92 protein-coding genes, 1 tRNA gene and 3 pseudogenes are annotated in these 109,177 nt (G+C 68.5%); 36 read left to right on the top strand and 60 right to left on the bottom strand.

Annotation, left to right across the window (positions count from 1 at the left end; genetic code table 11):
• Window positions 1–192: 192 nt before the first annotated feature.
• The 21 genes from ACT3TD_RS06295 to rho form a co-directional block, all read right to left on the bottom strand.
• Complete coding sequence (locus ACT3TD_RS06295) at window positions 193–1,437, bottom strand: class I SAM-dependent methyltransferase (RefSeq protein WP_441583069.1); 1,245 nt, start codon at window positions 1,435–1,437, stop codon at window positions 193–195.
• Entirely contained in the window at window positions 1,434–2,288 is an 855-nt protein-coding gene (locus tag ACT3TD_RS06290) for an NUDIX hydrolase (protein ID WP_441579541.1), read from the bottom strand. The genes ACT3TD_RS06295 and ACT3TD_RS06290 overlap by 4 nt, the downstream gene beginning before the upstream one ends.
• A 154-nt stretch (window positions 2,289–2,442) precedes the next feature.
• Window positions 2,443–3,309 carry an ABC transporter ATP-binding protein gene (locus ACT3TD_RS06285; protein WP_301443937.1) on the bottom strand — a complete coding sequence of 289 codons (867 nt, stop codon included), beginning with the start codon at window positions 3,307–3,309 and terminating at the stop codon, window positions 2,443–2,445.
• A 55-nt stretch (window positions 3,310–3,364) separates the two neighbouring features.
• Window positions 3,365–4,369, bottom strand: a complete 1,005-nt coding sequence (locus ACT3TD_RS06280; RefSeq protein ID WP_441579533.1) for a tetratricopeptide repeat protein — start codon at window positions 4,367–4,369, stop codon at window positions 3,365–3,367.
• Between the two features lie 11 nt (window positions 4,370–4,380).
• Entirely contained in the window at window positions 4,381–4,692 is a 312-nt protein-coding gene (locus ACT3TD_RS06275; protein ID WP_441579534.1) for a hypothetical protein, read from the bottom strand.
• A gap of 20 nt (window positions 4,693–4,712) precedes the next feature.
• Window positions 4,713–5,414, bottom strand: coding sequence for an endonuclease NucS (nucS, locus tag ACT3TD_RS06270; RefSeq protein WP_301443185.1), 702 nt, complete (start codon window positions 5,412–5,414; stop codon window positions 4,713–4,715).
• 10 nt (window positions 5,415–5,424) lie between these two features.
• Window positions 5,425–5,850 (bottom strand): DUF2550 domain-containing protein, encoded by a 426-nt coding sequence (locus tag ACT3TD_RS06265; protein ID WP_444626430.1) that lies wholly within the window; start codon window positions 5,848–5,850, stop codon window positions 5,425–5,427.
• A 255-nt stretch (window positions 5,851–6,105) separates the two neighbouring features.
• Window positions 6,106–6,480, bottom strand: a complete 375-nt coding sequence (locus ACT3TD_RS06260; protein ID WP_301443187.1) for a F0F1 ATP synthase subunit epsilon — start codon at window positions 6,478–6,480, stop codon at window positions 6,106–6,108.
• A gap of 12 nt (window positions 6,481–6,492) precedes the next feature.
• Entirely contained in the window at window positions 6,493–7,941 is a 1,449-nt protein-coding gene (gene atpD, locus ACT3TD_RS06255) for a F0F1 ATP synthase subunit beta (RefSeq protein ID WP_301443188.1), read from the bottom strand.
• 2 nt (window positions 7,942–7,943) lie between these two features.
• Entirely contained in the window at window positions 7,944–8,924 is a 981-nt protein-coding gene (locus ACT3TD_RS06250) for a F0F1 ATP synthase subunit gamma (protein ID WP_301443189.1), read from the bottom strand.
• Between the two features lie 61 nt (window positions 8,925–8,985).
• Complete coding sequence (gene atpA / locus ACT3TD_RS06245; protein WP_301443193.1) at window positions 8,986–10,620, bottom strand: F0F1 ATP synthase subunit alpha; 1,635 nt, start codon at window positions 10,618–10,620, stop codon at window positions 8,986–8,988.
• A 75-nt stretch (window positions 10,621–10,695) separates the two neighbouring features.
• Window positions 10,696–11,514: a F0F1 ATP synthase subunit delta gene (locus ACT3TD_RS06240; RefSeq protein WP_301443190.1), complete on the bottom strand. Its 819-nt coding sequence runs from the start codon at window positions 11,512–11,514 to the stop codon at window positions 10,696–10,698.
• Window positions 11,515–11,519: 5 nt separating this feature from the next.
• Window positions 11,520–12,077: a F0F1 ATP synthase subunit B gene (locus ACT3TD_RS06235; RefSeq protein ID WP_444637975.1), complete on the bottom strand. Its 558-nt coding sequence runs from the start codon at window positions 12,075–12,077 to the stop codon at window positions 11,520–11,522.
• Window positions 12,078–12,144: 67 nt separating this feature from the next.
• Complete coding sequence (locus ACT3TD_RS06230; RefSeq protein WP_038547733.1) at window positions 12,145–12,387, bottom strand: ATP synthase F0 subunit C; 243 nt, start codon at window positions 12,385–12,387, stop codon at window positions 12,145–12,147.
• A 92-nt stretch (window positions 12,388–12,479) separates the two neighbouring features.
• Window positions 12,480–13,280: a F0F1 ATP synthase subunit A gene (atpB, locus tag ACT3TD_RS06225; RefSeq protein ID WP_301443192.1), complete on the bottom strand. Its 801-nt coding sequence runs from the start codon at window positions 13,278–13,280 to the stop codon at window positions 12,480–12,482.
• A gap of 297 nt (window positions 13,281–13,577) precedes the next feature.
• The gene (locus ACT3TD_RS06220) at window positions 13,578–14,045 is read right to left on the bottom strand and encodes a hypothetical protein (RefSeq protein WP_441579540.1); all 468 of its coding nucleotides are present in this window, start codon (window positions 14,043–14,045) and stop codon (window positions 13,578–13,580) included.
• A gap of 34 nt (window positions 14,046–14,079) precedes the next feature.
• A complete protein-coding gene (locus ACT3TD_RS06215) occupies window positions 14,080–15,276 on the bottom strand; it encodes an MraY family glycosyltransferase (protein ID WP_301441833.1) in 1,197 nt (398 codons plus the stop codon).
• 2 nt (window positions 15,277–15,278) lie between these two features.
• A complete protein-coding gene (locus ACT3TD_RS06210; RefSeq protein ID WP_301441832.1) occupies window positions 15,279–15,953 on the bottom strand; it encodes an L-threonylcarbamoyladenylate synthase in 675 nt (224 codons plus the stop codon).
• 55 nt (window positions 15,954–16,008) lie between these two features.
• On the bottom strand, window positions 16,009–17,016 hold the full coding sequence (locus tag ACT3TD_RS06205) for a N5-glutamine methyltransferase family protein (RefSeq protein ID WP_301441831.1): 1,008 nt from the start codon (window positions 17,014–17,016) through the stop codon (window positions 16,009–16,011).
• A 7-nt stretch (window positions 17,017–17,023) separates the two neighbouring features.
• Window positions 17,024–18,109: a peptide chain release factor 1 gene (prfA, locus tag ACT3TD_RS06200; RefSeq protein ID WP_301441830.1), complete on the bottom strand. Its 1,086-nt coding sequence runs from the start codon at window positions 18,107–18,109 to the stop codon at window positions 17,024–17,026.
• On the bottom strand, window positions 18,102–19,991 hold the full coding sequence (gene rho, locus ACT3TD_RS06195) for a transcription termination factor Rho (RefSeq protein ID WP_444614936.1): 1,890 nt from the start codon (window positions 19,989–19,991) through the stop codon (window positions 18,102–18,104). The genes prfA and rho overlap by 8 nt, the downstream gene beginning before the upstream one ends.
• Before the next feature lie 469 nt (window positions 19,992–20,460).
• Between rho and ACT3TD_RS06190 the strand changes: the two genes are divergently transcribed.
• Window positions 20,461–22,278 carry a long-chain fatty-acid--CoA ligase gene (locus ACT3TD_RS06190; protein WP_301441834.1) on the top strand — a complete coding sequence of 606 codons (1,818 nt, stop codon included), beginning with the start codon at window positions 20,461–20,463 and terminating at the stop codon, window positions 22,276–22,278.
• 13 nt (window positions 22,279–22,291) lie between these two features.
• Here ACT3TD_RS06190 and thrB read toward each other — a convergent pair whose 3' ends face one another.
• From thrB to argS, 5 genes are all read right to left on the bottom strand, one after another.
• Entirely contained in the window at window positions 22,292–23,233 is a 942-nt protein-coding gene (thrB, locus tag ACT3TD_RS06185; RefSeq protein WP_301441828.1) for a homoserine kinase, read from the bottom strand.
• Complete coding sequence (thrC, locus tag ACT3TD_RS06180) at window positions 23,230–24,312, bottom strand: threonine synthase (protein WP_301441827.1); 1,083 nt, start codon at window positions 24,310–24,312, stop codon at window positions 23,230–23,232. The genes thrB and thrC overlap by 4 nt, the downstream gene beginning before the upstream one ends.
• On the bottom strand, window positions 24,312–25,634 hold the full coding sequence (locus ACT3TD_RS06175; RefSeq protein ID WP_441579674.1) for a homoserine dehydrogenase: 1,323 nt from the start codon (window positions 25,632–25,634) through the stop codon (window positions 24,312–24,314). The genes thrC and ACT3TD_RS06175 overlap by 1 nt, the downstream gene beginning before the upstream one ends.
• A gap of 67 nt (window positions 25,635–25,701) precedes the next feature.
• A complete protein-coding gene (gene lysA / locus ACT3TD_RS06170) occupies window positions 25,702–27,108 on the bottom strand; it encodes a diaminopimelate decarboxylase (RefSeq protein ID WP_444614937.1) in 1,407 nt (468 codons plus the stop codon).
• 9 nt (window positions 27,109–27,117) lie between these two features.
• Window positions 27,118–28,794, bottom strand: a complete 1,677-nt coding sequence (argS, locus tag ACT3TD_RS06165) for an arginine--tRNA ligase (RefSeq protein ID WP_301441824.1) — start codon at window positions 28,792–28,794, stop codon at window positions 27,118–27,120.
• 100 nt (window positions 28,795–28,894) lie between these two features.
• Between argS and ACT3TD_RS06160 the strand changes: the two genes are divergently transcribed.
• Window positions 28,895–28,967, top strand: a tRNA-Arg gene (locus ACT3TD_RS06160).
• A gap of 53 nt (window positions 28,968–29,020) precedes the next feature.
• On the opposite strand, the gene ACT3TD_RS06155 is transcribed toward ACT3TD_RS06160, so the two are convergent.
• The 4 genes from ACT3TD_RS06155 to ACT3TD_RS06140 are packed head-to-tail and all read right to left on the bottom strand — an operon-like array spanning window position 29,021 to window position 37,429.
• Window positions 29,021–31,756, bottom strand: a complete 2,736-nt coding sequence (locus tag ACT3TD_RS06155; RefSeq protein WP_301441823.1) for an AAA family ATPase — start codon at window positions 31,754–31,756, stop codon at window positions 29,021–29,023.
• A 10-nt stretch (window positions 31,757–31,766) separates the two neighbouring features.
• A complete protein-coding gene (locus ACT3TD_RS06150) occupies window positions 31,767–33,062 on the bottom strand; it encodes a metallophosphoesterase family protein (protein ID WP_444614938.1) in 1,296 nt (431 codons plus the stop codon).
• Window positions 33,055–34,263 (bottom strand): SWIM zinc finger family protein, encoded by a 1,209-nt coding sequence (locus ACT3TD_RS06145; RefSeq protein ID WP_444614939.1) that lies wholly within the window; start codon window positions 34,261–34,263, stop codon window positions 33,055–33,057. Before ACT3TD_RS06145 ends, ACT3TD_RS06150 begins: the two co-directional genes overlap by 8 nt.
• Complete coding sequence (locus ACT3TD_RS06140; protein WP_441579731.1) at window positions 34,256–37,429, bottom strand: DEAD/DEAH box helicase; 3,174 nt, start codon at window positions 37,427–37,429, stop codon at window positions 34,256–34,258. The genes ACT3TD_RS06145 and ACT3TD_RS06140 overlap by 8 nt, the downstream gene beginning before the upstream one ends.
• Before the next feature lie 241 nt (window positions 37,430–37,670).
• On the opposite strand from ACT3TD_RS06140, the gene putP reads away from it, so the two are divergent.
• Together putP and ACT3TD_RS06130 are read left to right on the top strand one after the other, a co-directional pair.
• Complete coding sequence (gene putP, locus ACT3TD_RS06135) at window positions 37,671–39,311, top strand: sodium/proline symporter PutP (RefSeq protein ID WP_444637974.1); 1,641 nt, start codon at window positions 37,671–37,673, stop codon at window positions 39,309–39,311.
• Between the two features lie 90 nt (window positions 39,312–39,401).
• Window positions 39,402–40,073, top strand: a complete 672-nt coding sequence (locus ACT3TD_RS06130) for an HNH endonuclease family protein (protein ID WP_444614941.1) — start codon at window positions 39,402–39,404, stop codon at window positions 40,071–40,073.
• Window positions 40,074–40,076: 3 nt separating this feature from the next.
• Here the strand turns inward: ACT3TD_RS06130 and ACT3TD_RS06125 are convergent, their stop codons facing one another.
• Entirely contained in the window at window positions 40,077–42,209 is a 2,133-nt protein-coding gene (locus tag ACT3TD_RS06125) for a DEAD/DEAH box helicase (protein WP_441579252.1), read from the bottom strand.
• A gap of 90 nt (window positions 42,210–42,299) precedes the next feature.
• Between ACT3TD_RS06125 and ACT3TD_RS06120 the strand changes: the two genes are divergently transcribed.
• The 3 genes from ACT3TD_RS06120 (at window position 42,300) to ACT3TD_RS06110 (ending at window position 45,993) form a co-directional block, all read left to right on the top strand.
• A complete protein-coding gene (locus tag ACT3TD_RS06120; RefSeq protein WP_444614943.1) occupies window positions 42,300–43,748 on the top strand; it encodes an amino acid permease in 1,449 nt (482 codons plus the stop codon).
• Window positions 43,749–43,839: 91 nt separating this feature from the next.
• Entirely contained in the window at window positions 43,840–45,309 is a 1,470-nt protein-coding gene (locus ACT3TD_RS06115; RefSeq protein WP_441579250.1) for a glyceraldehyde-3-phosphate dehydrogenase, read from the top strand.
• 84 nt (window positions 45,310–45,393) lie between these two features.
• Window positions 45,394–45,993, top strand: a complete 600-nt coding sequence (locus tag ACT3TD_RS06110) for a hypothetical protein (RefSeq protein ID WP_441579249.1) — start codon at window positions 45,394–45,396, stop codon at window positions 45,991–45,993.
• On the opposite strand, the gene ACT3TD_RS06105 is transcribed toward ACT3TD_RS06110, so the two are convergent.
• Window positions 45,975–46,763, bottom strand: a complete 789-nt coding sequence (locus ACT3TD_RS06105) for a hypothetical protein (protein ID WP_441579248.1) — start codon at window positions 46,761–46,763, stop codon at window positions 45,975–45,977. The genes ACT3TD_RS06110 and ACT3TD_RS06105 overlap by 19 nt on opposite strands.
• A 330-nt stretch (window positions 46,764–47,093) precedes the next feature.
• Here ACT3TD_RS06105 and ACT3TD_RS06100 point away from each other — a divergent pair, with 330 nt between their 5' ends.
• The gene (locus ACT3TD_RS06100; protein WP_444614944.1) at window positions 47,094–50,861 is read left to right on the top strand and encodes a multifunctional oxoglutarate decarboxylase/oxoglutarate dehydrogenase thiamine pyrophosphate-binding subunit/dihydrolipoyllysine-residue succinyltransferase subunit; all 3,768 of its coding nucleotides are present in this window, start codon (window positions 47,094–47,096) and stop codon (window positions 50,859–50,861) included.
• Window positions 50,862–50,963: 102 nt separating this feature from the next.
• Here the strand turns inward: ACT3TD_RS06100 and ACT3TD_RS06095 are convergent, their stop codons facing one another.
• Both ACT3TD_RS06095 and ACT3TD_RS06090 read right to left on the bottom strand, forming a co-directional pair.
• Window positions 50,964–51,617: a hypothetical protein gene (locus tag ACT3TD_RS06095; RefSeq protein WP_301442214.1), complete on the bottom strand. Its 654-nt coding sequence runs from the start codon at window positions 51,615–51,617 to the stop codon at window positions 50,964–50,966.
• A 55-nt stretch (window positions 51,618–51,672) separates the two neighbouring features.
• The gene (locus ACT3TD_RS06090) at window positions 51,673–51,867 is read right to left on the bottom strand and encodes a hypothetical protein (RefSeq protein ID WP_301442213.1); all 195 of its coding nucleotides are present in this window, start codon (window positions 51,865–51,867) and stop codon (window positions 51,673–51,675) included.
• A gap of 130 nt (window positions 51,868–51,997) precedes the next feature.
• Between ACT3TD_RS06090 and ACT3TD_RS06085 the strand changes: the two genes are divergently transcribed.
• The 3 genes from ACT3TD_RS06085 to ACT3TD_RS06075 are packed head-to-tail and all read left to right on the top strand — an operon-like array spanning window position 51,998 to window position 55,067.
• Window positions 51,998–53,323: a magnesium transporter MgtE N-terminal domain-containing protein gene (locus ACT3TD_RS06085; RefSeq protein WP_301442212.1), complete on the top strand. Its 1,326-nt coding sequence runs from the start codon at window positions 51,998–52,000 to the stop codon at window positions 53,321–53,323.
• A gap of 17 nt (window positions 53,324–53,340) precedes the next feature.
• Complete coding sequence (locus tag ACT3TD_RS06080; RefSeq protein ID WP_301442211.1) at window positions 53,341–53,886, top strand: DUF1003 domain-containing protein; 546 nt, start codon at window positions 53,341–53,343, stop codon at window positions 53,884–53,886.
• 50 nt (window positions 53,887–53,936) lie between these two features.
• On the top strand, window positions 53,937–55,067 hold the full coding sequence (locus tag ACT3TD_RS06075) for an Mrp/NBP35 family ATP-binding protein (RefSeq protein ID WP_301442210.1): 1,131 nt from the start codon (window positions 53,937–53,939) through the stop codon (window positions 55,065–55,067).
• Window positions 55,068–55,143: 76 nt separating this feature from the next.
• Here ACT3TD_RS06075 and tatB read toward each other — a convergent pair whose 3' ends face one another.
• The 3 genes from tatB to sigE all read right to left on the bottom strand — a co-directional run bounded on the left by tatB (window position 55,144) and on the right by sigE (window position 56,874).
• A complete protein-coding gene (gene tatB / locus ACT3TD_RS06070) occupies window positions 55,144–55,713 on the bottom strand; it encodes a Sec-independent protein translocase protein TatB (protein ID WP_367620294.1) in 570 nt (189 codons plus the stop codon).
• A gap of 48 nt (window positions 55,714–55,761) precedes the next feature.
• Complete coding sequence (locus tag ACT3TD_RS06065; RefSeq protein ID WP_301442209.1) at window positions 55,762–56,199, bottom strand: anti-sigma factor; 438 nt, start codon at window positions 56,197–56,199, stop codon at window positions 55,762–55,764.
• 87 nt (window positions 56,200–56,286) lie between these two features.
• Window positions 56,287–56,874 (bottom strand): RNA polymerase sigma factor SigE, encoded by a 588-nt coding sequence (gene sigE / locus ACT3TD_RS06060; RefSeq protein ID WP_441579246.1) that lies wholly within the window; start codon window positions 56,872–56,874, stop codon window positions 56,287–56,289.
• A 273-nt stretch (window positions 56,875–57,147) separates the two neighbouring features.
• Between sigE and ACT3TD_RS06055 the strand changes: the two genes are divergently transcribed.
• Both ACT3TD_RS06055 and ACT3TD_RS06050 read left to right on the top strand, forming a co-directional pair.
• A complete protein-coding gene (locus ACT3TD_RS06055; RefSeq protein ID WP_444614945.1) occupies window positions 57,148–57,807 on the top strand; it encodes an O-methyltransferase in 660 nt (219 codons plus the stop codon).
• Window positions 57,808–57,877: 70 nt separating this feature from the next.
• Window positions 57,878–59,425, top strand: coding sequence for a GH32 C-terminal domain-containing protein (locus tag ACT3TD_RS06050; RefSeq protein ID WP_444614946.1), 1,548 nt, complete (start codon window positions 57,878–57,880; stop codon window positions 59,423–59,425).
• Window positions 59,426–59,448: 23 nt separating this feature from the next.
• Here the strand turns inward: ACT3TD_RS06050 and ACT3TD_RS06045 are convergent, their stop codons facing one another.
• From ACT3TD_RS06045 to dapE, 5 genes are all read right to left on the bottom strand, one after another.
• Window positions 59,449–60,330, bottom strand: a complete 882-nt coding sequence (locus ACT3TD_RS06045) for a methyltransferase domain-containing protein (protein ID WP_301442206.1) — start codon at window positions 60,328–60,330, stop codon at window positions 59,449–59,451.
• Between the two features lie 64 nt (window positions 60,331–60,394).
• Window positions 60,395–61,885 (bottom strand): aminopeptidase, encoded by a 1,491-nt coding sequence (locus ACT3TD_RS06040; protein WP_441579244.1) that lies wholly within the window; start codon window positions 61,883–61,885, stop codon window positions 60,395–60,397.
• Window positions 61,882–62,154, bottom strand: a complete 273-nt coding sequence (locus ACT3TD_RS06035) for a hypothetical protein (RefSeq protein WP_301442204.1) — start codon at window positions 62,152–62,154, stop codon at window positions 61,882–61,884. The genes ACT3TD_RS06040 and ACT3TD_RS06035 overlap by 4 nt, the downstream gene beginning before the upstream one ends.
• Window positions 62,155–62,165: 11 nt before the next feature.
• The gene (locus tag ACT3TD_RS06030; protein WP_441579243.1) at window positions 62,166–63,017 is read right to left on the bottom strand and encodes a TIGR00730 family Rossman fold protein; all 852 of its coding nucleotides are present in this window, start codon (window positions 63,015–63,017) and stop codon (window positions 62,166–62,168) included.
• Window positions 63,018–63,022: 5 nt separating this feature from the next.
• Complete coding sequence (dapE, locus tag ACT3TD_RS06025; RefSeq protein WP_444614966.1) at window positions 63,023–64,150, bottom strand: succinyl-diaminopimelate desuccinylase; 1,128 nt, start codon at window positions 64,148–64,150, stop codon at window positions 63,023–63,025.
• A 111-nt stretch (window positions 64,151–64,261) separates the two neighbouring features.
• Here dapE and ACT3TD_RS06020 point away from each other — a divergent pair, with 111 nt between their 5' ends.
• The 3 genes from ACT3TD_RS06020 to ACT3TD_RS06010 all read left to right on the top strand — a co-directional run bounded on the left by ACT3TD_RS06020 (window position 64,262) and on the right by ACT3TD_RS06010 (window position 69,500).
• Complete coding sequence (locus tag ACT3TD_RS06020; protein ID WP_444614948.1) at window positions 64,262–65,716, top strand: amino acid permease; 1,455 nt, start codon at window positions 64,262–64,264, stop codon at window positions 65,714–65,716.
• A gap of 55 nt (window positions 65,717–65,771) precedes the next feature.
• A complete protein-coding gene (gene dapD / locus ACT3TD_RS06015) occupies window positions 65,772–66,716 on the top strand; it encodes a 2,3,4,5-tetrahydropyridine-2,6-dicarboxylate N-succinyltransferase (protein ID WP_444614949.1) in 945 nt (314 codons plus the stop codon).
• A 144-nt stretch (window positions 66,717–66,860) separates the two neighbouring features.
• Window positions 66,861–69,500: an ABC transporter permease gene (locus ACT3TD_RS06010; protein ID WP_444614951.1), complete on the top strand. Its 2,640-nt coding sequence runs from the start codon at window positions 66,861–66,863 to the stop codon at window positions 69,498–69,500.
• Between the two features lie 98 nt (window positions 69,501–69,598).
• Here the strand turns inward: ACT3TD_RS06010 and dapC are convergent, their stop codons facing one another.
• The 6 genes from dapC to typA form a co-directional block, all read right to left on the bottom strand.
• The gene (dapC, locus tag ACT3TD_RS06005; protein WP_441579609.1) at window positions 69,599–70,741 is read right to left on the bottom strand and encodes a succinyldiaminopimelate transaminase; all 1,143 of its coding nucleotides are present in this window, start codon (window positions 70,739–70,741) and stop codon (window positions 69,599–69,601) included.
• A gap of 40 nt (window positions 70,742–70,781) precedes the next feature.
• Window positions 70,782–71,105, bottom strand: a complete 324-nt coding sequence (gene fdxA, locus ACT3TD_RS06000) for a ferredoxin (protein WP_301443811.1) — start codon at window positions 71,103–71,105, stop codon at window positions 70,782–70,784.
• Window positions 71,106–71,271: 166 nt separating this feature from the next.
• Complete coding sequence (locus ACT3TD_RS05995) at window positions 71,272–71,727, bottom strand: hypothetical protein (protein ID WP_444614952.1); 456 nt, start codon at window positions 71,725–71,727, stop codon at window positions 71,272–71,274.
• 5 nt (window positions 71,728–71,732) lie between these two features.
• Complete coding sequence (gene mshB, locus ACT3TD_RS05990; protein ID WP_441579610.1) at window positions 71,733–72,725, bottom strand: N-acetyl-1-D-myo-inositol-2-amino-2-deoxy-alpha-D-glucopyranoside deacetylase; 993 nt, start codon at window positions 72,723–72,725, stop codon at window positions 71,733–71,735.
• Window positions 72,718–74,622, bottom strand: a complete 1,905-nt coding sequence (locus ACT3TD_RS05985) for an ABC transporter family substrate-binding protein (protein ID WP_444614953.1) — start codon at window positions 74,620–74,622, stop codon at window positions 72,718–72,720. The genes mshB and ACT3TD_RS05985 overlap by 8 nt, the downstream gene beginning before the upstream one ends.
• A gap of 47 nt (window positions 74,623–74,669) precedes the next feature.
• Window positions 74,670–76,580, bottom strand: a complete 1,911-nt coding sequence (gene typA / locus ACT3TD_RS05980) for a translational GTPase TypA (protein WP_441582158.1) — start codon at window positions 76,578–76,580, stop codon at window positions 74,670–74,672.
• Window positions 76,581–76,866: 286 nt separating this feature from the next.
• On the opposite strand from typA, the gene ACT3TD_RS05975 reads away from it, so the two are divergent.
• A complete protein-coding gene (locus tag ACT3TD_RS05975; RefSeq protein ID WP_441579613.1) occupies window positions 76,867–77,679 on the top strand; it encodes an Rv1157c family protein in 813 nt (270 codons plus the stop codon).
• Between the two features lie 28 nt (window positions 77,680–77,707).
• Entirely contained in the window at window positions 77,708–78,259 is a 552-nt protein-coding gene (locus ACT3TD_RS05970; RefSeq protein ID WP_444614954.1) for a DUF402 domain-containing protein, read from the top strand.
• A 246-nt stretch (window positions 78,260–78,505) separates the two neighbouring features.
• Here ACT3TD_RS05970 and ACT3TD_RS05965 read toward each other — a convergent pair whose 3' ends face one another.
• Window positions 78,506–79,675, bottom strand: coding sequence for an acyl-CoA dehydrogenase family protein (locus tag ACT3TD_RS05965; RefSeq protein WP_444614955.1), 1,170 nt, complete (start codon window positions 79,673–79,675; stop codon window positions 78,506–78,508).
• Between the two features lie 120 nt (window positions 79,676–79,795).
• Here ACT3TD_RS05965 and ACT3TD_RS05960 point away from each other — a divergent pair, with 120 nt between their 5' ends.
• From ACT3TD_RS05960 to ACT3TD_RS05935, 6 genes are read left to right on the top strand one after another with little or no spacing between them, the layout of a single operon-like run.
• Window positions 79,796–80,533, top strand: a complete 738-nt coding sequence (locus tag ACT3TD_RS05960; RefSeq protein ID WP_441579614.1) for a DUF4232 domain-containing protein — start codon at window positions 79,796–79,798, stop codon at window positions 80,531–80,533.
• A complete protein-coding gene (locus ACT3TD_RS05955; protein WP_444614956.1) occupies window positions 80,530–82,263 on the top strand; it encodes a hypothetical protein in 1,734 nt (577 codons plus the stop codon). Before ACT3TD_RS05960 ends, ACT3TD_RS05955 begins: the two co-directional genes overlap by 4 nt.
• A gap of 52 nt (window positions 82,264–82,315) precedes the next feature.
• Window positions 82,316–82,984, top strand: a complete 669-nt coding sequence (locus tag ACT3TD_RS05950; protein ID WP_444614957.1) for an SDR family oxidoreductase — start codon at window positions 82,316–82,318, stop codon at window positions 82,982–82,984.
• Window positions 82,981–83,871: a patatin-like phospholipase family protein gene (locus tag ACT3TD_RS05945; RefSeq protein WP_444614958.1), complete on the top strand. Its 891-nt coding sequence runs from the start codon at window positions 82,981–82,983 to the stop codon at window positions 83,869–83,871. The genes ACT3TD_RS05950 and ACT3TD_RS05945 overlap by 4 nt, the downstream gene beginning before the upstream one ends.
• 60 nt (window positions 83,872–83,931) lie before the next feature.
• The gene (locus tag ACT3TD_RS05940; RefSeq protein ID WP_444637973.1) at window positions 83,932–84,480 is read left to right on the top strand and encodes a hypothetical protein; all 549 of its coding nucleotides are present in this window, start codon (window positions 83,932–83,934) and stop codon (window positions 84,478–84,480) included.
• Window positions 84,481–84,511: 31 nt separating this feature from the next.
• On the top strand, window positions 84,512–85,516 hold the full coding sequence (locus ACT3TD_RS05935; protein ID WP_444614960.1) for a DUF808 domain-containing protein: 1,005 nt from the start codon (window positions 84,512–84,514) through the stop codon (window positions 85,514–85,516).
• On the opposite strand, the gene ACT3TD_RS05930 is transcribed toward ACT3TD_RS05935, so the two are convergent.
• The 3 genes from ACT3TD_RS05930 to ACT3TD_RS05920 form a co-directional block, all read right to left on the bottom strand.
• Window positions 85,479–87,320 (bottom strand): BCCT family transporter, encoded by a 1,842-nt coding sequence (locus tag ACT3TD_RS05930; RefSeq protein WP_444614967.1) that lies wholly within the window; start codon window positions 87,318–87,320, stop codon window positions 85,479–85,481. The genes ACT3TD_RS05935 and ACT3TD_RS05930 overlap by 38 nt on opposite strands.
• A 205-nt stretch (window positions 87,321–87,525) precedes the next feature.
• Window positions 87,526–88,650: a magnesium and cobalt transport protein CorA gene (locus ACT3TD_RS05925; RefSeq protein WP_301442536.1), complete on the bottom strand. Its 1,125-nt coding sequence runs from the start codon at window positions 88,648–88,650 to the stop codon at window positions 87,526–87,528.
• A gap of 34 nt (window positions 88,651–88,684) precedes the next feature.
• Complete coding sequence (locus ACT3TD_RS05920; RefSeq protein WP_444614961.1) at window positions 88,685–89,407, bottom strand: endonuclease/exonuclease/phosphatase family protein; 723 nt, start codon at window positions 89,405–89,407, stop codon at window positions 88,685–88,687.
• A 151-nt stretch (window positions 89,408–89,558) separates the two neighbouring features.
• On the opposite strand from ACT3TD_RS05920, the gene arr reads away from it, so the two are divergent.
• Window positions 89,559–89,978, top strand: coding sequence for an NAD(+)--rifampin ADP-ribosyltransferase (gene arr / locus ACT3TD_RS05915; RefSeq protein WP_301442538.1), 420 nt, complete (start codon window positions 89,559–89,561; stop codon window positions 89,976–89,978).
• Between the two features lie 22 nt (window positions 89,979–90,000).
• Here arr and ACT3TD_RS05910 read toward each other — a convergent pair whose 3' ends face one another.
• Both ACT3TD_RS05910 and ACT3TD_RS05905 read right to left on the bottom strand, forming a co-directional pair.
• A complete protein-coding gene (locus ACT3TD_RS05910) occupies window positions 90,001–90,321 on the bottom strand; it encodes a YchJ family protein (protein ID WP_444614962.1) in 321 nt (106 codons plus the stop codon).
• Window positions 90,321–91,919: a sulfatase-like hydrolase/transferase gene (locus ACT3TD_RS05905; RefSeq protein ID WP_444614963.1), complete on the bottom strand. Its 1,599-nt coding sequence runs from the start codon at window positions 91,917–91,919 to the stop codon at window positions 90,321–90,323. The genes ACT3TD_RS05910 and ACT3TD_RS05905 overlap by 1 nt, the downstream gene beginning before the upstream one ends.
• A 228-nt stretch (window positions 91,920–92,147) precedes the next feature.
• Between ACT3TD_RS05905 and ACT3TD_RS05900 the strand changes: the two genes are divergently transcribed.
• Window positions 92,148–92,927, top strand: coding sequence for an SDR family NAD(P)-dependent oxidoreductase (locus ACT3TD_RS05900; protein WP_444614964.1), 780 nt, complete (start codon window positions 92,148–92,150; stop codon window positions 92,925–92,927).
• Between the two features lie 31 nt (window positions 92,928–92,958).
• On the opposite strand, the gene ACT3TD_RS05895 is transcribed toward ACT3TD_RS05900, so the two are convergent.
• Both ACT3TD_RS05895 and ACT3TD_RS05890 read right to left on the bottom strand, forming a co-directional pair.
• Complete coding sequence (locus tag ACT3TD_RS05895; protein ID WP_444614965.1) at window positions 92,959–93,495, bottom strand: peptide-methionine (S)-S-oxide reductase; 537 nt, start codon at window positions 93,493–93,495, stop codon at window positions 92,959–92,961.
• A gap of 153 nt (window positions 93,496–93,648) precedes the next feature.
• A complete protein-coding gene (locus ACT3TD_RS05890; protein WP_444614968.1) occupies window positions 93,649–94,056 on the bottom strand; it encodes a cytidine deaminase in 408 nt (135 codons plus the stop codon).
• A 591-nt stretch (window positions 94,057–94,647) separates the two neighbouring features.
• Between ACT3TD_RS05890 and ACT3TD_RS05885 the strand changes: the two genes are divergently transcribed.
• From ACT3TD_RS05885 to ACT3TD_RS05855, 7 genes and pseudogenes are all read left to right on the top strand, one after another.
• Complete coding sequence (locus ACT3TD_RS05885) at window positions 94,648–94,944, top strand: helix-turn-helix domain-containing protein (protein WP_059280964.1); 297 nt, start codon at window positions 94,648–94,650, stop codon at window positions 94,942–94,944.
• A 359-nt stretch (window positions 94,945–95,303) separates the two neighbouring features.
• Complete coding sequence (locus tag ACT3TD_RS05880) at window positions 95,304–97,934, top strand: hypothetical protein (RefSeq protein ID WP_179303832.1); 2,631 nt, start codon at window positions 95,304–95,306, stop codon at window positions 97,932–97,934.
• Window positions 97,935–97,962: 28 nt separating this feature from the next.
• Window positions 97,963–98,295, top strand: coding sequence for a hypothetical protein (locus ACT3TD_RS05875; RefSeq protein WP_096197736.1), 333 nt, complete (start codon window positions 97,963–97,965; stop codon window positions 98,293–98,295).
• 2 nt (window positions 98,296–98,297) lie between these two features.
• Window positions 98,298–98,621 carry a hypothetical protein gene (locus ACT3TD_RS05870; RefSeq protein ID WP_096197735.1) on the top strand — a complete coding sequence of 108 codons (324 nt, stop codon included), beginning with the start codon at window positions 98,298–98,300 and terminating at the stop codon, window positions 98,619–98,621.
• Complete coding sequence (locus tag ACT3TD_RS05865) at window positions 98,609–99,289, top strand: plasmid mobilization protein (RefSeq protein WP_420896684.1); 681 nt, start codon at window positions 98,609–98,611, stop codon at window positions 99,287–99,289. Before ACT3TD_RS05870 ends, ACT3TD_RS05865 begins: the two co-directional genes overlap by 13 nt.
• A pseudogene (locus tag ACT3TD_RS05860) lies at window positions 99,286–99,768 on the top strand (relaxase/mobilization nuclease domain-containing protein); the annotation flags it as partial. The gene ACT3TD_RS05865 and the pseudogene ACT3TD_RS05860, both read left to right, overlap by 4 nt.
• Before the next feature lie 340 nt (window positions 99,769–100,108).
• On the top strand, window positions 100,109–101,053 hold the full coding sequence (locus ACT3TD_RS05855; RefSeq protein WP_096197734.1) for a hypothetical protein: 945 nt from the start codon (window positions 100,109–100,111) through the stop codon (window positions 101,051–101,053).
• Window positions 101,054–101,104: 51 nt separating this feature from the next.
• Here ACT3TD_RS05855 and ACT3TD_RS05850 read toward each other — a convergent pair whose 3' ends face one another.
• The 3 genes from ACT3TD_RS05850 to ACT3TD_RS05840 form a co-directional block, all read right to left on the bottom strand.
• A complete protein-coding gene (locus ACT3TD_RS05850; protein WP_096197733.1) occupies window positions 101,105–101,311 on the bottom strand; it encodes a hypothetical protein in 207 nt (68 codons plus the stop codon).
• Window positions 101,312–101,321: 10 nt separating this feature from the next.
• Window positions 101,322–101,876, bottom strand: a complete 555-nt coding sequence (locus ACT3TD_RS05845) for an antirestriction protein ArdA (RefSeq protein ID WP_059280958.1) — start codon at window positions 101,874–101,876, stop codon at window positions 101,322–101,324.
• 137 nt (window positions 101,877–102,013) lie between these two features.
• Window positions 102,014–103,570 carry a recombinase family protein gene (locus ACT3TD_RS05840; RefSeq protein WP_006822821.1) on the bottom strand — a complete coding sequence of 519 codons (1,557 nt, stop codon included), beginning with the start codon at window positions 103,568–103,570 and terminating at the stop codon, window positions 102,014–102,016.
• Between the two features lie 118 nt (window positions 103,571–103,688).
• Here ACT3TD_RS05840 and ACT3TD_RS05835 point away from each other — a divergent pair, with 118 nt between their 5' ends.
• The 3 genes and pseudogenes from ACT3TD_RS05835 to ACT3TD_RS05825 all read left to right on the top strand — a co-directional run bounded on the left by ACT3TD_RS05835 (window position 103,689) and on the right by ACT3TD_RS05825 (window position 106,716).
• The gene (locus tag ACT3TD_RS05835; RefSeq protein WP_006822820.1) at window positions 103,689–104,114 is read left to right on the top strand and encodes a hypothetical protein; all 426 of its coding nucleotides are present in this window, start codon (window positions 103,689–103,691) and stop codon (window positions 104,112–104,114) included.
• A gap of 148 nt (window positions 104,115–104,262) precedes the next feature.
• Window positions 104,263–105,391 (top strand): annotated as a pseudogene (locus ACT3TD_RS05830) (ISL3 family transposase); the annotation flags it as partial.
• A 118-nt stretch (window positions 105,392–105,509) separates the two neighbouring features.
• Window positions 105,510–106,716: pseudogene (locus ACT3TD_RS05825) on the top strand (ISL3 family transposase).
• 390 nt (window positions 106,717–107,106) lie between these two features.
• Here the strand turns inward: ACT3TD_RS05825 and dld are convergent.
• Window positions 107,107–108,822: a D-lactate dehydrogenase gene (gene dld / locus ACT3TD_RS05820; RefSeq protein WP_035095247.1), complete on the bottom strand. Its 1,716-nt coding sequence runs from the start codon at window positions 108,820–108,822 to the stop codon at window positions 107,107–107,109.
• Between the last annotated feature and the right edge of the window lie 355 nt (window positions 108,823–109,177).

The raw sequence follows: 109,177 nt of genomic DNA, 5'->3' as shown, positions 1-109,177 counted from the left end.
CCTGCTTGACCAGAACCACGATGTTCGACATTCATAGGCCTTCCTGCTTGGGGTGCTTTTCTTCGGTCCGAAGTCTACCTGCGAATCACCGTGATGTACCCCACATTGGGATTTCCCCCGGGTCACGTCACCGGCGTAAGCGCGTCACCTGCGACGACGAGGCCAACTGTCGCAGAAATCATTTATTTAGAACTACCCCCGCAGGTGTAGTTCCTCGGTGATGACCGCTACAGAGGCGTCGCCGATCCGGGTGAGCACGACCGTCAGCTCCCGCCCGCCCTTGAGCTTCATCTTGCGGCGCAACTGGTCCGGGTCGACGTCGACCCCACGCACCAGGATCTCCAGACGTCCGCAGTCCAACGCCGCCAACGCCGGACGCAGTTTCTTCAGCTGGACCTCCTCGATCACCTCGAAGACGCGCTGGCCGGGCAGGAAGGCCCCCTCCGTCCCCGTCCCCCTCGCCGACAGGTCCTCCAGGGAGTCGCCGCTGAGGTAGGCGATGTGCGGGTCCACCCGCCACCAGCCCAGGGCGGCGGCGTACTGACGGACCAGCCCGGCGCGCACCACCGCACCGTCCGGGTCAAGGATGTAGCGCCCCACGCGGCCCACCTCCTCGGACTCCGGGTCGTCGGAGGTCAGGACGCGGCGTCGACCGTCGCGGAAGACCACGGCCCGACGCTCGTGCGCCGCGAGCTCCGGGGTGTAGAGGCACGCCTCCTTCACCCCGCCGTCCACGCTGACCACGTCGACCTGGCCCTCCCACTCGCCGTAGTCGATGCCCGGGGCGCACTTCACCGCCACCGCGGACCCCCGGTGCGCCTCGAGCAGGTCCGGCAGCGGCGGAAGCAGGTCCTTCGGGTCGCGGATCCGCCCGCGGGCCGTCCGGCGGGCCGGGTCCGCGACCACCACGTCCACGGCACCGGGGGCGAAGACGGGACGCACCGCGTCGGCACGCACCAGCGCGACGCGTCCTGCGTCCTGTCCTGTGACCGTCATGTTGTGGCGCGCCATCGCCAGCCGGGACGGATCCAGGTCGCCGCCGAGCACCGTGCCGAAGCGTCCGGCGAGATGCGGCAGCTCGGTACCGACCGAGCAGGTCACGTCGGCGACGACGAGCCCCCCGCCCGCCTGCCCGCCGGTGCCGGCCCCGAGCATGGTGGCGATGTGGTCCGCCCGCTCGGCGGCCACCACCGCCGGTGTCGCCTGCTGGGCGGAGTCCCCGCACACCAGCCAGTCACCGGGCACCTTGCCGCCGGCCACGGCCGAACGCCGGGCGGCGACCAGCTCCATCAGGGCGCGGGCGTGCTCGCCGTGTTCCCGGCGCAGCGTCGCGGTGTCAGCGACCCGGCTCGACTTCGTCAGCGCGAGGTTCTCCGCCCCGGCCACGGCGTCCGGGTGCGCCACGAGCCAGTCGACCTCCTCCAGCGTGAAACTCACGCGAACGGGGACGGGGGCAGCTCCCCCGGGTCGACGGCGAACTTCATGCCGGGGGCGAACACCCGCTCGGGGTAGCCGTACATCCGGGTCTCCAGCAGGTAGTACTCGGCCATGTAGGGCTCGTCGACCGGCTCGGAACGCACCGGGTCCACCCGCAGCGTCTCGGCGAAGTCCAGGATCTCCCCGACACTGCGGAAGGTGTCGAGCATCTTCAGCTGCGACCACGTCGGCGGCATGAGGTTGATCTTGCGGTTGCGCCAGCCGTCGAGCAGCGTGGCCGGACGGAACCAGCCCGTCGAACTGGCCTCACGGGTGTCCCCGTGCGTCTCTTGCCCCTCGGGCATCGCGGCGACGAAGAACGCCGTGTCGTACCGGATCGGCTGCGACTCCGGGGTCACCCAGTTCGCCCACGGGCGCAGCAGGTCGCCGCGCAGCACCAGGTCGTGCATGCTCAGGAAGTCGGAGAAGGCCAGCCGGTGCTGCTCGAGCTCCTGCCGGAACGGCAGGTAGGGAACCGTGTCGCGCACCGGCCCGGAACCGTTCTCCCCTGCCTCACCGGCATAGCCGGCCAGCAGGGTGCCGGTTTCCTCGAAAGTCTCGCGCACCGCCGCGCACACCAGGGCGCGCGCCAGTTCCGGCGAGGTCCCCAGCCGCTCGCCCCACCACTGCGGCGAGGGGCCCTGCCAGCCGATCTCCGGGGAGTCGTGGCCGTCGCCGTCGACGTCGCCGGGCAGGTCCCGGGCGTCCACCCCGCCACCGGGGAAGACCGTCATCTCCGCGCAGAAACGCATCGTGCTCGCACGCTCCTGGACGTACACCTCCGGGCCGCTGAGCGTATCTCGCAGCAGCATCAGCGTCGAGGCGTGCCGGGCCGGCACGACCGCCCCCGGGGCCCCGTCACGTGCCCTGTCAGGTGCCCCGTCACGTGCGCCGTCACGCTCACTGCCGTTCACACTGCCGTCCACCATGTCCTCCACCATAGTCGTGTGGGCCGGTTCCTGGCCCTCAGCGTGCCCGGTGGCTTCCCCCGGTGCGTGCCCTGCGCGCGAAGTAGCGCCCGTCGTCGAAGGACAACGAGATCGGCTGGTGGTACGCCCGGGTCAGGTTCTCGGAGGTCATCACGTCCTCCAGCAGCCCCTGGGCGACCACCCTGCCCTCGTCGAGGATCATGCCGTGGGTGAATCCCGGGGGGATCTCCTCGACGTGGTGGGTCACCATCACCGTCGCAGGGGCGTCCGGGTCCTCCGCCAGCTCCCCGAGCATGCGCACCAGGTCCTCACGCCCACCCAGGTCCAGGCCTGCGCCCGGCTCGTCGAGCAGCAGCAGTTCAGGGTCGGTCATCAGGGCACGCGCGATCAGCACGCGTTTACGCTCGCCCTCGCTCAGCGTCTCCCAGGTCTGCTCCCCCAGGTGCAGCGCACCCATCTGCTCCAGGATCTCCATGGCACGCAGTTCATCACCCCGGTCGTAGCGTTCACGCCAGCGGCCCATCACGTCGTAGCCGGCGGAGATCACCAGGTCGAGGACCTTCTCCCCGCCGGGCACCTGGTGGGCCACCGCGGCCGACGACATGCCCACCGCGGTGCGCAGCTCGCGCACGTCCGTCTTGCCCAGGGTCTCCCCCACGATCCGGGCGGTGCCGGACGAGGGGTACTGGCGCGCCCCGGCGATGGTCAGCAGGGAGGTCTTGCCCGCCCCGTTCGGACCGATGATGATCCACCGCTCGTCGACCTCGACCTGCCAGGTCACCGGGTGCAGGACATGGCGTCCGTCGCGGACGATGGTCACCTCGCGCAGGTCGAGGACGAGGTCCTCGTCGAGGGCGTCGGCGGTGGCGGGTGAGGAGATGATGGTGTCGTTCACGTCCTCCATCGTGCCCTACCGTGCCGCGCCGTGGTGGATCAGGGGTCCACCGGCCCCACCCACCTCAGAACAGTGCCGAGGCCATGCGGGTACGCGCCGCGATGACCTCGGCATCGGCGGTGTCGTACATGGCGAAGATCTCCAGCAGCCGGCTGCGCGCGGCGTCGCGCTCGTCGCCGGCGCTGGTCCTGATGCGCTCGATGAGGGTGTCGAAGGCCTGCACCCGCTCACCGGCCAGCAGCAGGTCGTCGACCTCGTCGGACGCCCCCTGCGCCGAACGCTCCAGCAGCAGTGCCGTCACGCGGGCGGCACGCGCCTCCGCCACCAGTTCCTGCACGGCCTCCGGCTCCGCGGCGGGGTCTGCGCCAGGGTTCGCGATGATCTCGTCGTAGACCGCGACCGCCCCGGCGTAGTCCTCGCCGTCCAGCAGGACGCCGGCGCGCTCGAAGCGCGGGTCGACGGCGTCCTCTCCCCCGTCGGTGGCGTCAAGGCCGTCAGCGCCGGCACCGGCGTCTTCGCTACCGTCGGACTCCGGCAGCCCCGGCAGCCGACCGTCCACGGCGCGCACGACGGCGTCCACGAACTGCGCGATCTGCTCGGCGGGCTGCACGCCCTCGAAGTTCGTCAACGGACGTCCGCCGGCCAGCGCCAGCACCGTGGGCACGGCCTGCACCTGCAGCGCCTGGGCGATCTCCGGGGTGGTGTCCACGTCAACCTCGCGGAAGACCCACTGCACGGGGGCGCCGGAGGCGTCCTGCGCCTCAGCCAGTCGGGTGAATTCGGCGGACATCTCCGCGCACCCCTCGGCACGCGGACTGCCCAGCAGCAGGATCACCGCGACCTGGGTGGAGCGCACCACCAGGTCCTGCTCGAAACTCTCCGGCGTCACCGCCGCACTACGGGCGATGCGCGCCCCCGACTCGGCCTCCTGCCTCGACCTTTCCGCCGCCCGCTGGCGTTGGTCGGCGGCCTCCTTGACCGCCCCGAGGTCCACGGCGCCGGCCGCGAAACGGTTCGGGGCCGCCGCGCCGCCCTGTTGATGCTGTCCCGGATGGTTCGGTGTCGTCATGGCGCCCCATCTTAGCGCCGCCCCGTACGCCTCCGCTCCCAACACCCGGAGTGCCAGTGACGCCGGTCGTCGCCACCGCGGTGCGAGTCCGGCCAGGCGACGATGTGCGCCACCCCCGGCGGGATGTTCTGGTTGCAGCCCGGGCAGACGTAGTACTTCACCGCCGCCTTCGGGCCGATCCGTCGAACCAGGTAACTCTCCGTCCAGCCGGACGTCCCGCCCGCCCAGGACGGCGCGTCCTCACGCCGGGTGCCCAGGTAGGACCCACCGTCGCGCGGCAGCCCGCGCGACGGGGTCGCGTCCCTCCTGTTGCGTCTCGGCATCGACCCGCTCCCGGCCTACGTCAGAACAGGCGGAGCTCGTCGGACTCCACCCCGCGCATCGCCTGGTAGTCCAGGGTGACGCAGCGGAAGCCACGGTCCTCGGCCAGGGTCTTGGCCTGGGGCTTGATCTCCTGGGCGGCGAAGACACCCTGCACCGGGGCCAGGAGCTCGTCCCGGTTGAGCAGCTCCACGTACCGGCTGAGCTGCTCCACCCCGTCGATGCCACCGCGCCGCTTGATCTCCACGGCGACGGCCGCACCGTCGGCGTCGCGGGAGAGGATGTCGATCGGCCCGATCGCGGTCGGGTACTCCCGGCGCACCAGGGTGTAGCCCTCCCCCAGGATGTCGATCTGCTCGGCGAGCAGCTCCTGCAGGTGCGACTCCACACCGTCCTTGACCAGGCCCGGATCTTCACCGAGCTCGTGGGAGGTGTCGGAGTAGACCGTGCCGATCTTGATGGTCAGGCGTTCCTTCTTCGGGTTCTCCACCGTCCACACCGCCGTCACGCCCTGCTCCGACAGCTCGTCGGGGACGTCGTCGCCCTCGGCGACGCTGAGCGTGCACGGCGGCGTCATCCAGTTCAACGGCTTGTAGGCACGGTCGTCGGCGTGGATGCTCACCGAGCCGTCCGCCTTCACCATGACCAGACGGTCAGCTTCCGGGAGATGGGCCGCGAGGCGCCCCTCGTAGTCGACGGAGCAGCGGCAGATGACCAAACGCATGAGGGACAGGCTACCGTATGCCCCGTTTCCTCACCGTGCGCAGGTCCGAGCGAATCATCCGCTCCGAAGGTGCCGACTCCAGCCACGACACCAGGGCCGTGTCCCCCGCATCGTCCAGGGCGACCTCCCAGGTCTTGGCCCCGTCCTCCAACGTCATCACGTGAAGCTCGGGCTCCAGGAAGGCCGACTCACGGTCGGTGATGATGCGCCGGTCGGTGATCTCGGTGTGGTGCCGGTTGAGCTGCAGGTCCGACTCCGGACGCACGGAGCGCAGCTTGTACACCCGGGCGATACCGCTGCCGTATACAAGAACCCCGTGGCGCCAGTGCCGCCCGTCCTGGTTGGGAAGGCTTCTGACCACCACGGGGATGCCCCGACTCCGGAGGGTGAGGAATCTCGCGCCGGCGATTATCACGCCACATGCGAGTGCGATCACCACGACGGTAATCAGAATGTTCAACAGCACCAGTCACGCCCCTTCTCGGTCGCGATCCCTCCGCACGGTGGTCATCCGGGCCGGCGGGGTCGCGCCTTAGAACTTTTCGTCGATATTACCGTCGTTCAGGGGCAGTACCAAAAGGAATAGGCAAGCCGAGCCGCCGGTCCGGGCGCGCAGGTGCACGCACGACGAAAACCGGGCCGGCCACCTCGGTGAAGAGGTGGCCGGCCCGGCGGCAGGCTGGAGCGGCTGTCAGCTCTCCTGCAGACGCTTCACGGCGCGAAGTTCGGACTGCGCCAGCTCTCGCTCCTCGTCGGTCGAGGCGTCGCGGACGCGCGCCTCGGCCTCGGCGGTGTCGACCTCGTGGGCCCACAGCGCGGAGTCGGCGAGGATGGTGATCTTCGACGTGGACACGGACAGGAAACCGCCCTGTACCGCGGCGACGAAGGTCTCACCCTCGGTGGTCCGGATGACCACGACACCGTTGTCGACCAACTGGCCGAGCAGCGGCTCGTGACCGGGGAGCACGCCGATCTCGCCCTCGGTGGTCTGTGCGGTGACGGAGGTGGCCTTACCCGACCACAGCATCCGCTCCACGGCCACCAGTTCAGCGGCAATCTCAGCCATGTGCGTGACCCCTTACTTCTCGGTGAGCTTCTTGTAGGCGGCCTCGACGTCGTCGAGTCCACCCAGACCGTCGAAGCACTGCTCCGGGTAGGCGTCGAACTCGCCGTCGCAGATGCGCTCGAAGGCGTCGATCGTGTCCTCGAGGGGCACGAAGGAGCCGGGGATGTCGGTGAACTTCTGCGCGACGAAGAAGTTCTGACCCAGGAAGCGCTCGATACGACGGGCACGCTGGACGGTGATCTTGTCCTCTTCGGACAGCTCGTCCATACCCAGGATGGCGATGATGTCCTGCAGTTCCTTGTTCTTCTGCAGAACACCGATCACACGCTGGGCGACCGCGTAGTGGCGCTCGCCGACGATGCCGGGCTCCAGGATGCGCGAGGTCGAGGTCAGCGGGTCCACCGCGGGGTAGATACCCTTCGAGGCGATGGCACGGTTGAGCTCGGTCGTCGCATCCAGGTGGGCGAAGGTCGTCGCCGGTGCCGGGTCGGTGTAGTCGTCGGCAGGCACGTAGACGGCCTGCAGAGACGTGATCGAACGGCCCTTGGTCGAGGTGATTCGCTCCTGGAGCACACCCATCTCGTCGGCCAGGGTCGGCTGGTAACCCACGGCGGAGGGCATACGGCCCAGCAGCGTGGAGACCTCGGAACCGGCCTGGGTGAAACGGAAGATGTTGTCGATGAACAGCAGCACGTCCTGGTTCTGGACATCGCGGAAGTACTCCGCCATGGTCAGACCGGACAGCGCCACGCGCATACGGACTCCCGGGGGCTCGTCCATCTGGCCGAAGACGAGGGCGGTGTCCTGGAGGACGCCCATCTCCTCCATTTCCAGACGGAGGTCGGTGCCCTCACGGGTGCGCTCGCCGACGCCGGCGAACACGGAGGTACCGGAGAACTCGCGGGCGATACGGGTGATCATCTCCTGGATGAGCACCGTCTTACCCACACCGGCGCCGCCGAACAGGCCGATCTTGCCGCCCTTGACGTACGGGGTCAGCAGGTCGATGACCTTGATGCCGGTCTCCATGAGCTCCGTGCGGCCTTCGAGCTGGTCGAAGTTCGGGGCCTCACGGTGGATGCCCCACTGCTCGCCGTCACGGCCGAGGCCGGGCTCGTCGAGGCAGTCACCGAGGGCGTTGAACACGTGGCCCTTGACGACGTCGCCCACGGGCACGGAGATCGGACGGCCGGTGTCGATGACCTCGGCGCCACGGACGAGTCCGTCGGTCGGGGCCATGGAGACACCACGGATGATGTTGTCACCGAGGTGCTGGGCGACCTCCAGGACGATGGTCTTGGCCACCGACTCCAGAGTCACCTCCACCTCGAGTGCGTTGTACAGTGCCGGCATAGCGCCACGCGGGAACTCCACGTCGACGACAGGTCCGATGACTCGGACCACGCGACCGGCAGCAGTCGATGCAGCGCTGTCGCGCTGCACCTCAGTAGCTGTAGTCATAGTTAGTCACTTTCTCCGCTGTCGGCGAGCGCGTTGACGCCACCGACGATCTCTGAGATTTCCTGGGTGATCTTTGCCTGACGCAGCTGGTTGGCGACCCGGGAGAGGTCGTTGACCAGCGCGGTGGCGTTGTCCGTCGCAGCGGACATTGCGGTACGGCGGGCAGCGGACTCACTAGCGGCGGCTTCCAGCATCAGGGCGAAGATGCTCCGGGAGACGTACTGCGGCAGCAGTGCCGTCAGGAGCGTGTCCGCATCCGGCTCGAATTCGACCTCGGCGCTGACGTCGTCGCTGGCATTGGAGAGCATGTCGTCCCCGGTCTGCAGCGGTTCGTCGTCCTGCTGGGTCTCGATCGGCAGCATGCGGATGGCACGCGGCGTCTGGGTGAGCATCGACTCGAACCGCGTGTAGACCACGTGGAGCTCGCCGAAGCCGGTCAGCTCGGTGCCTTCCGGGACGTTCAGCCCGTCGCGCCAGTGCACGCTGCCCTCGTCGCCGGCGGTGAAGCCGTCGATGAGGTGGCGGCGGAGGTCGTGCGTCGCGGCGTAGTCCGGGTCCTGGGAGAACCCGGTCCATGAACCGGCGAAGTCGTCACCACGGAAGCTGTAGAAGGTGACTCCCTTGGAGCCGGCGATGTACAGGACGACGTCCTTGCCCTCGCCCTCGAGCCGCTTGCGCAGCTCGGCGGTCTTCTTCAGCACATTGTGGTTGTATCCACCGCACATGCCACGGTCACTCGTGATGACGAGGATAGCGGCGCGCTTGGCCTCGGCCTCGACGTCGAGCATCGGGTGGTCCAGTGAGGACGCGGATGCGAGACGCTGGATGACCCGAGTGATCTCGTCGGCGTACGGCTGGGAATCGCTCACGCGAGCCTGCGCCTTGGTGATCTTGGAGGTCGCGATGAGCTCCTGGGCCTTCGTGATCTTCTTCGTCGAGTTGACGGACTTGATCCGTCCCCTCAGTTCGCGAAGTGTTGCCATCGCTGCTGCCTCCCTTCTTCTGTGTACTCGGTCTGTGCAGTCATCGTTTTAGTTCCCCGCGCTACTTCTTGCGGGAGACGCTGATCTGCGACTGGTCGAGATCCTCGTCAGCCAGGGCCTGGGCCTCCGGCTCGTTGATGACCGGGGTGCCGTCCGTGGACTGGAAGCCACGCTTGAAGTCGCCGGTCGCGGCGACCAGTGCCTTCTTGGAGTCGTCCGACAGCGGCTTGCCACCGTTGATCTGCTCGTAGACGTCGGCGTTGTTGGCGTGCAGGTACTCCCACAGCTCCGACTCGAAGCGGCGCACGTCGACGACGGGGACCGTGTCGAACTCACCCTCACCGGCGAGGAAGATGGAGACCATCTGATCCTCGACGGCCTGGGGCTGGGTCTCCTTCTGCTTCAGCAGCTCGACGAGACGCTCGCCGCGCTCCAGCTGGGCCTTGGAGAACTCGTCCAGGTCGGACGCGAAGGCCGCGAAGGCCTCCAGGTCACGGTAGGCGGCGAGGTCCAGTCGCAGGTTACCGGCGACCTTCTTCATGCCCTTAGTCTGTGCGTCGCCACCGACACGGGAGACGGACACACCGACGTTGATGGCCGGCCGGACGCCCTGGTTGAACAGGTCGGACTCCAGGAAGACCTGGCCGTCGGTGATGGAGATGACGTTGGTGGGAATGAACGCACCCACGTCGTTGGCCTTGGTCTCGATGATCGGCAGTGCCGTCATCGAGCCGGCGCCCTCCTCGTCGGACAGCTTCGCCGCACGCTCCAGCAGACGGGAGTGCAGGTAGAAGACGTCGCCCGGGTATGCCTCGCGGCCCGGCGGGCGGCGCAGCAGCAGGGAGATCGCGCGGTAGGCCTCGGCCTGCTTGGTCAGGTCGTCGAAGATGATGAGGACGTGCTTGCCCTCGTACATCCACTGCTGACCCAGGGCGGCACCGGCGAACGGCGCGAGCCACTTGAAGCCGGCGGAGTCGGATGCCGGGGCTGCCACGATGGTCGTGTAGTCCAGGGCACCCTCGTCCTCGAGGGTCTGACGCAGCGCGGCGATGGTGGAGCCCTTCTGGCCGATCGCGACGTAGATGCAACGCACCTGCTTCGTCGGATCCCCGGACTCCCAGTTCTCACGCTGGTTCAGGATGGTGTCGATGCAGACGGAGGTCTTACCCGTCTTGCGGTCGCCGATGATCAGCTGACGCTGGCCACGGCCGATCGGGGTCATCGCGTCGATGGCCTTGATGCCGGTCTGCATCGGCTCGTGCACCGGCTGGCGCTGCAGCACCGACGGTGCCTGCAGCTCCAGGGCGCGGGTCTCGGTGGACTCGATGTCACCGCGGCCGTCGATGGGCTGACCCAGGGGGTTGATGACCCGGCCGAGGAAGTTCTCCCCCACCGGGACGGACAGGACATCGCCGGTCCGCTTGACTTCGTCGCCTTCCTTCAGCGACTCGTAGTTACCCAGCACCACAACACCGATCGAATCGGTCTCGAGGTTCTGCGCGACTCCGATGAGACCGCCCGGGAACTCAAGCAGCTCGTTGGTCATCACGGAGGGCATGCCCGAAACCTGGGCAATGCCGTCCGCTGCCATCGTAACCACGCCGACCTCCTCACGGGAGGCCTCCGCGGAAGTGCTTGAGGTGTAGTTCGCAATCGCGCTACGGATCTCATCGGAGGAGATCGTAAGCTCCGCCATGTTCTTCCTGCTCTCGGTATCGTCTTCCAGCATTACGTGAATTATCTTGTCGATCGAGGTTCGATCCGGGGCGGCCTAGGCGAAGGCCCGACGCATGCGCTCCAGCTTTCCAGCCGTGCTACCGTCGATCACTTCGTCGCCGACCCGGATGACCGCACCACCGAGGAGGCTGGTGTCAACCTCGGAATGGACGGACATCGCGGAACCGTAGATCTTCTCCAGCTTCTGACCCAGTGCCTGCTCCTGTGCCTCCGACAGAGCCGAGGCGGAACGGACGCGGGCTACCCGGCGTCCGTCCAGTCCGGCTGCGAAGTCGCACAGTGCGTCAAGGTCCTCGACCGGACGCGCGACGGGACGGCCGATCACCTGAAGCGCGAGGGCTTCGGCGATGGCGCTGACGTGGCCGTAGAGGACCTTCGCCAGCAGTTCCCGACGTCGTTCTCCGGACGCCAGACGGTCGGCCAGGAGCATCTCCAGTTCCGGCTCCCGCTCGAGGAGACGGGCAATGTCGAAGAGCTCCGTGGCGACCTTCTCGCTCTGACCCTGCTCATGGGCTGCACGCAGCAGGGCACGGCGGCCCAGCTCGACCAGCCCGTGGCGCAGGTCCCGGGTGTTGGACCAGGTGCCCGTGACGACCTGCGAGACAGTCTCGCGGGTAGTCGTGGAGACCTTGTCCGCCAGCAGCCCGTCGGCCAGTGCGGCGCGACGGTCGGCCGGAACAGTCTGGTCCACCAGCGCCGTGCGCAGTGACCGGTCGCTGTCCAGGAGGTCTGCGACCTCGAACAGCTCGGAACCGGTCGCAGCACCGGCTGCGGCGGTGTCGGTTGCACCGGACAGTGCACCGTCCAGCGACTCAGTCAGCTGGTCCAGGGTTGTTCTGCTCGCTGCGTGCACGGGCCTCACTTCCCCGATCCGACGCTGTCGAGATCAGCGAGGAAGGAGTCGATCGTACCGGAACGCTTGACGTCGTCCGAGAGCTGCTCGCCCAGCAGACGCTCGGCGAGGTTGATGGAGTTCTCCCCCATCTCCTTACGCAGATCGGAGACGACGGACTCGCGCTGCGCGAGCAGCTGCTTGTTGCCGGACTCGATGATGCGGTTGGATTCGTCGGTCGCCTGCGTCTTCATGTCAGCGATGATCTTCTGACCCTGGGAGCGGGCGTCGTCACGAATCTGGGAGGCTTCGGTGCGTGCCTCGGCCAGCTGGGCGTTGTACTTCTCCAGCGCGGCCTTGGCCTCGTCCTGTGCCTGCTCGGCACGTGCGATGCCACCCTCGATCTGGTCGGTGCGGTCAGCCATGACCTGCTTGACCTTGGGAAGAACGAACTTCCAGAAGATCACGAAGATGATGATGAAGCTGACAAGGGACCAGACGATGTCATACGACTTGGGGAGCAGAGGGTTGATCTGCTCCTCCAAAGGCAGCTCGTCGGCTGCCAGAATGAGGTAGTTCGTCATAGTCTCCAGCTTTCGCTCTTGAGTGTGAAGGTCTTGTCACAGAGTCCCGCGGGCGGGACGCCGCACACTAGAACAGGAAGCCGGCGACCAGGCCGATGAGGGCCAGGGCCTCGGTGAAGGCGATACCCAGGAACATGGTGGTGCGCAGCTGGCCGGCCATCTCGGGCTGACGAGCCATTGCCTCTGCGGTCTTGCCGACCAGGATACCGATACCGACACCGGGGCCGATGGCGGCGAGGCCGTAGCCGATGGTGCCGAGACCCTCGAACTTGGTGGTGGTGTCCTGGGCGAGGAGCAGCAGGTCGTTCATTAGGATTCCATTCCCTTTCGTGGTGCCCCGCCCTGGTCCACGGTCGTGGTCCCGGTTGGCGAGGCGGAAATATTATGTGTGGATGTCGGGGGTCAGTGCTCGTCCGCGTGCAGCGACTGCTCGATGTAGACCGCCGTCAGCAGGCTGAAGATGTAGGCCTGCAGGAAGATGATCAGCATCTCGAACAAGGTGAATGCCAGTGCGGCGACGAGCGTTCCTCCGGCCAACAGCGTCCAGCCGTTGAGCTGCCAGAAGAAGAAGTTCGTGGCGCCGAACAGCAGCACGAGAACAATGTGGCCGGCCAGCATGTTCGCCATGAGACGGATGGTCAGGGTGACCGGCCGCAGGACGAAGGTGGAGAAGAACTCGATCGGGACGACCAGCACGTGCAGCAACGGCGGCAGGTTCGGGATGACCACGGAGGACTTCACGAACTTGCCGAAACCGTAACGCTTGGCACCTGCGTAGATCATGGCGATGTACGCCACCGCCGCCAGCACGATCGGCATGCCGACCCTGGCGTTGGCGGAGATGTTCAGTGCAGGAATGACTGCAGGCAGGTTACCGATGAGAACCACGAAGAAGATGGTGGCGATGATCGGCAGGAACCGACGCCCCTCCTTCTTCCCCAGGATCTCCTCGGCGATGTGGATGCGGACGAAGTCGACCGCATACTCTGCAACGTTCTGCGCACCCCTCGGGATCAGCTTCGGCTTGCGGAAGGCATACAGAAAAAAGGCCGCCAGGATGACGATCATCAGAAGACGGATGACCATCAGGCGGTCTACTGCGAAGATGCCGTTCGCGAAGTCGCTGAACCAGAGCTGGCTGGGATCCACTTCCCCCGGGAAGAATTCATGCTCCATAGAAGGCGCGTGGAATTCGCCCTTCATGGCCAAGGTTGTAACGCTCAGCGTTCTCTCCCGTGGTTTGGGCCGCGTGATTGTGGGTCAGGCGGTGCGATGGAGGATGTCAGGAGTTCCCGGAACCGTGGACTCCGTCGCACATCCGCACGGTACCGGGGGTGATATACCAGGATTGCTCGCGGGCACGCGTGAGCACGTGGGTCCGCCTACCTGATTACCCGCGGGAGATATTACCAGCAGTCCGCGCAGGTGCGCGAACCAACTCCCCCCGATCCCCCGAAGCGGACCAGACTATGCCCCACCCTGCACGGATCCACCCCCGTGTCACACGTTCGTCACATTCGTCCGAATGATGCCGATGGTCTCCGCCCCCAGTGCGACCACGAGCGAGGCGATCACGGTGACCCCCATGGCGGTGTGGTCGAAGAAGTCCATGTCACGCAGCACCAGGAGCACACACAGGACGACGACGATCTTGATCAGCCAGGAACCCAACGTGATGATCATCGTGGTCTGCGGCGAGGTGTTGGAGGTCAACAGCACCACCGCCACGGTCGCCAGCACGAAACCACCGCCGATCGCCGCGCCGAGGAGCACCCCCCACAACCCCTCGAGGCCGCGGAAGTTGCCCCACAGCGCCAGGGAGATCACCGTGATCACCAGGAGGCCGATCGCCCCCGACCGCGCCGCGTTCAGCAACGGGCGCCGGTGGTCTGCCATGTCCCCGTCCGACTCGTTGATCTCCGGGAGGTCGGCGGGGTCGGTCGTCTGCTCGTTGTTCTGCTCATTCACGGGGTACAGCCTAGCTGTCCCCCACGGCGACGACCTACCCGGTCGCGACGGCCTTGCTCCCGCCGGCACCGTCACCGGAGGCGTCCCCACGCCCCCGCCACAGCGGCACGGCCGTGAACGCCGTCGCCAGCAGGATCGCCACCCCGAAGACGATCGCCGCGATCGGCAACGGGAGCACCGTGGACCCCACGGCCCCGAGGGCGACCACGCCGACCCACGTGTAGAGCACCAGCACGACCTGCTTCTGGGAGTGACCCAGTCGCAGGAGCCGGTGGTGCAGGTGCTGCTTGTCCGGGGCGAAGGGGCTCTTGCCCGCCTTCAACCGGCGGACGACCGCCATCAGCAGGTCCAGCATCGGGATGAACAGCGCGGCGATCACCACCAGCACCGGGGTCATCAACGCCAGGAAGTCCGCGGGGCCGTAGAGCGCCATGTTGATCCGACCCGACGCCGAGACGCTCGCCGCGGCCAGCAGCAGCCCGATCAGCATGGACCCGGAGTCCCCCATGAATATCCGCGCCGGCGAGAAGTTGTGCGGCAGGAACCCCAGGCACACGCCCAGCAGGCCGGCCGAGATCATCGCCGGCGGATAGGCGCTGACCGTGCCGCCCTGGTCGTGCAGGATCGTCAGGGAGTAGATCAGCAGCGTCGCCGCGGCGATCGCGCCCAGGCCGGCGGCGAGACCGTCCAATCCGTCCACGAAGTTCATCGCGTTGATGATGGCCACCGTCAGCAGAGCCGTCAAGATCGTGGACTGGACCTGATCGAGGATCAACGTGGTGCCGTCGCCGAACGGCGAGTAGATCAGGTACCACGACAAACCGGCCAGGCTCATCGCCACGGAGCCGGCAACCTGGCCGCCGAGCTTGAGCACCCAGGAGATGTCGAAGAGGTCGTCGACCACCCCCACGATCACGATCACGAAGGCGGCGGCGACGACAGCCACCATGTCCGGGGTCACCGGGGGGAACCCACGGTTCAACGCGGGCAGCTGGTTGGCCACCAGCACGGCGACAACGAAGCCGGTGAACATCGCCACCCCGCCGAGCCGCGGGGTCGGCACCGTGTGCACGTCGCGGGAGCGCGGGGCGGTCATGCGTCCGAACCGGATCATGATCATGCGGATCACACCGGTGGTCAGGTACGTGGTGACCAGGCCCACGAGCAGGATCAGCGCCAGCTCACGGAACGGCACACCCACCCCGGACCAGGACGCCGCGGACAGCTCCATCCTCAGTTGCCCCGGGCGGAGTCGTCGGCGAGCAGGGCCTCGGCAGACACGCCCAGCACCTCGCCGACCCGGTCGGCGCTGATGGCACCGTCGCGCAGGATGCGCGGACGGTGACCGGACAGGTCAACGATCGTGGAGGCCGTACCGATGGACGCCTCCCCGGCGTCGAGGTAGACCGACACCGAGTCGCCGAGCTGCCCGCGTGCCTCGGCGGCGGTGAGTGCGGCCGGACTACCGGAGATGTTCGCGCTGGAGACCGCCATCGGCCCGGTCTGCTGGAGCAGTTCGATCGCCAGCGGGTGCAGCGGCATGCGCAGCGCCACGGTCCCGCGGGTGTCCCCCAGGTTCCACGGCAGGCTGGGCGCCTGGTGGGTCACGATGGTCAGCCCGCCGGGCCAGAAGGCCTCGGTGAGCAGGCGCACCGTCTCGTTGTAGTCGCGGACCAGCCCGGCGACGGTGTCCCAGGAGCCGATGAGCACGGGCACCGGCATGTCCGGGCCACGGTGCTTGGCACGCAGCAGGGCGGCGACGGCGTCGTTGTCGAAGGCGTCGGCACCGATGCCGTACACCGTGTCGGTGGGGGTGACCACCAGACGTCCGGCCTTCACCGCGCTCAGTGCGGCGGCGACACCGCTCTGCCTGCCCTCGTCCTCGTTGCAGTCGTAGGTCTGTGCCATGCTCCGCGCCGTCCGTCCTCTCGTGTCGTTGGTTGCTTACCTTAACCCGTTCACTCTAGCCCCGTGTGGGCCGGTGGCCGGGATCGCGGTGCACCTGGCCGGTGACGAACCTGTCCCGGCCAGCGAAGTCCCGGTGTTGCTCCAGCTCGGTGACGCCCACGCCGGCCAGGATCTGACGGACGTCCGCGCCGGTGGAGTCGTCGTGTTCGACGGCCACGCCCGCACTCGGGGCGGCGACGAGGTCGATGACCTCCGCCAGTGGGCGCATCAGCTCCAGGCCGTCCGTCCCGGAGAAGACCGCGGCGTGCGGGTCACGGGCGACCTCCGGGGAGACCTCGGTGGTCTCCGGGACGTACGGCGGATTGGACGCCACGATGTCGGCGGAGGCGACGAGTCCCAGCGCCACGACGTCTTCCGGCGTGGCGACGTCCGCCCGGTGGAACTCCACGGCGATCCGCGGATCCACGTGGCCCTCGGCGACCCAGGTCCGGTGGTTGTCACGGGCCTGTTCCACGCCCTGCGCGGTGATCTCCAGGCCGATGACACGGACGCCGACGGCGTCGACAGCGTCGACAGCATCTACTATCCCTCGGGTACCAAGCTCGTGGGCCACCCCCAGGGCGATCGTGCCCGGCCCGGAACACAGGTCGACGATGGTCAACGTGGGTTCCAGCAGGCGCGCGAAGAGCGGGTCCTCGCGCAGCGCCACACGCCGCTGGGCCTCACCGGCCACCCAGTCGATCAGCAGATCGGTCTCGGGACGCGGGACGAACACCCCCGGGCCGACCGCCAGGTCGATGCCCGCGACCGTCCCGTACCCCAGGATCCACTGCAGCGGTTCGCGCTCAACGCGTCGCTGCAGCATCGTGGCGAAGGACGCCGGGACGGCGTCGCCGCCGCGCATGACCAGGTCCAACGGGCCGACGTCCACCCCCGACTCGCGGGTGAGGGCGGCGGCCATGAGCACGCGCGCATCGTGTGCGGCTGACTCCACCCCGGCCGAGGACAACGCCGAGGCGGCGTCCCGCAGCGCCGCCGACACGCTCGCAGCGTCCTGCGTCACCGCGGTCCTACTCCCCCGCCTCGAGCCGGCTCTGACGCTCCGCCTCGCTCAACGCGCCGAAGAGCGCGTCGAGGTCACCGTCGAGGACGGCGTCGAGGTTGTTCGCCTTGTAGCCGATGCGGTGGTCCGAGACCCGCGACTCTGGGAAGTTGTAGGTCCGGATGCGCTCGGAACGGTCCATCGTGCGGATCTGTGCGGCGCGTCCCTCCGCGGCCACGGCGTCCGCCTCCTCCTCCTTCATCTGCTGGAGGCGTGCGGCGAGCACCTGCATGGCGCGCGCACGGTTCTGGATCTGGGAACGTTCCTTCTGACACGTCACCACGATGCCCGTGGGCAGGTGGGTGATGCGCACCGCCGAGTCGGTGGTGTTCACGCCCTGACCGCCCTTACCGGAGGAACGGTAGACGTCGACGCGGATGTCCTTGTCGTCGATCTCCACGTCCTCGACCTCGTCGGGCTCCGGGTAGACCAGCACGCCGGCGGCGGAGGTCTGGATGCGGCCCTGCGACTCGGTCACCGGGATACGCTGCACCCGGTGCACGCCGCCCTCGTACTTGAACACGCTCCACGCGCCGTCGCGGCCTGGCTGCTTGGCGCGCACGGACATGGTCATGTCCTTCACGCCGCCCAGGTCGGTCTCGTTGACGTCGAGGACCTCGAAGGTGAAGCCGTGCTTCTCTCCGTAGCGCTGGTACATGCGTGCCAGCTCCCCGGCGAACAGCGCGGCCTCCTCGCCACCGGCACCGGACTTGATCTCCATGACCACGTCCTCACTGTCGTGGGGGTCGCGCGGGGCGAGCAGGTCGGTGAGCTTCTCCTCGAGACCCGGCAGGTCCGCGGCGAGGCGGTCGGCCTCGGCGGCGAAGTCCGGGTCCTCGGAGGCCATCTCGCGGGCGGCCTCGAGGTCGTCGCGGGTCTCCACGAGCTTGTTGTAGGTCTGGATGACCGGCTGCAGCTCGCTGAATCGCTTGGCCACGCGGCGGGCCGCGGCGGCGTCGTTGTGCAGCTCCGGGTCGGCCAACTGCATCTCCAGGCCCTGGTACTCCGACAGGATGTCGTCGACCTTGGAGGGGGAACCGGCGAAGTCACTCATCGTCGTCCTCCCCGGCCAGCGGTGCGGACGAGGCGATCTGCAGCATGAAGTCGCGGTTCGTCTTCGACTTGCGCAGCTGCTTGTTCAGCAGCTCGATCGCGGCCTGCGGGTCGAGCGCGGAGAGGATGCGGCGCAGCTTGTGCAGCAGGCGCGCCTCGTCCGGGCCGAGCAGCAGCTCGTCCTTGCGCGTGCCGGACGGGTTGACGTCCACCGCGGGGAACATGCGACGCTCGGCGATCTTGCGGTCCAGCTTCAGCTCCGCGTTGCCGGTGCCCTTGAACTCCTCGAAGATCACGGTGTCGCCGGCGGAGCCGGTCTCGACCATGGCGGTGGCGATGATGGTCAGCGAGCCACCGTCCTCGATGTTGCGGGCCGCGCCGAGGAAACGCTTCGGCGGGTACAGGGCGTTGGAGTCCACACCACCGGAGAGGATGCGGCCCGACGCCGGCGAGGAGTTGTTGTACGCACGGCCCAGACGGGTGATGGAGTCAAGCAGCACCACGACGTCCTTGCCCTGCTCCACCAGGCGCTTCGCCCGCTCGATGGCGAGCTCGGCGATGGCGGTGTGCTCGTTCGGCGGACGGTCGAACGTGGAGGCGATGACCTCACCGCGCACGGAGCGCTGCATGTCGGTGACTTCCTCGGGACGCTCGTCCACCAGGACGACCATGAGGTAGCACTCGGGGTTGTTCACCGTGATGGCGTTGGCGATGTCCTGCAGGATCGTGGTCTTGCCGGCCTTCGGCGGGGAGACGATCAGGGCACGCTGCCCCTTGCCGATCGGCATGATCAGGTCGATGACACGGGTGGTCAGGATCTTCGGCTCGGTCTCCAGGCGAAGACGCTGGTTGGGGTACAGCGGGGTGAGGTTGTTGAACTTCGGACGCTGTGCGGCCTGCCCCGGGGCGAGTCCGTTGACGGTGTCGACGGAGTTGAGCGGGGTGTACTTCTGACGGTTGCGGTTGCGTCCGCCGCCGCCACCGGCCTGCTGTGCCTTGGCGCCGGGACGGATGGTGCCGGTGATCGCGTCACCGTGGCGCATCCCGAACTTGCGCACCATCTGGATCGGCACGTACACGTCCGTCGGCCCGGCGTGGTAGCCGGTGGTGCGGATGAAGGCGGTGTTGGCGTCGGCGAAGTCGAGGATGCCGGCGACCGGGGTCGGAGGCTCGTTGTTGCCGCCGTTGTTGTTGCCGCCGCCGTTGCCGCCGTCGTTCTGGTTGTTCTGGTTGTTGCGGTTGCCGCGATCGTTCCGGTCGTTGCGGTCGTTGCGGTTCCCCCGGTTGCCACGCTCGCTCCGGTCGTTGCGGTTGCGACCGCCGCGCTCGTCGGAGTTCTGCTGGTTGCCCCCCTGGTTTCCGCCCTGGTTGCCACCCTGGTTCCCCTGGCCACCGCCCTGCTCGCCCTTGCCCCGGTTACGACGGTTGCGACGGTTGCGGCGACCACGACGGCCACCCTCCTCGTCGGAGTCATTGCGGTCGTTACGGTCGTTGCGGTCGCTCCGGTCGCCACGCTCCTGCGTGCCCTGGTCGACGCCCGCGCTCGCGTCCGCCGCGGTGTTGTCGGCCTTCGCCGCGTTGTTGTCGGCCTGTGCCGCGTCCTTCTCGGCGGGAACCTGCTGCGTCATCGGCGCCTCCTGGGTCTGTGGTGCGTCCTTCTTGTCCTTCGCCGGCTTGGCGTCCTTGGCATCCTTGGCATCCTTGCCAGTCGGACCACGCTGTCCGCCGATCCCGGCGCTGGCGATCGCGGAGACCAGATCCCCCTTACGCATCCCGGAGGTCCCCTTCAACCCCTGCGATGTCGCGATCTGCTTGAGTTCCGCCAGTTTCAGGGAGGCAAGCCCGTCGTTCTGTGCCCTGGAGACGATGTCCGGCAAAGTCACAGGTGTCCTTTCGGTTCACCTCCCCCTGCTCACCCGCCCGCGGTCGTGACCGCGGCCTGGTCCCTGTCCCCGCGGACCGGCACACCCCACGGGCGTTACCGGTCCCAGACGGCGGCAGGACAATGGAAGGTGACGTGCTCGAGTGAGTCGTCGTTTATGTGGAATGGATGTCACGGTGCGCGCGGACAACTGGTCCGGCGCCGGGGCAGACGAACACTCCCGGCGGATGAGATGTCGGTGCGGTGTACCCGCGTGGATCTCCGTGACTCCGGATGACCGCCCACCGTCTCGGACCGATTCGGTGACCCCGTAAATTCCTGGGGTCCTCGGGATGGCGGTGGTCGGTTCTCGTCGACGATGGTACCACCCCGGCACACCGGTGGTGCTAATCCACGCACCGGCGCGGAGGTCGTCCGGCAGGACGCACGGTGCGTCCCCTATCCTTGAGGTCATGGACGCCACCCACCACATGGACGCACGCACCAGATCAGGTCCGGCTCCCAGCACCGCGCCACTGACCGTGTCGACGATGCACGAGTACCCCCTGACAATGGCCTCCGTGCTGGAGTACGGACGCGTCGTCCACGGCACGACGACGGTGCGCACCTACTACGGGGACTCCCCCGAGGACACCACCTTCGCCCAGGTCGGTGGACGCGCCGCGGCCCTGGCCCACGCACTGACCGACGTCGTCGGGGTGGAGACCGGCCAACGTGTCGCCACGTTCATGCCGAACATCACCGAGCACCTGGAGTCCCTGTTCGCGGTGACCTCCATGGGCGCGGTGCTGCAGCCGTTGAACTCCAACCTCGTCGCCGACCAGCTGGTGCACATCATCAACCACGCCGGTGACCAAGTGATCATCTGTTCGCCGCGGTCGTCCCGGCGCCTCGTCCCCGTGATGCCCGACTGCCCCGACGTCCACACCCTCGTCGTCACCGGCACCGGCGGCGACGCCGCGCGCAAGGAACTCTCCGACCTGCTCGCCGACGCCGGACGCGGCAGCATCCGCGTCCTCGGCTACGAGGAGCTCCTCGACGGCTACCCCACCAGCTACGACTGGCCCAACGTCGACGAGACGTCCCCCGCCGCACTGCTGTACTCCACCGGCACCACGGGTGCGCCGAAGGGCGTGGCCTACTCGCACCGGTCGATGTGGCTGCACGCGATGAACCTGCGCACCCCCGACTCCTTCGGGATCCGCAACGGGCACAGTTTCCTGTGCGCCGTACCGATCTTCCACGTGTTGAGCTGGGGCGTGCCCATCGCCGCGTTCATGGCCGGCACCCCCCTGGTGTTCCCCGGCGGCGCCGGCGGACCCGCCCACCTGGCGCACGTCATCGCCGACGCCATGCCCCGCATGGCCCACGGCGCGCCCAGCGTGTGGATGCAGCTGGTGGTCCACTACCAGCACACCCCGCCGGAGAAGATGAGCCTGCAGGAGATCATCTCGGGAGGCGCCCCAGTCCCGCCAGCCTTGATCGACGCCTGGGAGGAGCGGTACGGCGTGGACATGATCCACTCCTGGGGCATGACCGAGACCGGCCCGGTCGGCACCGTCGCCCGCACACCCGTCGGTGTCGGCGGTGAGGCCCGGCGGCGCTACCGCGACAGCCAGGGCCGCTTCCCCATCGGCATGGAGTTCCGCGTCGTCGGCGAGGACGGCACCCCGCAGCAGGCCAACGACCGCTCCAGCGGCGAGATCCAGGTGCGCGGCAACTGGGTGACCACGGACTACCACCACTCGCCCGCCTCCGCCGAGGGTGGGGCCGCCCACGTCTTCCGTGGCTCCGACGTCGACGACAACGACGACGCGGCCGGACGCTTCACCGACGACGGGTGGTTACGGACCGGCGACATCGGCACGATCACCCGCGACGGCTACCTCACCGTGCACGACCGCCAGACCGACACCATCCGCTCCGGCGGGGAGTGGATCTACTCGGCGATCCTGGAGAACATCGTCATGGAGTCCGTCGTGGTCGCGGAGGCCGCGGTCATCGGTGTGCCGGACGAACGCTGGGGGCAGCGTCCCCTCGCCGTCGTGGTGACCACCCCCGGGGTGGAGCGTGGACGCGGGACCGCCGAGGAACTGGCGGCCGCGGTGGCCACGAAGGTCCCGCGGTGGATGGCACCGGAGTACTGGACGTTCGTCGACCGCATCGACAAGACCTCCGTCGGCAAGTTCGACAAGAAGGACCTGCGCGCCCACCTCACCGACGGCGAGTTCGACGTGATCAAACTGCGAGGCCCCGGCGAGCCGAAGCCCGCCGGGGAGGAGCAGTAGAGGTCGGACGAGGCTAGTGGACCTCGACGCTGGCGCGGCGTCCCACACCGGTCTCCAGCACGCCGATGTCGCGGCCACGGGCCTCGTCGAGGAGTGCGGGGTCGACCGGGGTGGTCGACAGCACCATCACCGTGGGGCCGGCCCCTGACAGGAACGCCGGGAAGCCCAGGTTGCGCAGCCGGTTGACCCACTCGGTGGTCACGGGGAGCACCTCCGCACGGTACGGCTGGTGCAGCCGGTCGCGGGTGGCCTCCCACAGCAGATCGGGGTGCGAGCTCAGCGCCAGGGGCAGCAGTGCCGCCCGGGACACGTTGAAGCGTGCGTCCTGGTGCGAGACGTCGCTGGGCAGCACGCGGCGCACCGCCTCGGTGGAGGCGTGGAAGTCCGGGACCAGGGCGGTCGCCGCGATGTCCGGGTGCACCGGCACGGCCACGGCGTGGTACTCCGGGGCGCTGCGCCCGTCCACGGGGATGTTCGTCCAGGACACCACTCCCCCGCCGAGCACGCAGGCCGCGGCGTTGTCCGGGTGGCCCTCGAACGCGGAGGACAGCTGGATCAGCGTGTCGTCGTCCAGGGCACCGGTGGGGTGCTCACCGCCGGCCAGGGCGCTGGCGGCGGCGACCCCGGCGACCGCCGCGGCGGCCGAGGAGCCCAGTCCGCGCGAATGCGGGATGTTGTTGTGGCAGACGATACGCAGCCCGCCCACGCCCACACCGGCCTCACGCAGGCCCGAGCGCAGGGCGCGGACCACCAGGTGACGCTCGTCGAGGGGGACCTCCCCCTCACCCTGCCCGTGCACGGAGATGTCCAGGCCGGCGTCGGTGGACTCCACCTCGACGGTGTCGTACAGGCCCACGGCCAGGCCCAGGGTGTCGAAACCCGGACCGAGGTTCGCCGTGGAGGCCGGCACCGTGACCGTCACCCGACGTCCGGCGGCAAGGGTGCGCTCGGTCATGCGAGTTCCAGTGCCTCTGCCACGGCATTGGTGTCCACGTCGATCGGGGTGGGCTCCGGCATCTCGCTGAGCGCGGTCGTCGGGTCCTTCAGACCGTGACCGGTCACGGTGCAGACGATGCGCTGGCCCGGCTCGATCGAGCCCTCGGCGTGGGCGGCGAGCAGGCCGGCCACCGAGGAGGCGGACGCCGGCTCGACGAACACGCCCTCACGGGCGGCGATCAGGCGGTAGGCCTCGAGGATCTTCTCGTCGGTGGCGGCGCGGAAGGATCCGCCGGACTCCTCCTTGGCGGCGACGGCCTGGTGCCAGGACGCCGGGTTGCCGATACGGATGGCGGTGGCCACGGTCTCCGGCTCGAGCACCGGTTCACCGCTGACCAGGGGTGCGGCACCGGCGGCCTGCACGCCGAGCATCACCGGACGCTTCGTGGACAGACCTGCCTCGGCGTACTGCGAGTAGCCCTTCCAGTAGGCGGTGATGTTGCCGGCGTTGCCGACCGGCAGGGCGTGGATGTCGGGTGCGTCGCCCAGGGCGTCGACGATCTCGAAGGCGGCGGTCTTCTGGCCCTCGATACGCATCGGGTTGACCGAGTTGACCAGGGCGATCTCCGGGAAGTCGGTGGTGGTCTTGCGCACGAGCTCGAGGCAGTCGTCGAAGTTGCCGCGCACCTGGATGATCTTCGCACCGTGCATCACGGCCTGCGACAGCTTGCCCTGGGCGATCTTGCCCTCGGGGATCAGCACGGCGGAGGCGATGCCGGCACGTGCGGCGTAGGCCGCGGCCGAGGCCGAGGTGTTGCCGGTGGAGGCGCACATCAGCACCTTCTTGCCGGCGTGCACGGCGTCGGTGACCGCCACGGTCATGCCGCGGTCCTTGAAGGAACCGGTGGGGTTGGCACCCTCGACCTTCAGCCACACGTCGCACCCGGTGACCTCGGAGATGTGGTTCGCCCGGATCAGCGGGGTCCCACCCTCGTTGAGGGTGACCGGCTCCCAGTCCGCGGCGAAGGGCATCCAGTCGCGGTACTCGTTGATCAGGCCGGTCCAGTGGTGGAGCACCGGGGTGCGGTTGTCGGTCATTAGTTGCCTTCCATTCGGATCACGCTGTTGACTGCCTTCACGGCGTCGAGGTTCTTGAGGTTGTCCACGGTGGACTCCAGGTCGCTCTCGGCGGCGTGGTGGGTGATGACGACCAGGCGTGCCCCGTCGTCACCGGCCTCCTCCTGGCGCACGGTCTTCAGCGAGACGCCCTGCACGGAGAAGGTGGAGGACACCTCGGCCAGCACCCCGGGACGGTCCTCGACGACCATGTCCACGTGGTAGCGGGTGCGCACCGAGCCGAAGTCGCCGACCGGCAGGTTGGCGTAGGTGGACATGCCGGGCGCACGTCCACCGTGCACGATGTTGCGTGCGGCGGCGACCACGTCGCCGAGCACCGCGGAGGCGGTGGGGGCGCCACCGGCGCCGTTGCCGTAGAACATGAGGCGTCCTGCGTACTCGGCGACGACGAAGATGGCGTTGAAGGACTCGCTCACGCTGGACAGCGGGTGGTCCAGCGGGATCAGCGCGGGGTACACGCGCGCGGAGACCGACTCCTCGCCGTTGTCGTCGACGAGGCGCTCGCAGATGCCCAGCAGCTTGATGGTGCAGTCGGCGGCCTTGGCGGCGGCGATGTCGTCGACGCTGATCGAGCGGATGCCCTCGACGTGCACGTCGTCGATGCTGACCGGCGAGTGGAACGCCAGCGACGCCAGGATGGCGGCCTTGGACGCCGCGTCGTAGCCGTCGACGTCGGCGGAGGGGTCGGCCTCGGCGTAGCCCAGTGCGGTGGCCTCGGCGAGCATCTCGTCGTAGGACGCGCCGCGCCTGTACATCGCGTCGAGGATGAAGTTCGTGGTGCCGTTGACGATGCCCATGACCTGGTTGACCTTGTCACCGGCCAGGGAGCGGCGCAGCGGGCCGACCACCGGGATGGCGGCGGCGACGGCGGCCTCGAAGAACAGGTCGGCGCCGGAGGAGTCGGCGGCCTCGGAGAGCTCGTCGGCGTGTGCGGCGACCAGCGCCTTGTTCGCCGTGACCACGGACTTGCCGGCACGCAGGGCGGCGAGCACCACGGTGCGCGGGTAGTCGATGCCGCCGATGACCTCGATGACCAGGTCGATGTCGTCACGGCCGACCAGGCCGAAGGCGTCGTCGGTGAGCAGCTCGGAGGGCACGCCCGGGCGCGGCTTGGAGAGGTCGGAGACCGCGATGCCGCGGACCTCGATCGGGCCGCCGGTGCGTGCGGTGAAGTCCGCCGCGTTGTCCTCGAGGATGCGGAGCACCTCGGTACCCACGGTACCCATGCCCAGCAGCGCTACGCCGACGGTGGGCGCGGCATTGTTGTCAGCCTGATCAGCCATTACTCTCCCGTTGTTGTGTCGTGTGGGGTTGCCCCGCGTGAAGATTCGTTTTCCTGATGATAAACCATCAGAAATTCTCGAGTGCCATGACGTCCTCCACTGTCTCCCGGCGGATCATCTCCCGGGACTCCCCGTCGGAGACGACGACCACCGGGGGCCGGGTCATCATGTTGTAGCGCGAGGACATCATGTAGCAGTACGCCCCCGTCGCCGGGATGGCGAGCAGGTCGCCGGGGACGATGTCATCGGGCATGAGGGTGTCGTTGACCAGGATGTCCCCGGACTCGCAGTGGCTGCCGACCACGCGGGTGGCGACCAGCTCGCCGCTCGCCTCCCGGTTGGCCAGACGGCAGTCGTACTCCGCCTGGTAGAGGGCGGGACGGATGTTGTCGCTCATGCCACCGTCCACGGAGATGTAGCGGCGCACGGTGTCGTCGGAGGTGTGCACGTCCTTGACGGTGCCGACCCGGTAGAGCGTGACGGTCGAGGGGCCGACGACCGCGCGGCCCGGCTCCACGTTGACCACCGGCGCGGCGACCCCGTAGGACGCGGCCTTCGCCGCGACCCGCTCGAGCAGGTCGCCGGCGACGGCCTCGACGTCGAGGGCCTCCTGGTCGGGGGTGTAGGGGATGCCGTAGCCGCCGCCGAGGTCGAGCACGTCGAGCGCTTCGGTCTCGGATGCGTCGTGCGTGGACTCGCCGCTGACGAGGCGGACCCACAGTCCCAGCAGGCGGTCGGCGGCCAGGGCGAAACCGTCGGCGTCGAAGACCTGCGAGCCGACGTGGCAGTGCAGCCCGCGCAGGCGCAGCCCCTCGGTGGACAGGCAGGTCATGCAGGCGTCCTCGGCCGAGCCGGAGGCCAGCGAGAAGCCGAACTTCTGGTCCTCGTGGCTGGTGGCGATGAACTCGTGGGTGTCGGCGTGCACGCCCGGCTTCACCCGCACCAGGACGTCCTGGCGACGTCCCTCCTGCCGGGCGATCTCGGCAACACGCTCGATCTCGATGACCGAGTCGATCACGATGAGCTCCACACCGGCGCGCACGGCGGCGGTGATGAACCCGCGGTTCTTGTTGTTGCCGTGCACGGTGATGCGCTCCGGCGGGAAACCGGCGGCCAGGGCCACGGCGAGCTCGCCGTGGCTGGCCACGTCGAGCGCCAGGCCTTCCTCGTCGATCCAGCGGCACACGGTGCGCGACAGGAACGCCTTGGACGCGTAGTGCACCCGTTCCCCACCGCCGAAGGCGACGGCGAGACGACGGCAGCGCGCGCGGAAGTCGGCCTCGTCCATCACGAACTGGGCCGTGCCGTGGCGCTCGGCGAGGTCGGTGACGCGGTTGCCGGCGATGACCAGCTCGCCCTCACCGGTGCGTCCCGAGGACATCGGGAAGACGTGCGCGGGAATCTTGTTGAAGTCCTCGAGGGTCTCGGTGCGCTTACGCAGCGGGATCTGGGGCAGGTGGACGTCAGGATCCATGGTGGCGGGTCACATCCTCTCCGGTGCGGAAACCCCGAGCAGGCCCAGGGCGTTGGCGAGTACACGTCGGGTGGCGTCGGCCAGGGCCAGACGGGCCAGGAAGATCGCGGCGGTGTCGGCGCCGTTGGGCTCGTCCGACTTCGGCAGGACCTGGCACGAGTCGTAGAAGCGGTGGAAGGTGCCCGCGAGGTGCTCGGCGTACCGGGCGATGCGGTGCGGCTCACGCAGCTCGGCGGCCGTGGCGACCACACCCGGGAACTCGCCCAGCGTACGGATCAGGTCACCCTCGCGTTCGTGGTCGAGCAGTGAGAAGTCCAGCGTGGAGAGGTCCTCGGGGATCTCCACACCCAACGAGGCGGCCTTGCGCTGAAGCGAGCACAGACGCGCGTGGCCGTACTGCACGTAGTAGACCGGGTTGTCGCTGGTCTCGCTGGCCCACAGGCTCATGTCGATGTCCAGCGAGGAGTCCACGGACGTGCGGATCAGCGCGTAGCGGGCGGCGTCCACACCGATCGCCTCGACGAGGTCGTCGAGGGTGATCACGGTGCCGGCGCGCTTGGACATGCGCACGGCCTTGCCGTCCTGCACGAGGTTGACCATCTGGCCGATGAGGACCTCGACCTGGTCGGAGTCGTAGCCCAGGGCGGAGGCCGCGGCCTTGAGCCGGGCGATGTAGCCGTGGTGGTCGGCGCCGAGCATGTAGATGCACAGGTTGTGCCCGCGGTCGATCTTGTCGGCGATGTAGGCGATGTCGCCGGCGATGTAGGCGGCGTTGCCGTCGGACTTGATGACCACCCGGTCCTTGTCGTCACCGAACTCGGAGGACCGCAGCCACCAGGCGCCCTCGGCCTCGTAGAGGTTGCCGTTGTCCTTCAGGGTGGCGATGGCCTTGTCCACCGCACCGGACTCGAACAGGGCGTTCTCGTGGAAGTACACGTCGAACTCGGTGCCGAACTCGGCGAGGGTGCGCTTGATGTGCGCGAACATCAGCTCCACGCCCTGGGAGCGGAAGATCTCCTGGATGGTGGCGTCGTCGTTGTCCGCCCAGTCCGGGGTGGCCTCGATGACCTGGTTGGCGATGTCGGCGATGTACTCTCCGCCGTAACCGTCCTCGGGGGCCTTCTCGTTCTTCGCCGAGGCGACCAGCGACCGGGCGAACCGGTCGATCTGGGTGCCGTGGTCGTTGAAGTAGTACTCGCGGGTCACCGCCGCACCGCGGGCGGCGAGGATGCGGCCCAGGGAGTCGCCGACGGCCGCCCAGCGGGTACCGCCCAGGTGGATGGGGCCGGTGGGGTTGGCGGAGACGAACTCGAGGTTGATGCGCTGCTCGGCGTAGTCGTCGCCGGTGCCGTAGGAGTCGCCGGCGGTGATGATGTCGGCGACGAGCTTGCCCTGGGCGTCGGCGGCGAGCCGGATGTTGATGAAACCGGGGCCGGCGATGGAGGCCTCGTCCACCCCGTCGACCTTCCCGAGTGCCTCGGCGAGCCAGGTGCCGAGTTCACGGGGGTTGGTGCCGGCCTTCTTCGCTGTCTGCAGCGCGATGTTGGTGGCGTAGTCGCCGTGCTCCGGGTTGCGGGGACGTTCGACGGTGGCCAGGTCAGGCACGACGGCGGGGTCGAGATCATGCTCCGTCAGGACGGTGCGGGTGGTCTCGGTAATGATGGAGGCGAGTTCAGCTGGGGTCACAACCCACGAGAGTAACAAGTCCGGGGTTGGACTCCGCGAATCGCGTCCCGTCCGGGGGTTTTGCGGTGGCACGGATCCGCGGTGCTATAGTGACCGCATTGCCTCCGTAGCTCAGGGGATAGAGCACTGGTTTCCGGTACCAGCGGTCGGACGTTCGAATCGTCTCGGGGGCACACTGATGCGGCCCGATCACCATCGTCGATGGTGGTCGGGCCGCTTCTCGATGTCAGCCCTGCAGCTGCGCCATGGAGGTCACCGTGGCCCCGGGGACGCCGTCGAACCGTGCGGGGTCGCAGGTGAGCACGATGATCTGGTTGGTCCTGCCGAGCTGTGACAGCACCACGTTCATCCGCTGCACCCGCGCGGAGTCGGCGAAACCGAGGGCGTCGTCGATGACCACCGGCACGCCCTCCCCCTTGCCCACGATGTCGGCGACGGCGAGGCGGGACAGGATCGACAGCTGTTCCCTGGCGCCGCCGGACAGCTGCGCGGCGTCGAGTGCGGTGGAGTCCAGCACCCGGCGCGAGATGCGCAGGTCCTCGTCGAACTCGATGGTGACCGCCCGGCCGTAGAGGGTGCGGGCGAGCTTCTCCACGGAGGCCCGGTAGGGCGCCTCGTAGCGACGTCGCGCATCGTCACGGGCGGCCTGCACCGCCTGGTGGAGTGCGTCGGCGGCCTGGGCCTGGCGGTGGACGCGTTCCCGGGTACGACGGGCGCGTTGCAGCCGGGAGGTGGCCGCCTCCATGCGTTCGGCGACACCGCTGTGTTCACCGAGCGCACCGTTGGCCCCGGAGATCTCGTGGCCGATGCGGTCGGCGCGGTCACGCAGTCGCTTCACCCGTGACTGGGCACCCTCGGCGAGCCCTTCGAGCGTGTCGAGGTCGCCGGCGCTGTGGTCGGTCTCTGCGAGCAGGGCGTCCAACTCCCCCTGTGCCGTGGCAACGTCCTGGCTGGCACCGCTCACCTGCTGTCGCAGGTGGTCGTCGTCGACGTCGGCGCGCATGTTCTCCAGGGCCGTGGCGATGGTGCCCACCCGGGCGTCGGCGCGGTCACGTTCCTCCACCCTGCTGTTCAGCACGGCGACGGCCCCGGTGCGTGCCAGGGTGTCGAGGTCCTCCCTGGTCTTCTCCGCCTGCGCCTCAGCCTCGTCGACCTGCCGGGTCACCTCACCGGTGCCGGAGGTCGCAGAGGGGGCGGACGTCGCGGAACCGGCCTCGTCGGGGAGCTCGACCTCGCCGTCGGGATCCTCCTCGGCGATGAGGTCGTGGGCGGCGGTGGCCGCGGTGTCGGCGGCGCGGTGGTCCCGGTCGTTCTCCTCGATCTTCTGGCGGTGCTCGTCCAAGGACAGTCCGCCGGTGGCCTGGCTCAGGGTGATGCGCAGTTCCCCGAGCGACTCCTGGAGCACACGCCTGGCCTCTGCCTGCCCCGCCACGTCCTCGATCGTGGAGACCCCTGCCTCGGTGAGGGCGGCGCGAAGGGACGTCTGCGTCCTCTCGACCTCGGCGTCGAGGTCACCGCTCTCGAGCTGCCCGTCCTTGCCCCGGGCCGGGGTGACGCTGACGGTGACGTCGCCGAACTCCAGTGCCCGCGGGGAGGTGACCCGCAGGCTCTCGGGAACCTCGGCGAGTTCGTGGTCGCCGCCGTCCACGCGGAAGTGTGTCCCCGCCGGCCCGCTGACCTCGACGAGTGTCGCCGAGGCATCACGGACACCGAGGGCCCGGTGGTGCTCGGCCTCGACCTGCCGGATCTTCGACTCCAGCTCCGGTGTGACGGGGTTCTCGGCGAGTTGCCGCCGGGTCTCCTCGATCTTCCGGGAGACCTCCTCCGCCTTCTCCTGTTGTTCGGCGAGTACCTGGCGGGTCTGTGCCACCGCCGCCCGGCGCTCCCTGGCGTCGAGGTACCTGCCGTAGGCGGAGAGGGTGCGGGCACGGCGTCGCAGTTGCGCCAGTGTTTCGCGCAGCTGCGCCTCGCGGTGGCGTTCCCCGTCGGCGGCCTCCGTCGCGGCGGTGACGGCCGTGGCGGCGGCATCCCGGACCGTGGTCGCCTCGGTCAGTTCGGCCACCCGGTCCTCACGCACCTGGAGTCGCTGCTCCGCCAGTTCCAGTGCCTGCTTCGCCCTGGTCACCACAAGGGTGTGCTCGTCGATCCTGCGCTGGCGCTCACGGCCCTTCTCCAGGTCTGCGGCGGTCGATTGCGCCTCGGCACGTGCCTTCGGCTCCTGGCGGGTGACCTCGTCCTTCTCGGCACGCAGGCGTTCGAGGTCGGTGATCAGCTTCTGCGCCTGGTCGTAGGCGTACTCGGCGGTGCGGTGCTCGTCCTCGGCCACCGCCAGTTCATCGTCGGCCGCCTTGAGCTCCTTCGACGCCCTGCCACCCGGGGTGAAGTAGCGGGCCCGTTCGGCGGCGATACGGTCGACCAGGGTCGATGCCGCACCGATGTCGCCCTGGTCCCCCGCGGCGGGGTCGTCGACCCCGGTCTCCTCGGCCAGCGCCCGTTCCAGCGGTCCGAGGCCGGCGGCGGCCAGCTGGTCGAGACTCGCCCCCTGCTCCACCGTGAGGGCGTCCAGCAGGTCGGTGTCGACCTCGCCACGCAGGATCTCGGCGAAGCGGTCGGAGGCCTCACGTCCGGTGAGGCTCTCCGCGCGCGGCGAGCTGACCTGCAGTTCACACCGTCCGGTGCCCTTGTTGTAGGCCTTGGTGAGGTGCAGTTCCATGTCCCCGACGAGCATCTGCGCACTGATCGTGGTCGGCTCGTCGACGCCGACGTCCTTGAGCGCCTTGACCTCCCGCTTGCGTGAGCTGGTGGGCGTGTCGTCGAGCAGCAGCCGGATCGCGCGCAACAGGGTGGACTTGCCCACCTCGTTGGGCCCGTGGACCACGAGCACCCCGTTGTCCGGGAACTCCACGTGGGCGTGCTCGACCCCCGCCACATGCGACAGGGTCAGTGACCTGATTTTCAGCATCGTCTTGTTCCTAGCTCCCCTTCTGTGCGCTGAGCCGGTAGAGCAGGCGAAGCGCGTCCTGGGCGGTCTCGTCCTCGTGGGCACCGCGGTCGGCGAGGTGTCTCGCCGCCACTCCGACGACCCCCGGCCAGTCCGCGCCCACCAGCTCCTGGTCGCCCGGGACGACGTGCAGGTCCATCAGCCGTTGCCGTTCGTACAGTGCGGCGAACGCCGGACGCATCCGTTCCATCTCCTGGTCCAGCACCGCCGCGGTCGCCAGGTCGACGGTGCCGGTCAGCGCGTACTTCACCACGGTGGTGCGTTTCTCCTGCATCTCCTCGAGTCGGCCGATCCACTCCTCGACGTCCTGTGGACCGTTGATCTGGGCCGACAACGCCTGGAACCGCCAGCGCCCGGTGCGGATATCCTCGACCCCCACGGTGGACGCGGGCCGGCCGGCTACCGGGGTGATGTCCACGATCAGGGCGTGGCCCGAGCGGCCTTCACCGCCGCCGTCCTCCTCACGGAAGTCGGTGACCTCGGGGCTGCCGGAGTACCAGACGGTCCCGTCCTGGTGCAGGCACCCCACCGAATGGGTGTCGCCCAGGGCGAGGAAGTCGATGACCCCGTCACGGCAGGCCGCTGCGGCGGCGTCGACGTCGATGACCGCCGGGTCGCCGCCGGAGGTCCGCGACTGGGTCGCGCCGTGCCCCACGAGGATGCGCACCGCGCCCGGCTGCTTCTGCTCCAGCCCCCCGGCCTCCGCATCATCGCCGGTACCGGCGGAGCTGATTCCAGCGCCCGACCCGGACAGCGCGGAGGCCACCGGGTCGGCGCTCATGTACTTCGACAACAGAGGCGCGCCGAGGATCTCGGCAGGCACCACACCGTCCACCTCTTCCCCACCCCGGGCGACGGTACGCGGCCGGCTGTCGGTGAGGACCTGCACGGTCGGCGCGAGGTCGTCGAACTCCCGGGACCGGTAGACACTGGCTGCGTCGTAGGGGTCGTGGTTACCCGGCAGCAGGAACACCGGGACCGGGCTGCGCCGCAGGATGTCCACGGCCCGGCGCCACGTGACCGGGTCGACGAGGTTGTCGTCGAAGACGTCACCGGCCACGACCACGGCGGCGCAGCCACGCTCACCGGCGGTGACGAGCAGCCGCTCCACCGCGGCCAGACGTGCCTCCCGGTACCGGGGCCCCGCCTCGTCGCCGAGGAACCAACGGTCCATGCCCAGCTGCCAGTCGGAGGTGTGCATGAACCGGAACACGCCGTCCTCCGGCAGAGGGGGCAGGCCCACGGGTAACGCCGCTGTCTCAGTCATGGTCACCACTTCTATCATCCGGCCCGGACATCCACGGCTCGCGTTCGAACACCTTGCCCCCGGCTCCGCGCGGACCGTCCTGCCCGTAGGGCTCGCTGGGGTCGTCCAGGGCGGTGAGCGCCTCATAGCACCGGGTCAGCGTGTCGAGCACGCGGAGCTGGTCGGCGTTGTTCCAGCTGAACTTGCGCAGGGCACGGTCCCTGGCCTGTGTGTCCCCCAGCTCGAGGCCGAACTCCATCTCCAGCGGGCCCCAGGACGGGAGGGCCTCCGGGTCGCCCCAGAACTCCGTCGGTGTGTAGGTCGTCGTGTCCTCCTGCGACCCGTCGGAGCCGTCGGCTGCATGATCTTCCCCGCTGCCGCTGGCGGTGCCGTTGCCGTTGCCGTTGCCGTTGCACCCAGCCCACCCGGACGCCCCGGCGTCCCCGGAGCCGTCTGCCTTCCCCGTGTCCTCGTCCGACCAGCCCGTCGGGGGGCTGACCGCGCCTCCGGTCGCAGCAAGCAGCTCCTCCACGTCGACTCCGCGCCATGCGAGGAACTCCGCGGGGTCCTTGGAGAACCTCTCGGCGAGCGCGTAGGCCACGCAGACCCGGTGCTTGCAGAACTCCGCGAGGTCCGGGCAGGTGCAGAACGAGTCCATGTAGTGCTCGACGCCGAACAGCACACTGGCCACAGACGCCGTCGGACGCATGCCCGCCAGCAGCCGACGGACGTTGTCGGGCTGGTCGCTGCACTCGCCGATGACGAAGTCGACCTGCCGGCGCGTCAGCGGACGCCACCGGATCTGCACCTCGAAAGGTTCCAGCTGGGTACCGCTGACCAGGGCGTCGACCCGCCCGAGTTCGTACTCCATCCGGGTCGCGTGGCCGCCGCGGAAGTAGGTCCGCCCACGCGACAGCCGCGAGGAGTCGGCCTGCGCGGTGGCGGTACGCATGATCTCCTCGGCGGCCCACCCCTCCCTGGCACTCCGGGGTTCCTCGGCGCCCGTACCACGCCGAGCCCGTTTGCCGCCCGCGCCGCCCGCGCCGTCCGAACCGTCCGGCTGCACCGGTGACGTGGGGTCGGGCTGGCGGGCGCGTCCCGGCTTCTTCGTGGCGCCACGACCGCGGCTGAAGTCCGCGGACACCACGTTGTCGCCCCACTCGGGCTGGGGGATGCCGATCCTCTCCCTGGCCTTGCGACGTTCGTCCCAGCGGTTACTCATCGTTATCCCCGTTCCCTTCCCTCTCACCGGCGCGTCCGCGGGTGGCGGGCTCCGCCCTGTCGCTGCCGGCGGACGTCCTGTCCACGGTGGAGCGCCTGAGCATCCAGAGCTCGGCGAGGTCGCCGTCGTCCAGCTTCGCGATCCACCCCTCACCCGTGGTGACGATGTCTCCCGCCAGCTCACGTTTCGAACTCAGGATGTCGTTGATGCGTTCGTCCAGGGTACCCACGGAGACCAGCTTGTGGACGGTCACCTCGCGTCCCTGCCCGATCCGGTAGGCCCGGTCGGTGGCCTGGTCCTCGACCGCCGGGTTCCACCACCGGTCGATGTGCACCACCACGCTGGCGTGGGTCAGCGTGATGCCGGTCCCTCCGGCCCGTGTCGACAGGATCATCACCTTCGGCCCGTCGTCGGACTGGAAGCCGTCGACCATCCTCGTGCGCTCACCACGGCTGAGTCCGCCGTGCAGCACCGGGACACCACCGTCGGCGAGCTCACCGAAGTTGCGCTGCAGTTCCGGAGCGAGCATCGCCCCGAAGGACGGGAACTGGGTGAACACCAGCACCTTGCGGCCACTGGCGAGTGCCTCCTCCACGATCTCGAAGAGTCGCTCGACCTTCTTCGACCGGTGCCGTCCGTTCTTCATCAGCCCGGACCCGTCGCCGGTGAAGTGCGCCGGGTGGTTGCAGATCTGCTTGATGCGCACCAGGGCGCCGAGGATGATCCCGCTGCGACCCTTGCCCTTCGCCTCGGCGATCCGACGCTCCAGGCTCGAGGTGTACGCCTCGTAGAGCGCCGCCTGCTCCTCGGTCAGCGGCACCTGGTCGATGACCTCGTGCTTGTCCGGGAGGTTCAGCCCCACCGACTCGTCGTCCTTGACCCGGCGCAGGATGAAGGGTTCCACGAGCCTGCGCAACTGGTCGCGGCTGTCGTCGTTCTCCCCCTTCTCTGCCGGCATCGCCAACCGGTTCTGGAAGGCCTGGGCGCTGCCCAGGATCCCCGGGTTGCAGAAATTGAGGATCGAATGCAGCTCCGCCAGGCGGTTCTCCACCGGGGTACCGGTCAACGCCAGCCGGTGGCCGGCGGGGATCAGGCCCACCGCCCGACTCTGCGCGGTACCGGGGTTCTTGATGTTCTGCGCCTCATCGGCGACGACCCGGCCCCAGGTGAGCCGGCCGTAGCGCGCGGGGTTACGGGCCACGGTGCCGTAGGTCGTGAGCACGATGTCGTTGGACGTGGCGCGCTCCACGAAGTCCTTCTCGGCGACCTTCCGGGAACCGTGGTCGACCAGCACCGACAGCCCCGGGACATGGCGATCCACCTCCGAACGCCAGGTGTCGAGCACCGAGGTGGGCGCGATGACCAACGTCGGCCCCTCGACCTCGCCCGCCTCACGCTCCCACGCCAGCAGGCTCAGGACCTGCAGGGTCTTGCCCAGCCCCATGTCGTCGGCGAGGATGGCGCCGATGCGGTGCCGGAACATCCACACCAACCAGTTCAGGCCACGGCGCTGGTGGTCACGCAGCGTCGACTGCACCATGGCGGGGACCTCGACGATCTCCGGCGGGGCCAGGGCGGGACGCCCCTCGTCCTTCCACGGGTTCGGGAAGAAGGAACGGACGAGCCGGTCGAGCCAGCCTTCCGCGTCGACCGTGATCTCCTCCATCCCCGGGCCACCCTCGGACAGGGAGTCCAGCTCCGCGTCGACGAGGTCGACGAGGGTGAGCTGCGCACCGTCCGACCCGTCGCCGGACGCCGCGTCCGCCGCCTCCGCCGCCGCGTCCCGCAGCCTGGCGAAGTAGTTGCGCGCGGCGTTGAGGGAGTTGGTGTCGAGCCGGACGTAGCGCCCGTGAATCTCCACCATCGACGAGGCGCTGGTCATCAGCTCCTCCATCGTCTCGGCGCTGAGCTCCTCCCCGTCGACCGCGATCGACCAGTCGAACGACAGGACCTGGTCCAGGCCCATCTTCCCCGAGCCCGGCCCCTGACCGACAGGGGTGACCTTGACCCGCACGTCCGGTCGCACCCGCGACCACGCCCGCGGCACGAGGACCTCGATGCCGCTGGAGGACAGCGCCTGGACGCCCTCTCCCAGCAGGGTCTCCACCTGGGAGATGTCCAGCGCGAGGTAGACCACGCGGTCCTTCTCCGGTCGCCCGGTCAGCGACTCCGACGGCGGGAACCACAGCTTCGTGCGCAGCCACGCCTCCGCGGCCGAGGTGTACTCCCGCAGCTGCGGCCACGCCCGGTAGGCCTGGTCGAGCCCGGTGCGCAGGGACTGACGCACCGACCCGGTGGCCTCGGCTGCCTTGATCGGTTGGGCAGGCCCGTCATCCACCGACAACCTGACCTCCACGCGCCAACACGGCCCGGCCTCCTTGCCCGCCACCCGGTTGTGCCCGGGGGTCACCGCGCCGGCGAGACTGTCCGGTTCCTCCAGGGACAGCACCAGCCGGGTGGACGCCGCGCGGGCCGAGGCACGCCAGCCGTTCAACAGCTCGGCGACCGCCGAGTTGGCCCGCTTGTCGGCCTCCCCGGTGACCAACGAGTGGATGAAGTGGTTCTCCGGAAGTCCTCCGACCAGTTCCATGCGGTCCTGCAACAGCCGCACGCACATCCAGTGCACCAGTTCGTCGGCGGCACGCAGCAGCACGTCCGGCCCCCCGTTGAGGGTGAGCACAGCCGGTGCACCGGCCTGGAACTCGCGCACCACGCGGTTGTGGTCGCCGCTGGTGGACAGACACCAGGTGGGGAACCACCGGCCGTCGGCGAACTGCATCTTCATCATCACCCGGCCGGCGTGGACCGCCTCCAGGAGGAGCTCGTAGAGGCGGACGAACCACAGTGACTCCGGGCTCAGCCCCTCGTCCGAGCCCGCCGAACGCACGTGGCGCGACAACCCGCCGAGCACCTCCAGCGCCTGGTCGGGCGTGTAGCCCTGGGTGGGCAGGTCGAGCGCCAGCACCTTACCCTTCGGCGTCGCCACCTGCACCGGTTCCCGGCGGCGCAACGGGCGTGCCGTCATCAACGTGCGCAGCCGGTCCGGCAGGGCGCCCTCGGCGATCTCGGACGCGTCGACGACGGCGGCATGCCCCTCGACACGTTCGGCCCAGACGTGGAGGCCCTGGCCGTTGAGCCAGAGGAGATGAACCTGGTAGTCAGTCACTCCCCTTGTGTACCACGGGGCACGGACATGGAAACCACGCGCGCACCCGAACGGTCGAACAACGGGCATACCAGCGTGATCCTGGCAGAATCCTGGGGGGAACATTCGGGTTTTTTGGCTGTCCGGCTGGATATCACGGTGCGGACATGGAACCCTGATGGGGTGTCGCCTCCCCACGTAGTGGGGTGGCGCCTGCTAATTCTGAACGATCAACCGCTACCACCTACTGAGGAGGCCAACGGTGAGTGAACAAACCTGGTTCATTATCGCCATGGTGATCTATCTGGCTGTGATGCTCGGCATCGGAGTCTGGAGTTTCACCAAGACAGACAAGTACGAGGACTACGTGGTCGGAGGCCGCGGCCTCCACCCGTTCGTCGCCGCACTGTCCGCCGGCGCGTCCGACATGTCCGGCTGGCTGCTGATGGGTCTGCCCGGCGCACTGTTCATGTCAGGTTTCTCCGAGATCTGGATGGGCGTCGGGCTGCTGATCGGTTGCTGGCTGAACTGGAAGCTGGTCGCACCCCGGCTGCGTAGCTACACCGAGGTGTCGAACAACTCGATCACCGTGCCGTCGTTCTTCGAGAACCGCCTGCGCGACCACAGCCACACGCTGCGTGTGGTCGCGGGCATCATCATCCTGGTTTTCTTCGTCTTCTACGTGTCCTCCGGCATGGTCGCCGGCGGACGTTACTTCCAGTCCAGCTTCGACGGCGACTACCTCACCGGCCTGGCCATCATCGGTGCCGTCACCGTGGTGTACACCTTCGTCGGCGGCTTCCTCGCGGTGTCCTACACCGACGTGGTCCAGGGCTCGATGATGTTCCTGGCGCTGATCCTGGTGCCCGTCTTCGCGATCATCTCCCTGGACAACCCGGGGGACATCTTCACCTACCAGCTCGACAACGACTACGGGTCGATGGCCGACGGCGCGGTGAACGCCGTCGCGGCGAACTCGAACTTCTACAGCCTGTTCCAGTTCAACGACACGACCACCTGGGCCGCGTTCATCATCATCATCTCGAACCTCGCCTGGGGCCTCGGCTACTTCGGCCAGCCCCACATCGTGGTTCGCTTCATGGCCATGCGTAAGCCGTCCGACGCCGTCGCCGGCCGTCGCTGGGGCGTCAGCTGGATGTTCCTGTGCCTCATCGGCGCGGTGTTCATCGCCATGACCGCCCCGGTCTTCTTCGCCCAGACCCCGGAGGCCATGTTCTCCGACACGGCGAACTACGAGACCAACTTCCTGGACATGGCCAAGGTGCTCTTCCACCCGTTGGTCGCCGGCCTGATCCTCACGGCCGTGCTGGCCGCGATCATGTCCACGGTCTCCTCGCAGCTGCTCGTGGTCGCCTCCGCACTGGTGGAGGACATCTACGCGGGCATGATCAACAAGAACGCCTCGGACACGGTGCTGAAGAACCTGTCGCGTGCGATGGTCGTCATCGTGGCGATCATCGCCGCGCTCATCGCCCTGGATCCGGATTCCGCGATCCTCGGCCTGGTCGAGTTCGCCTGGGCCGGCTTCGGTGCAGCCTTCGGCCCGGTCATCGTCGCCTCGCTGTACTGGCGTCGACTCAACGCCCAGGGTGCGGCTGCCGGCATGATCGCCGGCGCGCTCGTCGCCTTCATCTGGGGTGGCCTGCCGCAGTTCGGTGTCATGGACAAGCCCTTCGGCCTGTACGAGATGATCCCGGGCGTGGCGCTGAACGTCATCCTGATGGTCACCGTCACCCTGGCCACCAAGGCCCCCTCCAAGGAGATCACCGACGAGTTCGACGAGGCCCTGCGCTTCGCCCAGCTCACCGTCGACAACGGCGACGCCGACCTCGAGGCCGCCCGTGCCAAGGTCGAGGCAGAGTCTGCCGAGGGCAAGCTCTAGCAGTGATCCACCCCGGGCACTGACCCGCGCCCCGCGCGGATCTGCCCCGGACGGGAACCTCCGGACCGGTCGGGGGAGTCTCTCTTCACCATGAGACTCCCCCGGCCGGTTTCGTCGTTCCCGCCGTTGTTCGTCGCCGGCGCCCTGCTGGCCGCCTGCGTGCTGGCCCCCTCCGGACGGGCGCAGGACGCCCCGGCGTCCGCCGACCGCGCGTCGGTGACGGCGGCGCTGGACGAGCTGCGCACCGTCCCGCGCCGCGTCCACGTGCTCGGCTACTCGCGCGAGCACTTCGGCGGGTGGTCGCAGCAGTACGGCGACGGGGTGGGGTGCAGCACCCGGCACCTCGTCCTGTTGGACGCCTTCGCCGACCACTCCCCCGGTACGCCCGGCTCCTGCCCCGTCGCGACGGGCGAGACCACCGACGTGTACACCGGTGGACCGCTGAGCCCGGGGGACGTGGAGATCGACCACGTGGTCCCCCTCTCCGCGGCGTGGGACCACGGCGCGTGGGGGTGGGAGCGCTCGACGCGCGTGGCCTTCGCCAACGACCGGGAGGTCAACCTGTTGGCGGTCTCCGGCGCGGCGAACCAGGCCAAGAGTGACGGGACGCTGGGTGAATGGCTCCCGCAGACGGCGAAAGCCGGCTCCCTCTCGGGAGCCGGCTGTGCCTATGCCGCGCGCTATCTCGTGGTGAGCCTGACCTACCGGCTCACCGTCAGTGCCGCGGACGCGGACGCGGCACGACGGGTGTGCGGTCTGTGACCGTCAGTCGCGCTTCGCGCCGCGGTTGCCGCGGAAGCTGCCGCGTCCACCGCGGTCGCCACGGTCGCGGTCGAAACGTCCGCCGCCGTTGCCACGGTCGTTCCGGCCGCGGTTGCCGCGGTCGTTACGGTCGTTGCGATCGTTACGGTCGCCGCGGGGACGCCCGCCGCCGCGGTTGCCACCACGGTCACCGCCGCGGTCGCCGTCCTGACGGGTACGCGCGGGGCGTCCGGCGGGGGCGCCGGGGTCCGGCTCGATGTTGATCAGCTTGCCGGAGATCCGGGTCTGGTCGAGGGACTCGAAGGTCTCGCGCGGCAGGTCGGCCGGCAGCTCCACCAGGGAGTGCTCGGAGAAGATGCTGATCCGGCCGAAGTCGCGGGAATTCATGTTCCCCTCGTTGGCCAGGGCGCCGACGATGGCTCCCGGGCGCACGCGCTGCCGGTGGCCGACGCCGATGCGGTAGACCGCGAGGGACTTGCCGTTACGGTCGGTGACCGTGGGCGCCTGCTTGTTGAAGCGCTCCTTGAACGGGCGGTGCACACCGGACTGGCCGTCGAAACCGTCACGGCGGTCGCCACGGTCCCCGCGGTCGTTGCGGTCACGACGCTCGCGACGCGGCGGCTCCTGGATCTCCTCCATCAGGAACGGCTCCTTGCCCTGGAGCTTGGCGGCCAGGGCCGCGGCGATCTCCGTGGGCTCGACGTCGTTCTCGGTGGCGTACTCGGCGATCAGGTCGCGGAAGGTCGCGACCTGCTTGCCCTTGAGCGACTCGGTGATCGAGGCGTGGAACTTCTTCTTGCGTGCCTCGTTGACCTGGTCGACGCCCGGCAGCTCGATCTCGTTGAGCTTGGACTTGGTGGCCCGCTCGATGTTCTTGAGCAGCCGACCCTCACGCGGGGTGACGAAGAGGATCGCGCGGCCGTGGCGACCGGCACGGCCGGTACGGCCGATGCGGTGCACGTAGGACTCGGTGTCGCGCGGGATGTCGTAGTTGAAGACGTGGGTGATGCGCTCCACGTCGAGACCACGGGCGGCGACGTCCGTGGCCACGAGGATGTCGAGGCGACCGTCCTTGAGCTGGTCGACGGTGCGCTCACGCTGGTTCTGCGGGATGTCACCGTTGATGGCGGCGGCGTCGAACCCGCGCTCACGCAGCTTCTCGGCGACCTCCTCTGTGTCGTTCTTCGTACGGACGAAGAGGATCATCGCGTCGAAGTCGGTGACCTCGAGGATGCTGGTCAGCGCGTTGAGCTTGTTGCGGTAGGTGACGTACAGGTAGTCCTGCTCGATGTTCTCCGCGGTGCGCTGCGTGGACTTCACCGTGATCTCGGCGGCGTCGTTCAGGTACTGCTTGGAGAGGCGACGGATCGCCGACGGCATGGTGGCCGAGAACAGGGCGACCTGGCGGTCGTCGGGAGTGTCGGACAGGATGCGCTCGACATCCTCCTGGAAGCCCATGTTGAGCATCTCGTCGGCCTCGTCGAGGACGAGGAAACGCAGACCGGACAGGTCGAGGCTGCCCTTGGCCAGGTGGTCGATCACACGACCGGGGGTGCCGACGACGACCTGGGCGCCACGGCGCAGGCCGGACAGCTGGGCACCGTAGGGTGCGCCACCGTAGATCGGCAGGACGCTCACGCCGCCGAGCTGCTTGGCGAAGGTCTCGAAGGAATCGGCGACCTGCAGGGCCAGCTCTCGCGTGGGGGCGAGAACCAGGACCTGCGGGGTGCGCTGGTTGGGGTCGAGGCGCGACAGCGCGGGCAGAGCGAAGGCAGCGGTCTTACCGGTACCGGTCTGCGCCAGACCCACGACGTCCCGACCCTCCATGAGGGTGGGGATGGTGGACGCCTGGATCGGCGACGGGGTCGTGAAGCCGACCCGTTCCACGGCCTCGAGGATCTTCGGCGGCAGGCCGAGGGTGTCGAAGCCGTTCTTCTCGTTTTCTGTTTGGATGTTCTTCTCGGTGACGTCCCCGTCCACAGTGCTCTCGGGAATCTCTGCGCCCACTTCGTCACCGAGGTCCGACGACCCCGTGACCGGGGAGGTGGCATCCTCGTGCAGATTCTCCTGAGGTACTGACGACTGGGAGGTTTCCGGCATATTTTCGTCGCCGGTTACGTTCTCAGTTTCAGACATTGACCTCACAGTACGTGGTCGGCGCCATAAAAGCGATTCGACCGGCCCGCGCTGTGATATAGGACTCCCCGATGGTTAGTATGTGAGTCCGTGAGTGACTCAAGCGCCCCCGTCCGGCAGGAACGCCAGCTCCGCCGCACGCTGACCCACCGGCACATCCACTTCATCGCACTGGGCTCCGCGATCGGCACCGGCCTGTTCTACGGTTCGTCCGGCGCCATCGGCGCCGCGGGCCCCGGCGTGGTGTTCGTCTACCTGCTCGGCGGCGCCGTGGTGTACTTCATGCTCCGGGCCCTGGGCGAGATGGCCGTCGCCGACCCCGCCCCCGGGTCCTTCGCCGAGTACTGCCGCCGGTACCTGGGCGGCTGGGCCGGCTACATCACCGGCTGGATGTACGCCTTCGAGATGATAATCGTGTGCCTGGCCGACCTCACGGCCATCACGGTGTACATGACCTTCTGGTTCCCCGACACCCCAGGCTGGGTGTGGGTGTCCGTGGCACTGCTGATCGTCGGCGCGGCGAACCTGGCCAGTGCGCGCTGGTACGGGGAGCTGGAGTTCTGGTTCACCTCGATCAAGGTCACGGCCGTGGTGGCGATGATCCTCGGCGGTGCGGCGATCCTGGTCTTCAACCTCGACACCGGCGGGTCCGCCGGATTCGACAACCTGTGGAACGACGGCGGCCTGTTCCCCAACGGCGTGACCGGCGTATTCAGCGCCCTGATCCTCGTGCTCTTCGCCTTCGGCGGCACCGAGATCATCGGGGTGACCGCCGGGGAGGCCGCCGACCACGAGAAGACGATCCCCAAGGCCGTCAACACCGTGCCGATGCGCATCCTGCTGTTCTACGTGCTGGCGATCCTGGTGATCGTGGCGGTGATCCCCTGGCGGCAGATCACCGGCGAGGAGTCCCCGTTCGTCCAGATCTTCAGCGACCTGGGTATCGGCTGGGCCGCGGCGGCCCTGAACGTCGTGGTGGTCTCCGCTGCGCTCTCGGCGATCAACTCCGACCTCTACGGCGCCGGACGCGTGGTCTTCGGCATGGCCCGCCAGGGCCTGTCCCCGCGGATCTTCGCGCGGCTGAACCACCGGGGCGTCCCGGTGACCACGATCGGGGTCATGCTGGTCGTCCTGCTGGTCGGTGTGGCCCTTCAGCTCGCCAGCAGCACCGCTGCGGAGATGTTCCAGAGCATCGCGGCGCTGGCCACCTTCGCCACCGTCTTCGTCTGGCTGATGATCCTGCTCGCCCACCTCGGCAGCCGCTACGGCAAGAACGCGGTGACGAAGGACGACGGCACTCCCCCGGCGTTCCCGGTCCCGCTGTGGCCGGTGGGCCAGTTCTTCGCCATCGGGGTGATTCTGCTCACCTTCGGGACGATGGTCTGGATGGACGAGTACCACTCCGCCCTCTGGGCGGGGGTGATCTTCCTTGTCGCGATGACCGCGCTCTACCCCCTCACCCGGCGCCGCGCGGCCGCCGCCGCGTCTGGTCCAGCGTCCGACTCCCCGCAGCGGGGGGATGACATCGGGGGCGAGTAGCCCTCCGTACGTCCGTTCCCTTACCTTTGTAGTGTCCTTCTACCCCCTTACCGGGGACCATCACGACCGCCCCCTAGGAGCTCCCACACCCATGAGTGCACCGGCCACCGATTCCCAGAGCGACTGGAACTCCCGCATCCTGCTTGCCGAGCAGATCCTCCCGCTCCTCTCCCGCCTGCACCGGGAGCACAACGTCGTCACGTCCGTCTTCGGTCGCCTGCTGATCAACGTGACCGGTGTCGACGTGATCAAGTCGCACCGTTACGCACGTCTGGTGACCGACCGTGAGCTGCCGCTGAGCTCCACCCTGCCGATCCTGCAGGAGCTGGTGGAGATGAACCTCGGCAGCGCGTCGATCGACCTGGGACGCCTGGCCACCGGCTACGAGGCCGAGGGCGAGTCCGCCGGCACACTGCGCGACTACCTCGAGCGTGAGCTCGCCGAGGTCGTCGGCGCCCACACCGAGAAGGATCCGACGGACGTCGTCCTGTACGGCTTCGGACGTATCGGACGCCTGCTCGCCCGCATCCTCATCGCCCGCGAAGCCGCCTACGGCGGCGTGCGTCTGCGCGCCATGGTCGTGCGACGCAACGGCGACGACGACCTGGAGAAGCGCGCCAGCCTGCTGCGTCGTGACTCGGTGCACGGCGCCTTCGACGGGACGATCTCCGTCGACCACGACAACGAGATCATCTGGGCCAACGGCACCCCGATCCAGGTCATCTACTCCAACGACCCGGCGTCCGTGGACTACACCTCCTACGGCATCGACAACGCGGTACTCGTCGACAACACCGGCCGCTGGCGCGACCGCGAGGGACTCTCCCAGCACCTCGCGGCCAACGGTGTGGCCAAGGTCCTGCTGACCGCGCCCGGCAAGGGCGACGTGCGCAACCTGGTCTACGGGATCAACCACGACGACATCACCGAGGACGACTCGGACCGCATCCTGTCCGCCGCGTCCTGCACCACCAACGCGATCACGCCGGTGCTCAAGGTGATCAACGACCGCTACGGCATCAGCCACGGCCACGTCGAGACGGTGCACTCGTTCACCAACGACCAGAACCTCATCGACAACTTCCACAAGGGTGACCGGCGCGGACGTGCCGCGGGTCTGAACATGGTCATCACCGAGACCGGCGCCGCCAAGGCCGTGGCCAAGGCGCTGCCGGAGCTCGGCGGAAAGCTCACCGGCAACGCCATCCGCGTCCCCACCCCGGAAGTCTCGATGGCGGTGCTGAACCTCAACCTCGACACCGAGACCACCCGCGACGAGGTCAACGACTACCTCCACAAGGTCGCCCTGCACTCGAACCTGCGTCAGCAGATCGACTACATCAAGTCCCCCGAGGTGGTCTCCACCGACTTCGTGGGCTCCACCCACGCCGGCATCGTCGACGGTCTCGCCACCATCGCCGAGGGCAGCAACCTGGTGGTCTACGTGTGGTACGACAACGAGTACGGCTACTCCAACCAGGTGATCCGCATCGTCGAGGAGATCGCCGGCGCGCGTCCGCGGGTGTTCCCCCAGCGTGTCGCACCGGCGGACCTCTACTGACCCCAGCACTCTTTTCGAACGAATGGTCGATTGACCACGGCCGGTCGCGGATTCATGTCCGCGGCCGGCCGTAGTGTTCCCGGCATGGAGAACACCACCACACCCACGACACCGTCCATCCACGTCCTGATGCGTCGACCGCTCAGTGCACTGAGGCCGGCACTGTCCGTCTCCCGTGCCGCCGAGCGGTGCGCCACGGTCCTGCGCCACCCGCGCAGCCGTATCCGCGTCTCCCCCGGCTGGACGGCCCCGTCCCTGCGCATCGCACTCCCCTCCGGCCCCGCACAGGTGTTCATGTCACGTCACCGGGTCTCCACCACCATGTGGCGCAGGCTCACGGGGGCCGGACCGGACGAGACCCCACCGCCGACACCCGTCCACCTGGTCACCCTGACCGCCAGGGCGGAGAAGTCGAACCTGACCGCGTCCGCCCGGAACATGACCACGGACGTGCACTCGCTGTTCCGTCGGACGCTCAGGTCCGACGCCGATGAGACCGGCGAGGGTGCCGAGGACGGCCAGGGCGGCCAGCTCGTCTGCGGCCACGTGCTCTGGGTGTCACAGGAGTCCTGCGGCGGGCCTGCCCGGACCGACGGGCTCATGGAGTGGACGTGGCACGCCCTCCTGAGCGGTGAACCCGGCCGCGCGTCAGCACCCGAACCCGGTCACGGCACCGCGGCCTGACCGTCCTCATCATCGTCTTCATCGTCTTCGTCGTCCTCTTCGTCGTCTTCCTCCCACAGGGTTTCCAGCGGAACCAGGAGAGCCTCCCAGTCCGGGGCCTGGACCTGCGCCAGGGCGAGGACGTCGAAGAGCCGGTCGAAGTCGGTGTACACGCCGAGGTCGAGGACCTCCTCGGACATCTCCGCGACGTTGCTGACCAGCCCACGGAACATGGCCTGGCGTTCCAACTCCGAGTACTCCTCGCCCACCGAGTCGCCGTCCCAGACGTCGGCGATTGCCTCGTCCATGAGGTCCTCGAACCCGTCGCCCAGGGAGATGAACTCGACGCGTGCCGTCGGTTCGGTCGACTCGCCGTCGAGGGTGACGACCAGCTCCGAGCTCTCCCCGATCTCCGCGGAGACACGGAGGGCGTCGACCGGGTCCTGCACGAACTCCAGGTCGACGATCCTGGAGTCCGTGCCGTCGATCAGGTCGCGGATCACGCCGACGACCTGGTCGGTCGCGATATGGCGGGCAACGGTGGCGACCGCCTCCTCGACAGAGAAGACAACACCCACCAGGGCTGCCTCGAACTCCTCGTCATCCTCGGCGACGTCGGCCATGGCGAGGAACACGTTCGCCGCCACCAGTCCGGCCGGAACCCCCTCCCCGATCTCCACGAACTGGATCTCGAGGTCCGAGGACACCGGGACGAAGACCGTCCCGTCATTCACCCTCGACTCAATGCCCTCGGCATCCAGCGACTCAGCAACATCCTCATAGAACCCCATGGTGGGCGCCTCCTCGGTACTTCCTCCGAATGATGTGCAGCTTGCGCAGGCTTCGCGCGGTCGGGCTGCCGGAACGACACCATGCTAGCCCAGTTGCCGCCACACGTCCCTGCCCACGGCCCCGCCCTCCTCGCCTCTCGCTTCGCCGCCCACCAGGAGTGGTTTCGTCCAGGTAACGGGCCCATCTCCGCGAGCCGTACGCGAAGCTACTGAAAACATACGCTCAGCTGGCAATATCGACACCTCCCCCACCACGGTCACGGAAACTGGTGTTGTAGTAGGGTGGAACGTCGAGATTGACCACATCATGAAATGAGGCGAGGACCTGCTGTGAACAGCACCAATTTCGGCCAAAATGAATGGCTGGTCGACCAGATGTACCAGCAGTTCAAGGAAGACCCCCAGTCCGTAGATCCGGAATGGCGGGAACTCTTCAACAAGCGGCCGGACAAGGTTGACCACGCATCGGGGACGACGTCCCCGAGCTCCACGACCTCCGAGAACGACGGCACGTCCGCCGACAAGGGGACCAAGACCGCCAAGGCTTCGACCGGACCGTCGAAGTCCGAGCCGAAGGCCGCGGCGAGCAGCACCGGCGGCTCCAAGCCCGGCAAGCCCGGTAAGCCCAAGGGCGCGGTGGCCCCGAAGAAGTCGCTTTCTGCATCGGTTAACCCGATTCCGGACCGCGTGGCTCCCCCGGCGCCCAAGGGCCCGGCCGAGGCACCCACCGCCGGCGAGCACCCCCTCAAGGGAGCACAGAAGTCCATCGCCAAGAACATGGACATCTCCCTGGAGATCCCGACCGCGACCACCGTGCGCGACATGCCCGCCAAGCTCATGTTCGAGAACCGCGCGATGGTCAACGACCACCTGATGTCCCGCGGTAAGGGCAAGATCAGCTTCACCCACATCATCGGCTGGGCGATGGTCAAGGCCGTCCAGGCCCACCCCTCGATGAACAACAACTACAAGCTCGTCGACGGCAAGCCCGTCCAGGTCACCCCCGAGCACGTCAACCTCGGCCTGGCCATCGACATGGTCAGCAAGAACGGTGCCCGCAACCTCGTGGTCGCCGCCATCCGCGAGTGCGAGACCCTGACCTTCGACGGTTTCGTCGAGGCCTACGAGGACATCGTCAGCCGTGCCCGTGTCGGCAAGCTGACGATGGACGACTTCAGCGGTGTGACGATCCAGCTCACCAACCCCGGTGGCATCGGCACCCGCCACTCCGTTCCGCGCCTGACCCGCGGGCAGGGCACCATCGTCGGCGTCGGCGCCATGGACTACCCGGCGGAGTTCGCCGGCGCGTCCGAGGACCGCCTGGCGGACATGGGTGTCGGCAAGCTCGTCACCATGACCTCCACCTACGACCACCGCATCATCCAGGGTGCGGAGTCCGGCGAGTTCCTGCGCGACATCAGCCGCCTGCTGATCAACGACGACTTCTGGGACGACCTGTTCGCCGCCATGGCCGTGCCCTACGCCCCCGTGCGCTGGAGCCAGGACCTGCCGAACATCGGCGTCGACAAGTCGACCCGCGTCATGCAGCTCATTGAGGCCTACCGCAGCCGTGGTCACCTGATCGCCGACATCGACCCGCTGCTGTGGACCCAGCCGGGTCTGCCGGTCCCCGACCACTCCGACCTGGAGATCGAGACCCACGGCCTGACCCTGTGGGACTACGACCGCAGCTTCAACGTGGGTGGGTTCGCCGGCCGCGAGAAGATGACCCTCCGCGAGGTGCTGGCCACGCTGCGCCGCGCCTACACGCTGAAGGTCGGCTCCGAGTACACCCACATCCTCGACCACGACGAGCGTCAGTGGCTCGAGGAGCAGATCGAGGGTGGCCAGCCCAAGCTGCCCAACCCCGAGCAGAAGTACCTCCTGCAGACCCTGAACTCCGCAGAGGCCTTCGAGAACTTCCTGCAGACCAAGTACATCGGCCAGAAGCGTTTCTCCCTCGAGGGTGCCGAGTCGCTGATCCCGCTGCTGGACGCCGCCGTGGACTCCGCCGCCGAGCAGGGTCTCGAAGAGGTCGTCATCGGCATGCCCCACCGTGGCCGCCTCAACGTGCTGGCCAACATCGTGGGCAAGCCGTACTCCAAGGTCTTCACCGAGTTCGAGGGCAACATCGAGCCGACCGTCGCCGGCGGCTCCGGTGACGTCAAGTACCACCTCGGCCAGACCGGCCAGTACACCCAGATGTTCGGTGACAACGACATCGACATCACCCTGACCGCGAACCCCTCGCACCTCGAGGCGGTCAACCCGGTCATGGAGGGTCTCGCACGCGCCCACCAGGACATCTCGACCAGCCAGGCCGAGCACCCGGTCATGCCGATCCTGATGCACGGCGACGCGGCCTTCACCGGCCTCGGCATCGTCCAGGAGACCATCAACCTCGCCCGCCTCGACGGCTACTCCGTCGGCGGCACGGTGCACGTCGTGGTCAACAACCAGATCGGGTTCACCACGACCCCGGACTCCGGTCGCTCGACCCACTACGTCACCGACCTGGCGAAGGGCTTCGACGCCCCGATCTTCCACGTCAACGGCGACGATCCCGAGGCAGTCGTCTGGGTCGCACGTCTGGCCGTCGAGTACCGTCGCCGCTTCGGCAAGGACGTCTTCATCGACCTGGTCTGCTACCGCCGCCGCGGTCACAACGAGTCCGACGACCCGTCGATGACCCAGCCGGAGATGTACGACCGCATCCACGACCGCTCCACCGTGCGCGCCCTCTACCACGACACCCTCGTGGGACGTGGCGAGCTGTCGGAGGAGGACGCCCAGCGCGCCGCCGACGACTTCCACGGCCAGCTGGAGACGGTCTTCAACCAGGTGCGCGAGGCCGAGAAGGGCACTGCCCCGGCCGAGCAGACCGGCATCGCCGGTTCCCAGGCCCTGACCCGTGGGCTGGACACCTCCGTCCCCCGCGAGGTCGTCGAGGCCGTCGGAGACGCCTTCACCGGCGTCCCGGAGGGCTTCAACGTCCACCAGCGCGTCAAGCCGGTCGTCAAGCGCCGTCAGGAGATGACCCGAAAGGGCGGCATCGACTGGGCCTTCGGCGAGCTGCTCGCCTTCTCCACCCTGGCCCAGGACGGACGTCTCGTGCGCCTGGCCGGTGAGGACTCCCTGCGAGGCACCTTCACCCAGCGCCACGCCGTGCTCTTCGACTCCGAGACCACCGAGGCCTACAGCCCGCTGGAGAAGCTCGCCGAGGAGTCCGGCAACGGCGGATCGTTCCGTGCCTACAACTCCCCGCTGACCGAGTTCGCCGGTCTCGGCTTCGAGTACGGCTACTCGGTGGGCAACATCGACGCCGTCGTCGCCTGGGAGGCCCAGTTCGGTGACTTCGTCAACGGTGGCCAGACCATCATCGACCAGTACATCGCCTCCGGTGAGGCGAAGTGGGGTCAGCTCTCCAGCGTCATCATGCTGCTGCCCCACGGTTACGAGGGACAGGGCCCGGACCACTCCAGCGCCCGTATCGAGCGGTTCCTGCAGATGGCCGCCGAGGGTTCGATGACCATCGCCCAGCCGTCCACCCCGGCGAACCACTTCCACCTGCTGCGTCGCCACGCCATGGGCACGATGCGTCGTCCGTTGGTGGTCTTCACCCCGAAGTCGATGCTGCGCAACAAGGCCGCGACCTCGCCGGTGGAGGACTTCACCGAGGTCAAGGGCTTCCGCTCCGTGCTCGACGACCCGCGCCTGGCGGACTCCGCCGCCACGCACGAGGAGATCACCACGGTCCTGTTCTGCTCGGGCAAGATCTACTACGACCTCGAGAAGAAGCGTCAGGAGGACGGTCGCGACGACGTCGCCATCGCCCGCATGGAGATGCTGCACCCGCTGCCGCACAACCGTGTCAAGGAGATCCTGGACCGGTACCCGAACGCCGAGTACCGCTGGGTCCAGGACGAGCCCGCCAACCAGGGCCCGTGGCCGTTCCTGGCCCTCAACCTGCCGGAGCGTATCGAGGGTCTGCGCCTGAAGCGCGTCTCCCGCCGCGCCCAGTCGTCCACGGCCACCGGCCTGGCCAAGGTCCACAAGCTTGAGCAGGAGCAGCTGCTCAACGAGGCGTTCGCGAAGTAGCGTTCTCACCCCACCCCGCCGTCGCCGGCCGGGGGCGGGGAAAAGCCGGAGGCCCGGCGGGAACCGAAAGGTTCCCGCCGGGCCTCCGGCATGTCCGGGCGGCTAGGAGCTGTCGGACGACTCCTCGGCGAGGTCGTCGTCGGACACCCCTCCGGCGACGTTGTTCAACGCCCGCCGGTCAGGACGGTCCAGCGCGGTCTTGCGGTAGACGGCGACGAAGTTCTGCGGCAGGGAGTCGTCGTCGCACGCCGCCACCTCACCGGGGTCGCTGGCCTGCAGATCCGTCGGCAGTGCCGAGAACATCGTCGAGTGGGCGATGTCGCGCCACTGCGAGGCGTCCGCACCCTCCTCCTGTGCCTCGGCGTAGAGCCCCCGCAGCTCCTCGCCCTTCGCCGGGTCGAGCTCGTCGAGCAGCTCGCCCACACAACCGATCACCACGCTGACCTCGCCGTTGTGCAGCTTGTCCAGCCGGTCACCCGTGGTCACGTCCCGGGCCTCGACCTCCCGGCCCGCCGCCTCGAAGGCACTGCGGTACCTGTCCTCCAGCCGGTGCTGGACGGTGTCGTCGGTGACCCCCAGGTACACCGGACCCGAGGTCTCCTCGCTCATGGCCACCGACGCGGGGCCGGTGACACCGCCTGCCGTGCAGGACGACACCCCTGCCGCCGCGACGAGGACCGACGCCGCGACCGCCGTACGGCGCGCGCCGGCGCGCGTCCACCGTCCGGCACGTGCCGTGTTCCCGTGAGTGCTCATGCGCCCGTCCTGTCCATCGTCTCGTCCGCCACCGGCCCAGCCTCTCACACCCATCTCACCACCACGCCACGAGATACACGCCCACCAGCGCCAGCCAGGGCACGATCCCCCACCACCGGGCACGGTCGGAGAGCAGCGCCCCGGCCGTGGCCACCACCGCCGCCACCGCATGGGGGATCCACAACGGGCTCCCCAGCACCGCGAGGATGAGCGCGACCCCGCACAGGCCACCGGCTATCAGACGTGACATGGTTTCCTTCCGCTCATTCGGCAGTAGCTCGACATCCGCACCAGAATACCTGCAGTGCGCGTCCCGGAAGAAGCCGTACAGGCCGGTTCAGGGCGCGGTCACAGGAAGCTGTGCCGTAACCTCTAGTTCCATGAACTCCACTGCGAACGCCGGCAGGAACCCCAGCCGGATCACCACACGGTTCTTCGCCGGCCGTCTCGCCGGGATGCTCCTGCTCGGCGCGGACGGCGAGTCGCTCGGACGCGTCCGTGACGTCGTGTTGACCATCCGCTCCACCCGCGCGGTCGCTCTCGGCATCGTCGCGGAGGTCGGCGCGAAACGCCGCATCTTCCTCCCCATGGGCCGCATCGCCTCGATCGACCCGAAGGAGGTCACCCTCAACACCAGCTCGGTGAGCCTGCGTCCCTTCCGTTCCCGTGCCGGTGAGATCTCGGTGATGGAGGATCTCGTCGGGGCGATGGTGCACACCGACGACCCGGAGTTCGGCCACCTGGCCGGACGGGCCGTGGAGATCTCCGACGTGGAGCTGGAACGCACCCGGACCCGTGAGTGGGAGCTCAGCCGGGTGGCCGTGTTCACCCGCGGACGACTGGGCCGGCGCACCACCCCGGCGGTCATCCCCTTCACCCACGTCCACGGTCTGTCCGCCTCGGGTACAGGGCCGGTCGACATGGACGCCGAGCTGATCGCCGAGTTCGCCACGATGCGCAACGCGGACGTCGCCCACGCCCTGCGCGACATGGACCGGGAACGCCGGCTGCGCGTCGCCGCCGAGCTCGACGACGAGCGTCTGGCCGACGTCATCGCCGAGCTGCCCGACGACGAGCAGACCGAGATCGTGGAGGTGCTCAACATCGAGCGCGCCGCGACGATCCTGGAGGAGATGGACCCCGACGACGCCGCCGATCTGCTCGGTGAACTGCCCGGGGACAAGGCCGACGTCCTGCTCGAGCTGATGGACCCGGAGGAGTCCGAGCCGGTGCGCCGTCTGATGAGCTTCTCCCCCGACACCGTCGGTGCGCTGATGACCTCCGACGCGATCATCCTCACCCCGCAGGCGACCGTCGCCGAGGCCCTGGCGCACGCCCGCAACCCCGAGGTGCCGTTGTCGTTGAGCTCGCTGATCTTCGTCGTCCGCCCACCGCAAGCCACCCCGACGGGGCGCTACCTGGGGTGCGTGCACCTGCAGAAGCTGCTGCGCGAACCGCCGTCGTCCCTGGTCGGCGGCATCCTCGACCTCGAGCTTCCGGCGCTGCACCCGGAGGACACCGAGGAGACCGCGGCGCGCTACTTCGCCACCTACAACCTGGTCTCCGCGCCGGTCCTCGACGAGGACTCCCACCTGCTCGGGGTCGTCGGCGTCGATGACCTGCTCGACCACCTGCTGCCGGAGAACTGGCGCGACGACGACTGGCGCAGCAACCGCCGGGCTGCCACCACCACCCCGTCCGCCTGACGAGAAAGAGACACCCCATGCCCGACAATTTCTCCCGGACCGACCTCGACACCCCGTCGACGGGGCCTCGTCGCCGCCTGTTCGCCTACAACGACGACGCGGTGGGCGTCGGCGCCGAGAAGGTCGCCCGTTTCCTCGGAACCGGCCGCTACCTGATGTGGCAGACGATCATCGTGATCGTCTGGATCTGCCTCAACGTCGGCGGCTTCTGGTGGAACTGGGACGTCTACCCGTTCATTCTGCTCAACCTGGCGTTCTCCACGCAGGCCGCCTATGCCGCACCGTTGATCCTGCTGGCCCAGAACCGGCAGGACGACCGTGACCGTGTGTCCCTGAACGAGGACCGCCGGCGAGCCGAGGAGACGAAGGCGGACACCGAGTTCCTCGCCCGTGAGCTCGCCGGACTGCGCATCGCCGTGGGCGAGAACGTGACCCGCGACTACCTGCGCCGCGAACTCGACGACCTCGGGGACGTGCTGCGCCGCATCGAGGACAAGCTGGAGGACCGTCGCAACGACGAACTGCCGGACGACAGGGACGAGACGGCCGCCGGCGGTCGCTGACCGCACACGGTGATTGGCCCTGAATCGGGGTGGGCGTATCATCGGGGTCAATGTCTACTGTCACTGAATCAGCAGTTCGCAGCGCCCTGGACACTGTCGAGGACCCGGAACTCAACAAGCCGATCACGGAACTCGGCATGGTCAAGTCCATCGACGTCGACGGCTCGTCCGTGGCCGTCGAGATCTACCTCACCATCGCCGGTTGCCCGATGAAGTCCACGCTCACCACGCGTACCCGCGAGGCCGCGGAGAGCGTGGAGGGGGTCGAGAGTGTCACGGTGGCCACGGACGTGATGAGTGACGAGCAACGTCGCGAACTCCGCACCCAGCTGCGCGGCGGTGTCTCCGAGCCGGTCATCCCCTTCGCCCAGCCGGAGTCGACGACCCGCGTCTTCGCCGTGGCCTCCGGCAAGGGCGGTGTCGGCAAGTCCTCGGTCACGGTGAACCTCGCGACCGCCCTGGCGCGGCGCGGGCTGAACGTCGGTGTCGTCGACGCCGACATCTACGGTCACTCGGTGCCGCACATGATGGGCTCGAACCACCGCCCGCACCAGGTCGACGACATGATCATCCCGCCGCAGGCGCACGGGGTGAAGATCATGTCCATCGGGCACTTCCTCGAGGGCAACTCGCCGGTGGTGTGGCGCGGGCCGATGCTGCACCGCGCGATCCAGCAGTTCCTGGCGGACGTCTTCTGGGGCGACCTGGACATCCTGCTGCTCGACCTCCCGCCGGGAACCGGCGACGTGGCGATCTCCGTCGCACAGCTCGTGCCGAACGCCGAACTGCTGATCGTGACGACGCCGCAGACGGCGGCCGCCGAGGTGGCCGAGCGTGCCGGGAGTATCTCGGAGCAGACCCGTCAGCGCATCGGCGGGGTCATCGAGAACATGAGCTGGATGGACATGCCTGACGGCAGCCGGATGGACATCTTCGGCACCGGTGGCGGCCAGGTCGTGGCGGACCGGTTGAGCCAGCTCACTGGCGGGGAGGTTCCCCTCATGGGGCAGATCCCGCTGGACCCGAACCTGCGCATCGGCGGCGACCTCGGCAACCCGATCGCCATCTCCGAGCCGGACTCGGCCGCGGGCAAGGCACTCGGCGCGATCGCCGACAAGCTCTCCACCCGCCGGCAGTCCCTGGCCGGGCGTCAGCTGAACCTCGGGGTCGCCGGGCAGTAGCCGACCACGACACGTCTCAGGCGCCTCACCTTGCCGGGTGAGGCGCCTGAACTGTCTGGCCTACAAGTGTGTTGTCCTACATCGTGTCGTCGTAGCTTCCGGAGCGTCCCCAGTCCCGGGACTGACCGACCTCGTCCTGCTGGGGCAGCTCCACCCGGGGCTCCTCCCCGCCCACGGCCCCTGCCGAGCCGCCGTCCGCCTGAGGATCCGCCGCCCCCGCATCCGGAGCACCCACGGCGGGGTCTGCAGCGGGCTCTGCGGGAACCTCCGTGGGACGCGGCGGGTTCTTCGGGGCCTGCCCCGAGATCCGCGACCCGGTCCCCCGGAAAGCGCCGGTGACGTCCTTCGCCGAGGACTCCAGGTCCGTGAGGAAGCTGTCGTCGTCGTCCAGCAGCGTCTTGGTGATGAATCCCCGGGCGCCCATCTGCCGCACGCTGTTGAGCTGCGACAGCGGCTTGCGGAACTCCTCGAAGTCCTCCCCGAAGTCCTGGTCGAGTTCCTTGCGCGCGTCGGCGATGGCGTTGCGAGCGGCGAGCAGCAGGGCGCGGACGTCCGTGATCAGTCGCGGCAGGCGCTCGGGCCCGACGACGATAATGCCCACGACGACAATGATGAGGATCTCAACCCACCCGACGCTGGAGAACACCTGCCACGCCTCTCTCTCGGATCACTCGGTACTGACAACATCTCGATCCTAGCCCTCCCCCTGCTGACGCGGCGACTTCGAGCGGCCATTGGCCGTCCATCCCGTCGTGCGGCGCTGCACCTTGCGCGCGGCGGCCGCCATCCGGCCGGTCAGGCTGTCCGGCCGGCGGCACCCGTCGATGCCCACCGGGTCATGCTCCGCCGCCGCGTCCTGCTCCCCGGGGCCGGTGCCGTCGCAGTCGTCGGGGATGCGCGCCAGACGGCTCATCAGGCTGCCCGAGACGTGGATCTCGTCCATCGGGATGCTGCCCCGCAGTCGCTCGGCGGCCTGGCGTTGAGCCCTGACCTCCTCACGGCATTCCCCGCAGTGCACCAGGTGAATCCGGGCCCGGTGTTCGGCGCCGCGGGTCAATTCCCCGTCGACCAGCGCCGCAACGACCTCTGGGGTCAGATGACCGACATCTGACAGTCGCCCGACTTCCGACATGACTGGGACCTCCTCGTCGGCCTCGCACCTACCGTGCGCCGTCCGGCATCAACGGACTCAATGGCTTCGTTGCCATCGATGATAGCGCTAAGACTGCGGCACGTAGCTGAGTTCGCCGGCGGAGCGCTCCAGACTGGCCCTCAGCTGGGTCCGCGCCCGGTGGATGCGTGAGCGGACCGTGCCCATCTTCAACCCGAGGGTGTCGGCGATCTCCTCGTAGGTCATGTCGAGACCGTCACACAGGATCACCGCGACGCGGAACTCCGCGCTGAGATCGTCCAACGCCCGCTCCAGGGCCGGGTCGAGGTTGCTCATCTCGAAGGCCCGCTCCGGCCCGAGCCGGGTGCCCTCCACGCGGTCGTAGTCGTCCGGCAGGGCCTCCATCCGGATCGTACCGCGGTGGCGGACCATGTCCAGGAAGAGGTTCGTGGTGATCCGGTGCAGCCACCCGGAGAACGTGCCTGGACGGTAGGACTTCAGCGACCGGAACGCCCTCATGAAGGTGTCCTGCGTGAGATCCTCGGCGTCCTGCCGGTCACCGCTGAGCCGGTAGGCCAACCGGTAGACGCTGTCCGCGTGCTCCTGCACCAGCTCGCTCCAGCTCGGCATGTCGCCCTCACCGCGGTCGAAGGCGTCGGTCGCCCCGGTGGTGCCGGGGTCTGCTGCGGTGTTCATGATATCCATCCTCACGCACGTGCATTGCCACGGAGTACCTGGTCGCTTCGGTTTTCCTGTGAGGTTAAGGCGGACTCACCAAGAGGACCAGGCAGCAATTGACTTCGTCGTTAAATATATCGGTTACCTACCCTCGGTGGCAATACCGCTGCGGCACCCCTCCAGGCACAATGTTCACACTGGTATCCACGGTTCCCACGTTGTCCGCGAGCTGTGGCGACTCGCCGGGGGCGGTCACCGCCAGGACTCCCCGACACACCTACAGTTACAGCCGTGAACGCAGAATCCAGCTCCGCCCTCGACGCCGTCCGCGACTACGTCAACAGCACGGCCGCCACCGACGAGACACTCGACGCCGCCCGCGATTCGGCGAACGAGTACGGGCTGCTCACTCCGGACGCCATGACCGGCGAGTTCCTCACGTTCCTGGCGGCGCAGGTCACCAGCACCTCCCCCACGGCCGTGGTCATGTCCCCCGCCTACGGGGTGATCGGCCTGCACCTGTTCGCCGGGCTGCCCGGCGGGGGCCACGTCACCTGCATCGACCCCGAGGTCCAACACCAGGCGTTGGCACGCTCGGCGTTCAACGCCGCCGGGGTGCGCTCCAACGCGTACCGGTTCCTGCCCTCCGCCCCCCTGGTGGGCGTGTCGCGGCTGGCGACCTCCTCCTACGACATCATCGTCTCGCAGTCGGCCGTGGAGCACCTCACGGCAACGGTGGACGCCGCGCTGCCGGTCCTGCGCCCCGGCGGCATCCTGGTCCTGCTGGACTCCCTGCTGGACGGTTCCCTGGGCGACCCGGAGAACTCGGACCGGCAGACCCGCGCCGCCGCCGACGCCGAGGAACACCTGCGTTCCCTCGACGACGTCACCGTGGCCCGTCTGCCCCTGGGCGCCGGGTGCACCGTGATCACCACACACGCCGCACGGTAGTCCGGACGGCGGCGACGGTGGAGACGATTCCACGGCCCCGACTTTGCTAACGGTGGTATACAGGGATGCCGTGAACCGCTACAGACCTGAACTACACGTCACCGCGGAAGTCGGCGTTCTCGAGGCCCCAGCCGGAGCCCTGAGCCGGGGAGAGTCCCTCCATGTCTTCCACCAGTTCCGGCCACGACCTGACGCCGGTGCCCGGTGGGCCCACCAGGTCGCCTCCGGGATCCCCTACGGCTGGGACGTGTGCGACGACGTCCTCATCCCCCGCGACGACGAGATCGACTGCCTCGCCGGGTCCGCCGTGCCGGTGGACGACGGGGTGGAGCTCTTCTTCGTGACCACCACCGCCGCTGCCGACGCCGCGGGCGCCGCCGATGCCGCAGATGCCGCGCCGTCGTCCCTGCAGTCCAACGTCGTCGCCCACGGCCGCCGTGGGGCACGGGACTTCACCCTCCAGCGCGCACGCATCGCCGACCTGGCGTCCGCCACGACCGAGGTGTCGGACGACCCCAGCGTGGTCTCCCCCTTCGTCGAGCGCCTCGGCGCCGTCGACGTCGACGACTCCGCCTTCCCCGTCCACAACCTCGCCACCCCGTCGGTGGTGCGCCGGGGCGAGGGGTGGACGATGCTCGCCCTCGACCTCGTCGACGACGAGGACGCCCGCATCGTGGTGCTGGACTCCCCCGACCGCCAGTCCTGGACGGTACGCGGCGAGCTCACCTTCGTCGGCGAGTCCGTCCCCGAGGGACGCCCCTACGCCCCGCGCATCACGCTGATGACGGACCTGGGCACGGGCCAGGACCGGGTGGTCCTGTTCATCACCTACCCGGACGACAGCCTGGCCGTGGGCACGGACGGAGCGGCCGGCACGAAGTCCGGCGAGACGACCGGCTACATCGTCGGAGACCTCGACGGGACCACGTTCCGCACCGCCACGGACTTCCAGGTCCTCGACCACGGCCACGACTTCACCCGGCCCCGCCTGGTGCACGGCACCCGACCGGTGCTCTCCGGACTCGTGGGGGCCTTCCCGCACAGCGAGGACGGCGATGAGCCGGTGACGTGGGCGAACTGCCTGTCGGTGCCGCGCTTCCTCAGCCTGCGTGACGGACACCTCTACCAGGACGTGATCGGACTCCCCACCGCGGTCCGCTCCTACACCGACCGTGCGGCGGTCTACACCGCCCAGCTGTCGGTGGAGAGCGGTTCGGCCACCGTCGACGTGCTGGACACCGAGGGCAACGTCCTGCTCGGCATCACCCACTCCGGTGAGGAGGTCTCGGTCACCCGCGACGGTGACACCCGGTCGGCCCCGCTCGCCGACGCCGACAGCGACACACTGACCATCTTCGTCGACGGCCCGGTCTGTGAGGTCTTCGCCGACGGCGGGCTGGTCTCACTGACCACCGCGCTGACCGGTCCCGGTTCCTTCGACCGGTTCGCCGTACGTGCCACCGGTGGCGCCAGGGTGCTGTCGGCGATGGAGTCGTTGGGACGCCAGCTGCAGCGTCAGCTCGCCCACCTGGACGACCCGGAGGAGCAGGAGAAGCTCATCCGCGAGGCCGTGCTGGCCGACCGTGACCTCGCCGCAGGGGTCGACCCCGGCGAATAGGCCCCGGAGCCGACCCCCTCGACTCAGCCGAGTTGCGGGTCGCGCTTCAGACGGGTGATCGCCGCGCGGGCGGTCACCGTCATCGTCTCGGGCAACCCGGCGATCCGCTCGGCGAGCACCTTGGGGTGGATGTGGCGGGCGGACGGGCTCATGCCGATCTGCGCGGCGATGGACGCCTGGTCGAGGTTCATCTCGAACTCCACGTTCTGCGGCTCCCCCACCGGCACCAGGTGCCCGGACGCCTGGGTGATCATCCGCTCGACCTTCCCCTCCTCGACATCGATGATGCCCAGTGGTTCACGCAGTTCGGCGAGGTGCCCGGCGTCCGCGGTCAACACCACCACCTGCCCCTCCGGGGACAGGACGCGGGCGAACTCGGCGGCGTTACGCGGGGCGAAGATCACCGTCACCGCGTCGACGACGCCGTCGCGCAACGGCAGACGTGACCAGGCGTCGGCCACGACGGCACCGATGCGCGGGTGGCAGGACGCCAGCCGCTTGGCCGCCGGCACGGACACGTCGATGCCCACACCCCGGGAGTTCACGATGGAGTCCAGCGTGTGCGACAGGTAGTAGCCGGTGCCCGCACCGATCTCCACGACGGAGGGGTGCGCGTCGTCGGCGACCCCGGCGTCGTCGAGGGCGTGGCCGACGTTGTCGGTGATCGCCTCGACGAAGGGGGCGAAGTGTCCGCCGGACAGGAAGGTCTCGCGTGCCTGGATCATCTCGGCGTCGTCGCCGGAGTAACGCAGGCCCGCGCCACCGGCGAGGGTGACGTACCCCTGGCGGGCCACGTCGTAGTTGTGGCCGGAGTCGGACACCAGGGTCTTCCACGCGTCGTCACCGGCGCGCAACAGGGTGCCGTCCACCGGGTCGGCGAGCAGGTCGATGACATCAGAGAGCACGGGTGCGAGGTCTCCCCTCGGTTGCGGGACTAGTCAGAAACGGGACTGGGAAGCACCGGGTCGGCTACTTCCGGAACCACTCTACAAGAGTCCTGGCCGCGAACCCGGAGCTACCCCGGTCCACCTCGCCACGGACAGACTCGGACCACGACGGGCCCGTGGTGTCGAGCACCGTGCAGGGCACACCGGCGGCGAAACGTCGCAGGAACAGCGGCGCCACCAGGGCCTCCGGCCCGTCGGAGGCCACCGTGACGTCGGCGTCGCGGGTGCTGACCTTCTTCTCCAGGTGCGTCGGCGACGGCAGCGGCCACCACCGTTCACCGACACGGGCGCCACGCAGCGTGACGCGCCGGACGGCCTGGGCGTCGCGCGGGTCACCGCTGACGGCACCGGTGAGCTCCCCGAGCGCCGACTTCGACGCCGTGGTGAGCGCGCCGACGACGACCACGCGGCGCGGCCGGTAGCGCTGGACGCCGTAGGCCACCGCGTCGGCGGCCGCCAGCCGCCGGCACACCTCCGCGCGTTCCGCGGCCCCGCTGAACCCGGGGATCTGCGTGGTCGTGCCGTTGACGTGCTCGATGACGGCCTTCGCCCGCCCGGGGACGGACGCCGGCGCACTGTAGCCGTGCACGGGGACCAGGCCGACGACCTTCTTCGGCCCCTTGAGCTCGGCGAGGGCACGGATCACCGCGGGCACGGTGGCCCCGCCGACGAGCAGGACGTCCGGACGCTCGTCGGTGAGGTCTCCCTCGGCGGCCGCCGGGTCCCAGAACATCTCGACCAGCCCGACCTCGTCCTCACCGTCCGGGTCGTTGACGCTGGTCCCTGCCGAGGCGGTGGCCAGCAGGCCGCCGAACCCCTTGCGCTGCAGCCAACCGCGCCCGTGGGTCTTCACCCGGGTGCCCGGCACGTCGCCGAGCACGGCCTTGGCCTTGCGTCGCCACCACACCGAGGTCGCGGTCGGCGAGGGCACCGCGTCGATGTCACGGGCCATCATGGTCGCCGCTCCGAGCACCCGACCGCGGTGCACCGCGTCCTCCACCCGCTTGACCATGGCGACATCGCCACCGTCGGAACCGTTACCGTCGGAACCGCTGACATCGCTGACGTCGAGGTGCACGGAACGCACCTCCGCCGCGGCGTCCTTCCTGGTCACGACCATGGACCGGCCGCCCAACACGATGCCCATGGCGAGGTTGCGCAGGTTCTGGACCGTGGCGGTCCGGGGCACCCGGATCTGGACGGTGTGGCGCTTGGCGCGCACCGGGTGGGCGTCGATCAGCGTGCTGAGCCGGCGGCTGAGCACGGCTCCGGCGGCCCGCCAGCCGTCGTCGCCGAGGCGTGGCTCATCGGCCAGTTCGGCGAGGTCGGTCAACGCGGTGGGTTCAGCGGGCACACGGACCTCCCAGACCCCGTCCGCGGCAAGGTCCGCGGCGAGGTCCGCTGTGGACTTCTCGTCGACCAGCACCCGGCAGTCGACCACGTCGCTGCCGGTCACCGTGGTACCGACGGTGATCTCCGGGGTGGGACGAGGTAGGTTCGGGATCCTCTTCACAGGAGCTTCTCCTCGGTTTCGTGGTCGGTGGCCTGGGTATCACCCGGGGCGGTCCCCAGGTCGGACCGGAGGTCGGCGATCGTGGCGTCCCGCTCGGCGAGCTGGGCGGTGAGCCCCTCGATCCGCAGGGCGGCGTCCCGCTTGCCTGCCAGTCGCTCGGCCCGGGTGCTTCCCGGTGCCGCCGGTTCACGGTCGAAGACCACGAGCACGAGGTAGACCAGCACCAGGCCCGCGAGCAGGGCGGCGATGACGGTGATGAGCAGGTACATGGCAGCCGAGGTTACCCGAGATCCCCGGTGGCCCCGGCCTGCTTCTCCAGGTCCTGGAGCTCCCGGAGCAACCGGGCACGCTTCTCCTCCAGTTCCTCGACCTGCCCCTGGTGGGCGGCCACGCAGTACGCCACGGCCTCCTCCGGGGAGTCGGTGACCAGGAACAGGTCCGGATCACCTTCCGAGATCATGCCCTCGTCGACCAGCCGTGAGGTGATCCAGTCGACCAGGCCGCTCCAGAAGTCGCAGCCGAGCAACACGATCGGGAACTGGCGGACCTTGCCGGTCTGCACCATCACCAGGGCCTCGAAGAGTTCGTCGAGGGTGCCGAATCCGCCCGGCAGGCAGATGAAGGCCTGGGCGTACTTCAGGAACATCATCTTGCGCACGAAGAAGTAGCGGAAGTTCAGGCCCAGGTTCACCCAGGAGTTCAGTCCCTGTTCGTGGGGCAGTTCTATACCCAGCCCCACGGACAGTCCACCACTCTCGGCGGCACCCCGGTTCGGTGCCTCCATCAGCCCCGGACCGCCACCGGTGATCACGGCGTAGCCGGCCTCGTTGAGGCGGCGACCCAGTTCACACCCCGTGGCGTAGTAGGGGTGGTCCTCGGCGACGCGTGCGGAACCCCACACCGTCACGGCCTTGGGGAGTTCGGCCAGCGCCCCGAAGCCCTCCACGAACTCCGACTGGATGCGCATGACCCGCCACGGGTCGGCGTGCAGCCAGTCGGTGTTCGGCTGCTCGTCGAGGAGACGCTGGTCGGTCGTGGACCGCGGGTAGGGGGTGTTCGGGTAGACCCCGTCGATGCCCCGTCGCACCACCGGTCCCTGGAACGTGAACGGCTGGGGATTCTCTCTGCTCACCGTGCTTACCGTGCCTTTCGTGTCAGGTAGTCGATCAACTGGTCACTCACCGTCTCGATCATCTCCACCGGGCAGTTCTCCTGCGGGGTGTGGCACAGTCCGGGGTCGCCCGGTCCGAAGTTCACCGCGGGGATCCCCAGCGAGGAGAACCGGGCGACGTCGGTCCAGCCGTACTTGGCGCGGACGTTGCCACCCGTGGCGTCCACCAGGGCGAGCGCCGCGGGCTGGCTGAGCCCGGGCAGCGCACCCGGCGCGAGGTCGTCGACCTCGACGCTGAAGCCCTCGGCCGGGGCGTCCGGCGTCCCCACACCGAGGACGTCGAGGGTGTGGGCGAGCGCCTGCTCGCCGGAGCGATCCGGGGCGAAGCGGAAGTTGACGAACATCCACGCCTCATCGGGGATGGTGTTCGTGGCGACCCCGGACTCCAGGTGGACCACGTTGAGGCCCTCACGGTAGGTGCAGCCGTCGATGGTGACGTCGCGGGGGGTGTAGTCGCTGATGCGTGCGATGACCCCGCAGAGCCGGTGGGCGGCGTTGTCGCCCAGCCACGCGCGCGCCGAGTGCGCGCGCGTGCCGTGGGCGGTCACCCGCAGCCGCAGCGTCCCCTGGCACCCGGCCTCGATGACCGCGCCGGACGGCTCGCCCAGCAGGGCGACGTCGCCGACCAGCCACTCGGGGTGGGCGGTGACGAGGTGGCCCAGCCCGTTGTAGCGGGTGGCGACCTCCTCCCCCTCGTAGAGCACCAGGGTGAGGTCGTGGGCCAGCTCCGGCGAGCCGGCCAGCGTCGCGAAGGCGTGCAGGTAGACCGCGTCGCCGGACTTCATGTCCACCGAGCCGAGCCCGTGGATGGCGTCGCGGCCCTCCCCGTCCGCCCGGCGCACCGAGGGGACGTTGTCCGCCACCGGGACGGTGTCGATGTGCCCGGCCAAGATGACGCGGGTGGGCCGGCCCCGGTTCGTCCGTGCGACCAGGGTGTTGCCGTTGCGGTCCACGGTGACGTGGTCGTGTTGGGCGGCGAGTTCGCCCAGCACCCGCTCCAGCGCGTCGGCGATGTCCTTCTCCTCGTGGGAGACGCTGGGGATGTCGACGAGCGCCCGGGTCAGCTCCACCGGGGAGCCGGTCAGGCCGGACAGGGTCAGTTCGGTGGGATGGTCGTTGACGGGGGGAGTCGAATTGTTCATCGTGCCCTCACTCTAACGACCTGTGCCGGAAACCGTCTGCCCAGTGTGCGAGAATTTGAACCTATGAGTACACAGCACGCCGGTTCCCCCGCCGGCCAACCCTCCGATCCGCAGGGGGCCGACCCGGCCGAGGCCGGAAACAGGGATCTCGGGCACAGCCTGAAGGTCCGGCACCTCACGATGATGGGACTGGGCTCCGCCGTCGGCGCCGGTCTCTTCCTCGGCACCGGGGTGGGCATCAAGGCGGCCGGGCCGGCCGTCCTGCTGTCCTACATCGTCGCCGGCATCATCGTGGTGTTCGTGATGCGCATGCTCGGCGAGCTCGCCGCGGCACGTCCGGCCTCGGGCACCTTCGCCACCTACGCGAAGATGGCCCTCGGCCCCTGGGCGGGGTTCTCCACCGGCTGGTTGTACTGGTTCATGCTCATCATGGTGATGGGCACCGAGATCACCGGTGCCGGGGCGATCATGGGCAACTGGTTCGGCGTGGACGGCTGGATCCCCGGGCTGATCTGCGTGGTGCTGTTCACCGTGATCAACCTGGCCTCGGTGCGTGGCTTCGGTGAGTTCGAGTACTGGTTCTCCTTCGTCAAGGTCGCCGTCATCGTCTTCTTCCTGGTCGTCGGCGCGCTGCTGATCTTCGGCCTGCTGCCCGGCCACGAGGCGGTGGGCGTCGACAACTTCACGCCCTTCGCCCCCTACGGCATCTCCGGCATCGCCGCCGGTCTGCTCGCCGTCGCCTTCGCCTTCGGCGGTATCGAGATCGTGACGATCGCCGCCGCGGAGTCGGAGAAGCCCAGCGAGGCGATCACCGCCGCGGTGCGTGCCGTGGTGTGGCGCATCTCGGTGTTCTACCTGGGTTCGATCCTGGTGATCGTCGCCCTGCTGAACGTCTCCACCCTCGACGAGGCCGACAGTGCCGCGGACTCCCCGTTCACCCGGGTGCTGGCCATGGCGGACGTCCCCGGCGTGGTCGGGTTCATGGAGGCGATCATCGTGCTGGCGCTGCTGTCGGCGTTCAACGCGCAGATCTACGCGACCTCCCGGCTGACCTTCTCCTTCGCCCACCAGGGCAACGCCCCGAAGATGTTCCGCAAGGTCTCCGCGCAGAAGGTGCCGACCGCCGCGGTGGTCTGCTCCCTGGTCTTCGCCTTCGTCTCCGTCGGCCTGCAGGTCTGGGGCCCGGACAACCTGATCAACATCCTGTTCAACGCCGTGGGCGGTTGCCTGCTGGTGATCTGGTTCATCATCGTGCTCAGCGAGCTGCGGCTGCGACCGCAGCTGGAGGCCGAGGGCAGCCTGAAGGTGCGCATGTGGGCCTGGCCCGTGCTGCCGATCATCACGCTGGTGGCCCTGGTCGGCCTGGCGGTGCTGATGCTCTTCGACGAGACCGCCCGCGACCAGGTGGTCACCGTGGCCATCGCGTTCACCGCGGTCAGCCTGCTGGGGCTCTACGTCACCCGCCACCACGCGCGCACGGAGGCCAGGGAGGCTGAGGAAGCCGCCGCCGGCGCCTAGCGGCACACCGGGTACCGGCCGTGCGCCCACCCGGGTCCGGGTAGACTGACTCACCATGACTGCCGCTTACGGAACCGGAATCGCGACACTGACCGCAGACGACACCGTCCTGGACGTGTGGTACCCCGAGTTCGGCCTCGGGGCCGCACCGGGTGCCCCCCTGGACCTGACCCACCTCGAGGGCGAGGACGCCGACCGCGGCGTCCGGCGCACCGTGGTCTCCACCGTCATCGACGACCTGGACGCCACCCCCACCGACACCGCCGACGTCTACCTGCGTCTGCACCTGATCTCCGGACGTGAGATCCGCCCGCACGGTTGCAACCTGGAGGGCATCTTCGGCAAGCTCGCCAACGTGGTGTGGACGAACTTCGGCCCCTGCGCCGTCGACGGCTTCGAGGCCACCCGCGCCCGCCTGAGCCGCCACGGCCGGGTCACCGTGCTGTCCGTGGACAAGTTCCCGCGCATGGTCGACTACGTGGTGCCGTCCGGGGTGCGCATCGGCGACGCCGACCGTGTCCGCCTCGGCGCCCACCTCGCCGAGGGCACCACCGTGATGCACGAGGGCTTCGTGAACTTCAACGCCGGCACCCTGGGCTCCTCGATGGTCGAGGGCCGTGTCTCCGGCGGCGTCGTCGTCGGCGACGGCTCCGACGTGGGCGGCGGTGCCTCGATCATGGGCACCCTGTCCGGCGGCGGCAAGGCCGTGATCTCCGTGGGTGAGCGCTGCCTGCTCGGCGCCAACTCCGGGCTGGGCATCTCCCTCGGCGACGACTGCGTGGTCGAGGCCGGCATGTACGTGACCTTCGGCACCAAGGCCGTGGTCTCCGGCGACGTCGCCTCCGCCCTCGGCGTCGAGGACGGCGCCACCGTGAAGGCCTCCGAACTCTCCGGTGTCTCCAACGTGCTCTTCCGCCGCAACTCCGTGTCCGGCGCGGTCGAGGCCGTGGCCCGTCGCAGCGGTTCGGTGGAGCTCAACGAGGACCTCCACAAGAACTAGACCGGGGGCTCGCGCCCGCTCTCCTCCCTCTCCCCGCTCTCCTCCCTCCTCCAGGGCCGTCGGCGGCCCGGAAAGCTCTCCTCTCCCCATGGGACTCCCCGCAGCCTCACCTGCCCTCCTGCTCCCCACCCTCACCCGCCCCCGATGAGCGCGGCGGCCACCGTCCTGCGGCTGAGCACCCGCGGGCTCCGCGCACACCTCGGTCGCCTGCTGCTCACGGTGCTGGCGGTGGTGCTCTCCACCGCGTTCATCTCCGGCACCGCCGTGCTGTCCGGGGTGCTCGACGACTCCGTCGACCGCCTGCTCTCCCCCGGCCACGGCCGCGCCGAGGTCGTGGTGCTGCCCGGCGACGGTCACCTCGTCCTGCCCGACGACATCCCCGACCGCCTGCAGGACGACCCGCTGGTCGACCGGCTCACCGTGCTGGACCGGCGCAGCGTGGTGCTCACCCGCGGCGGCGCGGACAACGGGACGACCGTCGACACCGGCGGCGTCCCGGTGCGCCCGGGCCCCTGGCACGACGCGTCCACCGCCCTGGACCCGGACACCCGGATCGTCGAGGGCACGGAACCCGCCCCCGGCGAGGTCGCCCTCGGTGCCGACGTCGCCGCCACCGCCGGACTCGACGTCGGTGACGAACTCACCGTCAGCCACGCCGCCGGCGACCTGCAGGTCACCGTCGCCGGGCTCTACCACAGCGACGGTGACGGCGGCGGCGCAGACGGTGCCGTCCGCCTGGCCCTCAACGAGGACGACTACCGCAGCGAACTCGCCGCCGACGGACTCCCGGGCCTCGGCCTCACCGTCGCCGGGGGCAGGTCCGCCGGCGACGTCGCCGAGAAGCTGGACGGGGAGCTCTCCGGCCAGGACGACTCTCCCTCGGTGCGCACCGCCGAGGCCCTGGCCGCCCAGGAACGCTCGCCCGCCACGTCCGGCCTGGCGTTCCTGCGCTACACCCTGGCGGTGTTCGGTGCACTGGCCCTGGTCGTCGGCATGTTCATCATCGCCAACACCTTCGCGATGACCGTCGGTCAACGCCTACGCGACTTCGCTCTGCTGCGCGGCCTGGGCATGTCGCGGATGCAGGTCGGCGTCTCGGTGCTCGCCGAGGCCGTCGTGATCGGCGTGCTCGGCTCCGTGCTCGGCGTGCTGGCCGGCGCCGGCGCGGTCGTCGCCGGGCTCTGGGCGACCGCGAAGGTGACCTCCGGACTGCCGCTGCCCGAGCCTGCCGAGGTCGCGTCCTCACCGGGTGCCGCGACGGCCCTGGTGCCGTTGGTGCTGGGTACGGTCACCACCGTGGTCTCCGCGTGGGGACCTGCCCGACGTGCCGCGGTCGCCTCCCCCACCGTCGCCGACGCGCAGGACGTCGCGACGCCGTTGGTCCGGCGCACCATCGTCGGCGGCGTCCTCGCCGTGCTCGGTGCCGCGGCGACGGTGCTGGCCGTGGTGACCGGGGACTGGGACTGGGGCACCAGCGTGCGCGGCGGCCTCTGCGCGGCGGGGCTCCTGGCCGTGCTGCTGGGCACCTACCTGCTCTCCCCGGGGGTCTCCACCGTGGTCGTCCCGGTGCTGGGACGCTGCCTCGTGGGGGTACTCGACCTCGTCCCGGGGCGTCCTTTCCGCGCCCCCGGCGGACTCGCGGTCCGCAACGCCGGACGCACCCCGCGCCGCACCGCCGGCACCGCCTTCGCCCTCACCCTGGGCCTGTGCCTGGTGACGGTGACCGGGATGACCGGAGCGTCCACCGCGGCGTCGATGCGTGAGGTCATCGACACCGAGGTCACCGCCGACCGGGTCGTCGCCGCCCCGGGCGGGGCCGTCGATGTCCCCGTGCCCGGAGAGGCGGTGAGCGCGGTCCGCGACACCGACGGGGTGGGCTCCACCTTCACCGTGGCCAAGGCGTTGGCCATGGTCGGCGACCCGTCGCAGCACGACGGCGGCACCCTCCCCCTGGTCACCGTGAGCAACGGCGACCCCGCCGGCGTCCTGGACGTCGGCGGGGTCCACGGCGACCTCGACCTGGGCCGCGAGGACGGTGTCACGATGTCGGCGTCCTACGCCGCCGACAACGGCTGGCAGGTCGGTGACATGGTGCCGGTCGCCGCGCCCGGGCAAGGCCGCTCGGTGACCATGCCGCTCAAGGGCACCTACGAGGGGTCCCGGGTGCTCGGCGACGTCGTCGTCGGGGCGAGCGCCTACTGGCGGCTCGCACCGGGCGCGCAGGGACGCGGCGGTCACCGCGTCCTCGCCCTCTTCGTCGCCGGCGACGGCTCGACCGGTCCCGACGAGCTGGACACCCGGCTCGCCACGACCCTGGCCACCACCCCGGCCACCGACGTCCTCACCCCGGACGAGTACGCCGGCGAACAGTCCCCGCTGATCGACCGGGTGATCATGGCCGTCTACGCCCTGCTCGCCCTCGCCGTCGCGGTGGCGGTGCTCGGTGTGGTCAACACCCTGGCGTTGTCCGTGGTGGAACGTCGCGCCGAGATCGGTGTGCTGCGGGCCGTGGGGGTCACCCGTGGGCAGGTCCGGCGCATGGTGGTCGTCGAGTCGCTGCAGACCACCCTCTACGGGGCGGTGCCGGGCGTGCTGCTCGGGCTGGGTGCCGGGTGGGCGGTGCTCACCGTGCTCTCGGACGTGGGACTGTCGGTGCTCAGCGTGCCCTGGGGCCTGCTGGGGGCCGTCCTCGGCGGGTCCGTGGTGCTCGGCGTCTGCGCCGCCGTAGCCCCGGCCGTGCGCGCGGCCCGGGTGCCACCGCTGGACGCCGTCGAACCGCGGTAGGAGCCGTCGGCACGACCTGTCGAGGCAGCAACCCCGCAGGCTGGTCGGACCAGCCTGCGGGGTTGCTGCCTGAAAGCGGGTGCTTCCGCCTGGGCGGTCTACTCCGCCTGCCCGGCGAGGCGACGCGCGGCGGTGACGATCTGCTCGTCGGTGGCGGTCAGCCCGATACGCACGTGCTCGGCGCCGGAGGGACCGTAGAACTCGCCCGGGGCGACCAGGATGCCGAGCCCGGCGAGCCGGTCCACGGTCTCGCGGCACGGTCGGCCTTCGGTGGCCCAAAGGTACAGGCCGGCCTCGGAGTAGTCGATGCGCAGCCCGGCGACCTCGACCGCTGCGGACAGCAGTTCGCGACGCTTGCGGTAGCGCTCCTTCTGCAGGATCTCCTGGCCGTCGTCCTCGAAGGCTGCCACGCTGGCGGCCTGGATCGGGCCGGGCATCATCAGCCCGGCGTTCTTGCGCACGCTGAGCAGCTCGGCGATCAGGTCACGGTCGCCGGCGAGGAACCCGGAGCGGTAGGACGCCAGGTTCGAGGTCTTCGACAACGAGTGCACCGCGATGAGGTTGGTGTGGTCACCGTCGCAGACACGCGGATCCAGCACGGAGACCGGCGCACCATCGTCTCCGGACTCGGCACTGTTCCAGCCGAGGCCGAGGTAGCACTCGTCGGACACCACGACCACGTCGCGTTCACGGGCGAACTCCACGACCTTGCGCAGGTGCTCGACACCGAGCACCTTGCCGTGCGGGTTGGCCGGGGAGTTGATGAAGATCATCGCCGGGGCCTGCGGGCCCAGCGCCACGAGCGAGTCGCTGCGCAGCACCTCGGCACCGGCCAGCTTCGCGCCGACCTCGTAGGTCGGGTAGGCCAGCTCCGGGATGACCACGGTCTGCCCGGGTGTGACACCCAGCAGGAACGGCAGCCAGGCGATGGCCTCCTTGGTGCCCACCACGGGCAGGACGGCATCCTCCCCGACACCGGTGACGCCGAAGCGCCGGCCCACGGCCGCGACGATCGCCGCGCGCAGGGCCGGGGTGCCGACGGTCTGCGGGTACCCCGGTGCCCCGGCACTCTCCGCCAGGGCCAGCTGGATCGACGGGGCGACCTCGTCCACCGGGGTGCCCACCGACAGGTCGACCATGCCGTCGGGGTACGCCGCGGCGGTGGCTTTGGCGTCGGCCAGCGAGTCCCAGGGAAAATCCGGGAGTTCTGCGGAGAGCGTTCGGCGGGTGCTGCGCGGCATGCGGTTTCCTCTGGCTGTGGTGGTTTCTGCTTGTCCGGTGCTAGTCCTGGTTCTGCGGCGGGAGGTTCGTGATGCCCTCCACGTCGAAGTCCTGCGGGCCGAGCTTGGCGGCTCCGCCCGGGTCACCCAGGTCGTCGAAGAAGGCGACGTTGTAGTCGATGTAGTCCTCCCACTCGTCCGGCAGGTCGTCTTCGTAGAAGATCGCCTCGGTCGGGCACACCGGTTCGCAGGCGCCGCAGTCCACACATTCGTCGGGGTGGATGTACAGCGAACGCTTGCCCTCGTAGATGCAGTCGACGGGGCATTCTTCCACGCACGCCCGGTCCATCACATCCACACACGGCTGCGCGATCACGTAGGTCATCTCGTTGTCACCTTCTGGAGTTCGTCACTGTCAAGGATTCTCGGGGTCTTGTCTCTTGGTCTAGCTCGGTGGGTCCCGGAGTCACCGGGTCCCGGTGGCCCGCACCTGTGAGGTGTGCGCACCGCAGTCGTGGCTGCTGCACAGCCGTTCGTCGAAAGTGATCATCTCACTTCAACCGCAGTAATGCCCAACCACCCCCGGCCGCCCCCAGTGCGAGCAGCAGGACCGCCCACACGGTACCGCCGAGGGGCGTGTCTCCGCCGGTCCCCGGGAGCACCGGCCAGAACAGCAGGACGCTGTACGTCGCCAGCCACACCCACAACGGTGTCGCGGCGACCCGACGGTTGTCGGTCCACAGCATCGCCGTCCTGACCAGCACGAAGTTGAACCATGGTGCGGCGACGACCGGCCAGGGGAACGGGATCGAGACCTCACCGACGGTGATCTTCGACCCCAGGTACAGCGCCGACAACAGGGTGGCGACGACCGCGCCGACGCACAGCCAGACGATCCCCGCCACCCGTTCGGAGCGTGAGGTGTCACGACGGACCTGCGAGCGCTCCGGGTCTCCCCAGTGCGGCTCGGCGGTGCGGGACGTGTCCGTCCCGTCCTGTGCGCCCATCGCTCTCACCTCCCTTCGGCAAATAGACAGTCTAGTCTGTCCACTGTCTCCTGCGAAACACCGCCCCGCGCCGGAAATTCCCGGGCGAGGGTGTAGCTCTCGGTGTCCAGCAGCGGCTGGGCGATGAGGTTCGACAGGCAGTAGGCGACCGTCCCGGCATGACCTGCACGCCCGGTGCGGGGCCGGTCGTTGACGTCGCTGACGGAACCGTCGGCGACCCAGATCTGCGTGGCGTGGGCCGCCATGGCCCGACGCTTCGCCGCCAGGTCCTCCCCGCTGCCCTCGACCCTCGCGTCCACCACGCGGGCCGGGACGGTGGCCAGCTCCCCGGGCTCGGGACGCCGCCAACCCTGCGGCGGCTCACCCTGGGAGTCGAGGTCGCGCAGGCCCTCCTCGACCCGCTCACGTTCCTGGGCGGTCCAGTAGATCCGCGACGGCACCCACCTGCCGCCGTGAGCGTCCTGAGCGTCCTGAGCCGCCTGGTCGGCAGCGGTGTGGGTGATCTCGTGGGCACGGATGTGGTCGGGGTGGCCGTAGCCACCGTCCGGGCCGTAGGTGACGACCACGTGGGGACGCAGCTCGTCGAAGATCTCGGCGAGCTGGTCGACGGCCGTCTGCCCGGAGTTGACGAATGCACGCGGGTGCTCCGCGGCCGGGGTTCCGACCATGCCGGAGTCACGCCAGCGCCCCGGGCCGCCGAGGAACCGGGGGCGTCCGAGCCCCAGTTCACCGAGGGCCCGCTGGAGTTCGGCGATGCGGTATCCGCCGAGGATGTCGTAGCCGTCGGCGACGATGTCGGCGTACTTCTCGCCGATCACCTCGCCCTCCTCCCCCAAGGTGCAGGTCACCACGGAAACGTCGGCGCCACGGCGCACCCAGTTAGCCAACGCCAGGCCACCCCAGATGGATTCGTCGTCGGGGTGGGCGTGGACGGCGAGCACGCGCAGTCCGGCGAGATCGCCGTCCCCGCGCGCTTCTTCGGTTGTCACGTCAGTCATCGTCTGCCTCATTCGTGGTGTCCGCCTCGTCGTCGGAGGCGGCGTCGGACTGCTGGCTGGCGCGGAACCACTCCGGGATGCTCACGAAGGGGCCGGTGCTCTGCCCGACCGGCCAGTCCGCGACGCGGCCTGCGGGGCCGGCCAGCTCGGCCGCGCGGCCCACAACCACGGAGTCGCCCATCAACGGCAGCGAGAGCGCCAGGTTGGAGAGGTACCCGGAGACCTGGGTGTCCGAACCGTCGTCCAGCAGCGTGTCGAGTTCGGGGTCGCAGATCCCGGAGACGTTCGACGCCCGGGCGGTCAGCTCGCTGTCGCCGGGAGCCGGGCTGGTGGTGGTCGGTTCGGAGGTCTCAGAAGACTCAGAAGACTCAGAGGACTCAGAGGAGTCAGAGGAGTCGGTGGCTGCCGGGTCCTCCGTGCTCTCCGGGGTCTCCGGGGATTCCGGCAGCTCGGACTCGGTGGGCAGGGAGCGCGACGGCGACATCACGGGCCGGTCGGCGTCGTCGCAGGCGAAGGAGCTGCGCAGGTCGGTGCGCGAGCGGTCCCGGTCCTGCCACACCAGCACCGCATCGACCTCGCCGCGTGGAAGGAAGGCGGAGAACAGGTCGGACGCGGACGGGGTGACCACCGTCGCGGGAATGCCCGCGGAGGTCAGCTGGTCGGCGACCCGGCGGGCGGCCTCGACGGCCTCGTCGTCCAGGGTGTCCGCGGCGATGCGCAGGGGGTCGGCGTCGCTCGCCCCGACGGCCTCCGTCGCGTCCACGTCGCCGGCGCCTCCGCCGTACGCGCCGATGACCCCGGCGGGCGCCGTGGCGTCCGGCGCGCCGGTGACCAGGCGTGAGACCTGGTCAGCATCGATGCTGCCCAGCAGCGCGCGCCGCGCCGCGGCCGACTCCAGGCGACCGGAGGCCACGTTGGGCACCAGGTCGAGCCGGGTGTCCAGGTCCACGGTCCTGGCGCCCACCGTCGGCACGGAGTCCACGGACTCGGAGGTCACCGCCCCGCTACGGGTCGTCAGCATCTGGTACTGCCCCGCGCGCAGCATCTGCGTGGAGGTGTTCAGGTCGGCCGACTCGGAGAAGACCACCCGGTCGGTGCGTGCCGGGGACTCGCCCCAGTAACGGGTGTTGCGCTCCAGGACCAGGTTGCCGCGCGAGGGGTCGAACTGGCGCACGGTGTACACCCCGCCGGACGCCGCGGGCAACGACCCCAGCAAGGTGGTGAAGTTGCGGCCCTCGGCCCCGTAGATGTGGCTGGGCAGCAGGTGTGCGAACAGTTCGCGCCAGTCCTGCTGCGGACGGGTGAAGGACACCGTCACCGTGCTGCCGCCGGCGGACACGGCGACGTCGTCGACGTCCCCGTACCCGGCGGTGTCGGTGGTCCCCGGCATGGTCACGACCTGCTGCCACAGGTAGTGGAAGTCCGTGCCGCTGATGGGCGTGCCGTCGGACCACTGGGCCTCGCTGGCCAGGGTGTAGCGCACCTCGGTGGGTGCGTCCTCCTCGCCGGCCGTGACCTCGGCCGCGTCGAGCAGGTCGGTGTTGAGCACGGTGCGGTCGCCGTCCTCGCCGACGGTGAAGGCGCTCGGCAGGGTGAGGTCGGCGACCGTCGATGTCAGCATCGACCGCGACCCGACCAGGTGCGGGTTCAGGTCCGCGGGGATGCGGTCCACACCCACGGTGATGGTGCGCAGTTCCTCGGGCACGGAGGACGCCCCGGTGTCGCCGTCTCCCCCGCCGTCGGCGGCGTCGCCGGCCTCGGTGTCGGGGTCGTTGGCTTCCTCGACCGTCGGCGCGTCACCGGGGTTCGCCTGACAGGCGGACAGGACGAGACCGCAGGCCGCGAGGGCAGCTACGACCGACGGAAGCCGCCGCCGGGGACGACTGATCTTGTTCACCTGGCGACGGCTCCTCATGTACGTGGCTGCGACTGTGCCGGAACGGCCTACTTGTTGCGGGCCTTCATGCGCGACAGCGCACGGGCACGCTCGGTGGCGCCGAGGATGACCTTGCGCACGCGGATGTTCTCCGGGGTGACCTCCACGCACTCGTCGCCGCCACAGAACTCCATGGCCTCGTCGAGGGTGAGGTTGCGCGCCTTGGCGAGCGTCACGGTGGCGTCCGCGGTGGCGGAACGCATGTTCGTGAGCTTCTTCTCCTTGGTGATGTTGATGTCCATGTCCTCGTCGCGGTTGTTCTGCCCGACGACCATGCCCTCGTAGGTCTGGGTGCCGGGCTCGACGAAGAACTCACCACGGTCGCCGAGCTGGGTCAGCGCGTAGGCGGTGATCTGACCGGTGCGGTCGGAGACCAGGGAGCCGTTGGGACGGTCCTTGATCTCGCCGGCCCAACCCTCGTAGCCGGCCGAGTAGTGGTTGGCGATGCCGGTGCCGCGGGTCTCGGTCATGAAGATGGTGCGGAAACCGATCAGACCACGGGACGGGACGGTGAAGTTCATCCGGATCCAGCCGGTACCGGTGTTGTCCATGCCCTCCATGCGGCCCTTGCGGGCGGCCATGAGCTGGGTCACGGCACCGAGGTGCTCCTCGGGCACGTCGATGATCATGTGCTCGTAGGGCTCCTGGAGCTTGCCGTCCACGGTCCGGGTGACCACCTGGGGCTTGCCCACGGTCAGCTCGAAACCTTCGCGGCGCATGGTCTCCACCAGGACGGACAGGGCCATCTCGCCACGGCCCTGGACCTCCCAGGCGTCGGGACGCTCGGTGGGCAGCACGCGGATGGAGACGTTACCGATGAGCTCCTGGTCCAGACGGGCCTTGACGACGCGGGCGGTGAGCTTGTCGCCGCCGCCACGGCCGGCCATCGGGGAGGTGTTGACACCGATGGTCATCGAGATCGCGGGCTCGTCCACGGTGATGCGCGGCAGGGCGACCGGGTGCTCGGGGTCGGCGAGGGTGTCGCCGATCATGATGTCCTCGATGCCGGAGATCGCGGCGATGTCGCCGGCGATGACCTCCTCGGCGGGGACGCGCGAGACGCCGACGGTGCGCAGCAGCTCGGCGATCTTGGCGGTCTTGGTGTGCTCGACGCCGTCGGCGTCGTAGTGGATCCAGGCGACCTGCTGACCCTTGCGGATCGTGCCGGCGAAGACACGGATCAGGCCGATGCGGCCCAGGAAGGAGCTGGAGTCCAGGTTCGTGACGTGGGCCTGCAGCGGGGCCTCGATGTCTGCGGACGGCTCCGGGAGCACGTCGTAGAGGACGTCGAAGAGGGCCTGCAGGTCCTCGGCCTCCGGCACGTTGCCGTTGCCGGGGTTCTCGGTGGAGGCCTTGCCGGCGCGGCCGGAGGCGTAGAGCACGGGCAGGTCGAGGAGGGTCTCGGCGGCGGCCGCGGCCTCCTCGTCGTCCAGTGCGGAGGCGAGCTCGAGCAGGAGGTCCTGCGCCTCGGTGACGACCTCGTCGATCCGGGCGTCCGGACGGTCGGTCTTGTTCACGCAGATCATGACCGGCATCTTGGCCTCGAGGGCCTTGCCGAGCACGAAACGGGTCTGGGGCAGCGGGCCCTCAGAGGCGTCGATCAGCAGGACGACACCGTCGACCATGGACAGGGCACGCTCGACCTCGCCACCGAAGTCGGCGTGGCCGGGGGTGTCGATGACGTTGATGACCAGGTCACCGCCGTCCTTACCAAGGCCGGCACGGCGGATCGCCGTGTTCTTGGCCAGGATGGTGATGCCCTTCTCCTTCTCCAGGTCCCCCGAATCCATGACACGGTCCTCGACCTCGCCGTGGGCATCGAAGACCCCGGACTGACGCAGCATGGCGTCGACGAGGGTGGTCTTGCCGTGGTCAACGTGGGCGACGATGGCGACATTGCGGAATTCAGTCAGTGACACAGATCCTTCAGCTTCCTAATTGAGAATGAGTCGAGGTCGGCGGGCCCGGAGGACGACTCGGGGTTCAACGACGGTCCAGGGTACTCGACAGCTCCCTGTTTTCTCTCATCGAGACTATCGTGTGCTGCTCTCCGGCGCGCGGTGAACGCCTGTCACTGCTATGGTAGGCAAAACCGACACTTGGTCCGGCCTGTTACGCATGTTACGGTTGGGGCTCATGTGACGTTTGATGTTCCCGGCGACCGCAGCGTACGGGGCACCATTCCAGACCACCGAGAGGCTGACAGTGCTACCCCAGCTACCCCAGCTCACCCAGCTCACCCAGCTCACCCGCCCCGCCCGCCCGGCCCGGGCAGGACGCACCAATCGCGCCGGACGCCCCACGCGCCGCGTGGCGCGCACCGTCGTCGCCGTCCTGACCGCCGCCGCGGCGTCCGCCGGCATGTCGCTCGCCGCCGCCCCGGCGGCGCAGGCCGCCCCCACGATCCCGGGACTGCCCGGGCTCCCGGCCATGCCGGACCTGCCGCTCGACAACCTCGGCCGGCCCACCCCCGAACTCCTGGCGCAGATCGAGGACGTCGCCAACCGGCCCGAGATCCCCGAAGAGGTCTCCGGTGTCCTCAAGCGCGTCGTCAGCTTCTTCCGCGGCGACGGTGAACCCGGTGTGGGCCTGCCCGAGGACGCCCCCGGCTTCACCCAGTTCGGCTGGCCGACACTCGCCCAGAACTGCATCGGCGGCGACAGCAACGCCGTCGGCCTGGCCATGGGCGTGCCCGGCCCCGCGGAGCTGCCCCTCCCCGGCGTCCCCGCCGGACAGATCTCCTTCGTCTTCACCGCCCTGGGCACCGGACCCGTCGCCGAGCACCAGAACGACGGCATGCGCGTGCACTGGGTCAACATCGACAACGGCCGCGTGGGCCAGACCCCCCTCGGCTTCGGCGGGATCAACCCCGACGGCCCCGCCACCATCAACGGCCTGGCGGACACCGGCCCCGGCAACGTCCTCACCCTGCTCGAGGGCGGCGTGACCACCGACGAGGAGGGCGCCCAGGGCAACTGCACCTTCCTGCCCACCGCCGGTATCTTCAACGTCCGCTGACCCACCACCGGCCACCCCCGGAGCCGAGATGAGCGACCTGCACCCGCCCAAGGTCGAGACCTTCGACCTCGTCAACGACACCAACACCGACCCCAAGGGCTTCCTGCGCGCCGTGGACCACTGGTCGCGGACCGACGGCATGCTGTACATGGCCCGTCCCGCCGACCACCCCCGCTTCGGTTACCTCGAGAGCTGGCTCATCCCGGAGCTCGACCTGCGGGTCAACCGATTCCACTTCCGGAAGGGCGAGGGCGGACGCTTCGACGGCCAGGACCTCTACGTCGACATCGCCCTGGTCGAGGACGCCGGCGACACCTGGCACACCACCGACCTCTACGTCGACCTGGTGACCTACGCCGGTCGCAAATGGGAGGTGCTCGACCTCGAGGAGCTCGGCGACGCCCTGCTCGCCGGGCACGTCGACGCCGCCGCGGCGTCCCGCGCACTGCACTCCTCGCAACGCCTCATCAACGGCATGCTCGACGCCGGCGGCGTGGAAGCGTGGCTCGACGGGGTGGGTTTTCCCCTCCACTGGGCCACTGACGTGCAGCTCGCCGCCCCCTGCGACAGCGCTACGTGAACTTGCACTGACGCTCCAGCAGCCTGACAGCTTCCCCCAAGAACGCAGTCGTAGATTGATGTCAGTGCCACCGAGAAGGTGGCCGAGCGACACGGACCCCACCGGAAGGACACCTCGTATACGGCAGCTGAGCATTCTCCTCTTGAAACGTCAGCAGTGCACCCCCGGCCCTTTCGGTCCGGGGGTTCACTGTGTCCGGGGCCGGGTGTTCGCCCCTGGCGCCTGGCTCAGCGCCTTTCTAACCGCCTACTTCAGGATCTGGCGGCCCATCACCATGCGGCACACCTGGTTGGTGCCTTCGTAGATCTGGGTGATCTTGGCGTCGCGCATCATGCGCTCCACCGGGAAGTCACGGGTGTAGCCGTAGCCGCCGAGCAGCTGCACGGCGTCGGTGGTGACCTCCATGGCGATGTCGGAGGCGAAGGTCTTCGACCCGGCGGCCAGCAGGCCGAGCTTGTCGCCGCCCTCGGCCTCGCCACGCTCTGCGTTGGACGCGGCGGTGTAGATCATCAGCCGGGCGGCGTCGATCTTCATCTTCATGTCCGCGAGCATGAACTGGGTGTTCTGGAACGCCGCGATCGGCTTGCCGAACTGCTTGCGCTCCTTGACGTAGTCCACCGCGGCGTCGAAGGCACCCTGGGCGATGCCCAGCGCCTGGGCACCGATCGTGGGGCGGGTGTGGTCCAGCGTCGCCAGGGCGGTCTTGAAGCCGGTCCCCTCCTCACCGATGATGCGGTCTGCGGGGATGCGGCAGTCCTCGAAGTACAGTTCGGCGGTCGGGGAACCCTTGATGCCGAGCTTGTGCTCGAGCCCGCCCACGCGGAATCCGGGGTCGTCCTTGTGCACCATGAACGCGGAGATGCCGTTGGCCCCGGCCTCCGGGCCGCTCACGGCCATCACGGTGTACCAGGTGGACTTGCCGCCGTTGGTGATGAAGCACTTGGAGCCGTTGAGGACCCACTCCTCGCCGTCGCGCACGGCCTTGGTCTTCATGCCGCCGGCATCGGAACCTGCCTCGCGCTCGGTCAGCGCGTAGGACGCCATGGCACCGTTGGCGATGTCCGGCAGGACCTGCTGCTTGAGCTCCTCGGAGCCGGAGAGGATCAGGCCCATCGTTCCGAGCTTGTTCACCGCCGGGATCAGCGAGGAGGCACCACACACGCGGGCGACCTCCTCGATCACGATCACCGCAGCCAGCGAGTCGCCGCCCTGTCCGCCGTACTGGTCACCGACGTGGATGGCGTTGAACCCGCTGTCGTTGAGGGCCTTGAGCGCCTCCTCCGGGAAGCGCTCGTCCTCGTCGACGGCGGCGGCGTAGGGGGCGATCTCCTGCTCTGACAGGCCTCGGATGCTGTCGCGCAGTTCGCGGTATTCTTCCGGCAGCTGGAAGAGGTCGAAATCGGGGTTGAAAGCCATGGACGTCAGTCTCCTGGGGAAAATCGTGGGCAGTGCTCGCACGGGACGTTACCCCGGGGCCGCGGTCCCGCGTGGAGGTACCGTGAACCCGGTGTTGTGATTCAGCCTACACTGGGGGTCATGTCTACCGAGCACCCGTCAGACGCCCCGACCACCCCTCGCCTCACCGCCGGAGGCGCCCACGACCTGCACAGACGTCGTAGGACGCCCCGGCGCGCCGCCGGTGCCGCGTGCGCCGCCGGCGCGGTCGGCGTTCTGGCCCTGTCCGTCCTCGCCGGGTGTTCCGACGGCGACGGCTCCGGGTCCGACGCCGGTTCGGACGCCTCGACGAGCACGACGACGCCGACGCCGGTGGCCACCGGCGAACCCGGCGGCAGCGGCGGCAACGGCGGCGACACTGAATCCTCGGAGGGCGCCGCGGCGTCCGGCGCCGACGGGCGGTGCACCACCGGTGACCTGGACGTCACCGCGGGGCAGTCCCAGGGCGCGGCCGGCAGCATCCTGCTGGACGTGGAGTTCACCAACACCTCCGACGGCTCCTGCACCCTCGCCGGGTTCCCCGGGGTCACCCTCGTCGACGAGGCCGGCGAGCCGGTCGGCGCGCCGGCCGAGCGTGAGGAGAACGTGCCGTCGTCGGTGGTGGAGCTCGCCGCGGGGTCGACCGCGACGTCGGCGCTGAGCATCGGCCGGGCGGAGAACTACGACGAGACCGCCTGCGGCCCCACCCCGGCCGGTGGTCTACAGGTCATCGTGCCGGAGGAGGAGCAGACCACCGTCCTCGCCGTGCCTGACCTGACCGCCTGCACCGCCGACGACGTGACGCTGCTGTCCGTCCAGCCCCTCACCGACGGCGCGTGAGACGGGGCCGGCTCCCGGTGCTGCTCCCGCTGCTGCTCGTCGTCGCGCTCCTGGCGTTGCGCGGGTGGCAGCTCAGCCAGCGGACCTTCTACTGGGACGACCTGGTCATCCCTCCGTCCTTCCGTGACTCCGGACTGTGGGCCCCCTACGACGGGCACCTGATGCCCGGCTCGGCGGCGCTGCAGATCGCCGTGGACTCCCTCGCACCCCTGCAGTGGTGGTTGCCGTGCGTGGTCACCCTGGCGGCGACGGCCCTGGCCGCGGGCCTGTGGTGGGTCCTGCTCGGCCGGCTCACCGACCGGTGGGGTCTGCGGGTCCTGGGGTTCACCGCCCTGGTGTTCTCCCCGTTCCTGGGCACCGCCACCGGGTGGTGGTCGGCCGGAGTCAACGCCCTGGCCTGGCAGCTCACCGCCGCAGGTGTGGGCCTGGCGCTGACAGCCCCGCGCGGGGTCGTGCTGCGCAACACGCTCGCCACGCTGGTGCTGCTGGGCGGGTTGCTCATGACGGAGCGGGCGCTGACGGTGGTGCCGGCGGTGCTGGCCGTCGCGCTCGTCCTGCGGGTGCGCCGGGGCCCCTCCCGCGACCGGCTGGTGCTGGTGGCGCCGGCGCTGCTCACCCTCGCGTGGGCCGGGGTGTACCTCGCCCTGGTCGGACGTGGTGACGGCGGTGGCGAGGCGCCGGGGCTGCACGGGGTGACCTCCGCGCTCGGCTCCTCGGTGCTGCCCGGCGTCCTCGGCGGGCCGTGGAGCTGGGACCGGTGGGACCCCTCCCCCGCGTTCTCCACGACGTCGACCCTGGTGCAGGTCATCGTGGGCGTCCTGCTGGCCGTCCTGCTCGTGTGGACGTTGGCGCGCACGCGCCGCCGCCCGGCGGCGTTCCTCGCGGCGCTCACGGCGCTGGCCGCGTCCTGCGCGTACCTGCTGGTCGTCCTGCTGCTGCTGCGTGAGGGACGCACCGGCGACGGGGCGTCCGACCTGCTCGCCCGCGGCATGCACTACTACGCCGACTGGTGGTCGGTCACCGTGGTGCTCGTGGTGGCCGCGCCCCCGGTTCTGGCACGCACCTGGACCGCGGTACTGGCCGCCGTCCTGTTCACGCTGAGTTCCACGGTCTCGACCGTGACGTGGGTGTCCGCGTGGTCGGACGACGCGACCGCCGCGTACCTCGCCGGCGTGCGGCAGGCCGTGTCAGAGGCGCAGGACGCCGGCACCGTCCTGCTCGACCAGAACACCCCGCTGGAGGTCCTCACCCCGCTGATGTCGCCCTACAACAGGGTCGGCGCGATCGCCGCCGGTGGCGGCGGGGACGGTGTCGGCGAGGTGAGCACCGCGCCCACGGTCGTCCTGCCGGACGGACGCGTCGCCGAGGCCCACGTGCTCGACGTCGCACGCAGCGCCCAGGGCGACGTCCCCGACTGCGGCGTCCGTGTCGACGCCGGCCAGCCGCAGATCATCACCGTGGAACCCGCGCTGCCCTTCGGCGACTGGACGTGGGAGTTCACCGCCACCGCCGACCGGGAGCTGACCGTGGAACTGTCCACCCCCAACGGCCTGGAGGACGAGGCGCAGTGGCGGGCGCGTGCGGTGGACGTGGACGTCGACACCGACCTGGTCACCAGGTGGGTCAACCTCTCCGGCGGGGGCGGCACGATCCTGGCGGAGATCGACGGCCCACCCGGCGCCCACGTGTGCGTCGGTGCCGGGGCTGTGGGCGCACTCACGGCCCGCTAGGCTGGGGAGACCAGCGACGCGACAACGCCCTCGACGAAAGGCACCCCACACCATGTACGACATCGTCATCATCGGCGGCAACGGGAAGGTCGCCAGGCTCACGGCACCGATGCTCGTCGAGGCGGGCAACTCGGTGACCTCCGTGATCCGCTCGCGCGACCAGTTCAACGACGCCCGCGAGACCGGGGCGACCCCGACGGTGGCGGACGTCGAGACGATGAGCACCGACGCCATCGCCGACCTGCTCGAGGGCCACGACACGGTCATCTGGGCCGCCGGCGCCGGCGGCGGGAACCCGGAGCGCACCTTCGCCGTGGACCGCGACGCGGCGATCCGCACCATCAACGCCGCCGAGGAGGTCGGTGTCTCCCGGTTCATCATGCTGTCGTGGTCGGGCTCGTACCTGGACCACAGCTTCCCGGAGGACAGCGACTTCTACCCCTACGCCGAGTCCAAGGCGGCCGCCGACCAGCACCTGCGGGACTCCGAACTGGACTGGACGATCATCGCGCCGAGCCGGCTGACCGACGACCGCGACCGTGGCGGCATCGAGATCCTGCCCGAGGGCGACGGACGCACGGACGCCACCGAGGTCCCGCGTGAGACGGTGGCCCAGACCATCGTCGCCGCACTCGAGTGCCCGCAGACCTCCGGTCGCACGATCCGGTTCAACGCCGGCAACGAGGATCCCCACGAGGCGCTGCGCGGGGTCGAGTGGTGAGCGGCTCCCCCGCACTGGCCGCGCCCGACGTGGCCCTGATCTTCGAGGGCGGCGGCATGCGCAACAGCTACACGGCCGCCTGTGTCAGCGCCCTGATCGAGCACGAGGTCCAGGTCGGCTGGGTCGGCGGCATCTCCGCCGGGGCCTCGCACACGGTGAACATGCTCTCGCACGACGCCGAGCGCGCCCGCGAGAGTTTCGTGGAGTTCGGGGCCGCCCCCGGCACCGGCGGCATCAGCTCCTTCCTGCGCGGCGACGGCTACTTCAACGCCGAGTTCATCTACGAGACCTCCGGGCTCCCCGGCAACGAGTTCCCCTTCGACTGGGACACCTTCACCGCCGACCCGACGCCCTTCCGCGTCGGTGCGATGCACGCCCGCACCGGTGAGACCGTCTACTGGGGACGCGAGGACCTCACCGACCTGCCCTCGCTGATGAAGCGGGTCCGGGCGTCCTCGACGATGCCGGTGCTGATGAAGACCCCCGTCGTCGACGGGGAACCCTACGTGGACGGCGCCCTGGGATCCTCCGGCGGCATCGCGCTGGAAGCCGCCGAGCAGGAAGGCTTCAGCAAGTTCCTGGTGGTCTGCACCCGCCCGCGCGACTACGTCAAGCCCGAGGTCAAGTACCCCGGCGCGGTGCGCCGGGTGCTGCGCGACACCCCGGCCGTCGCCGAGGCGGTGATCACCCGCCCGGGCCGCTACAACGCCACGAAGCGTCGTCTCCTGGAGCTCGAGGAGCAGGGCCGTGCCCTGTTGTTCTTCCCCGAGCACATGCGCATCTCCAACACCGAGCGCAAGATCGACAAGCTGCGGGCGTCCTTCACCGACGGTGAGAACCAGATGCGTGACGACTGGGCGCGCTGGGAGGACTTCCTCACCGCCTGAACCCCGGGGCGTGTCGGGCATACCGCGCCGGATCGCCGAAAGCACTGTACAGTTCCCATCATGTACGTCAGGTCCAGCGGCGACGGTGGTCACCGCCCGACCGATCACCCCCGTGTGCTCGCGCACCGCCGCGCGTTGACGGCCCGGCACGTGGTCTCCGAGGCCGATCTCGCCGACTCCACGTGTCAGCTGCACCGGATCGACACGATGATCTCCCACAACGAGGACCGCTCCCAGTCCCCCCTCTCGGCGGTGGCCTGGTCGCTCGTGGTCGTCGTGCTGGCCGTGCTGCTCGTCGGTGGCGGTCTGTGGCTGTTCGCCGTCCCCGGCGGCGGCACCCAGGTGGTCGCCCAGGTGGCCGCCCGGGTGCTCGGCGGGATCCTGGTGCTCGGCGGAGCGGTCAGCGGCACCGTCTCACTGGTGTACCTGTGGTCCGGGGTGCTGTTGCACCGGCGTGCGCGCCACCAGGACCGTGACTTCCGCGACGCGGTGGGTGCGCTGCTGCCTGCAGCGTCCGGCGCGCAGTCTCGCAGCGATCTGGTCGACCTGCTCCACGATAACGACGTGGCCGAGCTCAGCGGCCGCACACGCCACGACACCCCGCACTGAGTGAGACCCGAACCCCTACGGAGAAGACCCCATGGCCGGTGGCCTGTTCGCACTGCTCGACGATGTCACGCTGATCGCACGCAAGGCCGCGGCCAGCACCGGTGACGTGGCCCGCGCGGCCGCCACCACCAGCACCAGGGCCGCCGCCGTGGTCGTCGACGACGCCGCGGTCACCCCCGGGTTCGTCGAGGGGGTCAGCCCCGCCCGCGAACTGCCGATCATCTGGCGGATCACCAAGGGCTCGCTGGTGAACAAGATCATCATCATCCTTCCGGTGATCCTGCTGCTCAGCTGGCTCGCGCCGTGGGCGCTCACCCCGATCCTCATGGTCGGCGGCACCTACCTCGCCTACGAGGGCGCGGAGAAGGTGTGGCACGCCGTCGCCGCGCGGCGCGGCGGGCAGGAGAAACACGCGCAGGACGCACCGGACGCCGCAGCGTCCTCCCCCGACGGCCCCGACGGCCCCGATGACGAGGAGTCACTGGTCAAGGGGGCGGTGCGCACCGACTTCATCCTGTCGGCGGAGATCATGGTCCTGTCGCTCAACGAGCTGACCGACCGCGGCGTGCCGGAGCGCGCCGCGATCCTGGTGGGCGTGGCGCTGATCATCACCTTCGCCGTCTACGGTGTGGTCGGGCTGCTGGTGAAGATGGACGACGTGGGCCTGGCCCTCGCCGACCCCGAACGCGACCGGCCCACCGTCGTGCGCAGGACAGGGCGCGGACTCGTCGCGCTGATGCCGAAGATCCTGACGGCCCTGTCGGTGGTCGGGACCGCGGCGATGCTGTGGGTCGGCGGGCACATCCTGCTCGTCGGCACCGACGACCTCGGCTGGCACCTGCCCTACTCCGTGGCGCACCACCTCGAGGAGGCCGTGGCCGGGGCCGGCGGCGCCGTGCAGTGGCTGGTGGAGACCGGCTGCTCGGCGGTGGTGGGCCTGCTCGTCGGCTCCCTGGTCCTCGCCGTGCTCGCCGGTGTTGCCCGCGTGCGTGGCGCCGTCAGCTCCGATCGTCGGGGGACGGCTGCTCCCCGGTGACGTACTCACCGGTCTCGTAGTCGTAGTCGACCGGGTTGCCGTCCTCGTCGGTGCGGGTGTACCAGTCGGTGACCTCCGCCGCCCGGGAGTTGAAGTCGCCGCCGGTAGCGTAGTCGCTGTCGGCGTCGGTCTGCTCCACGGCGATGGCGAAGTTGTCGCCGTGCTCGCGCACCCCGTGGACCACGGCGTTGGACAGTGCCTGCTCCTGGAAATCGTCGCGGATCGTGAACGGGTCGGTGCGTAGCTCGCGCACCAGTGCGACGGCCATGAGCACCAGCACCACGGCGAAGGGCAGCGCGGTGACGGTGATGAAGTTCTGCAGCCCCTGCAGTGCGTCCTCGCCGCCGGCGAGCAGGATGACCACGGCGATGCCGGCCATGCACAGCGCCCAGAACACCGTCACCCACTTCTTCGGGTCGGGGTTGCCACGCTGGGACAGCTGGGAGTTCACCAGCGACGCCGAGTCGGCGGTGGTGATGAAGAAGACCGCCAGCATCACGATGACCACCGGGGCCACGATGCCGGCACCGGGCAGGTGGTCGAGCACGGTGAAGAAGATCTCCTCCGGTGCGGGCATCGCCGAGGGGTCGTCGCCGGCGGCGATGGACCCGGTCTGCCGCTGGATCCAGATCGACGTCCCGCCCAGGATGGTGAAGGCCAGCACGATGATCGTGGAGGGGATGAACAGCACGCCGAGGATGAACTGGCGGATCGTGCGTCCGCGGGAGATCTTCGCCACGAACACGCCGACGAACGGCGACCAGGACACCCACCACGCCCAGTAGAACGTGGTCCAGCCCGACAGGAACGCCTGCATGTCCTCGCCCTCGCCCATGTTGGCGCTGAGCATGTCCGGCATCGAGCCGACGTAGTCGACGATCACCGCCGGGATCATGTTCGCTAGGAAGGCCGTGGGGCCGACGATGAAGAAGAACAGCGCCAGACCGATGGCGAGCACCATGTTGATGTTCGACAGCCAGCGGATGCCCTTGGCCACACCGGAGACCGCCGAGAGGATCGTGCCGATCGTCAGCACCATGATGATGACCAGGGCGAAGGTGTTGCCCGCCGGGGACCAGCCCGAGACCACCTCCACACCCTTGGAGATCTGCAGGGCGCCGATGCCCAGGGACGCGGCGGTGCCGAAGAGGGTGGCGACGATGGCCATGCCGTCGATGAGCCGGGCCGGCAGGGTGTCGGTGGACTTCACCGAGAACAGGGGCATGAGGATCGAGCTCATCAGCGGCACCCTGCCACGCCGGTAGGACACGTAGGCCACGGCCAGGCCGACGATGGCGTAGATCGCCCAGGCGTTGATGCCCCAGTGCATCGCCGACTGCGCCATCGCACCCTTGACCGCCTCCTGTGTGGCGGGGTCGTAGGCGCCGGGGCGCGGGTCCAGGTAGTGGCTCATCGGCTCGTAGGGGCCGAAGAAGATGATGCCGATGCCGATGCCCGCGGCGAAGAGCATCGCCGTCCAGGACATGGTGGAGTACTCGGCCTTCTCCCCGTCGAGTCCGAGCGGGATCTTGCCGTAGCGGCTGGACGCGAGGATCAGCAGGAAGAACATCAGGCCGGTGGCCAGGGCGGTGAACACCCAGCCCATGTTCTCCATCACCCAGGCCAGCGCCGCCGAGGAGGCGTCGAACACCTGCTCCGGAGCGATCACGCCCCAGGCGATGAAGGCGACGATGAGGCCACCGACCACGCTCACGATGCGCCAGTCGACGGAGAACCGGATGCGTTGGTCCTCCACCGACACTCCCGGCACCAGGGCCGGGTGGATGCTGTGCGGGTAGGTCACCTCACGGATGAAGCTCTTCGCCGACTCCCTGCGGGTGGGGCGGGTCTGGTCAGGTCTCTCTCCGGGCTCGGGATGGTCCGAGGGGTCCACGGTATGTTTCTCCGTTTCCGAGTTCTTCTCTTTGGGTCGTCAGGTCAACCCTTACGACGGTAGAGAAGAAAGCGCTGCGCTGCAGCGAAAGCGCCGGAGACCCCCCGAACGGCACTCACATCCAGTCGCTGCGACGGAAGAAGACGTACAGCAGCACCGCCACCCCCAGCATCATGCCGAGCGCCATCGGGTAGCCGAGGGCCCAGTGCAGTTCGGGCATGTCGTCGAAGTTCATGCCGTAGATCGCGCCGACGAGGGTCGGCGCGAAGAGGATCGCAGCCCAGCCGGAGATCTTCTTCATGTCCTCGTTCTGCCGTTGCGCCACCAGGGTGGCGTTGACGTTGAGTATCTGCGCGAGCGCGTCGCGGTGGTCGGACGCGGTGCGTCCGGCGCGGGTGAGGTGGTCGGCGACGTCGTCGAGGTAGGAGCGCAGTTCCTCGTGGATGTCGTACTTCACGAAGCCGGCGCGCAGGGAGTCCAGCACCTCGGTCATCGACGCGATGGTCTGCTGGACGTCGATGACCTCCTGGCTCAACCGGTAGATGCGTTCGGCGACGGCCGCGTCACCGCTGAAGACCTGCCGTTCGATCTGCTCCTTGTCGATGGCGATGCCGCGCAGCACCGACGGGTAGCCGTCCACGATGGCGTCCAGGATGCGGTAGACCACGGCCTCCGGGCCGAGCCGCAGCAGGTCACGGTCGGCGAGCATGTCGCCTCCGCGGGGGTCGGGGTTGTCGAGCCGTCCGGACGAGGAGGCGGCGAAGGCCTCGCTGTCGGTGCCGTCGATCCACCGTCCGTCCTGGCAGAGCACCGCCACGGAACCGTCGCGCACCAGGATGTGGAACTCGGAGAAGGCGACGTCCTCGGCGGCGTCGTTGTAGCGCGCCGAGCGCGCCACGAGGAACAGGACGTCGCCGTAGCGTTCCAGCTTCGGACGCTGGTGGGCGTTGACGAGGTCCTCGACGAGCAGGGGGTGCAGCTCCCACACCTCCACGAGTTCACCGAGCCCCTCGCGCCCGGGCGCGGGGTACAGCGCCATGAGCATGCGCGAGTCGTCCTCGGCGGCGGACGCTGCGGCGTCGGCCAGCGAGACGTCCTGCGGTACCGCGTGGGCGACACCGTCATCGACGTAGGTGAGCACCGGCGGCGTGGACGCCGGCACGGCCGTCAACCCCACGTCACGGCCCTTTCCGCGGGTCAGCCTGCTCATCCTGCCGTCGTTCGTCCTGCGGTTTCCCATGGGACACACTCTATCCCGCCCCGACGGGAAAACCTCAGGCGGTCGCGACGGACACCGGTGGCGAGGCGGCGATCCGCGCCGGATTCGCGCGGTCCAGCGACGTACGCACGACGATCGGCAGGTGGTCGGAGTGCCCCTGCGGGAGGACGTCGACCTGCGCGGGACCGAAACCGCGGGAGACCGCGAAATCGTAGTTTCCCCGCAGTACGCCGTAGCGCGAGTACGTCGCCTTCTCGCTCCGGGACATCTCGTAGCCCCGGGTCCCGAGCTCGCGCCGCAGGCCGCGCTGGAACAGCGGGTAGTTGAAGTCTCCGACCATCACCGACGGCAGGCCGGCACCGATCTGCTGGAGGGCGTCGAAGGAGCTGCGGATCTGCTGACGGCGCAGCGAGTTCGTGGCCGTCAGCGGTGCGGCGTGGAAGGACGCGACGACGACGTCGCGGTCGTGTTTGGTGTCATGGGCGCGGACCATGACGAGGCGTTCCGAGGCGGGTTTCATGACCCGGTCGTGGAAGGACTTCTCCAGGGCGATCACCTTCAGGTCCCTCGCGTCCAGACGACTGGTGCGCAGGTAGACGGCGAGCCCGAGCCGGTTCTCCGTGGTCGCGTGCACGAGGTCGAGGTCGCCGTTGTGACGGGGCAGTCGGCGGGTGTCCGCCTCCTGGACGCAGAGGGCGTCCGGGGCGTGTCCGGCCACCAGCGGGGTGAGCTCGGTGACGGCGTTGTGTTTGTGCAGGTTGTAGCTAATCAGCTTCATTAGTGATCAACCTTAGTACACCGCGACGCCGGTGAGATGTGCGTTTCCGTTGACATCGGTGGGCTATTACTCAGCATTCCCGGTCTCGTCCGCGGCGTGCGCACACTGTTGGCGAGCTCCGTTAATGGTTCTGACCTGCTAGGATCACAGGATGAGCGACGACGCGCGGACAGGCCCGTTCTTCCACGGAACCCGGGCGGTACTTGCCGTCGGCGACCGGGTGTGTCCCGGCCACCGGTCCAACTACCGGCCCGAGGTCGTCATGAACCACGTCTATTTCACCGCCCTGTGCGACGGGGCCGGGCTGGCGGCCGAGATCGCCGCCATGCTCGCCGGTGAGGGTGCGCGACCGCACGTGTACCGTGTCGAGACCACCGGGGTGTTCGAGGACGACCCGAACGTCACGGACAAGAAGTTCCCCGGCAACCCGACCCGGTCCTACCGCACGGATGCCCCGTTGGTCGTCGTCGAGGAGGTCCACGACTGGTCTCGGCTGTCCCCGGAAGACCTGGAGGCGTGGCGGGTGCGCCTGGCGGCGTTGCGCGACAGCGACGCCGAGATCATCAACTGAACCCCCTCAGTACTCGTGACCGTCAGTACACGTCGCCGTCGACGTAGTACCAGCGTCCCGACTCGTGGACGAACCGGGACCGCTCGTGGAGTGAGTCCACTCCCCCGGTCTCGGCGACAAAGGTCGCCCGGAACTCCACGACCCCGGCGGTGTCCACCTCGGTCCCGTCGAGGACGTCGACGATCTGCAGGCCACGCCAGCGGGGGTTGTCGGACAGGTCCAGCGTGGCAGGACGCGTCGAGGGGTGCCAGGTCCTCAGCAGCCAGTCTGCGTCCGCCCGGCGGAAGGCGTCGAACCGGGAGCGCATGAGTTCCTCGGCGGTGGTGGGTTCGGGGACGTCCACTACTGCAGGACCTCACCTTCCCACGCCTCGGAGTAGAACTCCGCCGACCGCGAGCCCAGCAGTTCCTGGTAGACGTCCGGGTCGAGACTCTGAGCCGAGCCCTCCGGAATCCGCGAGGAGAATGCGGAGACGCCCAGGCCGGCCTGACGGCCCTCCAACCGGACGCCTGCGGCCTCGAGGACCGTGGGCATCATGCTGACCTGGTCGACACCTGCGCGCATCGTCGAGGTGGACTCGTCGTCACCGGGAACCCAGACCCGGTTGAAGATGGTGCGGTTCGGGTGGTCGTCGAGCTCGTCGCCGAAGGCGTTGTTCGAGCCCATGTGCTTGAGGTGGTCACCCATGATCACCACCGCGGTGTCGTCCAGGTAGCCCTGGGCCTCCATGTGGTCGACGAAACCGGCGACCTGCTCCATGGAGCACTGGTAGGCCGAGGTCAACTCCGCCTCGGTGTCCACGTCGCAGTAGTCGTAGATGTGGACCGGCTCGTGGGTGTCCACCGTGAGCATGGAGAGGTTGAACGGCTGGCCGGACTGCTCGGACTCCTCGTGGAGTTCGTCGACCTTGTCCTTCGCGTTGGCCATCAGCCGGTTGTCGCTCAGGCCCCAGTCGTCGCGGAACTGGTCGGCCGGCTCACCCTGTGCCCGCCAGTAGTCCAGGTCGTAGAGCTCGTCGTAGCCGTGGCCGGCGAGGAACTGGTCCTTGGCCGCGAAGGAGCCGCTGGCGCCACCCATGAAGACGTTCTTGTAGCCCTCGTCGGCGAGGATGTCGCCACTGCAGGTCAGTCCGCCCAGGTAGTCACCGACGTCACCGCCGAGTGAGTTCAGGCCGGACTTGCCGGTCACGATGCCGTTGCCCTTCAAGGGCACGCCGCACTGCGTGCTGGCCAGACCGGACATCGTCCAACCGCCGCCCTCGTACTGCTTGAAGTCGTCGATGCTCTGCCACCCGTCGTCCTGCGAGGTGGCGTCCTTCAGCGGGGTGTACGGGTCCTTCTCGAACAGGTCGGTGTCCGAGAGGGTCTCCTCGCCGGACTCCAGGTAGATCATCACCAGGTTGCGCTTGTCCTGCGCGGACTCCACCTGCGGTGCGGTGTAGTACTGGTCGATGGTGTACTCCGAGTTCACGGCCTTGATGTACTCCCCGACGTGCACCGAGGAACTGAAGGCGGTGGAACCGACCACGACGACGGCGGTGACCATCACGGCAGAGACCGTGCGCGTGAGCCAACGGGGCCCGAGGGTACGGACCCGTCCTGCGTCGCCGGCCGTCTCATCGTCGGCGTGGGCGGTCCGTCCTGCCCGTGCGCGGGGGCTGCGGACGCGACGGTAGTGGAAGAACGCGATACCCAGGGTGATGACCAGAGGGAGCACGCCGAAGGCGAGGACGCCGGTCACCACGAGGGACCCGCCTCCACCGTCGGTGTCCGTGGCGACGAGGTTCATCAGCATCTGGTCGACGCTGATCGGCCCCCAGAGCATGCGGATGCCGATGCCGGTGATGAGCATGAAGACACCGGCCCAGATGAGCACGTACATGGCGACGTACCCCAGGACTGAGCCGATTCGTTTAGCGACGGTCACGATGGGACCAGACAATTGAGCATCTCACCTTTCCGACGCCGAGAATGTGACGCATACGCTGGTGCGGACCCCGGTCAGGTGGTGAACGGATCGCTTCCAGGTAGAAAATTCATTGACAGACCATAAAGTATTCAACCATAGTTCACTGTCGGACCGCGAGAGGTCAAGTATAATCCGCCGCCTGTGGGAGGTCACCAGCTCCTCGCCTACCGACATGGTGGACACATCCGAGAGGACGTCTCCATGACAACCACCGCACTCGTGACGGGAGCCTCGTCCGGCATCGGCTTCCGCATCGCCGAACAGTTGGCTGCACGAGGACACGACATCATCGGCGTCGGGGCGAGCGAGAGGATCCTCGAGCTTCCCTCGCGACTTCCCGGGGTGACCGTCTGGCCGCTGCGCGCGGATCTCACCGACCGCGACCAGGTCGACCAACTGTGGAACGAGGTCGAACGCATCGACCGTCCCCTTGACGTTGCGGCACTCAACGCGGGACGGAGTCTCGGCGGAGCCTTCGTCGACACCGACATCGAGGACGAGTTGTCCATGCTCGCCCTCAACGTGACATGCCAGGTGGTGCTGGCGAAACACGTCGCACGCCACATGGCACGGCGTCGGTCCGGCCGCATCCTCATCACCACCTCGTTGTCCGCCACGACGCCGACACCGTACGAGTCCATCTACGGCCCCACCCGGGCATTCATGTACAGCTTCGCGCAGGGACTGCGCGAAGAGATGCGGGAGTACGACGTCGGCGTCACCGCCCTGCTCCCCGGGGCGACGGCGACGGAATTCCACGACCGCGCCGGCATGCAGAGCACCAAGTTCGGTGACAACTCCTGGAAGAACGACCCGGAGCTCGTGGCGAAACGTGGTGTCGACGCGCTCTTCAACGGGGACGATCATGTCGTGGGCGGTGACCGCAGCACGCGGTGGAACGCCGTGCGCAACAAGTTCACCCCGGAGAAGGTGAAGGCCGGGCTCTTCGCCCGTGACTCCCGACCGCAGCACCACAGCTGAGACTCACGTGGCCGTACCGGTTCTTCGGTAGTCAGCCGCGGTACCGGTTGAGCAGGTCCGACGGCAGGTGACAGGAGTCCTCCGGGCACCGGGCGAGACGGTGCTGGTGTTCATCGGCGCTGCGGAGGTAGTTCGTCAGAGGCAGCACCTCGACGGCGATGCGCGGGGCGTCCTCGCGTGCCGCGATGACGTCGCGGGCCTGGGCGAGGTGGCGCGGATCCTGCGAGTACAGACCGGTACGGTACTTCTCCCCCACGTCCGGCCCCTGCGCGTTGACACTGTAGGGGTCGATGATCTCGAAGAGGAGCCCCATCAGCCCGACGATGTCGACGACCTGCGGGTCGAACCGTGTGCGCACACACTCGACGTAGCCGTCGTACTCCCCCTCCAAGGACGTCCCGACACCGTTCGCCCGGCCGGCTTCGGTGTGGGTCACCCCGGGCACCGTCGAGAAGAACGCCTGCACTCCCCACAGACATCCACCGGCGATGAACACCTCGTCGGTAGATGCGGCTGATTGCCCGTCGGACGGCTCGTACGGCCACTCTGTCGCTCGCTGGGACTTCATCGAAGCGATCGTACTCCCGAGGCCGGCTACAGACCGGTCAACGGAGAGATCGCCGCAACCTTGTCGCGCAACGTCCGGCGTTCACGGCGCGATTCGTAGTGCTACTTCAGGTTCGTCCAGAAACCGACGACGCCGCGCTAAGGGATGGGGTCGCTAATTCCACGGAGATGGCTCCGATTCAAACGCCGTGAGCCAGTAGCGGGGCAGAGCCTCTTGTAGCGTCACCCACTCGACAGTGCTCGGATCACCACGATCGGCGACCGCTATGAGAACGTCAGGGCCCCACATCGCCAATCGCTCACGACACACCCCGCAAGGACTGAGGACCAAGTACCTCCCTCTGGCGTCGCGATGCAGGCAAACAGATGCGGCGACGCTCCGATGCAGCCGGTAAGCCGCACAGTAAGGCTCGATCTCATGGCAAACCGACGTCGACGGATTAGCGAAATCCGGACTAGTGCCGGTCAGGACGTTGCCGTCGTCCAGCAGAACTGCCGCAGCTCCTACCTCCGTCTCCTCGGGGAATCGAGATTCGATCAAGCCACGACACTCAGCAACCACACGCGCGAGGTCGTTGCCTGGTAATGATCTGGACGTGCTCAATTCTTCCCTCCAGAAGTAGAAACGCCGCGGCTACACGTTGAACTTAAAATCCACCGCATCACGTACATTGCTTACCTCTTGGACTTCGGATTCCACGCTCTCGGCTGCCAACATGCGCCCGATCTTGCTACACTTAGTGGTGTAGCCGAACGTCGACTACTACCCCGACCGGAGCAGTGCTCCTCCGGCGGAAAAGATGAAGACCCCGGGACGAGCACACCGGGGTAAGAGGGACTGGCGGGCGACCCACCACCTTCGGATAACAGGGCAGGGTCGCGTGTCGGACCCAAGGGATGGGCTCCTCCGACTGCCACTGGTGACCCACACTCGCGGGACCGGCGTGACTCCCGGCGCGAGGAAAGAGGCCAGAGTCACGGGTTCCGAGCGAGATGGACGCGCTCGGGTAGACCGGCCGATTGCGAACCACACTCGTCGGGCCTGGCGCTCCAGCGACGAGGACAGAGGCCAGAGCGCAGCCGCCCTCATCGGTAGGTGAGGGACTCAAGAGGCGGCCACGAGTACACGGGTAATGACTCCTAGGGAGTCCCTGTGTCCTCGACACCTCACGTCCAACCCATCTATCTCACCCTCCAGCAGGCGGCTGCCGAGGGTTATGCCGCGTACTCCACACTTCGGAAGTACATCACTGACGGCCGACTGCCCGCCGTCAAGGTCGGTTCCCGCGTCAAGGTGCTGCGCGCCGACCTCGAAGCTCTCGCGGTGGCCGTCAGGCCCGCGACCTTCGAGGAGATTGAGGCTGCCGCAGAACGGCTTGCCGCATCCGCTCCCCCGCTGAACGACGCTCAGGTTCGTCGTCTCAGCACGATCTTCGGCGGTGCGGCATGAGCGCCGCGGCCTCCAGCTGGGTGCGCCACGACATCACCGACGGCGTGCGGCGCGGCATCGTCTTCGAGGTGCTCGTGCGACGTCGCACACGAGCCGCGGTCAGCGGGGGCGCGACCGTGCCCAACGATGCCTCGACCGGCGGGGCGGCGGGGTCTCAGCCTCCCGTCACCGAGTGTGACAGTTCCGAACTGTCACACCTTCTCGACCTCTCCGAGACGACTATTTCCCCTGGCCAGGAAGGAAATGCTCCAGCACGGTCATTAGCCCCTATGGGGAGCCCCGAGTTAAGACTGTATGACCGTGGCGCCGCGAGCGGTCCGCTGTCACCTGCGCCGGAGGCTGTCGGGGCAGGCGTGCCGGTGTCCACGACGGCGTTCGGCGATCTCCCGTCGGTGAAGGCGATGGGGACCGGCCGCGCCGGGATCGTCGTGGGCTTCGACACCGAGTTCACGACCGTGGACGGCGCGCGGATCATCGACTCGTACCAGCTCGTCACGCCGGACCCGGTCGATCCGTCGATGATGGTCGAGGTTGTCATCCTTCCCCCGCTGGGCTCCGGCGCTCGCCTCTCGCTGCACACGGCGCTGTGGGCCGTGGTGGTCGCTGCCGAGCTGTGGCATTCCGCGCTGGTGCCCGACGAGGTCGGTCCCCGTGGCGTGCCGCGCGGGGCGTTCTGGTCTGATGACTGGCAGGAGCGTCGGGACGCGCTGGCGAAGCTGCGCGTGCCCATCGTGCTTGCCTGCCACTACGGCTCGGCGGACCTTACGACTTTCCGCACGGGCGGTCAGAGCCGCGAGCTGGACAGCCTCGTCCGGCTAACCTCGGCTGCCGGTGGCCTGGTGACGCTCCTGCCGTTCCGCTCGCAGCGCGGCAACGAGAACGGGCACTGGTGGCAGAGCCTGTCGGTGTCCGTCCGCGACACCATGTCGCAGGCACCCGCCGGGAAGAAGAGCCTTGCCGTCCTCGGCGCGGCGTGCGGTGTCACGAAGCTGGACGTGCCGGAGGGCTGGATCTCCCGCATGACGGACTACCGACGTGAGCACCTGGATGAGTTCCTGGAGTACGGCATCAACGACGCGGTCATCGTCGTCGAATACCTCGCTCGGCTGTGGGGTGACGGAGTCGTTCCTCCGATCACCCTCAGCGGTGGTGCTGCTGCAGCGCTCGTGGACTCTGGAAGCTCCTACTTGGGGGCGTCGAGCCCCTCGGAGTTCCGCCGGAAGTTCGCTGGGCTGGTGGACGAGGACGAGGGCGTCGAGGCTGTCGAGGAGGGTGACCGGCTGAGCTTCTACGCGAAGCGGGGTCGCAACCCGCTCGATGGCGCTGCCGCGCAGCTCTCCTCCGCGTTCGCCCGTGCGTATCACGGTGGGTTGAACTCGTGTCCGATGCCGGGCTACTACCCGACCCCGACTGTGGACATCGACGCGCAGAACGCCTACCCGACCGCGATGGCTCTTGTGCGTGATCTCGACTGGGAGGCCGGTGCCATCGAGGAGGTCGTGCATGAGCGAGCGCTCACCGTTGACGACGTGTCCTCGGCGGCGACCCCGTTTGTCGGCTTCGTGTCGTTCGGGTTCCCCGCAGACGTGGCGCATCCGTGCTTGCCGATCGTCGCTGATGGCACCCTCGTCTATCCGCGCACGTCCGAGGGTGTTGCTGGCACCTGGGTCTGCGGCCCGGAGCTGTGGCTCGCTCTCCGCCTCGGCGCTGAGGTCCACTGCCAGATCGGCTATCTCGGTCGCGAGCTGGGGCAGGACGGTGGGCCGAGCCTGTCCCTGCGCCATGGGGTGAAGCAGCTCATCGATGACCGGAACGCTGCCAAGAAGATTTTCGGCAAGGGGTCTCTGGAAGAGCAGACGCTGAAGACCGGCGTGAACTCGGTGTACGGCAAGACCGCGCAGGACGTCGCTGAGCAGCGCTCATGGGACGCTCGCGCACAGGAGATGGACAACGTCGGCGGCTCGGCGGTCTCCAGCCCCTACCACGCCGCAACCACCACGTCTTTCGTTCGTGCGCAGCTGCTCGCGACCATGAACCAGATCGTCGAACACGGCGGGCACGTCTTCTCGGTGACCACGGACGGGTTCATCACGGACTTCACCGTTGATGAGGTCGCTGGCCTCGACCTCTACGGGCTTGACGAGGTGCTCAGCGACTCTCGCACTGCTCTGACCGGCGACCCGAGTATCTGGGAGGCGAAGCACGCGCAGGACGATCTGGTGAACTTCACTACGCGCGGCAACGTGTCGCTCTCTCCAGGCGGGGTGTGCGCTCACAACGGCCTCAAGGCTCCGAAGGGTACCGTCCCGGACAGTGCCGAGGACCGGGAACTGCTGCTGACCGCTGTCGTGACCCGCGAGGGCCGGGTGCCGAACGGGTACACGCGATTCCCCTCGTTCCAGGAGCTGTCACGCACCGAGGATCGTAAGGACTTCCTGCCGTCCCGGGTCGAGCGCTCGGTGAGCATGGACTACGACCTCAAGCGTCAGCCCGTCATGCCCTCCATGACACCCGAGATGGTGCCTCTGCCGGACGGCTCCGTTGAGGAGATGGCGACCTTCACCACGCAGCCGTGGGAGCGGGTCGAGGACTGCCTGCGCGCTCGCCAGATCGCCCGCGACATGGCCGAGACCGGATGCCTGCGCACCGTCGCTGAGTGGCGCGACTGGAACCTGAAGTACACGCACGGTAAGGGCCGCCGCATCGTCACTCCGCAGCGCGCAGTGCTCATGTCCATCGTCATGGCGCACCGTCAAGGCGTCGCCACGATCCCGACTCTCGCTGACCGCTCGATGACTATTGCCGACCGCCTCGACTGGCTCAGCGAGTGGGGGCTCGGCACTGTCTCCCGAGGCGATTGGGACAACGCCCGCCGGCCTGAGCGGGCGTCCCAGATGCTCGCCATCGACACCCTCGACCCGTACCTCGACCGGATGACATCCATGGCGCCCGGCGACCACCCTACGGACGCCGACCGACTCCCGTACTGACCAGCCCAACGACCCGAAAGGAATGACCATGAACAACGACTACCAGATGCTCGACGACCTGATGCAGGACATGCACGACCGGAACACGGTGCGCATCGCGATGACGGACTGGCTCATCGGCGGGCACGCGCCCGGTGATGCATGGCAGGCCCGCGACCCCCGGCGCACCACGGTCGAGGGTTCCCTGCGCTCTGAGGCACTCGTGCTTGGCGCAGCGCTCGACTTGCTCCGCGAGGACGTGCAGGAAGCACGAGACGAAGGCCTGCCCGAAGACACGATCATTGCTGCCCTCGACCTCCCGTCCGAGATCGCGTCGCTTGTCCTCGGAGAGGGCCACCCTCTCAACGGGAAGGATAACTGACCATGAGCAACAAGACCACGACCAACCTCGACGTGCTGATCGAGCAGGAGCGCCGCCGTGCGTCCGAGCGCATCGCCAAGCTCAAGCGTGCTGCCGCCGCCGAGCTGCGCCGCATCGACGGAAAGGTCATCGATCTGCTGCGCGACCAGAACCCCGACCTCTACGACCGGCTCTGCCATGAGGCGAGCGAAGCCATCGCCGCGGAGAAGGTGAAGCGGTCGATCCGCGCGAAGGAGGCTGCATCGTCTTCGGGCGCGGTGAACGACGGGGCCGCCTCGCAGACCGTCGATGCCGAGCATGAGGAGGTGGCACCGTGGAACGGCTGACGAGTCCGATCCGGGACTTGCGCCAGCGTCCCGGGTTCCCCTCGCCCGGAGGTCGCGCAGCGACCGAGGACGAGGGCCAGCGGCTCTTGGAGGACCGAGGCGCTAGCCGAGTGTCCGACAAGAACCCTGCTGGCCGTCTTCCGTACGCCCCGGAGAACGAGCCCGACTCCCCAAGCAGCGCTGGTCGGGATCGTGCGGAGGGGTGTGCGGAAGACCCGGCCCTGTCAGCGGAGCAGCACCACGACTCCCAGGTGAACACCGGTCGTGGTGCTGCGCAGAGGGCAGGGTCGGCCGAGGCTCCGGTGGAGCCTCGGAACAGCCGACGTCGAGAGGTCTCTCTCGACGTGCGGCTGACGGTGGCTGATCGCGACGCGATCCGCCACCGCGCCCACGTGCTCAGCGTCAAGCCGAGCGCATGGGCTCGTGCCGTCATGCTCGACGCGCTGGACTCGAGGTCCTCGAAGGTCGCTCAGCTGGAGAGCAACGCCGGCGTGAAGGAGACGGCGCCTACGTCTCTTGCTCCGGCAGTAGAGCAGCTGCGTCGAGTTGGTGTGAACCTGAACCAGGCGCTCCGCAAGGGCGCTGCCGTCGATGACGGCCTCCTTCACGCGGTGATGGTTGCGGTGGACGAGGTGCGTGCCTCGCTCGGCGATCGGACACGGTCATGAGCACCGTGAACATCCGCCCCTCGACCAACGCTGCAGGAGCCGTTGGGTACATCCTCTACGGGCGTGACCCTGAGGTGCGAAAGGAGCTCCTCAAGGTCGGATCGACTCGTGCAGCCACGTATGCGATGTCCATGGTCGACGGCGGGACGACCCCGTCGGAGTTCATAGCGTGTGCCGAGGCGCACGCCGCTGCTCATGGTCGGACGAACCAGCTTCAGAGCTATGTGCTGGCGTTCCACCCCGACGAGTTCGATGTGACCTCGCACGCCGACCTTGAGCGCATCCGGGACGTGGCCGTCGAACTCGCGGAACGCATGCACAGCGCTGACTACATGGTCGCGGTGCACTCTGACTCTGCCGGAGGCCACGGGCACGCGCACATCCTCGTCATCAACCACGACAACCTCACCGGTAAGAGCCTCCAGCGGTACACGTCGTGGAAGCACGGATTGCGTCAGTTGAACGACGAGCTGATGGCAGACGAGGGTCTGCGGGTACTCCCCGATCCCGAGGAACCGAAGCCCGACTGGGAGCTGCGCCGCGAGGCCTTCGCTCCGGGCGGGTTCGAGCAGGTCCTCGGCGACAAGGTCTACGACGCACTGACCGACTCACGCTCGACGAATCGCGAGGCGTTCGAGCACGTCCTCGCCGGGCACGGGGTCACGCTCGCGGTGACGAACCGCGACGGCTGGAGTTACAAGATGCGCCGGGATGACAACGGGAAGCTCGGACGGAAGAAGGCCTCGGCGCTGACACCCGAGTTCACCGCCGAAGGTGCTCAAGAGATCTTCGACTACCACGCACAGAAGGGACAGGCTCATGGGAGCGCTGGACAAGATCAAGCAGTCCGACGAGCAGCAGCGGACTACGGAGATGCTGGAGACCTTGATCTCGCAGCGCGACGCCGACAGGCAGCAGATCGTGAATCTCACGAAGACCGTCGCCGACCTGACCGAGTACGTGAAGACCATGGACGAGGAGCAGGCGACGCGGCTGGATCGCCTGTCGACCTCGCAGCAGCACGAGCTTCCCTCCACGCTGCCGCTCGACGCCGAGACGAAGAGTCGGCTGAACGAGATCGAGAAGACGCTCGCAAGCGTCGCGCAGCAGCTGAGCAGCAGCGAGGTGGTGAAGCTGCCCGACGGGTTCTCGGTGACCAGGGCGGACCTGGCCGCGCACACGATGACGCGGAAGATCAGCGAGGAGCTGAAGACGACTGCCTCGGCCTCGGCTGACCTCGCCGACGCCGTGCGCAAGCGCGGCAACGTCCGCATCGACACGGACAAGCTCACCGAACACGCCGTGAAGGTACTCGATGATCGGCTGGCGAAGGCCGTCGAAGCTCCCATCCAGAGGGTCGAGGAGACTCTCGCGGGACTCGAATGGCGAGTGAGCAAGCTCGGGACCGAGAAACTCGCCAAGGTGACCGACCGTGCCCACGAAGTGGTCAGCGCTGCCCGGCGGGCCGAGCGCCGGATCGAGCAGCTTTCGGCGAAGGTCACCTGGGCAACGGTCGGGCGAATCTGCCTTGCCCTCATCCCGTTCTCCGTCGCGTTCATCATGCTCACGGGGATGGTCGGCGGGATCACGCAGATGCTCGGCCTCGGACCGCTGCTCGGATGGGCCTGGGACTCGTTCGCCGCCGCGAGTGCCTGGTGGGCGAAGGCACTCATTGCCCTCGCCGCCCTGGGCGGATGCGGTCTGTTCGGTTGGTTGCTTTGGTGGCTCGGAAAGAAGCTGTACGAGAGCTATCGTGGCTGGTAGCCAAGGAAAAAAGTGAGTGCCCCGTAGCCGAAGCTACGGGGCACTCTGAACTCAGTCGACGTCGGGGTCATCACCGAACAACTCGGCATCGGTGTCGAAGTACCCGAGAAGGTCCCGCTGCTGGCGGATCAGCTCGACGGTTGCCTTGTGCAGGGCGAGCAGGTCATGGAGGTGGGCCTCCTCATCGCTCATTTCGGGGTCGCCGATCCACCACCGAAACGACTCGGCGTGGCTGTAGGCGTTGGTCTCAGCGCTCATGATCGCTCCCTCACAGGTCCCGAAAGACGTACACGGAGATCGCGTCGGCTCGGACCACCGTGTAGTCGTATTCGAGGTCGCGGGTCCAGGCAACCCAGTTGAAGTAGCGCACAAGCTCTTCCGGCGCGTCCTGCGGGATGAGGCCGATCTCCTCGGCGAGAGTCTCGGCGTAGTCCCGGAAACTGCCCCATGTTCCGCAGAAGCGCTCTTCGAAGTCGGAAACAGACGGCAGGTCTCCAGTGCCTTCTGCGACGTAGCTGCCGGAGGCCGTCCAAGCGCACAGAGCATCGCGCTGGTGCTCGGGGACCGCGAGGAGGACGCGAGCCCACTCTGCGGCCTCCGACGGACTCATCTCGCCCGAGGCGGGGATGTTCTCGTGGTCCATGACCCACAGCTCTTCGCACCCACTGTGCACGCGATGAGCGCCGCCGTGGACGTCAGCAAGGGTGACTTCGTCGGCGGTCTCGGCATCGAACCACTCGCCGACGAGGCGAGCGTTGTTGTCGCAGGCGAGGCAGCCGATCCAAGCTCGGGGCGTGGTGTCGGTGTTCGTTCGGGTGGTCATGGCAGGTCTCCTCCGTGGTCGAGGAGAGCGGCGGGCGCGACAGGCAGTCGTGCTCGGTGAATCGACGCGCTTACGCCACGTCGCCGCTCTCAAGAGGTCTCCCGGCCACGCTCCGCGTGGCTACCCAACCAGGTGGTCTACCTCCAGTCGACGACGACGGACTCGGTCCTGAACCCCTTGCGCCCGCGCGGCTGCGGGAGAAGGGTAACCGTGGCAAGGGTGTCGATGGTCTGACGACGGAGGTCAAGTGAAGCGTCCTGGAACGCCTCGGCAGGATCATCGACGCCCAGGATCGGCGACAGCGCGCCCGCGCGCCCTTGCATGAGCCTTTCGGCTTCCAGCTCCTGAATACGCACTTCTGCGGCGTCCCGAACACGCTTGAGGTCGCGGGCCTCGATGATCTCGGCGTCGTAGTCGGCCTCGGCGCGCAGAATGCGCGCCCGCTGGTCGCTGATCGCCGAGTCGATGCCTGCCGCATGCGGCCCACCGTCCGCGACCTCGACCATCACCGTCGCGTCCTTGCGTGCAAGACGCTTGGCGACGACCGTCATGACGAAATCGTCGATGGCGGCGCCCGAGCGGACGATGTGCCCTGCGCACTTGTACCCGCGCGGTGCCCCGGTCACCTTCCTCCCGCACACCTCGCCGGTCTCCTCGTCGACGTATCCGCACCGGTAGAGCCCGCTGCCGAGGTGCTTGCGCTTGGTCGAGCCGGATGTGTTCGTCACCCGCTCCGTGTCATCGAGGACCTGCTGCGCCTTCCACCACGTCTCATCGCTAACGATCGGCTCCCACTGCCCCCGGATCGGCTCTCCAGCGTCATCACGGAGGATCTGCGCCTTCCACATCCGGCGCCGCTTCCCATCCGCCTGAGCAAACTTCGGAGTGTACGTGCTCAGCGCCGCGTAACGCGGGTTCCGCAGGATGCCCAGCACGGTCGAGGGAGACCACGGACCGTCCTCGACGATCGGCCTAGGTTCGAGGCCCTGCTGCGCGCGGGCGGTGGCGCGCTCGACGCTCACGGTGTGCGTGTGCTTGGGCAGTGGTGTGATCCCATCGATCTGCTCGGTGCCACTGAGAGCCCGGGCGAGCGATCGCAGCGACTCAGGGTGCTCGATCCTGGTGAACAGCTCGTAGATCGCCTTCACGGCCTCGGCTTCGTGAGGGATCACCTCACCGTCGACGGCGTAGCCGAGCGGGCGCATGCCCTTCGGGGCGCGCCCCTGCATAGCGCGCTGACGCTGGGCTGCAGACTGGCGGGCACTCTTGCGTTCCATCTCGGCCCGCGCCACAGCCGCCTTGATGCGGGCATACATCCGACCGCCGTCGGTCGAAAGGTCCGCGTCGCCATTGGCCGTGACGAGGGCGAGGCCGCGCAGCTCGGCGGCGTCGATCCAGTCCTCCAGCTGTCGGGGCTGCCGAGTGAGCCTGTCGAGGTCGTAGCAGATGATCGCGCCGAACCGTCCGAGCAAATAGTCGGCGACCATGCGGTCGTAGTCCGGGCGGATGGCGCTCCTGTCGGTGGCGCTCTTCGACTGGTCCACGTAGGTCTCGACGACCTCCCAGCGCCGGAATCGTGCAAGGTTTTCGCAGTCCTCGCGCTGGCGGTCGATAGCGAGCCCGTCCATCTCGCGATCCTGTGAGATTCGGAGGTAGATGGCTGCCTTGCGGGGCGCGGTGGAACGCTCGTTCATGTAGCCAGACTACATTATGACGTAAGCTCCATCCGTAACTGATGATGTCACCATCAGTGTGCACAGTGGTAGAGTTGCACCATCTGACCAAACGCACAAGACGCCCCAGGAGACACCCATGCCGCAGCTGACACTCAGCTTCCCCGACCTTGCCGAGCACGCAAGCCGAGTCCACCCCGAGCTTAGGACGCTCGTTCAGGAATTCGCCGAGACCGACCGCGCCCGGTTCACAGAGTCAGCGTCACTGTGTGAGATGTGGATTGACCCCGAATTCAAGAAACTACTCAACACTCTTCAACTCGATGGCCGGCTGCCTAACATCGATACAAACATCGACGCCAACAATGATTTCAAGCGCGTCTTGACGTTTACGTTGCCGGAGGGCGGCGAGACTACGGATGTACGCGATATCATCCAGCATGCATGGGCGGCAACGGTCGACACATACGCGGGCGCTCTCTACCACCGAGCGAAAGAGATCGCGGCAGGAAACTCGAACTCGAGCTGGACCCCCGACCAAGCCACGAGCGCCCCCACTCTCTAGAGCGTAGGTCCACGTCAGGGCCTATTTCTGGCTCTTCGCAGATGAGGGTGTAGCTGCGGAGTGTGGGGTGGGCGCGTCGGTGCCGGGATAGACGTCGAGGTCTCCCGATGATGGAAGTTCTCACGCTCGCCATCAGGAAGACCTCGACGTGCCCAACGCTACCTTCGACAGCCCCGATTTGACGACCTTCGCGCGCCTGGACGAACTCGGTCTGGTCGCCGTCGGTCAACGCCTCTCGGCCGAGCGGGCGGTGCTCGAGTGTCGACTCGCGGAGGAAGATCCGTGGTGCCGCGCCTGCGGGGCGAGGTCGACCTCGCGCGGCACGATCACTCGTCGCCTCGCTCACCAGCCGTTCGGCCACCGCCCCACGACCCTGCTGGTGCGGATCCGGCGCTACCGGTGTGATCACTGCGGCAACCGCTGGCGAGAGGACACCACCGCCGCCGCGCCCGAGCGGGCGAAACTCTCCCGCGGCGGGATGCGGTGGGCACTGGAAGCCCTGGTCATCGATCACCTCACGATCGCAAGGATCGCCGCCGGGCTCGGGGTTGCCTGGCACACCGCCAACGACGCCGTCCTGGCCGAGGGCCAGCAGCTGCTGATCGATGACCCAGCCCGCTTCGACGCCGTCCGCGTGATCGGTGTTGACGAGCACCTCTGGCGCCACACCCGGCGCGGCGACAAGTACGTCACCGTGATCATCGACCTCACCCCAGCCAGGGACAAGACCGGCCCGGCGAGGCTGCTGGACATGATCCCCGGCCGCTCCAAAGCAGCGTTCAAGGCCTGGCTCAAGGCCCTCCCCAAGGCATGGAAGGACCGCATCGAGGTAGTGGCGATGGACGGGTTCACCGGATACAAGACCGCCGCCGGCGAGGCCCTCCCAGGCGCGGTCGCGGTCATGGATCCCTTCCACGTCGTCCGCCTCGCCGGAGACGCACTGGAACGACTGCCGACGACGCGTCCAGCAGCAGCTCCACAAGCGCAGGGGCCGCAAGGACGACCCCCTCTACAAGACTCGCCGCACCCTCCACACCGGCACCAAGCTGCTGACCGACCGCCAATGCCAGCGCCTCAGCAGCCTGTTCGAGCGAGAGAAGCACGTTGCGGTCGAGGTGACCTGGGAGATCTACCAGGCGATGGTCGCCGCCTACCGAGAACCCGACCGGGCGAAAGCCAAAGCGAAGATGGAGAAGCTCATCACCGCGCTGAGCAAGCGCGTCCCGGACGCCTTGCCCGAGCTGGCCAAGCTCGGCCGAACACTGACGAAACGGGCTCTTCACAGATGAGGGTGTAGCGCGTAGTCAAGGATCGAACGGCGTGGCGCTGCCCGGGTAGGCATCGAGGCCTTCCGATGATGGAAGTTCTCACACTGCCCATCTGGAAGACCTCGACGTGCCTGACGCTACCTTCACCGACCCTGACCTGACCATGTTCTGCCGCTTGAATGAGCTCGGCCTTGAGGCCACCGGTCAGCGCCTCGAGCCCGCCGGTGCGGTCCTGGCCTGTCGAGTCGTCGAACCCGACCGCTGGTGCCGACGCTGTGGCTGTGAAGGAACCGCGCGCGGCACGGTTGTCCGCCGGCTGGCCCACGAGCCGTTGGGGTGGCGTCCGACGACGTTGGAGGTCACGGTCCGCCGCTACCGGTGCACCGGCTGCGGCCACGTGTGGCGCCAAGACACGTCTTTGGCGGCCGAGCCACGCGCGAAGCTCTCCCGGCGAGGGCTGGCGTGGGCGCTGGAGGGCATCGTCATCGCCCACCTGACGGTCGCGCGGGTCGCTGAGGGGCTCGGGGTTGCGTGGAACACCGCCAACGATGCCGTCCTGGCCCAGGGCACACGCGTCCTGATCGAGGACCCGAACCGCTTCGACGGCGTCCGCGTGCTCGGCGTCGACGAGCACGTCTGGCGGCTCCAAGCGAGTCTTCAAGGAGTGGCTCGCCGCTCGCCCTCAGGCATGGCGTGAGGCCATCGAAGTCGTCGCGATGGATGGCTTCACCGGGTTCAAGAGCGCCACCGCCGAGGAACTGCCCGACGCGGCTGCGGTGATGGATCCCTTCCACGTCGTGCGCCTTGCCGGTGATGCCCTCGACCAGTGCCGACGCCGAGTCCAGCAGGAACTGCACGGGCACCGCGGCCGCAAAGACGACCCGCTCTACCGTGCGCGTAGAACGTTGCACACCGGCGCGGGCCTGCTCACCGACAAGCAGCAGACCCGCCTGCAGGAGCTGTTCGTGCTCGAGGAGCACGTGCCCGTCGAGGCGACCTGGGGGATCTACCAGCGGATGATCGCGGCCTACCGCGAGAAGGACCGATCCCTCGGCCGCGCGGCGATGGAGGCGCTCATCGACGCCGTCAGCCAAGACGTCCCCGCCGGGCTGGACGAGTTGCGCAAGCTCGGTCGGACCCTGAAGGCTCGCGCCACCGACGTGCTGGCCTACTTCGAGCGGCCTGGCACCAGCAATGGCCCCACAGAGGCGATCAACGGACGCCTGGAGCACCTGCGCGGCTCGGCCCTGGGCTTCCGCAACCTGACCAACTACATCGCCAGATCCCTGCTCGAGTCCGGCGGATTCAGACCTCAACTACACCCTCATCTGTGAAGAGCCGCTTTAGACATCCCTCATCGTCACGGACCACTATGAACGATGTCCCGACTCACCTATGAACGATGTCCTGAACCTACACACCTTCAGCTCCACCAATATGTTCAGGCAATGTGTTTCAGCAATAGCCTCCGGGCTCGTCGATGTGGCCGGTGGCGAGGATTTCGCCGGTGTGCCGGCCGTCGCGGGTCAGCTGACGGCGTGAGGCGATGACCCGTTCTCGGACCGGGCGCGGCCCTCGCCGCCACGCGATTCTATGGCCTGCCCAGCCTCTGACCGATGTCTCGACTCATCCGTCCCGGTGGACCTAGGGAGTCGAGCCCTAGGTCCACCCGAGATGGATAAGACATCGCTCAGGCTCTCACGGCGTCGCGCTACCTTGGGGACTTAGGCCCAGTCCTTGTGCGGCGACGTGCCGCCGATACCGGCGTTGAACGTATTCGTCGGATCGAGCTCCTTGAAGTGCTCTTCCATGGACTCCGGCAGCTTGTAGATGCGACCGTAGTTGTGCTCGGCGGGCAGCTTCGCGCCGCGCTCCTCCAGCAGGTGCTGGATGCGGTCGTGCAGCGCCTCGGGATCCACGCCCTGCTTGGCGACATAGTCCTGGTGCATCACATGGCAGAAGAAGTGCCCGTAATACGCCTTGACCTCAAGCTGGTCGTCGATCTCCTCCGGCAGCACCTCGAGCCAGTTCCAATCGTCGCGACGCAGGGCCACATCGATGGGGATGAGCCCTGCGATGTGCCGGCGCTTCAACGCGGCGTAGCGAGTGGCGGCACTGGCCGCGCCGAACCGGTTGAGCGACGCGCTCTTTTCTTCATCAGACGTGCAGATGAAGAACTCACCAGTGTGCTCGGGCTCTGCGAAGAACTCCTTGAGCATCTTCTCGCTCGCGGCCTTCTGCGACTCGCTGACGGTGAGCAGCAGGTGATGCTCGAAACGGTTGCGGTACTCCATCATGCGCTTGGGCAGCTGGTTGGGCAGCACGCTGAACATGGCTTGCGATACCGTGTCGGCGAAGGTCGGACCAATGCCGGGAATCTTCGAGAACAAGCCGTTGGCCCACGTCTTGAACGAGAACATGCGCGTCTGCAGCGCTGGACTCATGAACTTCAGGAAGACGAAGGTGTCTTTGCCGTACTTCTCGGCCAAGTCGAAGGCACTGCGGCCCATGTACTCACCAGAGATAGGCAGCGGCATGTCGGCTTCGAGGAACAACCGACGGATCTCTTCGAGCTCGTGCGTGTTGTTCGTGCCGATGTAAAGCACGGTCGGGTGCACTTCGCGAGGGAAGGTGCGGGTGCGCACCGCGAACACCATCAGCTTGCCGGCCGAGCCGGAAGCCTCGAACAGGTACTCGGGGTTCGCATTGTAGCGAGCAGGCGAAGGCACGATCTTGCGCAAGTGCTCGGCGTACTCGGTCTCGTTCGAGTCTTCGGGAGCTGGGGTGACATCCTCGGGAGACCACTCGCCGCGCTGTAGACGGTCGAGTGCGACCTCAGGGTCGTCTCCGAGCGAGATGCCCAGGTGATTGACCAGCTCGACCTTGCCGTCGTCGTTGACGCGGGCGAAGATCGCTTCGCGCGTGAATGCCGGACCCTTGCGAATCTGGCTGCCGCCCGAGTTGTTCGCGATGCCGCCGATGACCGAGGCGCCGATTGATGTCGACCCGATCACCGAGTGCGGCTCGCGCTGGTGCTTGGCGAGCGCGTCGGTCAGGTGTGTCAGCGGGGTGCCCGCGAGCGAGATCGCCTCGCGCGCGTCGTTGATGAGGTGCACCTCATCGATGCGGTGAGTCGAGATGATCACAATGGGGCGATCGTAGTCTTGGAAGCCGGGGCCGGATCCACCAGTCAGGCCCGTGTTCGATGCCTGCGGGATGACGATGAGGTTGTTGTCGACGGATACCTGCAGCGCCCGCCACATCTCGACCAGCGTGCCGGGGCGCACCACGGCGAAGACTGGTCCTCCGCCGAATCGATAGCCTTTGCTGAATGGCATCGTGGCACGCTCAGAGGTCAGTACATGTTCGTCGCCGACGATTCTCTTGAACGCATCGATCGCTTCGTGCGAAGTCGTGGTGGTCTGTCCTGGTTGCGTCATCTCTAAGCTTCCTATATTCAGTTGCATCACAAGCGCGTCATGATGCTGAGGGGATGTCGCCTTGATCCGAGCTAGTCCGCGGTCGTTCATTTTTTGATGGGCGGGGAAACGAGCCAGGGGGACGACGTCTGCGACCGTCTGCCCGGAAGCTCGCTACGGCGTCCAAGGAGTGTGCGTGTGCGTATGCATGTGCATACGCGCATCCTCATTGTACAAGATGCGCATCAGATAGTTTCGGACCGCGGTACTTTCGGACTCCGGTAGGTTCGGACCGCGATAGTTCGGACCGCGATAGTTCGGACCGCGATGTCGGCCACTGCCCTCACCCCATAGATCGACGCAGCAATCAGACTCG

Source organism: Corynebacterium sp. AOP36-E1-14 (genome assembly GCF_052377495.1).
Lineage (GTDB): Bacteria > Actinomycetota > Actinomycetes > Mycobacteriales > Mycobacteriaceae > Corynebacterium.
The sequence above is the reverse complement of the archived record's forward strand: the minus strand, read 5'-3'. Positions and strand labels throughout refer to the sequence as shown.

What these genes read in the sequence shown, in the direction of transcription:
- ACT3TD_RS06285 (WP_301443937.1), bottom strand. Translation starts at nt 3,309, where the DNA reads ATGGAGGACGTGAACGACACCATCATCTCCTCACCCGCCACCGCCGAC.
- atpB (WP_301443192.1), bottom strand. Translation starts at nt 13,280, where the DNA reads ATGAAGGGCGAATTCCACGCGCCTTCTATGGAGCATGAATTCTTCCCG.
- ACT3TD_RS05970 (WP_444614954.1), top strand. Translation starts at nt 77,708, where the DNA reads ATGAGCGACCTGCACCCGCCCAAGGTCGAGACCTTCGACCTCGTCAAC.
- ACT3TD_RS06275 (WP_441579534.1), bottom strand. Translation starts at nt 4,692, where the DNA reads ATGCCGAGACGCAACAGGAGGGACGCGACCCCGTCGCGCGGGCTGCCG.
- ACT3TD_RS05995 (WP_444614952.1), bottom strand. Translation starts at nt 71,727, where the DNA reads ATGGGCGCACAGGACGGGACGGACACGTCCCGCACCGCCGAGCCGCAC.
- nucS (WP_301443185.1), bottom strand. Translation starts at nt 5,414, where the DNA reads ATGCGTTTGGTCATCTGCCGCTGCTCCGTCGACTACGAGGGGCGCCTC.
- ACT3TD_RS06010 (WP_444614951.1), top strand. Translation starts at nt 66,861, where the DNA reads ATGAGCGCGGCGGCCACCGTCCTGCGGCTGAGCACCCGCGGGCTCCGC.
- fdxA (WP_301443811.1), bottom strand. Translation starts at nt 71,105, where the DNA reads ATGACCTACGTGATCGCGCAGCCGTGTGTGGATGTGATGGACCGGGCG.
- ACT3TD_RS06175 (WP_441579674.1), bottom strand. Translation starts at nt 25,634, where the DNA reads ATGGCTGATCAGGCTGACAACAATGCCGCGCCCACCGTCGGCGTAGCG.
- ACT3TD_RS06125 (WP_441579252.1), bottom strand. Translation starts at nt 42,209, where the DNA reads ATGTCTGAAACTGAGAACGTAACCGGCGACGAAAATATGCCGGAAACC.
- ACT3TD_RS05940 (WP_444637973.1), top strand. Translation starts at nt 83,932, where the DNA reads ATGTACGTCAGGTCCAGCGGCGACGGTGGTCACCGCCCGACCGATCAC.
- ACT3TD_RS06130 (WP_444614941.1), top strand. Translation starts at nt 39,402, where the DNA reads ATGAGACTCCCCCGGCCGGTTTCGTCGTTCCCGCCGTTGTTCGTCGCC.
- ACT3TD_RS06190 (WP_301441834.1), top strand. Translation starts at nt 20,461, where the DNA reads ATGGACGCACGCACCAGATCAGGTCCGGCTCCCAGCACCGCGCCACTG.
- ACT3TD_RS06090 (WP_301442213.1), bottom strand. Translation starts at nt 51,867, where the DNA reads ATGTCACGTCTGATAGCCGGTGGCCTGTGCGGGGTCGCGCTCATCCTC.
- ACT3TD_RS06155 (WP_301441823.1), bottom strand. Translation starts at nt 31,756, where the DNA reads ATGCTGAAAATCAGGTCACTGACCCTGTCGCATGTGGCGGGGGTCGAG.
- mshB (WP_441579610.1), bottom strand. Translation starts at nt 72,725, where the DNA reads ATGACTGACGTGACAACCGAAGAAGCGCGCGGGGACGGCGATCTCGCC.
- ACT3TD_RS06115 (WP_441579250.1), top strand. Translation starts at nt 43,840, where the DNA reads ATGAGTGCACCGGCCACCGATTCCCAGAGCGACTGGAACTCCCGCATC.
- ACT3TD_RS06035 (WP_301442204.1), bottom strand. Translation starts at nt 62,154, where the DNA reads ATGTACCTGCTCATCACCGTCATCGCCGCCCTGCTCGCGGGCCTGGTG.
- ACT3TD_RS05850 (WP_096197733.1), bottom strand. Translation starts at nt 101,311, where the DNA reads ATGAGCGCTGAGACCAACGCCTACAGCCACGCCGAGTCGTTTCGGTGG.
- ACT3TD_RS05960 (WP_441579614.1), top strand. Translation starts at nt 79,796, where the DNA reads ATGTCTACCGAGCACCCGTCAGACGCCCCGACCACCCCTCGCCTCACC.
- ACT3TD_RS06250 (WP_301443189.1), bottom strand. Translation starts at nt 8,924, where the DNA reads ATGGCAACACTTCGCGAACTGAGGGGACGGATCAAGTCCGTCAACTCG.
- ACT3TD_RS05950 (WP_444614957.1), top strand. Translation starts at nt 82,316, where the DNA reads ATGTACGACATCGTCATCATCGGCGGCAACGGGAAGGTCGCCAGGCTC.
- ACT3TD_RS05855 (WP_096197734.1), top strand. Translation starts at nt 100,109, where the DNA reads ATGGGAGCGCTGGACAAGATCAAGCAGTCCGACGAGCAGCAGCGGACT.
- ACT3TD_RS05925 (WP_301442536.1), bottom strand. Translation starts at nt 88,650, where the DNA reads ATGGGAAACCGCAGGACGAACGACGGCAGGATGAGCAGGCTGACCCGC.
- ACT3TD_RS06260 (WP_301443187.1), bottom strand. Translation starts at nt 6,480, where the DNA reads ATGGCTGAGATTGCCGCTGAACTGGTGGCCGTGGAGCGGATGCTGTGG.
- ACT3TD_RS06230 (WP_038547733.1), bottom strand. Translation starts at nt 12,387, where the DNA reads ATGAACGACCTGCTGCTCCTCGCCCAGGACACCACCACCAAGTTCGAG.
- thrB (WP_301441828.1), bottom strand. Translation starts at nt 23,233, where the DNA reads ATGACCGAGCGCACCCTTGCCGCCGGACGTCGGGTGACGGTCACGGTG.
- ACT3TD_RS06105 (WP_441579248.1), bottom strand. Translation starts at nt 46,763, where the DNA reads ATGGGGTTCTATGAGGATGTTGCTGAGTCGCTGGATGCCGAGGGCATT.
- ACT3TD_RS06290 (WP_441579541.1), bottom strand. Translation starts at nt 2,288, where the DNA reads ATGCTGCTGCGAGATACGCTCAGCGGCCCGGAGGTGTACGTCCAGGAG.
- ACT3TD_RS06280 (WP_441579533.1), bottom strand. Translation starts at nt 4,369, where the DNA reads ATGACGACACCGAACCATCCGGGACAGCATCAACAGGGCGGCGCGGCG.
- sigE (WP_441579246.1), bottom strand. Translation starts at nt 56,874, where the DNA reads ATGAACACCGCAGCAGACCCCGGCACCACCGGGGCGACCGACGCCTTC.
- ACT3TD_RS06210 (WP_301441832.1), bottom strand. Translation starts at nt 15,953, where the DNA reads ATGGCACAGACCTACGACTGCAACGAGGACGAGGGCAGGCAGAGCGGT.
- dld (WP_035095247.1), bottom strand. Translation starts at nt 108,822, where the DNA reads ATGACGCAACCAGGACAGACCACCACGACTTCGCACGAAGCGATCGAT.
- ACT3TD_RS06020 (WP_444614948.1), top strand. Translation starts at nt 64,262, where the DNA reads ATGAGTACACAGCACGCCGGTTCCCCCGCCGGCCAACCCTCCGATCCG.
- ACT3TD_RS05900 (WP_444614964.1), top strand. Translation starts at nt 92,148, where the DNA reads ATGACAACCACCGCACTCGTGACGGGAGCCTCGTCCGGCATCGGCTTC.
- ACT3TD_RS06110 (WP_441579249.1), top strand. Translation starts at nt 45,394, where the DNA reads ATGGAGAACACCACCACACCCACGACACCGTCCATCCACGTCCTGATG.
- ACT3TD_RS06145 (WP_444614939.1), bottom strand. Translation starts at nt 34,263, where the DNA reads ATGAGTAACCGCTGGGACGAACGTCGCAAGGCCAGGGAGAGGATCGGC.
- atpD (WP_301443188.1), bottom strand. Translation starts at nt 7,941, where the DNA reads ATGACTACAGCTACTGAGGTGCAGCGCGACAGCGCTGCATCGACTGCT.
- ACT3TD_RS05835 (WP_006822820.1), top strand. Translation starts at nt 103,689, where the DNA reads ATGCCGCAGCTGACACTCAGCTTCCCCGACCTTGCCGAGCACGCAAGC.
- ACT3TD_RS06065 (WP_301442209.1), bottom strand. Translation starts at nt 56,199, where the DNA reads ATGTCGGAAGTCGGGCGACTGTCAGATGTCGGTCATCTGACCCCAGAG.
- ACT3TD_RS06085 (WP_301442212.1), top strand. Translation starts at nt 51,998, where the DNA reads ATGAACTCCACTGCGAACGCCGGCAGGAACCCCAGCCGGATCACCACA.
- ACT3TD_RS06080 (WP_301442211.1), top strand. Translation starts at nt 53,341, where the DNA reads ATGCCCGACAATTTCTCCCGGACCGACCTCGACACCCCGTCGACGGGG.
- dapD (WP_444614949.1), top strand. Translation starts at nt 65,772, where the DNA reads ATGACTGCCGCTTACGGAACCGGAATCGCGACACTGACCGCAGACGAC.
- ACT3TD_RS05965 (WP_444614955.1), bottom strand. Translation starts at nt 79,675, where the DNA reads ATGGCTTTCAACCCCGATTTCGACCTCTTCCAGCTGCCGGAAGAATAC.
- ACT3TD_RS06095 (WP_301442214.1), bottom strand. Translation starts at nt 51,617, where the DNA reads ATGAGCACTCACGGGAACACGGCACGTGCCGGACGGTGGACGCGCGCC.
- ACT3TD_RS05845 (WP_059280958.1), bottom strand. Translation starts at nt 101,876, where the DNA reads ATGACCACCCGAACGAACACCGACACCACGCCCCGAGCTTGGATCGGC.
- ACT3TD_RS05870 (WP_096197735.1), top strand. Translation starts at nt 98,298, where the DNA reads ATGAGCAACAAGACCACGACCAACCTCGACGTGCTGATCGAGCAGGAG.
- ACT3TD_RS06150 (WP_444614938.1), bottom strand. Translation starts at nt 33,062, where the DNA reads ATGACTGAGACAGCGGCGTTACCCGTGGGCCTGCCCCCTCTGCCGGAG.
- atpA (WP_301443193.1), bottom strand. Translation starts at nt 10,620, where the DNA reads ATGGCGGAGCTTACGATCTCCTCCGATGAGATCCGTAGCGCGATTGCG.
- dapC (WP_441579609.1), bottom strand. Translation starts at nt 70,741, where the DNA reads ATGCCGCGCAGCACCCGCCGAACGCTCTCCGCAGAACTCCCGGATTTT.
- ACT3TD_RS05875 (WP_096197736.1), top strand. Translation starts at nt 97,963, where the DNA reads ATGAACAACGACTACCAGATGCTCGACGACCTGATGCAGGACATGCAC.
- ACT3TD_RS05895 (WP_444614965.1), bottom strand. Translation starts at nt 93,495, where the DNA reads ATGAAGTCCCAGCGAGCGACAGAGTGGCCGTACGAGCCGTCCGACGGG.
- ACT3TD_RS05840 (WP_006822821.1), bottom strand. Translation starts at nt 103,570, where the DNA reads ATGAACGAGCGTTCCACCGCGCCCCGCAAGGCAGCCATCTACCTCCGA.
- thrC (WP_301441827.1), bottom strand. Translation starts at nt 24,312, where the DNA reads ATGACCGACAACCGCACCCCGGTGCTCCACCACTGGACCGGCCTGATC.
- lysA (WP_444614937.1), bottom strand. Translation starts at nt 27,108, where the DNA reads ATGGATCCTGACGTCCACCTGCCCCAGATCCCGCTGCGTAAGCGCACC.
- prfA (WP_301441830.1), bottom strand. Translation starts at nt 18,109, where the DNA reads ATGAGTGACTTCGCCGGTTCCCCCTCCAAGGTCGACGACATCCTGTCG.
- arr (WP_301442538.1), top strand. Translation starts at nt 89,559, where the DNA reads ATGAGCGACGACGCGCGGACAGGCCCGTTCTTCCACGGAACCCGGGCG.
- ACT3TD_RS05920 (WP_444614961.1), bottom strand. Translation starts at nt 89,407, where the DNA reads ATGAAGCTGATTAGCTACAACCTGCACAAACACAACGCCGTCACCGAG.
- ACT3TD_RS06235 (WP_444637975.1), bottom strand. Translation starts at nt 12,077, where the DNA reads ATGACGAACTACCTCATTCTGGCAGCCGACGAGCTGCCTTTGGAGGAG.
- ACT3TD_RS05935 (WP_444614960.1), top strand. Translation starts at nt 84,512, where the DNA reads ATGGCCGGTGGCCTGTTCGCACTGCTCGACGATGTCACGCTGATCGCA.
- ACT3TD_RS06215 (WP_301441833.1), bottom strand. Translation starts at nt 15,276, where the DNA reads ATGGAGCTGTCCGCGGCGTCCTGGTCCGGGGTGGGTGTGCCGTTCCGT.
- ACT3TD_RS06075 (WP_301442210.1), top strand. Translation starts at nt 53,937, where the DNA reads ATGTCTACTGTCACTGAATCAGCAGTTCGCAGCGCCCTGGACACTGTC.